The organism is Acinetobacter sp. NyZ410 (assembly GCF_022828975.1).
Classification (GTDB): Bacteria; Pseudomonadota; Gammaproteobacteria; order Pseudomonadales; family Moraxellaceae; genus Acinetobacter; species Acinetobacter guillouiae.
The window spans coordinates 3,745,375-3,860,717 of record NZ_CP094620.1 but is presented as its reverse complement, the minus strand read 5'-3'; the positions used below and the strand labels follow the sequence as shown (position 1 = coordinate 3,860,717).

Here is a 115,343-nt window from a genome sequence, read left to right as displayed (position 1 = left end):
AAGCGCTGGTCAATGATCCTGTGATACAGGAGGCTCAGGCAAATGTGTCTTTTGCACATAGTACGATGCAGACGACTAAGGCTGAACATTATCCGATTGTCAGTGCTATAGGGACTCAAGTGCTCGGTCAACAACATAAATATGAAAGTAATGCGCGAGAAACGCATTTTGCTCCAGGTCTACGCGCGACAGTCAATGTTTATGCTTGGGGTGGGATCGAAGCAGCCGTTGATCGAGATAAGAAAAAGGAAGCTTATTATCAATATACTGCTGAACAAACCAGAGAAGACCTTGGTTATAAAATCAGTACATTGTATTTAACCGCATTAAGGACCAAAGAGTCTTTGGTTGTTGCAGAACGAAATTTAAAACGCCACGATAAAATGCTGCATGATTTAAATATTATTGTGCAACATGATTCAGGTCGGCTCAGTGAGTTGGCCCAAGCTCAGGCACGTCGACTAAAAGTAGAAACAGGTATTGCTGAATTACGACGTACTTTAGGTTTAACTGTGAGTCGATTAGAAGTCTACACGCAAGATTTTTTAGCACCAGATACGATTGTTGATCCTTTTTATGGAATGGCATCTCAAGATTTTATTACCCAATACCATCGTGCTGAGGTTGATCAAATACCCAGTTATTTAGCACAAAAAGCAGAACATGAAAGTGCACTTGAAGATATTAAAGTGTCTAAAGCGGCTCAAATGCCAAGTATTAATTTAGAAGGGACGGCAAGTCCAGATAATAAAGAAATCTATTTAAGAATGTCATGGGACATCTTTAACCAAGGTTCAAAGCATAAGATCTCACAAAAAAATCAAACCAAAATCGCTGTAGCATCGCGTATGCAACAAAGCTTACGCGATACCATTGAACGTAGTCGAACAGCCATGTTCGATATGTCTCAAAATGAACAACGCGTTAAATTAGTGAATCAATATATTGATGTTCAACAAAAAGTCGTTTGGGCTTATGAACAACAATTCAAAATCTCTCGCCGGACATTAATTGATGTACTCGATGCTTATAACGAGCTTGCAAATATTGAAGCAACAGAAGTGGAAGCTCGTAATGATTTTAGAGCTGCGACTTTAGAGTATTTATTGGCTCAAGCCAAAATCAGTCAGTGGGCTGGTGTCACAAACTAACTTGGTTTCCCGATTATTTTCAAAGTATTTATTTAAGTAGAACAACATGAAATCTATTATTTCACATATCGCATTAACGACTAAATTATTAGGTAGTCCGATTAGTGAAGCTGCTTTATTGGCGCGGGTTGGGCGTGATCAAGATTTAAAGATTGATTATGGCACGCTCACAGAGGTTTTACGGAGTTATGGTTTTGATAACCAATTGTCGAAGCGATCTTTACAAGATATTCCAGCACTTGCTTTACCTGTCACGATCTTATTAAAAAATGAAGAAGCTGCGGTGATTACCGAAGTTACATATCATGCTGACGAACGGACTTATCATTTATTGCAAACAGATGGGATGACCAAAGTCATCACTGCAATGCAGTTGGAACAATTGTACTTAGGATTTTGTTGGTTTATTAAGCCAAAAGTTCAATCAGACTTACGTTCTGATTTACCTGAATATCATTTGCCTAAAGCTTGGTTTTGGAAGGTGATTTGGCGATTTAGAAAATATTATTATCAAGTTGTATTGGCAACACTGATGATTAATTTTTTAGCTTTATTAAGTTCACTATACGTTATGAATGTATATGACCGTGTTATCCCAAACCAAGCTTTTGAAACATTATGGGTGTTAAGTATTGGTGTGATCATCGCGATTAGTTTTGAGTTTATTTCTAAATTAATTCGTTCTTATTTAACTGATATTGCAGGTAAAAAAGCAGATTTAATTATTAGCTCGGCACTCTTTAGACGCGTTATGCAGTTACGTTTGGTCGATCGTCCAAGTTCGGCTGGGGCCTATGCCAATAATCTACGTGAGTTTGAAGCAGTTCGCGAGTTTATGACCAGTGCGAGTTTACTGACCATTGTTGATTTGCCTTTTCTATTTTTATTTATCAGTGTGATTGGATTAGTCGGTGGCAAGCTGGCCTTTGTGCCCTTGGCCTTAATCCCAATTATGATTGCAGTGGGCTTTTTTGTGCAAAGACCATTGGCTCGCTATATCAATGAGTCTATGAAGGAGTCATCTCAAAGACAAGGCTTGGCAGTTGAAGCAATTGATGGAATCGAGACGTTAAAAACCAATAATGCCACAAATTGGGCGCAGCAACGTTGGGATAATTTCACTGCAAAAACTTCTGTATCTTCGATTAAAGTTCGAAATTTAAGTAATTTGGTGGTGAATTTTGCCGCAAGTATGCAGCAGTTAAATACTGTCTTCTTGGTGGTATTCGGAACTTATTTAATTCACAGCAGTAATCCCGATTATAAAATTACCATGGGGGCATTGATTGCCTCGGTGATTTTATCTGGTCGAGCACTTGCGCCATTATCCCAAATAGCCAGTTTGGCGATTAAATTTCAGTCAGCCAAATTGGCCTTGCAGGGGATTAATAATATTGTTGCAAGACCTATTGAGCGCGATCCTAGCCGTCAATATATCAGTTTAGCATCGGTCGAAGGTCAGATCGCTTTTGAGCATATCCAATTTCAATATCAACGAGATGCATCACCAGCAGTCAAAGACATAACCCTAAATATTAACTCAGGTGAAAAAGTTGCCATTTTGGGACATATTGGGAGTGGAAAAAGTACTTTATTAAAACTCGCAAGTGGTCTTTATGAGGCCAATGCAGGTCATGTTACTTTAGACAATATTGATATACGTCAAATCGACCCAAGTGATTTACGAAGCAAAGTCAGTTTACTTAGCCAAAGTCCTCGTTTATTTTTGGGTACGCTTAGGGACAATCTCGAATTGGCCAGAACTGATCATTTTTCAACTGATCAACAGTTAATGCATGTCTTACATCAGTTTGGCCTCGATAAGGTGATCAATCAGCATCCGCAAGGCTTAGACATGCAACTCGGTGAAAACGGCTTAGGGTTATCTGGCGGGCAAAAGCAACTCATTGCTTTAGCAAGATTAACCTTACGTGACCCACAAGTTGTACTGCTTGATGAACCCACCACTGGACTAGATCAAGAAACAGAATTATCTGCCTTAGATGCGCTTCAAAACTGGGCAAAGCAAAGAACATTATTGGTGGTTACCCATCGTCCCCAAGTCCTTGCATTGGTTGACCGTATTATTGTGATGGAAAATGGTGCCATTACGATGGACGGTCCTAAAGCAGAGATTCTTGCCAAATTAGTTCAACAACAACCCCCAAATATTCCTTCTGTAAAACCCAAAGTTCATCGGGTGAGTGTAAGTGCTCGGATCCGTAAATAACCTGATGCTTTAAACGTCAAGATTTGGTCGGATGAGAAACGATGTTGTTATGATTATGCAGATTAAGTAAGTGAAAGAAATGAAAAAACAAACTAAACAGCCTCCAATCAGCCAATCTGATTTGAAGCTGTTAAACGATTTGAATGGCGCCTTACAGCAAGAAAAACATTATGGCTATTTCGCGGTAATTGCCTTGCTATTCGTGTTAATCGTCGTATTTTTAATTTGGGCGTATAACAGTACCTTAGAAGAGGTGACGCGAGGCCAAGGAAGTATTATCTCTAGTAGTCGTGAGCAAATTATTCAAAGCTTAGACCCTGGGATTATCATGGAAATGAGAGTGAAAGAAGGGGATGTTGTTGAAAAAAATCAAATTCTACTCAAACTGGATGATACTCGCAGTTCTGCTATTTTAAGAGAGAGCGAGGCTAAGGTTGAAAATTTAACCGCAATTGCAGCACGACTGAAAGCGGAAACTACAGAGACGAAGCCGATATTTCCTCAAGAGATTTCAAGCGAATTAAAGCAAAGAGAATATCAGGCTTATACGGTAAGACGACAGTCGATGGTCGATGCGATCGAAGCATTAAAAGCCAGTAAAAGTTTCTTGGATCATGAGATTTCGATTACCCAACCGCTGGCACAGCAGGGATTGGTTTCAAATGTGGAAGTATTGCGTATGCAACGACAATCGGCAGATCTAGGTGCGCAAATTTTAGATCGGAAAAATCTCTATTTAACCGATGCGAATAATGAGTTGGTAAAAACAGAAGCTGAGTTGGCACAGGCGCGAGAAAATATGGCGATGCGTGCGGATCCTGTTGATCGTTCATTTATTCAAGCACCGCTTCGCGGTATTGTGAAAAATATTAAAATTAATACAGTGGGCGGTGTGGTCAATGCAGGACAAGATATTTTAGAAATTGTTCCTTTAGATGACAAACTTTTGGTTGAAGCTTATATACGCCCACAGGATGTGGCTTTTCTTCGTCCCGGATTGCCTGCTGTTGTTAAAATAAGTGCCTATGATTATTCGATTTATGGTGGCTTAGAGGGGGTGGTGACACTGATTAGTCCCGATACTCTGAGTAATGACAAACGTAATAGTGAATTGAAATTAAACCAAAATGAAGTCTACTATCGTATCTTGGTCAAAACCGATGCAAATAGTTTAGTGGATAAACAAGGGAAAAAGCTTCCGATTATTCCCGGCATGGTGACCACTGTTGATGTAAAGACCGGTGAAAAGACCGTATTTCAATACTTGATTAAACCGATTACGCGGATGAAACAAGCTTTACAAGAGAGATAAAAACCACGGGCCTAAACAATTAAGTTAGAACCATTTCATGTTTTTGATCTATCCCCCAAATATGACCTTGTCGTTGATAGGTCAAGATTGGGGGAGGTGATTTTTGCTAAAGTGAAAACTTCTTTAAACAATAGAATAGATCATTGTTTAATGCTGAGTTATCGCGTTCAAATAGCCTCAATCTTGTATAAGTTTATTCAATAACATTATTTTGAGCTAAACCAATAGCGGTTAATTCAGCTAACTCGATGAGGCTAAATTGACCAATGTTTCATGTAGATAAACCCAATAACATTGACCTGATTCAACTTTGATACAAGCCGTCGATATGCGTAATGTATCAAGTTCATGGCTTTGTTGATGTTCTTGATATTGAATCCAGCAGTGGTTGTCTGCTTCAAATAAAGCACGCGTATTTAAGATTTTAATTTTTAACGCGGGTTTGTTACCTACATTTTGACTAAACAAGGTATTTATTTCGGGTAAACCAATGACATTGCCTTGCGTCGTAATCATTTTAAAATTTGGGTCAAAACTGGCTAAGAGTTGATTTAGGCTTTCTTTTGCATTTTGACCTGTAAATACATTTTCAATCAAAATATGTAAATCGATGACATGTTGTAATGCATTGTCCATAGGATTAGACATGGGTTTTCTCCTTAAAAATGGAAATTAATGATAAGAGGCAGAGCAGTGCTGCAAGCAAAAAAGTATGCTGATAACGTATTAAGTCATTTGCAGCAGGTAACAGATTAAAGATTGAAATAAGGACAACTGTACCTAAACTAAAAGCGACTTGTCGATTAATGTTCCACAGCACACTGCCTTGTAATAAGTCTTGGCCGTTAAAATCGATGAGGGCACTGATTTGGGCAGTATTGGCACTTAGACCACCACCCATTCCCATCAGTAGATAAGCAACAATTAAGGTACTTAAATCATTGGCATTTGAAACCCAGAACAACAGTGAAATTCCTAAACTATGTAGCGTAATACCGATTATAAAAAGTTGCTTTTTACCGAGATGGCGATAGAGAAGTCCACCGCTGGTCATCGATACTAATGCGCCTACAGCATAGAGCAGCATAAATAAGCCAGTCTGTTTTGCATTAAACTCAAGGTTACGTTGTAAATTAAAGATATTCAGTAAATTCACACCAGTAAAAATACCGGGTACTGCGTAATAAACGATAAATGCATTGCGTAAATTATAATTTTTTAACAATTGTAAATTAAGAATCGGATGAGCAGATCCTTTTGCGTATTTGAGATAAATCAGAAGCATTGTGACGGAAAGTAGAAAGCTACTGATCGCGAGTATAACACTATGGTAATCGTTAAATAATGAGAAAGAGAGTAACAAACACAACAGGCTGACATTGACCATAAACAGTCCTAAAAAGTCAGGTTTTCCAGACGTTTTAGCTTGAGTTTCTTTGATCCATCGCCACGCTAAAAAAGCAGTGATCATGGTAAAGGGGATATTGGCAAAAAACACCCAACGCCAAGACAAAGCATCAATAATTATGCCGCCAATCGTTGGTGAAAAGGCGGGTGCAATTAATGCAATTGCCATGATCATTGTGGAGATACGTTGCCGTTCATGATTTGGAAACAGTGCAAATACCAATGCTTGACCGACAGGGATTAATAATCCGCCAGCCACACCCTGAACAAATCTCCAAAAAATTAAACTATGGATTGATTCACTCATGCCAATCAACCAAACGCTGACGGAAAAGAGCAGCATTGAATAACATAGCAATTTCCGATCACCCAATACGCTTGCTAACCATAAGCTCATGGGCATGATTAAAACCAAACCTAAAATATAAGCATTGCTTACCCATGCAACCATCGATGGGCTGACTGAGAAAGCTGTTGCTATATCGGGTAAGGCAATTGCAGACATGAAAATATTGATGCAATCAATAAAGAACCCAAGTAAAAACACTGTTGCTATTTTATAGCGATATGACATAGCGACCTCCAAGATGCAGGAGGGTACGATTCAGGCCTTTTATTGTCGATGCATGCGAAGTAAAATCATTGTTTAATAATTTCAAACAATCAGTGTAATTATGCAAAAAAACCTAAAACAGATTATAAGTTTTCTGCAAGTGGTTGATTCAGGATCATTTACCAAGGCAGCAGAGATTTTGGGTTTAAGTCGATCGATGGTGAGTATTGATATCAAGCATTTAGAACAGCATTTAAATGTGAGTTTGCTGATTCGTAATACACGCAATATCGCACTGACTGAAATAGGCAAAAGCTTTTATGAGGATTTCAAACACATTCAATTGCAAATCGAAGAAGCTTTTGAGCGCAGTCAAAATTTAGCCACAAGTGTCACTGGGATATTACGTTTTTCATCGACCAATGAATTTGGACGAAAATTCATCTTACCTTTGCTGGGTGAGTTTTGCCGCCAATATCCTCAATTACAACTACAATATTCATTTAATTCTTCCTTAGATGATTTAGTCACTGAAAAATTAGATTTGGTCATTCGGTTGGGAAACTTAAAAGACTCATCAATGCGGACACGAAAAATTGCTGAATATCCGATTTATTTGGTTGCCAGCCCTGAATTTTTACAACGTTATCCAATCAATAGCATTGCTGATTTAGCACATGTTCCTTGGATTGGTCATCGCTTATTGAATTGGCAGGATGCGCAATATGTTTTACAAAATGATCAAGGTGAAAAACATACATTGCCTTTTGTTAGAAGTCAGTATGAATCTAATTCGGCAGAAGCGATACATCAGATGACACTTGCTTCATTGGGCGTTGCGATATCGCCAGCTTGGTTGGTCGATGAAGATATTCAGCAAAATCGTTTAACTCGGGTGTTAGCTGATTTTGATTTACCTGTACAAAATGTCCAATTGCTCTATCCGAATACGGGAACCTTGCCAGCAAAAACCCGTGTCTTTATCGATTTTTTGGTGCAACGACTGTGTTTTTAATCATGTCAAAATAGGCGTTTGCTATTGCAAATAGATAAAATGCGTGGTCAATTGTTAGACTAGATTTCGCCAGATCAATTGTTTATATAAAACCAACAGGATATCATCAAAAAATATCACAACTCATCTGTATACAGCTCAGTAAAATATAGCAAGATGAGCTTCGGTCTAAAAAAAATTTATAAAATGGTGTTGATGTTCTATGCGTGAACCGTCCTCCTGTCCGCCAGTTTCTACTCCTATGAATCAGCAAGCATTGATTCAAAATGGTGATATTGCACCGCAAAGGCTGGTTGCCTGTGAGGAATGTGACACGCTCTATCATCGAATTCAGCTGACCCAAGGTGAGCGTGCTTATTGTCTCTGTTGTGGTGCTGAGCTTTATCGGCAAAGCAAGCCGTTTAGTGTCTTACTGGCAATGGTAACAACAGCGCTAATCGTATTTGTGATTGCCAATAGTTTTCCGATTGTTAAGGTGGAATTGCAGGGGAATGATTCCCAGACAACATTACTGGGTGCAGCATGGGCAATGTTTCATGCCGGGCAAGGGCCAGTAGGTGTGTTGATTCTTATCACGACTTTCGTGGTGCCTCTATTGGATTTATTGCTGCTGTTCTATGTACTTTCATCCGTTCATTTTTTTAAAGTTCGGCCTCGTTATTTAGTTGCAGCATTTCGTACTCTGTTTTTATTTAGAACATGGGGAATGGTTGAAGTATTTTTGATTGGGGTATTGGTCACTTTGGTTAAACTGGTCGGGATGGTTGTGGTGATTCCGGGCGTTGCATTATGGGGATTCTCCATACTGAGTGTGTTGCTGGTTTATATTGCCTCAGTAAAAGTCAAAGATCTTTGGGATGAGATTGACAGGAGACTCTCATGAAAACTGAACAGTCTCAGGCTAATTTTTCAAAATACTCAGCGAATACAGACAATAAAAATTCGTTGCAATACCCAAGAGCCAAAGATTTGTCTTTGGTGCTTTGTCATTGCTGTGGAACACTCAATAAACAGGTTCCAGAGATTGAAGAAAAACATGCTTCACATTGCTTGAAATGTCATAGTGTGCTGCATCAACGTAAACCAAAGAGCTTAGACAGAACCCTTGCTTTGGTGATTGCGGCGAGTATTTTATATATTCCAGCCAATGTACTTCCGATGACCGTCACAGATTCTTTGTTAGGCAGTCAGCAAGATACGATCATGAGTGGTGTGATCTATTTTTGGCAGAATGGGGATTATTTGGTTTCTGTTGTTATTTTTATGGCCAGTATCTTTATTCCCATGTTAAAACTTTTAATTCTGTGTTTTCTGTTGATTGCAGTAAAAATGCAGTCTTCTAAACGTTTGCATTTTTCTCCTGAGCATTGCTCAATGCTTTATCGGATTGTCGAGTTTATCGGTCGATGGTCGATGATTGATGTTTTTGTGGTGGCTTTATTGACCGCCCTGATTCAGATTCAATCACTGGCAACTATTCTCGCTGGGCCGGGCGCGGTTGCTTTTGGTGCAGTGGTGGTTTTAACCATGTTTGCTTCACTGAGTTTTGACCCGCGTATTATTTGGGATAATTATTCTGCTGCCCAGAATACGCGCAACAAGAACGGGCTTTCCCTGCAAGGCTCAGATGTGATTCACGTGGATCATGCTCCCTTGAATCATGATTTATCCAATTCCAGTCAATCAAACAATGATGGGTGTGTATGTCTGAAAATAAAACCAATAACGAAAGCTCAGATCATCAGGATCCTCATGCTGTAGATGAAACGCAGCAGATTTTGCCTGAACCTGAGAAAAATAAAGGACGCTGGCGACCATCGTTGATCTGGCTGATTCCGTTTATTGCCTTGCTGATAGGTCTGTCGTTGGCAGTCAAAGCGGTATTAGATACTGGCCCGACCATTAATGTTGCTTTTAGAACGGCTGAAGGGCTGGTTGCAGGTAAGACGACTGTTCGTTTTAAACAAGTGGATATCGGTCTTGTTCGCCAAATTGATCTTGCTGATGATCATTCACATGTCATTGCCAAAATTGAACTGCGTAAGGATGCCAGTAATTTTGCTGCAAAAGACTCACGCTTCTGGGTGGTTCGCCCACGCATTGGTGCCAGTGGCGTCTCCGGAATTGATACCTTATTGTCGGGTGCATATATTGAAGTTGATGGTGGTAAGGCAGAACAAAAACAGGATGAGTTCACTGGCTTAGAAGTTCCTCCAGTCATCTCATCAGATGTACCAGGTAAAATCTTTTTCCTCAAAGCCAATAACTTAGGCTCACTGGATATCGGTTCTCCTATTTATTATCGTCAGATCAATGTGGGTCAAATCACGGCTTATCAGTTGGCCAAAGATGGTAAGAGTGTTGAGTTACAGACCTTTATTCAAGCACCTTATGATAAGTTTGTGACCACAGATGCGCGTTTTTGGCAGGCCAGTGGTGTCGATGTCAGCTTAAGTGCATCAGGATTTAAACTAGATACCCAGTCTCTGGTGAGTATTATCGCTGGCGGGATTGCTTTCGGTTATCCTGAGAATTCACATGCTGCTGTTGCTTCGGATCAAAGTCGTTTTAATTTATGGGATTCTCGTACTGAAGCTTTGAAAGAGCCAGATGGAAATCCACATCGTATCATTATGTATTTTGATCAGTCTTTACGTGGCTTGTCGGCAGGTGCACCGATTGACTTTATGGGGATTGAAATTGGTAATATTCAGTCGATTAATGCGGAGTTTGATGCAAATTATACTCAGATTCGGATGCGGGCTGAGGGGGTCATTTATCCATCTCGTTTAGCCAATGGCAAAGAACTTGATCCTGATGGTGTGATTTTTAAACGCTTTATCGAAAGAGGCTGGCGTGCTCAGATGCGTACTGGAAATCTACTGACAGGGCAGAACTATATCGCTTTTGATCTATTCCCTAAAGCAAAACCAGCAAACTTAATCATCAGATCAAATGGTGTGATTGAGGTTCCAACCACACCAACCGAGTTGAAGGGATTACAAGCACAAGTATCGCAAATTGCGGATAAACTGAATAAATTCCCATTGGTGGAAATTGGGCAGGATGTACGTAAAACCCTCAATAATATGAATTCAGCGATTAGCTCTACAGATAAATTGGTGAAACAGTTGGATGGGAAAGTTGCGCCAGGACTACAGGCGACTTTGGATGATGTACGTAAAACCATGCGCTCTACTGAAACCATTCTATCCAGTGATGCGCCAATGCAACAGGATGTACGCCGTGCTTTACAGCAAATGACACGTGCTGCCGCATCTTTACAGCTAATGGCTGACTATATTGAACAACACCCTGAATCACTCATTCGTGGGAAAACGCCTGAGGTTAAGAATGCTAAATAAAAAAAATAGCTCACATTTTCTGTCCTATTTGCCGCAGTCTAGTCGAGCAGGTTGTGGTCTGTTACTGGCCATTGTGGGTTTAGCTGGCTGTTCCAGTTCGCCTACACCAAACTACTATAGTTTGACGCCAACGGTTAAACCGTTGGTGAGTTCAAATGTACGGGTGATTGAAGTCCTGCCAGTGGGATTACCCGACCGTTTAAACAGGGCGCCTTTGGTCTTACAGGACAGCAGTGGTAAATCTAATGTATTGGATAACGAACGCTGGACGTCCACGTTGGGGGCAGAGTTACGTGATGGATTGTCTGCGGGTTTGCAACAGAAATTAGGTGCTGTCGATCGTTACAGCAGTGGTATGACAGGTGGTAAAGTCTCTTACCGTATTGCAACCGACTTTTCTCGGTTTGATATTATTGAACACTCCGACACACGTTCGTTAATGGGTGCGATGAACCGGGATATTGAGGTGGCAGTTGCTTGGATTATTAAACGTGATGATCCAGCCAGACCCTTAAATCAGCCAACAGGGGTACAAAATGCAGTTTTGCCGAACCGACAACTCAGTTGTCGAATGGCATTTACCGATGCAGTTGGTGCAGATGGCAATAAAATTGTCGATATAGTCAGTGTTTCACGGCAGTCATTGAGTAAGGTGGTTGAAGCAATTGCTGCTTCTGTTGTTGCGACTGAAGCCAATAAAGCTGTGGTGATGGAAGGGGTGACTTGTTCCTAAGCAAGCACTATAAAACAGCACCCCAGTTTTAAATAAAGCTGGGGTGCTGTTAAATTTGATTCAGTGTTAATAATCTAAAAAACTGAATATTTAAAATTCTTTAAATATTAAACCATCGCTGGATCACTGACAGAATCTGCACCTGTTTCAACGCGTCCTGCAAAGCGTCGATAAAACTTAGTGTCCTGAGTACAAGTTACGGCAAAATCATACCATTGCCATGTATCTTTCAGTTCCCAATGTCGTGTTGATGTTTGACCTGCTTTTACACTGATTTTTAACGCTGCGTCACTACGATAGACGACTGGGCTAATGACCAATTCAACATCTTTCGTGCCTGTATTGGTCAGGTCTAAATAAACATTACCATTGGCAATATCATAACACACTCGAATTTCAGGATTGATTTGCAGGGTTTGATTACGATTTAAATCACCTTTGAAATGGCGATGAAAACCATTTGGTCCCATCACCCAAAGATCGTATAAGCCTTGATTATCCTTTTTCACATTCCAAACATCATCCAGTGTTTTACCCGCTTCTACTATGTAACGACGTGGGACACGGCTGAGATTTAATTTATCATAGACATGAAAAACTGCACCTTGAGTCCCTGTATTCGAGAACAAGAGTTTAACTGTTCCATCATTTTGACAACGTGCACTGGTATGTAATTCATAAGGCAATGCTTTAGATGGGCGAATACCACTGGCTTGAATTGGAAGTTGTAAATTGGTTGGAATCGGAACATTGGGCAACTTTTGCTGAGCTGAACGAAGTTGATCTGCTTGCTCACGGGTTTGTTTACCATTTAATTCTGGCAGTACATCTTCATTTGGGGTCTTAAAATTAAATGCTGAGGTTAAATCACCACAAATCGCACGACGATAAGGACTGATATTCGTTTCTTTTACCCCAAAGCGTTGTTCTAAAAACATTAATACTGACGTATGATCAAACACTTGAGAGTTAACCACACCACCACGACTCCATGGTGAAATTACAAAGAGTGGTACCCGTGGGCCCGGTCCATAAACACCATTGTCTTTTTTAGGCTGGCTGCTGCTGCCTAGTGGCGCGTCATGTAGATAATATTCATGCTGCATATCAGCTTGGCTGAGTGTGGATTTACCCGCATAAGTATTGTCTGCTTGTAAGGTCGGTGCTGATGGAGACGGAACATGGTCAAAATAACCATCATTTTCATCAAAATTGATCAAGAAAACGGTTTTACTCCAAACCTCTGGCACTGCTGTTAAAGCATCTAAGATTTCTTGAATAAACCAAGAACCTTGTACTGGGCTTGATGGACCTGGATGTTCACAATAGATAGAAGGTGCATTGATCCAAGACACTTGGGGAAGTTTGCCTGTTTTGATATCATTTTTAAAAGCATCTAAAAACTCTTCGGGTTTATTGCCGGGCAGGGTGTTTGCGATACCTTTATATAGTGGATTTTTAGCATTATCGGTTGTGGCATCATAAGCTTTATAAGGTAACGGTTGCGCTGCTTTATTGTATGGACTATTTGGCGCACCACCACTTGAAACTGGGTAACCTGAAGCAATATTGGCTTTTTTAAAGGTACGGAATGCACCGAGCATGTTATCGCCCCATTCGTCTGGCATATTTTGATAGCAAATCCAGTTAACACCTGCTTCTTCTAAACGTTCAGCATAGGTTTTCCATGTGTAGCCGACATCAACGTTTTGGGGATCACCATCAATCCAGTCCCATTCATTATTCACAAACGCGGTACTGGTCGGTACTGCGCCATTGGTACCTGTTAAATGAAATGAACGATTGGCATCTGTACCTGTGTGCATTGAACAGTGATATGCATCGCAAATGGTAAAAGCATTGGCTAAAGCAAACTGATAAGGGATTTCCTGCTCTTTAAAATAACCCATTGCATAATCAGTTTTATGGGTTGGCCAATTTGACATACGGCCGTTGTCCCAAGCTTTTTGGCTATCCACCCAAGTATGATTTGTACCGGGTGCACGTTGTGCATTATTACTCGATCCATCTAAATGAAAAGGGGTTAATAAGGCACCGTTACTTCGTTGTTGTTGCCATACAGTACGATCATTTTGCAAAGGAATGGTTAAGCGGTCGGCAAAACCACGAACGCCTTTTAATGTACCAAAATAATGGTCAAATGAACGGTTTTCCTGCATCAGGATCACCACATGTTCGACATCCTGAATGGTACCTGTTTTATTATTTGCAGGAATAGCCAATGCTTTTTGAATGCTGGCTGGAAATGTAGATAAGGCAGCAGCACCAAAACTTGTTTTAAGTGTATTTGCTAAAAATTGACGACGATTAATCACAATATTTCCCTTTGGTATTTTTATGTTTATGGTGCGCAACGCATTAATGGTTTTTTAGATCCATCAGGCTGTGTGCTGGTCTTATCATCATTTGAATCATTACAAGCTGTGAGTGCCAGTAAAATGGGGAAAATATAAATGTAGGATAGCCATTGTTTCGATTTTCTTAACATGTGTTTCGTCCATTATAAAGATGCCCACACATTAGACAGCGCTTGTGACAGCAAGGTGTCACCTTTATGACAAATCATTGACATGGCAATAGCGCTAGAAATTGAGATAGAAATCCAGATAGAAATAGAAAATAAAACTGGAAAAGCTTAATCAGTTTTGATGGAGAGATTAGAGGGAGATGTTTAATTTTAATTTGAACTGTTGTTGAACTCTAAGATATCTATTCAGCATTTTTTTTTAAATGATTAATTTTATTAGTCATATTTTTATAGGATGAATAATCATGCATCAGGTGAAAATGCGATGGATAAAAACAGCTTTTAAGTTTTTGGCTTAGATCGATTGTCTTTATAGGAATGATACTGTCATTTAAGGACAACCTGAAGCTTTAACGTATTCACATCATTGACAAGATCAACGTGGACCATTATTTTAATTTTACAAGTTCTTTTTTAGAACTTGTTATTTTAAGATAAATTCTTGAGGTGAACCATGTCTATATCAGCGGTGAAAGAAAAATCAAAGCAAAAAACACCTGCATCATTTCCAGTACGTCGTATGGATTATGAATTTCAGGATATGCCCAAGTATTGGTGTAATGACGAACCAACCTTTACCCATTACTTCACAGGTCTATCGACGCTTTTTCCTGAAGGTGAATCGTACTTTGTCCGTTCAGTGCGCGCCTTACGTGGAAAAATTAAAAACAATCCACAATTAGATCGTGATATTGGTGCCTTTATTGGGCAAGAAGCCATGCACTCTAAAGAACACCATGCTTTTCATGTCAGTGCACAACAATATGGTTTAGATCCTGAATCCTTAGAAAAAGCCACGGGGATTATATTAAAAGCGGTAGAACGTGCCTTTCCTAAAAAATGGAATCTCTTGGTCACAGTGGGTCTGGAACATTACACCGCAGTGTTGGTGGTAGAGATGATGAAAAATGTCAATGAGTTAATGACCGATACCACTATTCGCAATTTATGGTTATGGCACAGTGTTGAAGAAACCGAACACAAGGCTGTGGCTTATGACATGTATGAATATTTATATGGTAAGGGCTTAGATGCCTACATTCCTCGCGTGGCGATTTTTACATTTAGTCTTGTGCTGATCACACTATTTTCTAATGTATATCAAGTAGTGTTAATGTCGAGAGATAAACAATTATTAAACCTTAAGTCTTGGACTAAGTTTGCTGGGTTTACAGTGCAAGCCTATCGTAAGCTGGTACCGCAATTTTTCTCTTATTATCAGTTTGATTTTCATCCGAATGATACCGATGAATCCGAAATTGTCGCACAAACTAAAGTAAAAATTGGCTTATCCCCTGAACAATCAACCCTTCTCCAATAAGTATTTTATTTATCAAAATAGGAAATAATGATGAATCCACTCAATATGACTGGTCTGGAAATTATGCAAGCATTCCAAAAAGGACTGGTGCCAGCGCCTGGTATTGCAAAAACCATGGGGATGGAGGAAGTCGGAGACGTTGAATATGGTCGCATTGTATTTATGGCCGTTGCGGATGAACGTCATAGCAACCCATTGGGTGGAGTACATGGTGGTTTTGCCGCAACGATATTGGATTCAGTGACAGGGTGTGCCACACATACCGTCTTGGCTGCGGGTGAGGGCTATGGAACCACTGATCTTGCGATAAAAATGTGCCGCCCAATGCCATTTAATAAAAAGTTAATGGCTGAAGGTAAAGTCATCAACGTAGGGAAAAACTTAGTCATTTCAGAAGGCTATCTTCGAGATGAAGAAGGAAAATTGTATGCGCATGCAACAGCAACCAATATGATCATCCGTCGTTGAAAGATTCTATTTCTGCATCATGGCTTTAAACCATAATTTTTTGGATCATGGCTTTTAATTCAGATTTTTTGATTTATCGCCTTTGAATCAGGCCGTTGATGTATTAAGCGCTGATCCTGTGATGTAGTTCATCGAATATCAATCGACCCAAAGTTAAGCTGAGAATATAAAATGAATTCAGTTGTATTACATCAATGGGAAATCTCACCTTTTTGCCAAAAAGTTGCCAGAATGTTGCAATTTAAAGGGATTGCTTATCAGACTGTGGATTATAACGGTGTACTGGGTGCAAAAGTGCCAATGCTCAGTAAAGCAGGCAAGGTTCCTGTTCTGGATATTGATGGTCAACGTATTCAGGACAGTACCCGTATTGCACGTTATCTTGATGATGCTTACCCAGACTTACCACGTTTATATCCTGCTGATCCTTTGCAAAAGGCCTATGTTGAGCTTTGGGAAGATTGGTCAGACGAGTTGTTATATTTCTATGAGGTGCACTTTCGTGTCAGTGATGCTGATGCCTTAGATCATGCGGTTGAAATGAGTGCAAAAGGTCGCCCCAAACATGAAATATATCTGTTAAAACCCTTGCTCAAAGCAACATTAAACCTGCAACTTAAAATGCAGGGGACAGGTCGCATGGCCAAGCAGGATATTGAGGCGGAATTTATTCGTCATTTAGAGCGTATCGAATTGGTGTTGGCGCAAACAGGGTGGTTGGTTGGCGAAGGTAAAACACTGGCTGATATTGCGGTTGGTTCGCAGCTTTTAGAGATTGTCCGCACCAGTAAAATTTGGGGCGCTAAAATTAAAGCTTATCCTTCTATTGCTCAATGGATCGACTTGCTATGAATACGCAGAATGCAACATCTCAAAATATAGCAACACTTCCATGTGTGGTTGTTATGGGCGTAGGTGCTGAACAAGGAATTGGAGCAGCAGTTTGTCGTCGTTTTGCTCAAGAAAAATTAAAAGTACATGTTGTGGGGCGTACTTTAGCGAAAGTGCAAGCCGTGGCTGATTCAATCAATGCGCAAGGTGGACACGCCGTAGCACATGCTTTGGATGCTGAAAATGAACAACAAGTGCAGACTTTTTTTGCGGAGAGGAATGCACAAAAGGAGCATCTCGTCGCTGTTATTCATAATGTGGGCGGCAATATTCCCTCAATTTTTTTAAAGACCTCTCTTCAGTTTTTTACTCAAATGTGGCGTTCTACTTTTTTATCGGCTTTTTTAGTGTCACAACATGCCTTAAAAATATTTGAACAACAGCAATATGGCACACTGATTTTTACCGGGGCAAGTGCATCTCTTCGTGGTAAACCTTTTTTTGCGGCATTTACCATGGGCAAATCCGCATTACGTAATTACGTACTGCATCTCGCCCAGATATATAAGCCTCAAAACATCCATGTTGCACATATTATTGTTGATGGCATGGTCGATGGTGATCGTGTCAATAAGGCTGTATTTGGTTTAGGACGCTTACTGAGACTTACACGAGGCACAGGTGGATTAAATATCGAAGCGATTGCTGAGAATTATTGGATGCTTTATCAACAAAAACGTGATTTATGGACCCATGAGCTGGATTTACGTCCTTATCAGGAGAAATTCTAATATGTACAATTTAATTCCTCCATTGCTGAGAAAAAAATCCAAACTACAGGGCTGTATTGTTGTTATTGGCAATGAAACCCACTCGCTCAGCCAGCTTTTTGTGGATCAAGCACACAATAGTACAATGCCTGTATATCAAGTTCAGCATGATTCTACCCAAACCAATCTAAAGATTGAGCAACAAGATTCAGGTCTAAAGCGGGTTCGTTTGAATCTGATCAATCCGACTGCTTTAAAAAATTTAGTTGGCTATATTCAACGAACAGGGCATTCAATTGAACTGTGTATTTTCCAAGCTGATTTTTCAAAATCATTGTCGAATTCCGATGCTTCAGCCCAACAGGTCGAACAGCTTTGGCAAAATACTGGTTTGGCTGCGGTAAATATTGCCCAAGCGATTATTCGACAGATGTTGATAAAGTCACAAGGAACTTTGATCTTTCTAGGAACACAGCCCAACTTGATCGCTGAAAATAATGGCTTAACTCAGAGTATGTTTGCCAGTATTCGGGCATTGGCACAATCTTTGGCAAGAGAGTTTCATCCTAAAGGTATCCATATCACTTATTGTATGTTGGAAAGTTGGCATAGTCAGAATGTTGTCTTGATGGATTCGGTTAAAAATATGTGTTGGCATCTTTATCAACAACCTGATTCAACTTGGAGTCAGGAATTGAGTGTTGGCGTATAAATACTATGGGGATCAATGCGAGAGAGCGCTAGTTAATCATATCCATCAAGCAGCGTGATTCAAACTTCAAAGCAATGGATTATCCTGAAACAATCGTACAATCCATTCGATAAAAACTTTTTGTCGTGGTGAAACCAGTGTTTTTGATGGATAAAGTAAAGAAATAGGCAGGGATGGAACAGGATAGTCAGTTAAAATTTGACAAAGTGTGCCTTGCTCTAGCTCAGATAAATAACCATAACGCGGTGCTTGGATAATCCCAAAATGCTGTTTGGCTGCTGCTGCATAGGTATTTGCACCATTGACTTGAATCTTTAACGGCAACTCAAAAAACTGTGTTTTCTTGCCTGTCAGAAACTCAAGCGGCAGTGGCTTTTGTCGAGCAGAAGAATAAAATCCGACCATAAAATGTGATTGCAGATCGTCTAAGCGTTGTGGTGTGCCATATTTTTCTAAGTATTTTGGACTGGCTAAAGTCACTTGTTGAATATCGCCCAGATGCCTAACAATTAATTCACTATTATTGAGCTGACCTATACGAATGACACAATCAATGCCTTCTTTTATCAGATCTACATAACGGTCACTTTCGGTGAGTTGCAACTGTATCTGTGGAAACTCAGTTAAAAAATCATTTAATTTTGGCAGAATAAAATGCGCAGCAAAAATACCATGAACTGCGATTTTTAAAGGCCCTTGAGGTTTTGCATCAAGAAAATCATGATCAGACTCATTGATATAAGCCAAGATATATTTGCAGCGTTCATAATAAATATGGCCTTCATCGGTTGCTTTTACCTGACGAGTGGTACGCAACAATAAGCGCGTATTGAGTTGGAATTCTAATTGTTTAATTGCATCGGTCAGGGTTGAGCGTGGCAGATTTAAGATCTGCGCAGCTTTGGTAAAACTTTGTTGTTCAACCACATTGACGAAAGCAGACATTGCATTGAGTTTATCCATACGCCATTCCAATTGTTCGATTTATTCGGATAAAGATGTCAGGTTTAACTAGATTATCTGGTTTTATCTGAACAGTATCATAGACACGATTAGAGGTATATTTTATTCCATGAGGTTATCACGATGCATACAACAGATCATACACAGCAAGAAAAAGTGATTTTAATTACAGGCGCTTCTCGCGGGATTGGTGCATTTACTGCCAGCTTATTGGCACAGCAAGGCCATAAGATCATTATCAATTATGCCAGTAACGATAAAGAGGCGGAGCATGTCTTGAGCAGTATTCAAGCGTTAGGTGGAACAGCGAGTCTCTTTAAAGCCAACATCAGCCATTCCAATGAAGTGACTGCATTATTTGATTATGCAATTCAAACCTATGGTCGATTGGACGTGCTGATCAATAATGCAGGGATTTTGAAATTAAGTAAGATTGAACAATTAGACGATGAAAGTATTGATCAAGTTTTAGCAATTAATATTAAAGGCCCCTTATATACCATGCGTGAAGCTGCTAAGCGACTGCAAAAGGGCGGTAAAATTATTAATTTATCCAGCAGTGTGGTGGGGATGAAACTCGGAACCTATGGTGTTTATACTGCATCAAAAGCTGCTATTGAATCTTTAACGGCTATTTTAGCCAAAGAGTTAAGAGGAAAAAATATTACGGTAAATGCAATTGCACCTGGGCCTACGGCAACAGAGCTTTTTCTTGAAGGCAAAAGTGATGAATTGATTGCTCAGTTGAGCAAAGCTGCACCTTTAGAGCGTTTAGGCACTGTAGAAGATATTGCCGCAGTGTTGGATTTCGCCGTAAATGAGGCGAGTAATTGGGTCAATGCCCAAGTCCTTCGGGTCAATGGTGGGATCGTTTAATTGCATAGGGAAAATCCTGACCCAAGTCTTTAATTGGGGCGATAGAGGATAATCACTTTATTTATCTGCTACCGCCCCAGATTCTGATGAGATCAAGACCTGTGCGAATCAAGGCTATACAAATTATTTTTTATAGGCTTTCGCTTGGGTTATGTATTTTTTCATTTCTTCATCTGGAACCATTCCTCCTCCAGTCCCCCAGACAATATGATTGGCATTTTCCAGTTGCTGTTGGCTAAAGTGATGTAGTGCGGCATAGTTTTGATGTTGATTGGTCAAAATTGGCCCAAGCATACCCGCCAGCGCAGAAGGTTCTAATTTAAGCTGTTCTGCATCATTGAGCATGCCCAAGAGTACATACATGGTTTCATCCGTTAATGTATAAAAACCGTCTAATAATCTTTGCATTGCTCGACCCACAAAGCCAGATGCTCGCCCAACAGCGAGGCCATCAGCAGCGGTGATATTGTCTATACCCAGATCTTGAACTGAAATTTCATCATGTAAACCTGTTGCAACACCGAGTAACATACAAGGTGAATGGGTTGGCTCGGCAAAAATACAATGTACATGATCACCAAAGGCCATTTTTAAGCCAAATGCAACGCCACCGGGGCCTCCCCCAACACCACAAGGTAAATAAACAAATAAAGGATGTTGTTGATCAACCAAAATATTTTTTTGTTCTAATTGTTGTTTTAAACGTTGCCCAGCAACTGCATAACCTAAGAATAAGGTTTGTGAGTTTTCATCATCGATAAAAAAACAGTTTGGATTTTCTAATGCTGCCTTTCTGCCTTGTTCTACGGCAACACCATAATCTTCAGCATATTCAACTACTGTGACATTGTGCGCACGTAACTTATCTTTCTTCCATTGACGTGCATCTGCTGACATATGCACAGTCACATCAAAGCCTAATTTTGCACTCATAATGCCAATAGAAAGGCCTAAATTTCCGGTAGAACCGACCGCAATACTGTATTGACTAAAAAACTGTTTAAACTCTGGACTATCCAGTTTTGCATAATCATCTTCAATGTTTAGGCGTTGTGCTTGAATCGCAAGTTTTTCAGCATGACAAAGTACTTCATAGATGCCACCACGCGCTTTAATTGATCCCGATATAGGAAGATGGCTGTCTTTTTTAAGCCATAACTGACCATGGATCGATTGTCCAAAATACTGTTCCAACTGTTGCTGCATTTGAGGAATCGCTGCCAGTTCGGATTCTATAATACCTTGAGATGCCGCTGTTTCTGGAAAGGCTTTCATCAAATAAGGTGCAAAGCGTGTCAAACGTGCACTAGCATCATCAATATCTTTTTGGTCCAACCCGACATAGGGCAGCCCTTCTACCAGTGAGGTAAAATTGGGATTAAACCACGCCACTTCTTTGAGTGCGATAAGGTCTTTAACAATCGGATATTGGGCAATCAGCTGATTAATCTGTTGAGCGTTCATAAAATACTCCTAAAGGCTTAAATAAAATGAGAAAGCAGGAAGGTGCAGCCCAATGCGGTGAGCGAGGCAAGAAAAGTTGCAGAGGTATAGTATTTAAAGGTTTAGTTTAATGTAGCACCACAGTATTGTTTGACTAACCAAAATAGAGAGTCGGTCACAATGGTAAAACCGATGGCACCTGAACCAATCGCAATCGCCATGATTTCAGGACTAATATCCGGATAGAGCGGTAACATTGGCGCTACGATTGCAGTTGCGCCCATCATTGCAACAGTGGCAGAGCCTACAGCTGCATGTAAAATCAGCGCAACCAACCAAGCGAGTAAAATTGGATGCATATGCAAGTGGGAAAGCGTGACAGCCATTGAGTCAGCTAAACCACTGGCTTTTAAAATACTGTTAAATGCACCGCCAGCCCCAATGATGAATAAGATGTTGGCAATTGCAGAAAATGAGTCTTCTGTGGCTTTTAATAAGCTTCCCATCTGCATATTACGGCGTAGACCAAGGGTGTAGTAAGCAACAAATACCGCAATAAACATGGCGGTGATCGGATTGCCGATAAAGCCTAAAATATGTGAAAGCTGAGTGGATGTATGGGGATTTAATTCAGCCACAGTTTTGATTAACATTAATCCGATTGGAAGAAATACCGTAAATAAGGTGATTTTTAAAGAGGGTAAGCTATGTTCTTCTTTCAGGGCGAGCTTTGAAAACTCGACAGGTACTGCTTTAAACGGTAAACGTTGACCAACTAATTTTAAAAACAGTGGGCCACCAACCAGTGCGGCTGCTAAACCCACCATTAAGCCAAAAATAATCACGGTACCGACATCAGCCCCTAGTTTATTGGTGACATAAAGTGCGGCAGGGTGTGGCGGTACCACACAATGTACAGCCATTAATGCTGTGCATAATGGAATCGCCAATTTAAACAAAGAGGTTTTGGTATGCTGCGCTATAGAAAAAGCCAAGGGAATTAATAACACCACACCAACTTCTACAAATAAAGTGATGCCACAAAATAGCCCAATCAGCACCATGACCACATCACTGGATATCCAGTGACACCGTTGCAAAGACAGGGCGATACGTTCAGCAGCGCCAGAGATTTCCATCATTTTGCCGAGAATGGTACCCAGTGCAATGACTGTGGCAAGGAAACCCAAGGTGCTTCCAATCCCATTTTCAATTGCATTGACCATATCCAGTAATGGCATTTTCATTGCTACACCGACAAAGAAGCTTGCCAGAAGCAAAGCTAAAAAGGGATGCAGTTTAAATTTTAAAATAGTGAAAATTATTAACCCGATACTGGTTAATAATATACCGACATCCACGAAATTGGTTTCCATACCATATATCTCTGTGACAAAAGTTGTTCTTTGTCTATTGAAGTTAAACCAGAGAAATCCGTCAAACGATCATATTTGATCTACGGGTTAAAATAATTCACTTGAAAAATAAATCCTAAATAAATTTTGATTTTTAAATGATTTATACGTTATTTATATGGGCATAGGACAGCAAGAAGCATGTGATCAATCATTTTGTTTCAGCAAAAAGGAAAAAGGCATGACCAACGCACATAAAAATCTAACCGGTTTTCAGCTCTCAAAACTGTATACATTTGAAGTTGCGGCTAGACATGAGTCTTTTGCACTTGCTGCTGAAGAATTGTCTTTAACCCCAAGTGCGGTAAGTCACCAAATTAATTTGTTAGAAAAAGAACTTAATATCAAACTGTTTTTACGTTTGCATCGTAAAGTAAAGTTAACCACTGAGGGACAGCGGATTTTAGCTGCTTTACAATTTTCATTAGACTCGTTAAACGTTGAAATTAAGGCACTGCAAAATCAGCAACTTGTTGGCTCACTCACGATTTATGCAAGACCATCGATTGCTCAGTGTTGGTTAGTGCCTCAATTGCCTGATTTCATCCAACGCTATCCATTGATCCAACTCTCAGTTTTAACGGGTAATGAGGATGTAAATTTTCAACGTAGCGGAATTGATATTGCGCTTTATTTTGACAATCAACCGTCTTTTCAGTTGAATTATCAGTATTTAATGGACGAATATATTATCCCGGTATGTAGTCCTGCATATGCGGAAAAATTTAACCTCTACGATCATCTAGACAACTTAAAAAACTGCACATTGCTCCATGACTGCCAAGCATGGAGTAACGGCACAGGCGCAGATGAATGGAACAGTTGGACGCAGCATTTTAATGTAAATATGGATCATTCTTCAGAGATGAGTTTTGACCGATCTGATCTGGCTTTGATTGCTGCTAAAAATCACTTGGGTATTACCATGGGACGTAAAAAACTAGTAGAAAAAGACTTAGAAAGTGGTGAGCTAGTAATGCCATTTAAAAACATGTATTTAAAATGTGATCAGCACTACTATATTACATCATTGAAAAATAATGAATTACCTAAAGTTAAAGCATTTAGTGACTGGATAAAAGCACGAGCAAACTCAGAAATAGGGCATCAATGAAAAACTCTAAACCCTAGAAAAAGCCGAGCAAGCCTTAAATAAAAAATCACGAAATCAATTTTATGCTAAAACCTAAAAATTAATATTTTTTGCTGTTAGAGTTTTTATAATACTTGATTATTATGATTAATAGACTTCTTTCATAAGTCCTTTTTAAAACCATAAATAAACATAAAAGCGCCCTCATCCTAGCCTTCTCCCAAAGGGAGAATGAATTTTCAATACCAATATGCTTTACTTCACATGATCATTTTTTGATGCATGAAAGATCTTTAATATTTGAGTGTTTATATTTTAATAACGCCAATCAGAATAAAAAATAAACAAACCTAAATATAACGAGAAATTAAAGAGAAATAAAAAGGAAAGATGTAATAAGTTTTTATATTAACAATAGAATGATTGAGGTGGAAAAGCTAAATTGAAAATGACATTTTAAAATATAAACAACAACAAAATATACGAATTTTAAGACAGTAAGATCATCGAAAAATACAGATTCTCCCTCTAAAGTCATGTTCAAATATTTATAAAAAAGTGAAGTTTAATTATAAATATTTATTATTTTTCAATATTTTGATGGATTTTATTGAATGATGAAAAGCAGATCTAGCAACATTGTTATTGTAAATAAAATTGTAATTGATTATTATTCTCATTTGTTGATTGTGTGTGTATATTTGTAATCCATATTTTTACTTCTGATTTGAAGATATTGGATGACCTGAAATATACACATTTAATGATGATTAATATCATTGAATAAGGTTTCTCCCTCATCAATCTAAACCCTGTTGAGCTATATGAATAGGGGCATGATGAGGGTAATCGATATAACAAGTATCGCATTTAAATATTGATTTTTTAAACAGCAAAATGGAAAGAATTTTTTAATTCAACAAATATTCACCTCCAAGGAAACGAACATGAAAAAATTGGCGCTATGGATGACCAGTTTAACTGCAATGGCAACTGCTGGATCAGCGGTTGCTGCTACAGTCGATCAATCCAATGCTTATCAACAGGCATATGCATTATATGTGCTTTATCATCCTAATAATAAAGAGCAGAACAGTAGCACTTTAATTAAGCAATATACTCAGGACTATGCCGAATTGTTTAAGGCGAATAAAAAAGTCAATCAAGTGCAGTTTGTTCAATATGAGCAAGCCCGTTTAGAGCCATTACTTAAACAGCGCCGCGAAATGTCAGAAAAACAGGCGCATGTACGTTATGGCATTCTCGATAATAATAAAGACCAGAAACTGACCCTAAAGGAATTTCAGGAGACGGGTTTAAAAACCTTTAATGAGTTTGATAAAAACTTGGATGGTTTAGTAAATGCAGAAGATGCCAAATTAGCGGGCAATAGTAATGCAACGCATGATGGATTCCGCGTGAAACTACCAATTTCAATGCCCATGCCGAGTAACATCAACGAATTTATTAGCCAATATGGTCAAGGGAAAAACTATGTAACGCTTGGAGATTACCTCACAGCGCGTGACAAACAATATTTTGCAACCGATGCGAATGGTGATCATATTGTCACTGAGAAGGAATATGTGGATGAGTTTATGCAACGTTTTGATGCCAATATCGCAACAGGTAAAGTCAAAATGCAGGAAACGGCAGCACAACAATTTCAAGTGATTGGCAAAGGTAAAACAACAATTCAAGCCAGTGATATTCAACAATTTGCTAAAAATATGGATCAAGCGATCAGTCAATAAATTATCGCCAATAAGTGATAAACAGTTTCTCGGTCATCTTGAGGATGATCGAGAAATTTTTTTATTTAAAAGCGATAAGCTTTTGATAAGATTATAATAATTTTGAATTAAATTTTGTTTAAGATTTACCATATGTCCCATTTGACTATGTTGTGTAGTCTTATAAATGAGTTGGATAAATTAAAAAATTCAATTAAAAGGGCAAACTGAGCTCTCATTTTCTTTATTTTTTTGCTAAGATATTGTTAATAATTCTCATTCTCTTTAAGTATGTCTGATCCTATTAGCACACTATACCGTCATCACCATTCTTGGTTATATCAATGGTTAAAACGTCGCCTCAACCATAGTGAAGATGCCGCTGATTTAGCCCATGATACTTTTCTGCGTATCTTAAAGCGTAAAGATGAATTGTATTTTGATCAGCCGCGTGCAATTTTAACCACTGTTGCCAAGGGAATCTTGATTAATTGGTATCAACGTAAAGCGATTGAAAAATCCTATTTAGAGGCGCTTTCAAGCAGACCTGAATATGATGAAATTACACCTGAGCAAAAAATATCGGCAATTGAATCTTTATGTTTGATTAATCAATTACTCAATCAATTGCCTGAGCGCCAGCAACAGGTCTTTATTTGGTCACAATTAGAAGGGTTGACTCAACAGGAAATTGCAACACGCTTAAATATTTCTACCCGAACCGTGATGCGTGATCTGGTTTCAGTACTGAGTCAATGTTTAGCTGTTATGGATTAATGTCTGCATGTTGCATGATCAAATTTATCAAGAAACAGCGCAATGGATCATTAAAATCCAACACGCACCATTGAATGAAACTGAACAGCTTGAATTTGAACAATGGAAACAGCAAAGTTCCCAACACCAAGCTGCATGGTCTAAAGCCGAACGCTTATTGTATAGCCTTGAGGAATTTCCCGAAGATGGGCAGCAGCTGATTCAGCAAGGCAAGAAAAATGCCCAATTTAATTTAAACAAACAACTGGTGCTTGCCTGTTTTCTGTGTTTTGGCAGTGTCATGCTATGGAACTCGGATTATCGCTATATATGGTTATCGGATTATCGTACTGCGGTGGGTCAGCAGAAACAGCTTGAGCTGGAAGATGGGACACAACTTCAATTAAATACCCATACGGCTTTGGACGTGCGTTATACAGCACAACAACGTATTGTAAAATTACATTATGGTGAAATACAAATACGTACGGCCAAAGAAAAAAATCATGCTTATCGCCCATTCTTGGTCGAAACTGAATCGGCAAATCTGCAAGCACTTGGCACTGTATTTAATGTTCAGTATTTAAATAACAGTGAAAAGCAAACCTGTCTAGGCGTCATAGAAAGCGCAGTGAAAGTCAGCTTGAACCAGTCCAAACACACTAAAATTGTCCATGCTGGTGAGCAGCTCTGCTTTGATGATCGCAATTTTAAAGCATTACAAAGTTTAGATCCGAATATATTGGCATGGAAAAACCACATGGTCATGGCTTTTGAAATGCCGTTGGAAAAATTGCTTCAAGAAATTGGGCGCTATCAACACCAATATATAGATATTGCCCCTCAATTGAAGTCGTTAAAAGTTTCAGGTTCATATCCAGTCAATGACTTTGGCACCTTACAAACAGCATTGCAATTCAGCTATCCAATCAAAGTAGAACGTTATTTCGGGGATCGTGTGTTGAGCATTCAGCCTAAAGCTGAAAATCAGAAAAGTAAAAATAATTAAGAAATGATGTCAGTTTTTACAGACAAGGCGGGTAATACAGTTAAACCAAACAAACTGGAGAAAATTGATGAGCACGTCATTCACACTCAACCGCCTTGCATCTCGTTTAAAAACAGAGACAGCCAGTCAACATGAATATATGCATCAATTAATGGAAAAAGCCCAAGTATTTAAAGATGTCGCACATTATGCAAAATTTACTTTGTCACAGTATTATTTTCAAAAAAATGTCGAATATTTATTTCAACATCCCAAGGTTGCAGCCTTGATTTCTGATTTAGATATTCGTGGACGTTCGCAAGCAGCTTACTTAGACCTAGAAGACCTTCAGATCGAACCAGAATCGTTGGCCTTGGTTACTGAAACGATCGGCTTTCCTGAAGCGCTGGGTTGGATCTATGTATCAGAAGGTTCTACGCTGGGTGCAGCATTCTTATTTAAACAAGCCCAGCAAAATTTGGGGTTTTCTGCTGATTTTGCTGCAAGAAATTTAGCTGCTTATCCAGAAGGGCGGGCCAAAGTCTGGAAACACTTTATTGAGGAACTTGATCAGGCTGACTTTACTCAAGATGAGCAAGATCGCATCATTTACGCTGCTCAACAAGCCTTTGATTATTTTGGCGCATTATTAAAAGACATTCATTCAACATGAAGAAAGTGTCTTCTGTTAGCAATCACACACAAGGCAAAGACTTAACGCTGTTAGCGTCTTTGCCAGTAACGCCATCCGCAAATTTACATTCATCCTCAGTGGTGCGTGTGATCTGCATCATCTTGGCAATTTTGTGTCTTGTTCTCGCGGTGGTGGGCATTGTATTGCCAGGGATCCCAACTTTTGATTTCCTCTTTTTAGCAACGATTTTTGCCTCAAAAGGTTCAGCACGCTTGCATCGTTGGTTACATCAAAATCGTTATATTGCAATGTTGCTCTCACAGTATCGTGGCGGTTTTAAACAGATTTTGCGTTCACGTAAATGGATGATGACATTGAGTATTTTATTCGGTACGACAATGTTAATGGTGTCTTCACTGCATCTGCACTTAAAACTTAGCCTGTTGGTCATTTTGCTGATTGGGTTGATCTGGATTTGGACCAGACCAGAAAAAATATAAATTTTCATGTCATGTTTTAACAATTCACTGGGTAATGATTATTGAAAATGAAAATCATTCACAAGTGTGGGCGTTCCTATGAAGTTTAAAAAACAAACTCTGGCCATGTTAATACAGTGCTTTTGTATCAGTGGTGTTTATGCACAAATTACTCCCAATGTTTCAATGGCAGCGAAAAAAACGCCGGAAAAATATTATCAAATTTCAGAGAACCAATTGGGCTATGTGTTATCAAGTTTTGCAGCACAGTCGGGTATTGCCTTAAGTTATGATGCAAATATTTTAAAAGGGTTAAAAAGTAAAGGAATTACCGGGCATTATAGTGTAAAGCAAGGCTTCGATTATTTACTTACAGATCATCCTTTTCGGGTAGAGCAGCAAGGTGCGACTTATGTCTTAATTGCTGAATCTGGCTCAGCTAAACCGAATACAGAGAAAAACACTGCGATTGCAAATACAAGCACTCCGTTAAATAACACTTCGCTTTTCAATAATACGGACAGTGATGTTGTTACGCTTCCTCAGATTAAAGTCAATGCTGTACAACAAAAACAAAAAGTCAATACAACACAGCTGAATCGTGAACACATTAGCCGATTTAGAGGCACGGGGAATGGCGATGTGTTTTCTGATATCGCTGGTGTACAAGTCAATAGCCTACGTAACGAAGCGGGTGCAATTGATATTGGTATCCGTGGAGTACAAGGTGAGGGGCGTGTCCCTGTAATTATTGATGGTAGCCTACAATCCAGTCATACCTTTCGAGGCTATCAAGGAGAGAGTGACCGAACTTATATCGATATGGATTTGATTAGTCAGATTGAAGTCGAAAAAGGCGCATCGCGAGCGAAATTTAGTGTGGGCGGTATTGGCGGAATCGTTAAAATGCGTACCCTCAGTGCAAACGATATTTTGCTGCCTAATCGTCAATCAGGTGTCATGCTAAAAGGCAGTTTTTATAACAATAACAAAGCACCACAGACCTCAGATAATGAGCGTGAGCAGATGTCTTATCTGCTTCGTAATAAACTGTCCTCGAATAATTTTCAAAATGGCGCTGGCACAATCGCTGCTGCTTACCGGAATGATGTATTCGATCTGGTCGCTGCTTATAGTAAACGCGAAGTCGGTAATTACTATGCTGGAAAACATGGCATTGATTATTATGAAGCGCGCGATATTGTTGATGTTGGACCCGGTCAAGAGGTGGTAAATACCAGTTATAAAAGTGATTCAGGCATCATCAAAGCGGGTATGAATATTACAGACGAACATCGTGTTGAAGTGAATATGCGCCGCCATATGCAAAAAGCGGGTGAGGTCATGGCTTTTTATTGGAATAGATCGCAAGTGATTGATCCCAACTCTCCACCTTGGGGATACATCGATGGTGATTATGTTCTACCCAAATATATAGAGGGCGCATATACCATGCCACAATGGTCCCTTGGAACCGCAGCGATTAATGCATTCAGTGCCAACTATACCTATAAGCCCAAGAATAATCAGTGGTTTGATTTAGAGTTAGGGGTTTGGCATACCAATGCCAAATATCGCCAGCACAATGGCATGCTTGGCATCGCCAATTCACATTATGGCGATCAATATTGGGGAAGTTTTCAGGACTATCGTAGTGGGATTAATTTAGAAAACACCAGTAAAATTGATGCTTTAACCTTGAATTATGGTCTGACATATGACGAGCAACGGATGAAGCCACAAAATCTTATTGATACTGAAATCGCACGTGATGGATTACGTCAAGAGTCCTCTCTATTTCTCAATGGCGATTATATCTTTAAAGATTTTACCCTGAGTTTAGGCAGTAAATGGCATAAGGCAAAAGTTAAGGATTATGGAGACCAGTATGTCGCAATGAGACCGGTCGCCAATTCCGATTTAAATGACAAAGGCTATGCGCTTCGAGATTATGACGGAAAGATCGACTGGATGGCACAGCTGAATTATCAGTTGCTGAATGGTATTGATGTCTATGCAAAACTCTCCAATATGTACCGCAGTCCAAGTTTGTTTGAATCGACAGTTTCCAAACAAACCTTTAGTTATGATCCAGATTTGCCGATTAAATCAGAAAATTCTCGTCTTGTTGAGTTTGGTTTCATTGGGCACAACGATAACGTTTTCACTGAAGCAGATCAGTTAAAATTCAATATCAATTATTTCCGTAATCAAACCCAAAATTTCCTTACCCAAGGGGTCCAACGTAAAGATATTGTTAATGAGATTACGCCTGATTTTATTTTGCCTTATACCACCTCATATACTTTCCTAAATTATGAGCAAGTTGTATTGAAAGGTTTAGAGTTTAATCTTGCTTATCAGCATCCGAGTTTCTTTGTAAACATGAACGGAACTTTATATCAAGCACCGAAAGTATGCCCAGCAACGAAAGATGATTGTAATGAGGTCGGAGATTCTTGGAGTCTGATTTCAACACGCTTGCCACCACGTAAACTTTTTAATATTAGCTTAGGCAAGAGTTTGTTTGAAAATAAACTGAATGTGGGGGTACGTGCCAGATATCATTCTGAAAAGAAAAATCCTAAAGGTTGGTTACAGGGTACAGGGGTGAGTGGGCGTGCGGTGACCGAAATTTCTTCGGAAACCTTAGTTGATATTTTTGCGAGCTATAAACTGAATCCAAATCTAAATCTCTCGTTTAATGTTGATAACTTAACCAATCGTTATAACTTTGATCCTGGTACAGTGATCGGTATGCCGATTCCTGGCCGTACCATCAAAGCAGGGTTCGAAATGAGATTCTAGAATCATAAAACAATCAAATCGGCAAAACCCAACTGTAAAATATGAGTGAACAAAGTAGTGAAAAATCAGTAGCTCTAAATCAGTGGTTAGAATCACGCATTAAAAAATTGATAAAGTTCTATAGATATAGAACTTTATCAATAAAAAATTATATTCAAGCGATCTGATCATACATATAAGCTTAGACAGCAGCATGCTGGTTGTTCAGCCCACTCAACGTCATGATTTTTGCTCATGTTGGTCAATCTGTTGTAGCTCGTGTAAACGGCTAGAGTGAAGGTCTTGATTGTGTTGACGAGCCAACAGACTGTAAATAGTAGGTAAGACAAAAAGCGTAAAGAAGGTCCCGATCAACATACCGCAGACAATCACAAGCCCTAGACCAAAACGACTATGTGCACCAGCGCCTGTGGCAAAAAGAAGAGGAATTAGCCCAAACACCATTGCCGCCGTGGTCATCAGAATTGGACGTAAACGAATTTGAGCAGCTTTTAAAATGGCCGCTCGCCGATCTAAACCTTCATGAACTTGCAATTCATTGGCAAACTCAACCATTAAAATACCATGCTTACTGATCAGTCCAATCAGTGTGACTAAACCAATCTGAGTGTAGATATTGACTGTGGCAAGTCCAAAAGCCAAGGGGATTAATGCGCCACAGATCGACAGCGGAACCGTAATTAAAATAATAAATGGATCCATTAGGCTTTCATATTGAGCGGCTAAAACCAGATAAATCACAATCAGCGCGGCTAAAAATGCAAACATCAAAGCGTTACCTTCCTGTACATACTGACGTGCATCGGCTTGCCAGTCGTAACTAAATCCAGTCGGTAATTCAGATGCAGCCTGTTTCAGAAAACTTAAAGCTTGACCTAAAGAAACCCCAGCGGCAGGGATTGCTTGAAAAGTTGCAGCGTTTTGTTGATTAAATTGAGTGAGTTTATTGGGTTCTACCTGTTCACTTAGACTGACCACAGTCGATAAAGGAATCAGTGTGCCTTGGTCGGTACGAATAAACTGTCGCGTCAGTGCTTGAGCTGTCAAACGTTGTGTATTGATGCTTTGTGGAATCACATCATAGGCACGACCTTGCATACTAAAACGATTGATATAATTCTCACCAACCAATGTCGCCAAGGCTTCACCGATATCCTGCATACGAATACCCAGACTATTGGCTTTGGCCCGATCAACCTCGATTCGAATCACGGGGTTATTAAAGTCGAGATCACTGTCGACCACCACAAAAAGGCCACTTTCACGGGCTTTTTGCTTGATGTTCTGCATCGCCTGATAAATGGTTGAATAGTCTTGTGCACTACGCAACACCATTTGTACGGGTAATCCACCTGTTGAACCGGGAAGCGCAGGATTTTGGAATACAAAAATACTGCTGCCTTCTACATCACCAACTTTGGCTTGAAGTTGCTGTTGAATTTCATCCGCAGAATGCACTCGCTCAGACCATGTGGAAAGGGTTGTTCCACCAAAACTTGATGCAGGCCCATCTGTACCATTAATAATCCACGTGGTACTGGTTTCGGGGAAAGTCCAGAAGATTTCATCGAGTTTTTGATTAAAGTGCTCAGCATAGTTGAGATTGGCATGTTGTGGTGCTTTGATGGCTGCCAATACACTGGCTTGATCTTCATTGGGCGCCAATTCTTTTTGAGGGAGTTGGTAAAGCAATGGAAGGCTAATAAAAATAGCGATCGCAAAAACCACTGTGATCCAACGATGATGCAGGGAAAAATTGAGCAATTTACTGTAAAGCTGGGTCAAATGTTCAAAGAACCATTCGGCTGCTTTTGCCATTTTACCTTCTTGCTGTTTGGATTGAAGTAGAAATGAACTCATAACAGGAGATAGGGTTAAGGCAATAATCCCTGAAACCAAAACTGCGCCCGCTAAAGTAAAAGCAAATTCTTTAAATAAGGAACCAGTTAATCCACCCATTAAACCAATCGGAGCATACACTGCGGCCAGTGTAATGGTCATTGCAATTACAGGGCCTGCGACTTCTCGTGCCCCGATCAGAGCTGCTGCAACAGGGGATGCACCTTCTTCAATATGTCGATGGACATTTTCAACCACCACGATTGCATCATCTACAACCAAGCCGATGGCGAGTACCATGGCTAAAAGTGTGAGTAAATTGATGCTAAAGCCACATAACAGCATTAAACCCAAGGCACCTAACATTGACAGTGGAATTGTCACTACAGGGATCAAGACACTACGTAAAGAACCTAAACACAGATAGATCACAGCAATAACAATAATCAGCGCTTCGATAAAAGTATGTAAAACTTCATCAATAGAGGCATCAATAAAACGGGCTGTTTCATAGGCAAGATTGACGGTAACCCCTGGCGGTAAGGTTTTTTGGATCTCAGGCAATTTATCTTTAATTCCCTGTACGATCACCAAGGGGTTGCCTGTAGGCGTCGCTTGTAGACCGACAAAAATTGCAGGTTTACCATCCATAGAGGCACTTGTTTCTGTCGAAGCAGCGCCAAGTTCAACTGTTGCCACATCTTGTAGACGAATTAGATTTTGAGCATCATTGCGTATCACCAGATTTTTAAAGTCCTGAATACTGGTGAGATCTGTGGAAACATTGACATTTGAAACCACCAATTCGCCTTTGACCTGACCCGGTGCGGCTTGATAGTTATTTTGACGGATCGCATTGGCGACATCGGCGGCAGTTACCCCACGACTGGCCAAACGATCTGCATCCAACCAAATCCGCATAGCCAAACGCTGACTACCATAGGTCTGTACCTTGGCAACGCCATCAATTGTAGACAGCATGGGCTCTACCACCCTAGACAAATAATCGGTTAATTCAGCCAAGGACAGTTGTTCGCTGGAAAATCCAATATAGGCAACATCAGTAGATTCACCTGAAGAACGTTCAATGACTGGATCAAATGCCTGTTCTGGTAGTTTGTAACGGACTTGATTAACCTTTGCCATCACCTCTGTTAACGCTTGGGTTGAGTCACGATTTAATTGCATACGTAACGTTACAGCACTGCGACCTTGTACAGTAGAAGAACTGAGATAGTCGATGCCTTCTACCGAAGACACTGCTTGAGCAATGGGTTGGGTGACAAAACCTTGCATAAGTTCAGCAGATGCACCGGGATATTCTGTATTGATACTTATGGTTGAGGTTTCAAGTAAAGGATACTGTCGAATAGGCAGTTTATTCAGGGAAAACAAGCCTGCCAGCAAGATTAAGGTGCTGACGACCAAGGCCAATACAGGGCGTTTTACAAAAAGGTCAGTAAATTTCATTCGCTTATCTCCCTAGACTTTGGGCTTGATCGAGGAAGATTGGGGATGCTCAAGTGTATTTAAGGTCGGCTCAACTTGCATACCATCACTTAATTTAAGTTGTCCTGATACAACAACTTGATCACCTGCTTTGAGCCCAGATTTGACCACAACTTTGGCTTGATGGCGCTCACCGAGCACTACCGCCACACGTTGCACAATCAGCTTGTTATGGTCTTGTTTTGCAAGGAAGACGGTATTGCCATAAGCTGTATAGGTAATTGCAGTTTCAGGAACGACCAAGCTTGGAAGTTCAGATTCTTGGATGTCTAATTTGGCATACATGCCCGGTTTTAACTGTTGATCATGGTTATTTAAAATTGCTTGCCCCTGCACAGTTCGCGATGTTGTGATCATCGGTTCGATTGCACTTACCACAGCTGTAAAGGACTTTTCAGGAAATGCATCAATTTTGAGTTGTACAGATTGTCCGATTTTTAACCTCGATGCCAATTGTTCATCCAATGTGAAATTGGCAAGAATTTGTCGAAAGTCGACCAGATTAGCAATACCAGTGCCTGCCTCTAAATATTGCCCTTGATGCACTTGGCGTATTCCCATGACACCAGAAAAGGGTGCACGAATTGCTTTCTGTTTTATGCTGGCTTGTAGCTGTTGGATTTCTGCACGCGTCATATCTCGATCAGCCAATGCTGTATCCATTTCTGCCTTTGAAATCGCATGACTATCAATCAGAAGTTTGCTGCGGTGATAGGCCATTTCGGCTTGTTTCAGTTTGGCCTGCAAGCGACCTAATTGAGCTTGTTCAACATTGGTATTGAGTTGAACCAGTATTTGACCTTGTTGAACAGCTTGTCCAGATTGGAAATAAATCTGTTTGATCATGCCTGTTGTTTCTGTTGACACTTTGACTTGTCGGATTGCTTCCAACTCACCAATACTGGAAAGCACTTGTGGAATATTTTGTTCGACCACTGTACTCAAGGCCACTTTGACTGGAGGGTAAGCGTCAGATTGATGCGTTTCACTTGAACGAGAATTTAAATAAAAATAGATTGCGACACCCACGAGAATTAAAGTGATCGCGATTAGAAAAAGCCATTTGTTGTTTTTCATGCGACGACTCCAAGGTTGCGGAGTTGTTGTCGAAAATGACTGGCAATGGTCAGCGCTAAAAGACCGCCAATCACTGAAATATGTTCAAGTGCAAAGTAAAAGGCGATATTGGCTTGAATACCAGTCATGTTCCAAAAGTGATGCACAATCACAATTGTCAGTGCTAAAAATACGGAAAGAATCAGTGTGCCAAACCACATATGCCGCTCAAATAAAATACAATAGGCGCCCACAAGTAGAATCAACGCAGAAGCATAATTAAATAACCACGCAGGCTCTAGACCAGCCGCCTGCATTTCCAAAAATCCTGTTTCTACAGCAAGAATTTTACTAAGTCCTGAACTTAGAAACAGAAGCGCAAGACAACATCTGCTGATGGCCCACAGCCATTGGCTTTCTAAACTTAATTTAATGAAATATGGCATGAGAATATTTCCTGAAGAAATAAGACTGGATGATTAAAACCTTTAAAATGAATAGCTTGTTGTTATTCGTAACAGCTGTGGCAAGCAGTCTAAAACCTCAAGTTATATTTAGGTCAATGGGCTTTGATCAGAAAATTTGTGGAGAGATAAGATTTTTACAATGGCTTAAATTGGCGATAGCATTTTTTGTATTTTGAGTTGTAATGATGAAAAGCCATGGCAGCTAAGATCAATTGACAAATGTACTTTGCTGAATTATAAAACCTCAAGTAATGTTGAGAAATATCAAAATGCAGGCAGAAGAAAAAATTGATTTTAATCGAATGATGACGGTAGGAGAGGTGGCTAAACGGAGTGGTGTAGCCGTTTCAACCTTGCATTTTTATGAGTCAAAAGGGCTAATTAAAAGTATCAGAACAAATGGAAATCAGCGTCGTTTTCCATCAATTGTCTTACGTTATATTGGAATTATTAAGGTTGCACAAAAAGTAGGAATTTCTCTGGAAGAAATTAAAAATGCATTAAGTGTTTATCCTATGGGAAGCAAATTAACCGCAGAACAATGGTCAGTGTTATCATCGCATTGGCGTAAGGATTTAGATGAGCGTATTCAAAAACTAACACGTTTAAGAGATGAAATGGATTGGTGTATCGGTTGTGGTTGTTTATCTCTAAAACAATGTCCTTTACGTAATCCAGAAGATGTATTGAGACACGAAGGATCTGGTCCCCGTATTTTAGAGCGTGAATAAGAATCCAATATTAATATTATATATGTTTGATATTTTAGCTTTTTATCTTGGGCTGTTGATCACTTATGTTTGGTGAAAAAACTCTAAGCGCGCTTTCAAGTTTTTAATCAGCGCAAATGATCATTATCAATAATGATATTGAGCTAAAACGGGCATATTTAAAACCTAGTCAGTGTTGTGTAAATAACCAGTAATAAATAGACAGGTCTGTATAGACAGTCCGCCTAACTTTTTAGTAGAATACATCACAATTTAAAATTAAATAATAATGCATGTCTAACAATATTTACGCTGCTTTGGAGCAGCTTGGCTTATCAGCACAAAAACGTGCGATTCACGTACAATTTTCTAATTCGGCGTTAAGCCAACAAGTGTTCTTACAACGTATCGATGGAACACATCAAATCAATGAGGGTGTTCGGCTCCAACTCATTTGTCTTGCAACGTCAGCAAGCATCCCTTTAAAAAGCTTTATTGGAACGCAAGCTGCGATTGATATCGTCACAGATAAATCTGAGTTAACCCGTATTTCAGGGATTGTGACCCAAGCCGATATTGGCGCATCTGATGGTTCTCTTACCATCTATCGTTTGACTGTAGAAGACCCAACAGCACTTTGGAAACACCGTAGAAACTCTCGAGTATTTATGAATAAGTCGGTTGTGGACGTGATCCAGACCGTGTTCCAAGAATGGGTACAACGCAGCCCACTATTTGCCTCAAGTCTGAGTTTAGATAAGAGTGGACTGAGCAAAGACTATGATGTACGCCCATTCATTATGCAGGCATCTGAAAGTGATTTTGACTTCCTGACCCGTTTGATGAGAAGTGAAGGCATTAACTGGCTGATCGATGAAGCCCAGCTTAAAGTATCGAGTTCAACAGAACAAATCCAAGCACAAAAGCTTCGTTTAATCGATGATAATTCGCAATTTAGTGCCTTAGAACGCCGCAATATTCGCTTCCATAGAAGCAGCGCCGTAGAAAAAACTGATTCAATCACCAATTTTATTGGTCAGCGTTCCATTCAACCGACTTCAGTGTATATCCAACGTTGGCAAGCTGATGTATTGGATATTGATGAAGGCGCTGGCAGTGTCCAAAGTAAACACAGCCATAGTGAAAATTATGACAATGCCAGTCTAGCTTTAGAACAAGCATGGCACTTTAGCCCTGCATGGATTCAAGACCTTAATGGCGAAGATGGTGCAACGCCATCGGGCAACAGTCAGATTGAAAAATTTAACCAAAACCTCAGTAACTATTATGATTCACAAGCCAAACAATTTACAGCAACGTCAACTGTGCGCGATGCACATGTTGGTTATTGGTTTGAACTGAATGAACATCCAGAGATTGACCAACACTCAGGTGCAGACAAAGAGTTTTTAATCACGGCTAAAAGCTTTTATAACCAAAATAACTTACCCAAAGATCTCACTGACCAAGTCACCGCTTTAGTCCAACAAAGCAATTGGCAAGCCACCCAAATCACCAGCAACACGAGTGATGAACGTCAAGCCAGTAATTTAACCATTCAACGTCGTAATATCAGCACGGTTCCAGCCTATAACCCATTACAACACCGACCGATTGCATCACCACAACGGGCCAAAGTAGTGGGGCCAAGTGGAGAAGAAATCCATGTTGATGAATGGGGGCGTATCAAAGTTCGCTTCCTGTTTAGCCGTAATGAAGACAATACCCATGATGGCGGTGCGGGTTCTAATGACAATGACACAGATTCAGCTTGGGTCGATGTCCTGACCCCATGGGCAGGTGAAGGCTATGGGGCGCGATTCTTACCGAGAATAGGAGAGATTGTTGTTATTGATTTCTTTGATGGCAACATTGACCGTCCATTTGTGGTTGGGCGTATCCATGAAGCACAACGTCATCCAAGTAAGTTTGATGACAAAGGCAAACTGCCTGACACCAAGAAACTGGCAGGAATCAAAAGTCGAGAGTATCAAGGCAGTGGTTACAATCAGCTAAGGTTTGACGATACTACTGGCCAAATCAGCAGCCAGTTACAGAGTAGTCATGGGGCCAGCCAACTTAACTTGGGCAAATTGAGTCACCCTAAAGACAAAGCAGAAAGTGAAGATCGTGGTGAAGGCTTTGAACTTCGTACAGACCAATGGGGAGCCGTTCGCGCAGGGCAAGGTTTACTGCTTTCAACCTATAAACAAGACCAAGCCAAAGGTGATCACCTTGATTCAGAGCTTGCCAAAAAGCAACTTGAGGGTAGTCAGACCAACAGTAAAGCCTTAAGCGATATTGCCAAAAACCAAAAGACTGATGAAATTGAATCAATTGAACAACTCAAAGAATTTACAGAGCAGCTTGAGCAAAAAATTGCTAAATTCAATAAAGCCTTGCTTTTATTAAGCTCACAAGATGGGATTGCTTTAAGTACCCCTGAAGATATTCATATCTCCGCAGATTCGCAGATCAATCAAATTGCAGGCGATAGCATCAACTTGAGTACGCAAAAGAATTTGATTGCACACGCGCAAAACAAACTCAGTTTATTTGCTGCTCAAGGTGGGATTAAAGCTATTGCAGCGCAAAGTAAAGTCGAGATTCAGGCACAGTCAGATGCTTTAGATGTATTTGCTAAGCTGGGTATTAACATTTCATCTACTGATGACAAAGTTGTGATTAGTAGTCCTAAAGAGGTTGTGATTACAGGTGGTTCATCGCAAATTGCACTGAATAATTCAGGAATTTTCCCAAAAACAGGTGGGAAGTTTGAAGTGAATGCTGGGCAGCATGTGTTTCAGGGTGGGGCAAGTGTTAGTGCTAAGTCTAGCCTACCACCACCACCGAAACGTGCTTCAGGCGTTTTAGAGTTGTTGCATGATTATGCGCATGGAAATTTTGTAAAAGGTGGTGAATATAGTGTCACCGATGTATTAGGCAAAGTAGTAACAGGTAAATTAGATGATAAAGGTTTTGCTAGAGTTTCAGGATTAGCAGCAGGTGCAGTCAAAATTAATTTTGAAGATGATCAACGTGATCCTTGGGATGAGTCTAGTGACTTCAAGCGTGAAGTTGAGTGGCCTAATAAAAATGATGAGGATTTAGAACAACCTGAATCACTTCTGGCAAATGTGAGTAAAAATGCACAAACAGCATTAGGCGATTTTACCAAACAACTTACAGACCCTAAAACCTTAATGAAGAATATTCAATTAGCACAAAAAATTAAATCTGATGGTGCTAAAACTTTGCTACCAATGCTCAATGATCAAGTACAGGGTGTGGTATCAGATAAAATTTCAAGTTTATTACCGAATACAAAATCAAGTGGTAGTCTGGCTAATTTAAGCGGGGGATTTGTTGCTTCGCAAAAAGGTGAAGTTAATCTTTCAAATATCAGTGGTATAACAACAAATGTTTTACCGCAATATTTAAAAAGCCCATTTGATAAGAACTAATAGAGAAGAAATACAATGGCTCAACCAAAAACAGAAGTTGTAAAACCACTCAATGAAGTGTCTATTAAAGACATCAATAATTCAAAGCAAAAAATTGATAAGTGGTTACTAGACCATACTCACCAACTCGTTGGTTTGAACTTAGTTAGCAGTGTATTAGGAACTGTACCGATTATTGGGAATGTTATGGCTGCAATTGATGTAGTTACAGACATTTTCCAAATTTATGAAAAAGGTTATCAGAATGCTGATGTCTTTGATTGGACAACTGTAGGTATTGATTTAATAGGTGTTGCTCCTGTACCAGGTACAACAGCTATTCGTACCTCAGCTCGACCTGCATTATTTCTAGTACGTCAGGAAGTAAAGAGGGTTGGAAAAGCTGCGTTAGCTGAAGCGGTAATTACTGTTATTGGTAAACATCTAAATGATCAAGTTGCAGGTAATATTGAAAAATTTTGTGCATCGGGCTTGACGCAACTCAACTCTATTTTAGGATCATGCGGAAATACCATTCAAGGTGCAACTACTGAAATCAATGGAGGAATTGTTCGTGTGGTGACACAGGGTAAAGTGTTTACCAATGCAGGTGCAAATGCAACACGGGCACAACAACAAGCAGCAGGAATTGCTAAGGGATTAAAAAGTGGAGATCTTGTACGTGCTGGTAAAAATATAGTTTATATGACTGAAAACTGGGGTAAAGCCCTGTTTAAAACTAATGTAAATAACAATGCTAAAGTCGTTTCAATGCTTGTTCCACAACATTTAAAACAACCCGTTTTAAATGTGGGTGCAACAATCAGTAAAGTAGGTGTGACAGCAAATGCCAAAATCAGAAAACTAGGAAATAAAGCTGAACCACAAACAATAGGATGGTTATTTGAGATCTTGAGATTAGGCGCTTCTCGATTCAGAAAGACCAAGTCAGCTCAAGTGAAAGCCACACAGACAACGCAGGCAAAAAATGCAAAGAACAATAATAAATTAGAAAAATCTAGGGATGAACATCCTGCGACTAACAATGCCAATCAATGTAAGAACTGTAAAGGTGGAACAAGCGGTTCTATCTCATTTGCAATGGGGACCGAGTTTTTAACGCATGATGATGCACTGATTCATCCATTAATGGTTGAGCCCTTGGCTCGTTCTTATATTTCGAATCTATATCAGTATGACCAATCCATATTTGGCGCACGTTGGACAACGCCATTTAGCAGTAGAATTGTACAACGTAGTCAATATAATGAAAAAAATCCAAAAGAAAATATTGAACTGAAAGGTTGGGAATATATTGGTATAGATGGTCGTCCTATCAAGCTACGTGAATTAAAGGCTGGGCAAAGCTTTTACGATGAAATTGAAACTTTTACCTACACTGTAGTTTCTGATGATATTCGTGCAATTACATTTGGTTCAAATGAATCTCGTTATTACCAAAAATATAAAAATGAATTTAGACTAGTTTCTATAGAGCGCCAAAATGGGTTTAGTGTAGGTTTACGTTATGATCACCGCATTGATGATGAAAGCTATTTATCCGATATTATATTTAAACAAGACCAAAATATCTTAGCGCACCTTGCTTTAAAGCTGAATCAAAACAAATTGGTTGATGAAATATGGTTGGTGAAGGATGGGCAATTAAAACGTCAGTTATCTGCATATGTATACAATGATCAAGCTGATCTGATCCAAGCAACCAACGAATTTGGTGCTTCTTACCAATATACCTACCAGCATCATCTTCTTACACGTTATACAGACTTGACAAAACGTGGTATGAATTTGAAATGGAATGGAAAATTACCAAGCTCAAAGGCGATTGAAGAGTGGGCTGATGATTATAGTTCGGCAAGAAAACTTGAGTGGGATGAGAATGTACGTGTTACTACCGTAACTGATATAGATGGTAATGTGACGGAACATTACTACGGCATTACAGGCTATACCTATCGTATTATTTATCCTGATAATTTACAGGAATGGTTTTTTAGGGATGATGCAAAAAATATTACTTCACATGTGGCTACAGATGGCACAGAAACAGTTTATAGCTATGATGAACGAGGCAATGTTCTCACGACAACGCAAGCAGATGGTGCTACAACTTACTTTGAATATGATGAACAAGACCAATTGATTGGTATGGTGGATGCAGAGCAAGGTCGCTGGTTTAAACAATACGACGGTTCAGGCAACCTGATTAAAGAAATTGATCCGCTGAAACATGAAACTGGTTATGCCTACAATAGCATGGGCTTGGTGACTTCAATCACCGATGCCAAAGGGGGTAATAAAGCCCTTAAATACGATGATCAGGGAAATTTACTTAGTTATACCGACTGCTCTGGTAAAGAAACTAAATGGCAGTATGATGAGCGAGGACGAGTTAAGTCTGTTGAAAATGCCTTAAAACAAAAAAATGAATATTTTTATACAGAAATTACTACAGGGCAGGGTGAGCCGATAATCAAAGGTTTGCCATTGAACGCCTTTGGTCAGTTGGAAAAGATCAAGCATCCTGATGGTTCTATAGAACATTTTGTGCATGATGCTGAAGGACGATTGCTTGCTCATGTAGATCCGAAGCAACACATCACCAAATATGAATATGATGCAGCTGGATTAATTAGCAAACGCACGGATGCTTTAAATCATACTTTAAAATATCAATGGGATCGTTTAAGCCGTTTAAAACGATTAACCAATGAAAATGGTGCAAACTACGAATTCATTTATGATGCAGGCGGGCGCTTAGTTAAAGAAATTGATTTTGATGCTAAAGAAACTCTTTATCAATACGATGAATTGAATGGTCGTTTGACTACAAGTATTGAAGTTGCATCTGCCTATGGGCAAGATCTGAAAGATCGTGCAGCACCGAAAGATCGAATTCAACAATTTATTTTTGACAGTATGGGGCGTTTAGAACAACGTACAGCTGGTTACGGTCATTACGATTTATTAGAACTTGAAGCAAAACAAACCGAAGAATTTGCCTACGACTATATGGGAAGAATCTTGAATGCCAGAAATCAGGAGAGCAATCTACAATGGTTCTATGATGCCGCTGGCAATGTAATCAAAGAACATCAACAGGATTATAAGACGCATAAGACAGCGGTATGGAAGCATAGTTATGATGAAATCAATGATCGAATCAAAACCATACGCCCTGATGGACAAAATATAGATTGGCTTACCTATGGTACAGGTCATGTACAAAGCCTGATTGTCAATGGACAGGATTTGGTGAGTTTTGAGCGAGATGACCTACATCGTGAAGTTGTTCGCCACTATGCTAATGGGGTTAGCCAAGAGCAACAGTTTGACTTAGCAGGGCGATTACACAGCCAAGTCATGCTCAATGAGCATGACAATGGTTACCAAAACCAATACAAAGTCCCAAACCAAGAAAAGAACAATGCACTACAACAAACTAGCCAATTGGTACAACGACTATATCAATATGATAAAACAGGTGAGCTGACAGCGATCAAAGATACACGTCGTGGCAACATTGCATATAAATATGACCCTGTTGGACGCTTACTTGAAGCCAGTAGTAAACTCGGTAAAGAAACCTTTAGTTTTGACCCTGCCAGCAATATTGTTGATCGTTACAACGATGGTAAAGCCAAAAGCCATAAACAAACAACAGAAGAAAAAGGCTATGGCTACAATCGTCTAGTCAATAACGTGGTCAAAGAATACCTAGACCAACAATACCAATATGATGCATACGGACAATTGGTTCGACAAAAATCAACGCAAGGCGATTTAAATCTTGAGTGGGATGTTTACGGACGAATGATCAAGAGTCGAAATAGCCAATTTACTGCAGAGTATCGCTATGATGCGTTAGGTCGCCGTATCCAAAAACGTAGTAAGCAGCATCATACAGGGGATGAACATAACATCATCTATGGATGGGATGGCGACACACTTGCCTATGAATCAACAGAGCAAGCAACTAAACACTATATTTACGAAAAAGACAGCTTTGTGCCGATGCTGCAAGCCGTCTATCAAAGCCCTATAGAACTACATCAAACACCTGATTGGTCAGACAAGCCGTATAGTGTACATCGTGACCCACTATGGAAAACTACCAAGCAAAGCAAAGGCTTTGATGATGTATGGTTCTATCACTGTGACCATTTGGGTACACCGCAGGAAATGACAGACCATACAGGTTCGATCATTTGGAAAGCTGAATATAAAGCTTGGGGTGAGTGTAAGACTGAGAAGGCTAAATCAAATTTCTTTGAAAATTCAGAAATCATCAGTAATAACATACGCTTTCAGGGGCAGTATTTTGATCAAGAAACAGGGCTGCATTACAATAGGCATCGTTATTACTCGCCTTATGTTGGAAGATTTGTAAGTAAAGATCCTATAAGCCTAGACGGAGGCTATAATTTATACGTATATGCGCCTAATACCATAGAATGGATAGATCCTTTAGGCTTAAGGAGTAGAACTAAGACTTTACCTGTTAATGCAAAAAGTAAAAATACAAAAAAATTAATAAATTGTATTGGGGCATCTGGTAAAAAAGTTAGTGCAGATGATGCTAGAAAAGATGACTATTTGTATAATAATAAAAATGATGCGATGAATGCTGGAGCCAAAATGTTAGGACCTGGGGCTGTTAAAACTTATAATGAAAAAGGTCAGTGGAATGGTTGGAAGAATTCTAAAGGAGAGTCAGTATATTGGAATCATGGTGATTGGGGGAAAGGTGTAGGTACTTCTACTTTCCCACATTTGAACTATGATGTAGGAGGAAAGAAAGGTCACTTATTTATGAAAGATAAAATAGAGAATGCAGGTATGGTTGATGATTTTTATGGTAAATATAAAAAGGCTCAAGGTTGCCCATGAATGTATTAGAAATTATTGAAAATAGCGATGATTCAAAATTATTGAGTTTGAGCTGTGATGAAAACGAAGTAAGTTTAATCATAGCTCATGAATATCTTGGGAAGACTATTCGATTAACTTTTCCTTTTGAAAATTTTTTTAATAGTTTTTCAAGTAAAAGTGATGGTATATGTTTTTTATCAATTGAAGATATAGAGAGTCAGTTAGGTATAAAAAATGGAGTCTATATTCCAGCCACAGATTTTGGTGATTTTATGTATGAAATGAGAGAAGGAAATTGCTGTGCTTACGGTTTAAGAGAAAGTAAATTTAAAAAAATTTTCAAAGTTGTAGGTAGTTTTAAAGTAGTAATTCCATGCGAAAACTTAGATAAGATAAAAGTAGAGTTACTTCATAGTTAATCTTCTATTTATGACTTAAGAGTATTATTAGAAAATAATGTTTTTCGGCTAAGTGTTTTTAATTTTATCTTTTTTAAAGTGATAATGGGCTGTAATGAAAATTACTTAAGATCGGTAAAAAAAGTTAAGTGTAATTCTAAAGGTAATACCCCCATTTTTAATTGATTTAATGAGTAGAAAACCAAAGTCCTTATAGTTGTTTAAATTTAGGTGGTTTACCATCAACTGACATATGTGGTCGTTCATGATTATAAAAGTGTTGCCATGCAGTTGTATAGTCTTGGACATCTTCAAGTTCTCGAAATAAATATTGATTCAAACATTCATATCGAACTGTCCGATTGAAGCGTTCTACATAAGCATTCTGCTGTGGATTACCAGGTTGGGTAAATACATGTTCAATTTCATGTTGAGTACACCAGGCCTGCATTAAATCACTAATGTACTCTGGCCCATTATCACTACGTATACGCTTTGGCTTACCTCGCCATGCGCTAGTCCCCTGAGTACTCTTTGAGCTGGCAAAGAAAAATCAACCAATATATCTAGTGACTCACGGTTATAGTCATCAATAACATTGTGAATTCGGTAACTGCGACCATCACTGAATTGGTCATGCATAAAGTCCATTGACCACGATTCATTCGGTATTGAAGGCACTGCGAGTGATTCAGGCTTGATTCGCTTAATGCGTTTGTTTGGTTTAATTCGTAGGTTAAGCTCAAGCTCCTTATAAATTCGATAAACACGTTTGTGGTTCCATAGATAGCCTTTGACATTACGTAGGTACAAAAAGCAAAGCTGGAAGCCCCAAGTCTTATTCTCATTGGTGAGCTTAAGCAGCCATTCTGCGATGATCTTATTTTGCTCGTCTAATTGAGCTGTATATCGATAGCAGGTTTGACTAACTTGGAATATGAGACAGGCCTTACTTACTGAGATTTTAAATTGCTCAACGGCTCGCTGAGCAAGAGCTTTACGTTGTGTTGACCTTATAACTTTTTTGACAGTGCATCCTGAAGAATATCTGCTTTAAGGCGTTCGTCAGCATACATACGCTTCAGACGAGCATTTTCAGCTTCTAATTCTTTAAGTCGCGTCATCATGGAAATATCCATACCGCCATATTTCGCTTTCCATTTATAAAATGTAGCGGAACTCATGCCATGTTCACGACACAGATTAGGAACAGGGGTTCCTGATTCGGCTTGCTTCAAAATACTCATGATTAGGCTGTCTGAATATTTAGATGTTTTCATAGAAAATCTCCTTCAACAAGATTATTCGATTTTCTACTTTTAACTTCAATTATTTTTAGGGGGGATTACCTAAATAAGTAAGAAATTAGAAGAAAATGTTAATTCATTAATTCTAAATTTTTTAGGAAATGGTGGTTTTTTGAAAAATCCATTAAATGAATAAAAATTAAACTTCGGATATCTCAAGATTAATGATCCGATATTAACGGATAATATTTTTAATTTTCGAATAGAAAGCTATGGGCAAGTAGAGCTTCAAGAGTGGAATATGGTTAGATCAGATGAAATTGTAAATATGGATGAGTTGTATATGGAGAAACATAATGATATTGATGGTTTAACAACTAAAATTTTTAACTTTGTTAGAAAAAAATTAATGAAAGAGTTATTCATGATCCGAAGTTAAATGAAGCTATCCCCTACTTAATTGGTAGCATTTATGATGATTTTACAAAAATTATTTTTAATGATTATACAAAACTAGATAATAATTCTTTTAATGAAGTACTTGCAGTGTACTTAGCAGGAGGTTGGCCATGTGGATGGGAGGGGAAATATCCCGAAGGCCGTTTAATAGTATTTTCAAATGAATAAATTGTAAGACCGAACCAATATGTTTTAAATTATACAAAGTTCAGTGATAAGTTATTGAGCTTTTTTTTATATTGGGGTGATTTATTATGGAAAACCATGAGAGAGGAAAATAAATGAAGATTTGGGATCAAGTGTTAGAAAGTGCTATAGAGTTTATAGTTTTTTGGAAAAGGTAATTTTTATAGCAGTAAATTCAATACTGAAAATGATTATAAGATTATTCATGATTCTAATTTAGGTATTGATTATGCGAATAATGATAGTTTTGATTATTTTGACGAGTGGGAAACAATAACTGATTCAATGAATGCTTTTCCTGAGCGTTTTGAATGGAGTGATAGGATTAAATATAAAATAAAGAAAAATAATTTTTTTGGCTTAGAAGGTCAGCAATTTAATGGAGCTAAAGAAAAATGGATGTGTGGAAGACTAATTGATCGCGAAACGATGATTAAGCAGTTTAACAAAGGCTGTAAAATTTAATTTTTAGGAATAGATATGAATCTTATCAACTTATTGGAAAAAATTAGTATAAATAATCAAAAGATATACGGTGAATCATCATTTTTGATTAAGAAAAGTGAGCTAGATAATGATCAATTTTTAATTTATAAAAATTCTATTCCCGAATGTGATTTCAATATTGATATTGGAGGAAATATTAATGATTTTCTAGGAAGTGATTCTATTCAAGAAATTCAGTATATGTTTAGTGATATATTTGATAGAGATAGTACAGTGTTTTTAACACAGCATGATACTAATATTGTTTATATTGAGAATGATTCTGGAAAAGTTGGAGCATGCATTTCAGGTGACACACTTCATATTATTTCAAAAGATATATATAGTTTCTTGAAGGCAATTAATTTAATTCAAGAGCTAATTATTAACAAATATAATTTAAATCCTAGAAAAGAGAATGGTGGGTATGTTGAAGGATTTATTAAAGAAGTTAGGGCGAATTTAGAAATACAAGCGGCTGTTGAAGATATAGAATATTTTATAGAGTTTTTTTATGAATAAGATTATCACAGGTGTAAGTCTATTTGCTTTAGTTTAGCTATTTATAAATGCAATAAACTCAACAATGCTTTTATCTAAAAGGGTAGAAGCATAAATTTTATGCCATATATATTTTACAAAACTCAGCCCAATTCGCCATTAATGCTTTACGTTATCTCAAGATAAGCTCCACGTAGGTAAGCAGCCTCTACCACATCTGGTAGTTTATGAGCTAATACATGCTCACAGACCTCACATGGGTAATCGGTTTTATCAGCAGCAAAATTACTTGGAACAGGTCCCTTTTCTGTATGGTTGCGTGTTAGTGGAGCCATTACAATGCGATTGTTAAGTTCAATGTTGACCAATTGATAATAACTAAAAAGAGTTTTATCGGTCATGCTGCACCTCTAATTTAATATCATGATCCTTTATGGAAAACTACGAAACAAAGCAAAGGCTTTGATGAAGTATGGTTCTACCATTGTGACCACCTTGGTACACCACAGGAAATGAGTGATCATACAGGTGCAATCATTTGGAAAGCGCAATATAAGGCTTGGGGCGAATGTAAAGTAGAGAAAGTTAAATCTAATTTCTTCGAAAATTCTGAAATTATTAGCAACAACATCCGTTTCCAAGGACAGTATTTCGACCAAGAAACAGGTCTTCATTACAACCGATATCGCTACTATTCGTATAATGTTGGACGATATATAAGTAAAGATCCAGTTGGATTGTTTGGTGGATTGAACACATATCAATACGCACCAAATAGTAATTTCTGGGTTGATCCATTAGGTTTGAAAGGAGTAAGTGTAAAGCCTGCACCCGTAAATTCACCATTTGATTATTATTTAACACTAGATAGTAAAGTTTATCCTGAAACTGCTGGTCATATTAAATCAGCTATTGCTAGAGGGCATGCATCCATAGTAACTGTGGATCCAATTAATGCTCCAGCAAGACGAAGATTAGCTATGAAAGGCCATCCTTGTAAAACTGGATATGATCGAGATGAATGGCCAATGGCTATGTTTAAAGAAGGTGGATTAGGTGCAAGTGTAAAATATATTAAGCCATCTGATAATAAAGGTGCTGGTAAATCAATTCAATTAGGTCTCGCCGGTGCGGGAGTTTTACCCGGCGATAAAGTTAAAATCTTTGTAAAATAGAGGTGTAATATGACTATAAAGTTAGAAATTTTAAATGAGTTGTTAAAGTATGATTATCAAAAGGAATATTTTAAATCATTGGAAAATAATTTTGATATAAGAGAAAGTGATAAAACTTTAGAACTCGTTAGATTGGTTTATAACTTATTTGTTCAAGAGTTTGATAATTATTCTGTGATCAGAGAATTTTTAGATAGTATAGAGTTTTGCGATTTTAATCGTAAAAACTCAATCCAATGGGCAAGTCTTTGTTATTTATATCAAATTAAATATATTGTAAATGAAGATGTTAACTTAAGAAAAGAAATTCTTTCTATTTTAATGAAAGATCTTAATGATAATAAAGTAATGGAAGAAAAGCGTTTTAATCGGGTAATCAATGGAAGTGAAATAGCTTCTAGAATCGAGACTAGGAACAAGGAAAAAAAATTGGGACGAGAATTTTATTATACTAACTCTATAGCATTAATAATTGATATGTTGAAAAAAAATATATATGAGTTCAAAGATAAAGAAGACTCTTTTTTATTACAGGATAATATTATTTGTGAAATTAATGAGTTAAAAAATATTTTGCCTACTTTAGAGGAAATTTTTTAAATTTTGAATATTAATCAATCTGAGGTCTTTTTTATAAATCAAAATTGTTTGAGTATTGATGCATAATTTAAAAATGAAATATATTTATATTCAAAAGCTTATAGATATTCAGTTTAAGCGATTAGCGGGCATTTGACGTATACTTGAAGCCACCAGTAAACTCGGTAAAGAAACCTTTAACTTTGACCCAGCCAGTAACATCATAGATCGCTACAATGATGACAAAGCCCAACATCAAGATCAAAACCATGTACAACGAGCAGAAGAAAAAGGTTATGGTTATCATCGTTTAGTTAATAATGTGGTCAAAGAATACCTTGATCAACAATACCAATATGATGCATACGGACAATTGGTCCGACAAAAATCAACGCAAGGTGATTTAAATCTTGAGTGGGATGTTTATGGTCGAATGATCAAAAGCCGCAACAGCCAATACACAGCAGAATATCGCTATGACGCTTTAGGACGAAGAATACAAAAACGTAGTAAGCACCACCATACAGGTGATGAGCGCAACATCATCTATGGCTGGGATGGTGACACATTGGCTTATGAGTCAACAGAACAAGCCACTAAGCACTATATCTACGAAAAAGACAGTTTTGTACCGATGCTTCAGGCAGTTTATCAAAGTCCGATAGAGCTGCATCAAACACCTGATTGGTCAGACAAACCGTATAGCGTGCATCGTGACCCACTATGGAAAGCTACCAAGCAAAGCAAAGGCTTTGATGATGTATGGTTCTATCATTGTGATCATCTTGGTACACCACAAGAAATGAGTGACCATACAGGTGCTATTATTTGGAAAGCAGAATATAAGGCATGGGGTGAGCTCGTGTCAGCAAAGCAACGCTTTGCACGAGCGCAAGACGAGAGCTATGCTCGAAGTGGTAAGTCTGAAAAAGCTAAATCCAGTTTCTTTGAAAACTCTGAAATCATCAGCAACAACATTCGTTTTCAAGGGCAGTATTTCGATTTAGAGACGGGGTTGCATTATAATCGTCATAGGTATTATTCACCTTATGTAGGGAGATTTGTAAGTAAGGATCCTATAAAACACAATGGTGGGTTTAATCTTTATCAATATGCTGCGAATAGTATAGGCTGGACAGATCCGTATGGTTTAAGTCCTGTAAATACGCTTAAGAAAATTGCTGAAGTACGCGCTGGTCGTAGTGTAACAGCCTGTTCATATAAAGAAGCTGGTGCAATTTTATTTGGAGCTTTCCCTGATGCACAAAAATCGGCTGGGGCTAGCGACAAATCATCTGAAAAAACAGCAAAAGATAAAAAAGCTTTTAAACAAAATAGACAAAACTCAACAAACAGGGCTTCATATCATATGGATTATAAAATTAATCCATTGACAGGTGTCTTATTTGGACATGAGTCTTTACCAGATGGCCATCCTCACAAAACTATTCCACATATCAATATATTTACACCTGAAGGTAAAAAAGTTGATATTTTTGTAGAACCACCTAAAAATTGTCCTGTTAGAAAATAAAGAGGTAACTTTAATGAGTGAATTTTATGATAGCATTGAAAAATTGTTTTTGAAAAAAAACCCTATATTGATTTCAAATGTAGATAACACCAATAATAATGAATATGTATTAGATTTATTTTTAAAGAAAAATAATAATAATATTAATTTTGCATTCTCTAAGTATTTGGGTAAGTATGGTGATGCTTTAGATTTATACGACATATATGATTATAGAGAATTTAAAAATTTGGATGATTTCTTTTTTTATTTTAATGAGAGGTATAATGAGTATGAAGATGTGTTAAATGAAATTTTAAAATCAGATTATGTTAGATATCTTAAATAGCAATTGATTTAATATTAATAATTTTATTTGATTGAAAATATTTTATTAATCAGTATGAAAATAGATCGAGATCATTAATTGATATTGAATTAAATTTAAAAAATTTTGATAGTTTTAGTAGTGAGAAATCAAAGCAATTGAATAAGGGTTTAAAAAACAGAAAGGAAGGTATAAGGTGAAAAAAAGCTTTTTTTTAATATATACTTCAAAACTTAAAATATTTGATTTGGCTGAAATTTTTCAAAATAAATTTGATATTTCTTTTATTAAACATAGTAGTGATTACTTAGGTGAATACTACTCATATGAGGGATTGTTTTGTGATCATTTTAAATTATTAAATAATAAGTTGACTGATGATAATTATCAAATAATTGATAGTGAAATTTTAACTATTTTAAAGTTAAGTTTTTTCAATGGGAAAAATAAAGAAAAGCAAAGTAAATACGAATTTATGAAAAAACAATTGGAGGAAATTAATAATTTGAATTTATATTTATTTGAAGTTTTTGAAGAATAGTAGTGATTTTTTAGAGATTTTAGTTTTTTTATTTTTCAAGATTTAAATAATTATGAAAGCCTTTTATTAAATCAAATGTTGTAAGTTTATTTAGCAGGTGGTTGGGAGGTTTCATATCCTGAAGGTCATTTATAGTAGTTTTATATAATGAGTAATTTCATGATTTTATAAAAAATAATTTAAAGCTCAGTGTGATGTCGCTGAGCTTTTCTTATTCTAATAGTCTTCAAAGTATAAATATTCATCCATCGTAATCCAACTGAGTACATTGATGCCTAAACTTGGAGCTACTACTGACCAATGGAAAGAAATTTTAACTAAGTTTAAATAAAAGGAGCTAGAAGATGAGTGAACTTGAAATATTCACCAAGATGGACAATGTAGTTTCTGATTTAATTAATCTAATTCAATCAGAAAATTTTCTTGATGGTATGTATATTGATTCAAAAAGTATTATTATTAACGATACTGAGGATGCTATTACTTTTGCTACAGATCAGGATGTAGACTATGTTAAAGGAAAAGAGTATCAATATTGGACTCATATTATTGAAATTCAAGGAGATGGTGCTTATTTACATGATTTTGAATTAGAGTTACCACAGGATGTTTATGAAAAATATCAAGATAAGCGTTCACAATCATATGAAAGAATAAACAAAGTATTATTTGAAATAGCTGATAATAAAAAAATTGATGAAGATCTCCAAAATTGTTTAAGCGGAGAATTTTTCTATTTATTCAAATATCTTGTTTTTGTAGATGCTTTACCAGAATTTTGGGAAAATATACTCAATATATTGAAGAAAGGGGGGATGCCATGTGGATGGAAAGGCGAGTTTCCAAAAGGTCAAATGATTGTTTATAACCATAAAGATTAAGCTTTATACATATAATTAAACCCAGTCAAAAACTGGGTTTTTATATTTTATTATTGTAAAAACACAGTATATTTCTACATCTAGAACATATGCGCAAGCAGTAGCAAATTCAGCTAAATATGGTACTGCTAAAGAACGGATTATAAGTACTGATTTAAGTCAAGTTAAAGATTCAACGGAATTAAATGGTCCATGTAGTCCATTGAAAGGAAATACTGCAATTAATAGAGCAAAAGCTTCTGGTGAAATATTAATTATTGGACATATCCCTGCATCGGCTATTAAAATTGTCAGACCATAAAGGAGTCAATATGAACACAAACGGTGCAATTAAACTATTTATACAAAAATATTTAGATTTTGATTTACTGATAAGGGAAAAAAAAGGGTTTGATGATGCTTCATTAAACGAGTTAATTACTTTATTAATTAAAATAAAAGAAAACTTAATTCACAGTGATAGCATTCCAAAAGAATTAGCAGAAATTTTTTTGGATATGTGGGGAGCTTTGACGAGTAGTGCGGATTTGTATGAAGAATCTAAAAAGAATCAAATCTATGAAGCTGCGGATTTGCTTTGTTATCAAGCTAGAAATATATGTACAAGTTAAATTTGATGAGCACAAGTTAAGTTTGATGAGCACAAGTTAAGTTTTATATGGCTAATAGACCAGTATTTATACCGAAGCAAGATGGTAAACAGTTAGTTGAGGTTAAATATATAGATTTTGAATGGTTTGCTGGATTGCACTATTCCCAGAAACAAAAATCTATTCGTTCCTTACATGATGCTTTTTTAAAAGAAAGTCCTTGCGCTCAAATTTTAGAGGTTTCAAGTAAGTCAGAAAACACACTAGGCATTGATCTCAGTGCTTTCAATTTAATTTACAATTCTCAAAATAATAAAGATATAAGTGTTGAAGCCATTTTCCAATCTTCTAAAGTCTTTTCAAAAGGAGGTCCATATAAGGACATATTAGAAAAAAACTCTAAAGATGCTAAAAGGGACGAAAGGCTTAGAACTTCAGGAGCATTAATTTCATTCGAATGTGATAGTGTAAATTGGGAACTGGAACCTAAAACTGCATTTTATGATTGGATTTATCTGAATGCTTTAGATAAAAATAGCCACCTTAAAAAACAAGTTTTAGTATACGATGCTTTTACTGATATTGAATTTAATCCTAAAAAATCCATAAATTGCCAAGCTTATTCATTAGCATTATATGTCTCTTTAGTAAAAAGGAATTTGGATGTAACAAAAATTATTTCTGAAAAGAAAAGTTATTTATCTTTAATAGAAAGCTTTTTGGGTTATGGGGTGGATTGAACAAATATCAATATGCTCCAAGCTCTACACAATGGGTTGATGTCCTTGGTTTAAATAAGTATTTCATTGGCAGTATGGACCAAAAGCCTTTTAAAGCTTCTGCGTTAAAATCATTAGTGCCACACTCTAAAGAATGGATGGAAACTTATAACAATTCTAAGTTAATTTTCATTCTGTTCAATCCATTGAACCAAGTCATAAATTTTTTCAGCGACTTCAACTCCTTTATTTTCAGATAAAGAATATTCTACATGTGGCGGAATAATTGGATATTCCTTACGAATCACAAAACCATCATTTTCCAAATCACGTAAAGTTTGAGTCAACATTTTTTCACTGATGCCATCAATTCTACGTCTTAACTCACTAAAACGATGTGTTCCTCGTCTTAAACAGAACATGACCAAAACGCCCCAACGATTGGTTAAATGCATAAGCTTAACCCGAGAGGGGCAATTCTTTGACAACACATTTGCGGCTAAACAAGATTCATCAGTATTCATAAACTTTCCACGACTAAAAAACACTTACTTTTTAGTAAGTACTTACAAAAAGTAAGTTTATTATTTACTATAACAAATATCAGCAAAACTGTGTGGCTTTTCACATATTTTGAATCATATATTTATAGATGAGAGTTAATTTATGGCTTCTCCAATTCTACACTGGATTATCGACCCGATCTGCGGCTGGAGTTATGGTGCGCTGCCTTTAATTAATGCAGTCGAAGAAAAATTTCCAAATCTACAACGTCTACATTTTGGTGGACTTTATAGTGAAGATCATCAACCACAAATGACAGCAGCAATGCGAACCCAGATCATTCACTATGATGAACAAATCCATCAACTCACAGGTGTTGATTTTGGTGATGAATATAAAAATGGTTTGCTTAAAGACAGCACACTGATCATGAACTCTATCCCTGCAACTCACGCTTTACTGAGTATTCAGCAGGAGGTAGGGCATAGCGCGATGATATCGTTATTAAATTTAATACAACAGGGCTACTATCAAAAAGGTCTAGATGTCACACAATATAGTGTACTGGCGCAACTTGCTGTCGAGTTAGGGCTGAATAATGACCAATGGTCAAAATATTTAGATGCGATCGATCAAGATCAACAAGATGAATATATTCAGTATGCACGCCAATTATTATCCCATGTTCGAGGACAAGGTTTTCCAACATTGGTGTATGAAAATCAACATGGTGAAATGGGCAAAATACCGCTTCATGGTTTTTATAATAAATCAGAGGATTTTGTACGTTTTCTAGAGCAACAACTACTTAAATCTTAATTTAATTCCAAAGAGAGCCAACAATATGAAATTATTTTTAAAAACACTTCTTGCAAGTTCAGTGATGTTGAGTGCTTCTGCATTTGCAGCAGAGTTAAGCTATAAAGTTTATAACCCACAAGCACAAGGCATTTTTCCAGTTACATCTACACTTATTTCGGGTGAAAAAGATGCAGTGCTGGTCGATGCGCAATTCAGTGTTAACGATGCAAAGAACTTGGTTAAAATCATTCAAGACAGCGGTAAAAACCTTAAATATATTGTGATTACAGCGGGTGATCCAGATTTTTATTTTGGTTTAGAGCCACTGGTTCAAGCATTTCCAGATGCAAAAGTGATTGCAACCCCAGAAGTTGTTAAACATATTGAAGCAACCAAAGAAGGCAAGTTTGCTTATTGGGGACCTATCTTAAAAAATGGTGCGCCATCTCAAGTGATTGTACCGAGTGCTAGTGAAGATAAAACAATTGTGCTAGAAGGTGAAAAAATTGAGATCAAATCACCGGGTAAATATGCATCTTATCTATGGGTTCCAAGCAATCGTACAATTCTAGGTGGTGTAGGTTTATCTTCAGGAATTCATGTGTGGACAGCAGATGCACAAACTGAAAAAGAACGTAACGAATGGCGAAAAACGCTAAAACAAATGAATCGTTTAAACCCGCGTGCAGTGATTCCTGGACATTATATTGGTGATATTCCAACAGGAACTCAAGCAATCGACTTTACTTATCAATATCTTGTGGATGTTGATCAAGTTTTAAAAGATCATAAAGATTCAGCATCAGTGATTGCTGCTTTAAAAGAAAAATACCCGAACTTGGCTGAAGAAAGTTCTTTGGAGTTAAGCTCTAAAGTGTTGACGGGTGAGATGGAATGGAAATAATTTAACAATGACCTATTGTTTTAAATTCATGAACTTCGTCATTGTTTGTGAACGAGGATAATCGGTTAATCTAATCAGGTGAAACTTAATCTAAGATCACGGTTAAGTTTCATCATTGAAGCCATTGATTTTTTCTAAGCGGAATTTTGAGTTTCAAAGTCTAATACACAATCAACATTTAAAAAATCTCTCACAGTATTTCATTTCATCTCTACGTTGTATTTCTGTATCGAGCGTGAGTATGGATCGTAGAAAATATAAAACTTTCTTAAAATTTAATTAAATAAAAATCAGATACTTAATTTTAATAAAACAGGGTTTATTGGCAGCGATAGCGTGATTAAAATTGAATTCAGCATATGTTTTAAAAATGTAGGAATAGGGGTTTTCCCTCATTCAAAAATCTTTTTAGGGCAGAATATACTGTGCATGTTGAATATATCCTCTATAAGAACGCTTGGAGTAAAAAATGACTGAATTAAGTAAAATACCTACACCAGATACTGCTGAAGATAATGCATTTTTTCCATCCCCTTATTCTTTAAGCCAGTACACCGCATCGAAAACAGATTATGACGGTACGACTTATCCCAAGCCATATCGTGGCGACAAAAAAATTCTGATGATTGCAACGGATGAGCGCTATATCCTGATGCAGAACGGTAAATTCTTTTCTACAGGAAATCATCCAGTTGAAATGTTACTTCCGGTATTTCATTTAGACAATGCAGGCTTTGAGTTTGATATTGCAACGCTCTCAGGCAATCCTGCCAAGTTGGAAATGTGGGCGATGCCGAATGAAGATAAAGTGGTTTTAGATACTTATGCAAAGTATGCTGAAAAACTTAAAAACCCGTTAAAGCTTGATGATATTTTGGACGAGATCATTGCTGGAAACTCGCCATATGCAGGGGTTTTCATTCCCGGTGGTCATGGTGTACTCGCGAAAATTCCTGAAAGTAAAAGTGTAAAAAAAGTTTTAGAATGGGCGATAAACAATGATAAATATGTGATTACACTGTGTCATGGACCCGCAGCTTTACTTGCCGCAGCCGTCGATGAAAAACCAGAAAACTATATATTTAAAGATTATGAAATTTGTGTATTTCCTGACTTTTTAGATAAAGGCGCAAATATTGAAATTGGTTATATGCCAGGACCATTACAATGGTTGGTGGGTGAAAACCTCGATAAATTAGGCGTTAAAATCCTAAATAAAGGTATCACAGGGCAGGTCCATAAAGACCGAAAACTTCTGACTGGAGACAGTCCTTTGGCATCGCATAATTTAGGTAAGTTAGCCGCTGAAACCTTATTGGCTGATCCTGAATTGGTATAAGCATCAATCAAGAGGTTGTTTCTATTTAGACGCAATTTTTTATCTCAATATTGGAGATCTAGAGGCGATCTGCTGCTGATCTCCAATATTTTAGTTTTAAGTGTTCAGTTTAGTGAGAAGACGGCTTTATGAGACTTGCAAGCAATCAATTGGCCGATTTATTGTTTCAGACCGTTCACCAATTGAGACAAGCACGGGACCTCGAAAGTCTATTTAAAATTCTGGTGGGATTTGCTGCTCAGCTAAATTTTGATCGGATTATTGTATGTAGTGTTTCACCTCAAAACCAACATGAATGGATTGATGAAGTTTTCTTTGTCCATGGCAATTGGGTCGATCGAAGCAATATCGAAGAGCGTGAAGTTTATTTACGCCGCTGCCCAATCACCAAGCATATTTTTGAATACGATGAAGCCTTTTTTTGGGCAAAGAGCTCGCATAAAAAAACTGCAAAAGAAACCTATCGGATTATCAAAAGCCCTCTGCATCTTGGTGAGGTCAATGGAATACAAGTGCCCGTATTTGGTCGAACAGGTTTAGAGGGTGCAATTTCATTTGCGGGTGAGATTTCGGATATGGGTGCTGATTTTAAACTCACAGTACAGATGGTTTGTAATATTGCCTTTGGTGAAATTTTACATAAACAAAAGCATAGAATTGCGCATAAAAAAATACTGACCAAACGTGAAAAAGAGGTTTTAAAATGGGCAGCAGTGGGTCAAAAGCATTTTGAGATTGCCGACATTTTAAAAATTTCAGAGAGAACTGTTGAAAATCATTTACGCAGTATAAGAAAGCGCTTAGGAGTAAAATCTACTGCTCAAGCAATTGCTTCTGCCATCATCAGTAGAGAAATTGAATTATAAAGCAGCCCAATGTTTACGACTTTTAAACATTCAGGTTTAGCCAAAAGCGCAGCGATTCTTTTACGAAGCATAGCGTGAGCATTGAGATTTTAAGCCCCCCCTCAAAAAAAGAAGAAAAGAAATAAAATAATAATGATCGCCAAATAAAAACCAGAAGGACTTCTTATTTGGCGTGTATGTGTAGAAAATTTGGTTAGTCTTCACTATACCCAAATTGAAGTAATTAGATTTATCAATGCTTAAAAATAAATAAATTTTGAAATTTTATCAGCATACTCAACCACATTTTGAGAAATTTCACCTCTAAATAAATCTTCTGTATAGGTGCTCAATGGGCAGCTTACAGATAATATGGCAGCAATTTCTTGAGTTGCCTGACTATAAATCGGTGCAGCACTGGCAGCCATATCAGTATTAAAATGCCCCCAACTGATCATAAAATCCTGACTGCGGACATAGTTTAAACGTTCTAATAAACTCGCCAAATCACGTGGTGTACGATCAGAATAGACTTTCCAATCGGTAAAATGTTCATAGCGTTTAATCACTTCAGCCTCAGAAAGGCGAGATAAAATTAATTGTCCAATTACGGTGGCATGGGCATGCCAACGTGTACCAATATGCACATTACTGGTAAATGAACCAATAGATTGGGCATTGCTGATAAAGACAATATCGGTGCCTTCTAAAATCGAAAGATGCACAGCGATTTTAATTTTATCGCGTAATTCACGCATGATGGGGCTAGCCAGATCAGTCAGCGATGATTTGGATAAGCTGTTAAAACCAAGTTCCATCACGTTGCTGTTCAGTGCATAAGTCTTTTGCGACATTTTTCTTAAATAACCACAAAACTCTAAAGTGTGGATTAAACGAAAAGCACTCGAACGGTTTACATCTAATTTTTCTGCGATTTCAGAAATGGTCATTTCCTGATGCTGTTGATCAAATAATTTTAAAATGGCTAAGCCACGCACCAAACCCGGTACTAAATAACGCTCATCATTATTGGGTTCAGCATTTTGCTCCAAGAGAGCATCATTTATTAAGTTCATTGCCAAGTTGCCCTATGTTTATTTTGCAATTCCTGCACATGGAATACCACTATAGTAATCATCAATTTTTCTAATCTCAATGTTTATATATAAAACATTTTTTTGATTAAGAAACATCTAAAATTATAACTTTTTATTAATTCATTGAAAAACATAAAAATATAGTATTTGACAAGCAAAATGATCAAAGCTTATTCTATTCATTGTGTTTTAAATGCTAAATTAAGTTTTATATATAAAACAAATAAGGATGCAAAAATGAGTTGGATCTCAGTTTGTCAGCAAGATGACATTACCGAAGACGAGCCGAAAGCCATAGAAGTCGAGGGTAAGAAAATTGGTGTTTTTTTTATCGATGACAATTATTTTGCGATCGAGAATGTTTGCCCACATGCCTTTGCGTTGCTAACAGAAGGCTTTATTGAAGATCAAACCGTGGAATGCCCATTACATGAGGCAATTTTTGATATTCAAACAGGTGAGCTAAAGAGTGGACCGGGATGTCGTGATTTGTGTACTTATCCCGTACGTGTTGAAGGGCAGGACGTTCAAATTCAACTATAAGTCTTATTTATAAGGATGGAATCTCATGAAAACATTTAATGAGAAGCTAGCGAACTGGATTCATGCCACGCCAGCGACCGAAGCAGGGATCAACAATATTCAAATACCTGGACAGCCAGAACTTCTGGTTTGGCAAACACGCTATAAAGTGCCAACAGTCTATGAGCAGGATTTTGTTCAACATTTAATTCAAGCCTTTTCTTCAGGCGTAACAGAACTTACTGATTTGGTTCAATCTTTAAATCAACAAGGTTTTCGTTGCGAGTCTGGTGAACTTTGGACTTCTGAAACATTTTCTGAAGAAATGCAACGTTTAGGTTATTGATTCAAGGAAGAACAGTGATGAATGCAGCAGTAACAGTGACTCCGAGTGTTGAGGAGTATTTAGATTTAGGTTTACGTGATCAATGGCATCCGGTACTGGCAAGTTGGGAAGTCGCAGCCAATCCTGTGGGTATTACCCGTTTAGGTGAAAATATCGTGGTTTGGCGTGATGACCAAGGTCAGGTGCATGCTTTAGAAGATCGTTGTCCGCACCGTGGTGCGCGTCTTTCTTTAGGTTGGAACTTAGGTAATCGCGTGGCATGTTGGTATCACGGCGTTGAAGTTCGCCATGATGGCAAGGTTGAAGATGTACCCGCAGTACATGAATGCCCAATGAAAGGCACAACCTGTGTGAAAAGCTACCCAGTGATTGAGCAACATGGTGCAATTTTCCTGTGGTTTGGCATTGATCCAAATGAAGTCGCTAAACCACTTGATTTTCCTGAACAATTGGCGAGTGAGGAATGGAGTTCATTCCTATGCCAAGCGGATTGGAAGGTCAATCATCAATATGCGATTGATAATGTAATGGATCCAATGCATGGCACCTATTTGCATTGTACCTCGCACTCAATGGCGGATGGTGAGCGTACTGCAGAAATGAAACACCGCTCAACTGAAAATGGTTTTGTCTTCGAAAAAGAAGGGCAAACAGGGGTCAATTTTGACTGGGTTGAATATGCCAATACTGGTGCAAGTTGGTTGCGTCTTTCGATTCCTTATCGTAAAGATTTTGGTCCAGGCGGTGAGTTTTGGATTGTGGGTTATGCCACACCGATTGATGCTCAAAATACCCGTGTTTTCTTCTGGCGTTGTCGTAAAGTCAGTGGTTGGCAACGTAATGTTTGGCGTTTTCTTTATCGCAATCATTTAGAAAAACTGCATTGGGATGTCTTGGAACAAGATCGAATTATTTTAGAAAATCTTGCGCCAAACGCACGTCAACATGAATTCCTCTATCAACATGATGTCGGTTTATCGCGCTTACGCCGTTTAATGAAAAAAGAAGCGGAAAAGCAGTTAAAGAAAATTGCGAGCTTGAATAGCTCAAACCGTATTGAAATGCAGGAACAAGTTCATGGTTAATGTCGCATTGTTGCAGGGCAAGAAAGTCTTTGTTACAGGCGCAGCAAGAGGCTTGGGACGAGACTTTGCACAGGCCATTGCCGAAGCAGGTGCTCAAGTGGTCATGGCGGATATCTTGACAGATCTTGTGCAACAAGAAGCAGCAGTATTGCAGGCACAGGGTCTACAGGTGACTGCGGTCACGATTGACTTGGCTGATGCTGATTCGATTCAACAGGCTGTTCAGCAAGCAGCTGAACATTTAGCTGGAATAGATGGTTTGGTGAATTGCGCTGCACTTGCGACCAATGTGGGTGGTAAAAGCTTGATGGATTATGACGCCGATCTATGGGACCGGGTCATGAACATCAATGTCAAAGGGACGTGGTTGGTCACCAAAGCATGTGTGCCATATCTCAAGCAGTCTGATGCAGGCAAGGTAATTAATGTGGCATCGGATACGGCTTTATGGGGCGCACCTAACTTGATGGCTTATGTTGCAAGTAAAGGTGCTTTGCTGGCAATGACCCGTTCGATGGCAAGAGAGTTAGGGCCATTTAATATTTGTATCAATACGCTTTCTCCAGGATTGACGCTGGTTGAAGCAACAGAATATGTACCGCAAGATCGTCATGATTTATATGTAAATGGTCGTGCGATTCAACGTCAGCAGTTACCACAGGATCTGAACGGAACAGCACTTTATTTACTTTCGGATTTGTCCTCATTTGTGACTGGACAGAATATTCCCGTAAATGGTGGTTTTGTCTTTAATTAAGGAATTGTTTCATGATTACAGGGATTGAGATTTTAAAGTTTGGCGTTGAGGATCGGGCTGCTTCAAATAAATTTTTGGCAGATTTTGGTTTAAAGCTAAGCCAATCAGATATTGAGGGTACGGATCTTTATCAAACCCAGAACGGCAGTAAAATTTATTTATTTGATTGTGATGATCCGCGTCTACCACAGGCCATCGAGTCAGGCTCAACTTTACGTGAAGTGACTTGGGGCTTGGATGATGCAGCACAGGATTTGGCTGATTTAGCGACTCGCCTGAAAGATGTAGATGGTTATCAAGCCACGGCTGACATGCTGCAATGCTTAGACCCAAATGGGATGACCATTCGCTTTCAAGCCAGCTTTACCCAAGAGCTACCTGCGTTAAAAACAGAAGGGATTAATCAATACGGCAGTATCACTCGTGTCAATGCAGCCAGTCCAGTGTATGAAAAAGGGCAACCTGTTGCGATTGGACATGTCGTGTTCTTTACCCCAGATTTAGAAAAAACAGAATCGTTCTATATCGAAAAGCTCGGTTTCTTCTTATCGGATGCTTATCGTAATCGTGGTGCTTTTTTACGTTGTCGTGGCAAAGGCTATCACCATGATTTGTTTTTGCTTTCGGTACCCAATAAACCTGCTGGACTCAATCATGTCGCCTTTGTGGTGCGTGATATTCATGAAGTGATTGGCGGTGGCTTAAACATGAACCGTTCTGAATGGTCTACTTTTATTGGTCCAGGTCGTCATCCAATTTCTTCGGCTTACTTCTGGTATGTCAACTCACCTTTGGGTGGTGCATTTGAATACTACACCAATGATGATTATTTGACGGAAGAATGGCAACCACGTGTTGAAGAACATTGTTTAGAACTCTTTACTGAGTGGGCGGTTGAAGGTGGTTTAGATGACCATACTCGTCGCCAAGTCAAACCTGTATAAGCAGTTGGAACAGGGAGATTAAGCTATGCAAAGAATAGTCATCGTTGGCGCAGGACAAGCTGCGGGTTGGGCAGTAAGCACACTCCGTCAACATGGATTTCTAGGTGAAATTCATGTGGTATCCAATGAGGAACGGGTATTTTACGAACGCCCACCCCTGTCAAAACAAGTCCTCTCCAAAGAAGCCAGTTATGACAGTTTGCATCTGTTCTCTGCTGAACAGATGCAAGATTTTAACATTGAGTGGCACAAACCCGCTGTGGCAACACAAGTGGATCGCCAACAAAAACATGTGGTTTTAGAAAGCGGTCAAGTTTTGCCTTATGACAAATTATTGATTGCAACAGGAAGCCGAGCACGTGTACCAGTCAATACATGGCAATTTATTCCCAATGTGGTGACTTTACGTAATGTACAAGACTGCGAACGTTTAGCCGAAATCTTACAACATACGCAAAAGTTAGCAGTAATTGGTGGTGGTTGGATCGGCTTAGAAATTGCAGCAACGGCACGGAAACAAGGCAAACAAGTGCATGTTTTTGAATACGGTGATCGACTTTGTGCACGTAGCGTTAGCCCTGATGTATCTGAATTTTTGCAAAATATGCATCAACAACAAGGTACTCAGATCCATTTGAATAGTAAAAATGTGCATTTGATTGAAGCAGGTCAACAACAAGTTGAAGTGGTGAATCATCCAAATGCCAGTGAACTGTTTGATTGTGTGGTGGTGGGTGCAGGTGCAGATATTGCCAAAGAGCTGGGTGTGAGTGCGGGTTTAGACGTTAAGGATGGCATTGTTGTCAATGGTTTTGGACAAACTTCAGACCAAGACATTTATGCCGCAGGTGATGTGGCGATACATCCAAGTTTGGGCTATTGCATTCAGTCTTGGGCCAATGCGCAAAATCAAGCCATTGCCACGGCAAAGTCAATGTTAGGTATGGATACGGAATATCTGGATATTCCTTGGTTATGGTCAGACCAGTATCACTACAATATTCAGATTTTAGGGACTTACCAACCTGAAAAAACCAAGCAGATTGTGCTACGTCAAAACGCAGCAGATCAGTGCAGTTATCTTTATCTGGATGAGCAAAACTGTTTGATCAATATGATTGCGATCAATGACTCAAAACTGGTCAAACTGGCAAAGCGCTGGATGCAATCCAATACCGTGTTAGACCCCCAATTATTAGCAGACCCTGAATTTAATGTCATGAAATTAAAACCATAAACATTAAATCCGGTTCATGACTCAATCGAAGGAATGAAATATGAGTAATGAAGAAAAAAGTGGATTGAAGCATTGGGTTCCTGCTTTTGTCCTGATGATCTGTGTCGTTCTGGCATTTTTCGACAAAATTAGTATCGCAGTCTTATTTGCGGACCCGCACTTTCAGGGGGCGATGGGGATTGCCCAAGACAAAGCAAAACTTGGATGGTTAATGACCAGCTTTTTATTGGCTTATGGTTTTTCCTCAGTGTTTTTAAGCTTCTTAGGCGATATTTTTAGTCCTAAAAAAATGCTGTTTTGGAGCGTCTTATCTTGGGGAATACTCATGTTCTGTATGGGTTTTACCACCAACTATACAGGGATGTTAATTCTCCGCGTTCTGCTTGGATTAGCTGAAGGCCCATTATTTGCCTTGGCTTATACCATCGTGAAACAAACTTATACAGATCGTCAGCAAGCACGTGCTTCCACCATGTTTTTGTTGGGTACACCGATCGGTGCTTTCTTGGGTTTTCCAATTACCGCGGCTGTTCTCGCAAAGCATGATTGGCATACCACCTTCTTTGTGATGGCTGGTTTAACTGTGATTGCACTGATTGCGATTGTGTTTGGCTTACGTAATTTACAACTCAAGAAAACCATTGAGCTGGAATCGACCAGTAAACGTGTCAATTTTAAAGGGCATATCCACAACACCAAAGTGTTATTACAGAACGGTTCTTTTTGGTTGGTGTGTATTTTCAATATTGCACTGATGACTTATCTGTGGGGATTAAACAGTTGGGTTCCATCCTACCTGATTCAAGACAAGGGCTTTAACCTTAAAGAGTTTGGTATTTATTCAAGCTTCCCATTTATCGCCATGTTGATTGGTGAAGTGATTGGTGCATTTCTTTCTGACAAGTTAGGTCGTCGTGCCATTCAGGTATTCAGTGGCTTACTGGTGGCCGGCATCTTTATGTATGTCATGGTCATTATGACAGATCCAATTTTAGTGATTGTAGCAATGTCTCTCAGCGCAATGGCTTGGGGCTTTGGTGTCGCAGCAATATTTGCACTACTTGCTCGTGTGACCACCGCTGATGTGGGCGCGACTGCGGGTGGGATTTTTAATGGACTGGGTAATTTTGCCAGTGCAATTGCACCCGTTCTGATCGGTTACATCGTGATGCAAACCCACAGTTTTAATTTAGGAATTACCTTCTTAGCAGCAGTTGCTGTGATTGGATCGTTCTTCTTGGTTCCTTTACTAAAACGTTATTAATTCAAGATATCTAGGAGTTAAACATGACTACTCAACAATTCGAATCATGGTCACAGCCTGAAGGTACAAGCTTACAAGATTGGTTAAATACCCGTATCGCACGTTTTGAAACACGTAAATATGATTTTGATGCCTTGAAGTTCCAAGCGGACTATGACCCCAAATATCGCCGTGCCCAAATGCGTTATATGGGCACGGGTGCAACAGGTGTAGTCAATGATGGCAACACTGTTCCAGCAGAAAACTTCACTTTTTCAACCATGGTTTTACCTCCGCAGTGCGAAGGGCCTTTGCATATTCATCATGATGTTGAGGAAGTGTTTTTTATGTTGCGTGGTGAGATTGACCTGTTTATCGAACATAACGGTGAGAAATTTCAAACCAAACTTAAAGAGCGAGACCTGATTTCAATTCCACCTGGAATTTACCGTGGCTTGTTTAATCCGGGTCAGGAAGATGCCTTGATGTGTGTGATGTTAGGTGCGGGTAAACCGACCATTCCGAACTATCCACCAGAACATCCATTGTCGCAAATCAAACGTTGATTGAATCGACAAAGCCCAGCCCTACAGCAAAGGAATCCAGCCATGACATTGCTTGATCGATTAGCCAAATATCCAGTCAAAACCATTGTAGTGGATGGTCAAGTACACGCCTATCGTGAGGCAGGTCAAGGCCAGCCGTTGATTTTGCTACATGGGATTAGTTCGGGTTCTGCTTCATGGATCAACCAGCTCGATGTACTGCGTCAGTCTTTTCGTGTGATTGCTTGGGATGCACCGGGTTATGGCTTATCAGAAGGTTTAAATACAGCGCAACCGAATGCAGAAGATTATGCACAACGTTTGTTGGGTTTAATCGATGCTTTGGCAATTTCGCAAGCCATTCTGGTTGGTCATTCCCTTGGGGCTTTACAGGCCAGTGCTTTTGCTCATCTTTATCCTGAACGTGTACAGACTTTGCTGATTGCCAATGTGGCACAAGGTTATCAACGTTCAGATGAGGAAAGCAAATCACAAGTCTATCAAAAAAGACCGATGTTGTTGAAAAGCTTAGGTCATGCGGGCATGGCGGCAAGTCGTGGACCGCATTTAATTTATAAACAAGATGCTCAAGCTTTGGCTTTGGTCACAGCGGTGATGCAGGATTTGACCTTAGACGGTTTTACCCATGCATCGTATTTGCTGGCCTATGACGAAATTAGAAATTATTTAACAGATATTCGTGTTCCTTGCGTCGTGATTGCAGGCGATCAGGACCAAATTACATCTGCACAAGGTATTCAAGACCTTGCCGCAGAAATGCAATTGAGCCGATGTCATCTGATTACAGATGCAGGTCATCTGAGTTATGTCGATCAACCACAACAGTTTAACGACATTATTTTATCGGCACGTTAAGACTCAAACGAGAGAAAAATATGAGCTTCCAAGTTGAAGGAAAAGTAGCAGTAGTAACAGGTGGCTCGTCAGGCATTGGTTTGGCTGCTGTCGAAATTTTAGTTGCAGAAGGTGCCAAAGTGGCATGGTGTGGTCGGGATGAACAGCGTCTAGCAGAATCAAAAAATTATATTTTGGAAAAGTATCCGCAAGCCCATATTTTTACTCAAGCCTGCAATGTTTTAGACAAACAAGATGTAAAACGCTTTGCACAACAGGTCAATCAAAATTTAGGCAATGTCGACATGTTGATCAATAACGCAGGTCAAGGGCGTGTATCCAATTTTGAAGACACCCAAGATGAAGATTGGATGAAAGAAATTGAATTGAAGTATTTCAGTGTCTTGCATCCTGTTCGTGCATTTTTAGATGATTTAAAAAAGTCGGCGTGTGGATCAATCACCAATGTCAATTCCTTACTGGCCTTGCAACCTGAACCACACATGATCGCGACGTCATCGGCACGCGCCGCTTTGCTGAATTTAACTCATTCCTTAGCGCATGAATTTAGCCAATATGGGATTCGGGTGAATTCAATTTTATTGGGCATGGTGGAGTCAGCACAGTGGAAACGCCGTTTTGAAACACGTTCAGATAGCCAAGCGTCATGGGAACAGTGGACAGGCAATATTGCAAAAAACCGTGGTATTCCAATGCAACGTCTAGGTAAACCTGAAGAACCAGCACACGCTTTGGTGTTCTTGGCTTCACCATTGGCATCCTATACCACGGGTGCAGCCTTGGATGTCTCTGGTGGATTTAACAAACATTTATAAGGTGTGCCCATGAAACAGTTGATGATGATTGGTTTCGGTGCAATGGCAGCAGAAGTGTACGCACATATGCCACAAGATTTACAGCTTAAATGGATTGTGGTGCCTGCACGCAGTGTTGAAAAAGTACAGGCACAAGTATCCGCTCAGGTACAGGTAATTAGTTCGATTGATCAATGCCTTGGCACGCCTGATTATGTAATCGAAGTTGCAGGCCAAGCGGCGGTAAAAGAACATGCCCAAAAGGTGTTAGAGAAAGGTTGGACCATTGGTCTGATTTCAGTGGGAACCTTAGCCGATAGCGAATTTTTCTCTCAACTGAAACAGACTGCGGAACAATACGATGCCCATCTACATCTTTTAGCGGGTGCGATTGCGGGGATCGATGGTATCTCTGCGGCAAAAGAAGGTGGTTTGGAAAAGGTCACCTATAAAGGCTGTAAAAGTCCGAAGAGTTGGCGTGGCAGTTATGCTGAACAATTGGTTGATCTCGATCAGGTCAGTGAAGCTATGGTTTTTTTTCGTGGTACAGCCAGAGAAGCAGCACTGAAGTTTCCAGCCAATGCCAATGTTGCAGCAACCATAGCACTCGCAGGTTTAGGCATGGATGAAACCATGGTTGAGCTTACGGTTGATCCAAAAACCAATAAAAACAAGCACACCATTGTGGCAGAAGGCGTGTTTGGTGGAATGACCATTGAATTGGTAGGTGTGCCTTTGGCAAGCAATCCTAAAACCTCAACTTTGGCTGCGCTTAGCGTGATTCGTGCATGTCGCAATAGCGTTGAAGCAATTCAGATTTAAAAGGATTTGATCATGGTAAAGTAAATTTATATCGCAGGTGAATGGCGATTAGGTAAAGGCAATACGATTCAAAGTCTGTTTCCAGCAGATCAATCTGTAAATGCTGAAATTTCTACAGCGAGTTTAGATGATGTCAATGAAGCAATTGAAAAAGCAGATTTGGCATGGCGACAAGCAGGCTGGCGCAATAGCATGCCACATGAACGTGCGCGTATTTTGTATAAAGTGGCAGAGATTATTGAAGCGCGTGTAGATGAGCTTGCAAAATTACAAACCCGTGATAATGGTAAGCCACTGGCTGAAACACGTGGTTTAGTGATGAGTGCTGCCGCTACAGCACGCTATGTTGCCGCAGCATGTGAAACGCTGAATGATGAACTCACCACACAACGTGCGGCTGACTTTATGACCATGAGTGTGCATGAACCTGTCGGTGTGGTGGCCGCGATTACACCGTGGAATTCACCGATTGCCAGTGAAGTTCAAAAACTAGCCCCTGCGATTGCTGCTGGAAATGCGGTGATCCTTAAACCGGCAGAGGCAACGTCTTTAATTGCCTTGGAACTCGCCAAAATCTTTGAACAAGCAGGACTGCCAAAAGGCTTACTCAGTGTTTTAGTGGGGCGTGGTTCTGTAATTGGTGATGCCATCGTAAAGCATCCTTTGGTCCGCAAAATTTCATTTACTGGCGGAACCACTACAGGGCGTCATTTGGCTCATCTTGCCGCAGATAAATTGATTACCACCTCATTAGAGCTTGGTGGAAAATCCCCTACGATTGTTATGCCTGATGCAGATATTGAATTGGCTGCTAAAGGTGTGGCTTATGGGATCTTTAGCTCCGCAGGACAAGCCTGTATTGCAGGTTCACGACTCTTCGTGCATCACAGTATTTACGATCAGTTCCTTAAGCGTTTGGTTGAAATTACCAAAGCTTTACGAGTGGGACATCCAGAAACAGCGGGTGTACATTTGGGCTCTTTAATTAATCCAAAGCATTTGGCTTCTGTCGATGCCTATGTGCAATTGGCCAAACAAGAAGGTGGTCAAGTTGTAGTGGGTGGTCAAGCGCTGACGGATGGTGATTTGGCGAAAGGAAGTTATTACTTACCGACCATCATCACGGGCTTAAATAATACTGCACAAACCTGTCAAGAAGAGATTTTTGGTCCGGTCTTGGTGGTGATGAAGTATCACGATGAAGCTGATTTAATCACCCAAGCCAACGACAGTTGTTTTGGGCTTGCAGCAGGAATCTGGACTGAAAATTACCGTAAAGCTTGGCAAATTGCGCGTGCTTTGGAAGTCGGTACAGTCTGGATTAATACCTATAAAAAATTCTCTATTTCGGCACCGTTTGGTGGCTTTAAAGAAAGTGGTATCGGGCGTGAAAAAGGGCGTTTAGGTATTTTGTCTTATATGCAGCAAAAAAGTATTTATATGGGATTAAGCGAACAGCCAAATCCTTGGTGTGAATAATAAATTCATGGAATGAAAAAGTTTTTGAGGAATAAACAATGACAGAACGTGTAAATGTAGGCGAAGCAATCGCGCGTGTTTTAGAAGCACACCAAGTGGAAAGTATCTATGGGGTGATTTCGATTCATAACCTACCAATTGCAGATGCCGTAGGGCGTCGTGAAAAGATTCGTTTTGTGGCAGCGCGTGGCGAAGCAGGTGCAGTCACCATGGCAGATGGTCACTCACGCTTTAAAGGTTTAGGGGTTGCTTTGACCAGTACCGGTGCAGGGGCAGGCAATGCAGTAGGTTCATTGATTGAAGCGATGAATGCTGGGAGCCCTGTGTTGCATTTAACTGGGCAAGTTGAACGTGAATATCTTGATCGTGATGCTAGCTTTATCCATGAAACCAAAGATCAACTGACCTTCTTACGTGCGTCAAGCAAAGCTGCATTTCGTATTACCAGCCCAGACAATGCAGTGGGTGTAATTCGTGAAGCAATTCGTGTTGCAACCACAGTACCGATGGGGCCTGTAAGCGTTGAGCTCCCGATTGATGTGCAAGCTGCAGAAATTGACTTGCCATTGAATTTAGGTCCTGTCAAAGCGCTTGAATTACCGCAGGCTGAGCAAGTTGAAATTGATTTAATTGTTGAAGAAGTTAAAAAAGCCAAACGCCCCATCTTCTGGATTGGTGGTGGCACGTTAAATAGTGTTGATGAAGTGAAAGCTATTGCAGATCTTGGGATTCCTGTGGTTTCTTCGACCCATGCCCGTGGTGTGTTAGCGGATGAGCATCCACGCAGTTTAGGTGCATTCCATAACTCAGCAGGGGTTGAGCAACTGTTAAAACAGGCTGACTTATTGGTGGTAGTGGGCTCGCGTTTACGCAGCAATGAAACCAAAACCTATTCGGTGCAGTTCCCTGATAATCTGATTCAGATTGATGCCAATCCAGTGGCGCAGCAACGTAATTATAAAGTTCGTAACTTCATTTGTGCTGATGCCAAAGCTGTATTACAACGTGTGCTCACAGGGCTAAGCGGTATCTCAAAAGTTGATACAGATTATGATGCAGCGGTTGTTGCAGCAAAACAGTCCGCTATTGAGGCACTGCGTACTCAGCTGGATCAATATGCACTGATCTGTGATCACTTACGTGCGGCACTGCCACAAGACGGCATCTTTGTTCGTGACATTACCATGTCAGGCAGTACTTGGGGCAGCCGACTATTTCCAGTACAAGCACCGAATCTAAATATTCACTCACTTGCAGGGGCAATTGGTCTTGGTTTAGCCACGGCAATTGGCGCTTCTATTGCCAATCCAGATAAAAAAGTGATTGGTCTCGTGGGCGATGGTGGTTTGATGCTCGGTATCGGTGAGATTGCCACCATGGCGCAAGAAAATACCAACATGGTGCTAATGATCATGAACGATGGTGGTTATGGCGTAATGCGTGGTATCCAAAAGAATTACTTTGGTGGGCGTCAATATTTCAACGAATTGCATACCCCAGATTATAAAGTCTTAGGGGAAGCAATGGGAGTGAAAAGCTGGAAAGTGGGCAGTGCAGATGAGTTTAAAAGCGTGATTCAACAAGCGGTCGACTTTCAAGGGCCAAGTGTGATCGAATTGGATATGAATTCGATTGGACCACTGAACTTTGCAGGACCGCCGCAGAAAAAACTCTATTAAAACCAGTTGAACATTCGATGCTGGCATCGGATGTTCAGCAAAAGCTCCGGCAAATTTTTTTTGCTCAAAATACAATAAAAACTATGTTTTATAGGTAAAACAAAAGTCCAACAGGATCGTTGGACCACAAGGGAAGGACGCAATTATGAAAAAGACAGCTATCGCGATGCTACTTGCAGCATTGTATTTGGGTACCTCATCCAATGTTTTGGCGCAAAGCTCAGCATTAGAATGGAAAAGTGAAGATGAGACGGACTCTATAAAATTGGGTGGCGTGGTGCGATTAAACCAACGCTATGAAAATTGGGAAGGACCGAATGATGGCTTTGGCAAACTCTATTTTGATATTTTTAGAGTCGATGTCAAAGGTAAATTTGACGATGCCTATTTTAATGCAAGCTACTTGTTTCAAGACCAAGAGAAACGCTCGATCGAAAAAGCCTACGTGGGCTACAATTTAGATCAACAGAATAGTCTAGAAGCCGGCTTTGTATATAAACCTTTTGCGATTTATCCTTATCCGCAAAATGGTTGGACTTACCATATTCCATTCTTTTTGGGCTATGGCAATAACATTGCCCCAGGTTTGAACTGGAATTTTCATAATCAGGACTGGGATGTAAAACTGGGCTATTACCCTGAAATGCTGGCAACCAATCTGCGCTATTCGCCGGAAAGTGCCACTTATGATGATCTTGCCGACAATGCATTTCCAAGTCAAAAAGCCTATCAAAATGAAAAGCGCCATCAATTCAATACGCGGATTGTGCGCAAGTTAGACACCAAGGTGGGTAAGCAGGAAGTCGGGGTATCGGGGGCAATTGCGCAATTGCATAATAAAACCACCGATAAAAATGGCCAATATTATGCAGTAGGGGTGCATAGCGATAACAATTACAAACGCTTTAATTTACAAAGCTCTGTGATTCATTATCAATATGATGCAAAGAACCCTGACGGGGTCAATAATGATATGACTTTAATGGGGAATAACGGATTTACCCCTGCTTATTTTATTGCCTCTGAAGCGACAGTTGCCAGTTTAAATCTTGCCTATACCTTACCTATGCAAAATATGGGCAAACTCAAAGCGATCCGTTTCTACAATGATTATAGTTATATGGATAAGAAACGTGATGATTGGTCAGATTCTCAAATGAATACCACCGGGATGATGTTTATTGCGTCACCCTTTATGGTGTGGGCTGATTATACTTGGGGGAAAAATGCCAATATTATTGGCGGTGCAATGAATTCAACCGGTTTTAGCTCGACCGTTTCACCCTATAGTGACCAATGGTTGTATCGGATCAATTTAAACCTTGGATTTAGTTTTTAAAAAGTTAATTTGGGAATTGATCTGTTTGTTATGGCGATATTTGCTATGGCAATAACTGCTTTGTTGCATTTAGATTTAAACACCGATGGATGACATTTACTCATCATTTGAGTATTTGTCAAATGAGTATCTGTCAAAGCAGCAGATCGGCTGTGTATGCAACAAAGCATGTTTATCGGATCAATTTTATAACTTCACAAGCGTATACTAGGATCGTTACGCTTGTTTTGCTAAGGCCATCAACGACTTTAATTGCTGAACTTCTAGTGGAGTGGCATGTTGTAACGGTTTTCTTGGTTCACCTACAGAAAAACCTAATTCATTTAAACCTGCTTTGACTGTTTTCGGTAGGCCGCCTTGTACAATAAAGCGCAACAAAGGCAATTGACGATAAAACAAGGCTTTGGCGTGGTCTAAATCACCATCTTTGACTGCCTGATATAATTGACTTGGTAGCTGACCGAGTAGATTTGGCGCCACAGTACACCAACCACTTGCACCTGCACAAAATGCTTCAAGCGCCAAAGGATTACAGCCATTATAAAAGGGCAACTGTCCTTGAGATAATTCATGAAATTTATGCATGCGCTGAATATCACCTGTACTGTCTTTAACCATGCAAATATTCTCAATTTCTTGAAACATTTTCACGATCAATTCTGGTGACATATCTACGCCACTGGTTGCAGGGTTGTTATAGACCATGATCGGCAGTTTGGTGGAGGCAGCAATTTGCTGATAATAATCATAGATTTCTTGATCATTGAGTTTCCAGTAAGACACTGGAATCACCATAATTAGATCAGCGCCAAGCTCCTCGGCTTTTTGGGCTTTTTGAATCGCCATCGCCGTTGTGAGTTCAGAAATTCCCAACATGACCGGGACACGTTGATTAACGACTTCGATACTTTTTTGTGCGACTTGTTGCCATTCTTGCCAAGATAAATAAGCACTTTCACCAGCACTGCCCAATGGCACAATCGCATTACATTGTTGTTCTAGCAGAGCATTTAATGTGATGGTCAGCGCATCAACATCGACAGCTTGTGTGTCTGGGTGAAATGGTGTGATTGGGTATGCAATAATGCCTTCTAATTTCATTTTCATTACTCCTCGATACAGTCCGCATGATTTTTTAAAGCTTTACGCGCATAGTAGGCAAAATTGACATTATTACGCTTGTTGGTAGAGACCCAGTCATGAGCTTCTTTTGCCAGTTCATGTGGGATCGGTTGAATTTGTCCAGCAGCCATTGCCAAAAGCTGAAGGCGGGCAGCGCGTTCAATTAAAATGGCTAAGTTGCAAGCCTCTTCAATGGTTTTACCTGCCACCAACTGACCATGATGTGACAGCAGTACAGCGCGGTTTTTACCTAAGGCTTCTGAAATAAAAATACCTTCTTCATTGCCGACGGGGACTCCCGGCCATTCTTCCACAAAAGAACAGTCTTCATATAAAGCGCAGGTATCCATTTGTGCGATCGCTAAGGGCACACGGAGCATCGACAACGCTGCAATATGTGTTGGATGGGTATGGATAATGCAATTCACTTCAGGATGTTGTTTATAAATCCATGTATGAAAGCGATTTGCAGGATTTGCCATGCCTTGTTGATCAAGTGGCTTTAGATCTTCATCAACTTCCAATAAGTTTTGCGCGGTAATTTCATCAAAGCCGAGACCAAAACGCTGGGTGATAAAGCTATTGCCTTGCGTGGTACGACAAGTGATTTGTCCAGCTAAGCCAGCATCATGGCCGTGGTCAAATAAAATACGGCAGGTTAATGCCAACTTTTGTCGATCTGTGTAGTTTGAATCTTGAATAAATTGCTGCATATTTTGCTGCGCATTTTGCATCAATTGTTGTTTATCGAGTTGTGCCGTTTGCATAAATAAAACCTCTCGCTGAGTTGATTTTCACATCGCCTAAGTACAGAATAAAAATTCTGTGGATGGATTAAAATATCCAGTTTCTAAAACTTATATGGGCCAGAGAGTTATGCGTCAGCCTTGGAAAATTCGGCTACATTTAGAAGATCGTGAAGAAAAGACCCTTTTTTTAAAGTTGGCAAATCAGATTATTCAAGAGATTTTATCTGGCAGAATTACTCAGGCAACACGCTTGCCAGGTTCACGTACACTGTCGGATGAACTCGGGATTAACCGAAAAACTGTACAATCGGTATATGAAGATTTGGAGGCACAGGGTTGGCTGGTTTCAAAAGCCCGGCAAGGCACCTTTGTCTCTGAGAATTTACCTGACTTAAAAGCGCAGTCATCGCCTACACCCGAACAGGTGGATATCACAGCAGTTTTGCCAACTCAGATGCTGATCAAAAATGATGGTGTGCCTGACAATCGGCTGATCCCGTATGAATTGTTTTCACGGGCTTATCGGCATGCATTGATTCAAGTAACACGTCATCAAACCATGGGATATGGAGATCCGCAGGGAAGTTTAGAACTTCGTCAAGCCTTATTAAAGATGTTGTCTATGGAGCGTTTTATACAGACCTCTATGGAAAATATTTGTGTGGTTCGTGGCAGTCAAATGGGGATTTTTCTAGCTGCGCGGGTTCTGGCTCAACATCAGTCTCAGCGTCATATTATTGTGGTAGAGCAATGGGCTTATCCACCTGCAGTGGAAACATTCCTGTCTAATCATTATCAAATTATTCGCGTGCGTTTGGATAAGCATGGTCTAGATACCGATCATTTAACTGAAATTTTGTCCAGCCATGCAGTTGCTGCGGTATACACCACACCTCATCATCAATATCCAACGACAGTGACGATGTCTATGGATCGAAGATTAAAGCTGTTAGAGCTGTCTAAAGCCTTTGATTTTTATATTATTGAAGATGATTATGACCATGAATTTCATTATGACAGTCGACCTATTCCGCCGTTAATCAGCTTACCGGCAGCAGACAAAGTGATTCATATCGGCTCTTTGTCTAAAGTGTTTGCGCCCAGTTTAAGAATTGGTTATGTGGTGACCAATGTGCAAATTATTCAGGCGATGAAACAAGACATTTTGCTGATCGATAAACAGGGCAATGCGATTACTGAATTGGCAATGGCTGAACTGATGCAGCAGGGTGAAATTAAGCGGCATATCCGTAAAATGCGTAAGATTTATCAGCAACGTAGAGATTTTGCTGTGAGGGCTTTTCAGCAAACTTTTGAGAACTGGGTTGAAATAGCCCCACCTGCAGGCGGCATGGCGTTGTGGGTAAAGTTTAAATTGCCTTTTCAACAGCAGTTTTTAACGGTTTTAAAGCAATTACATATTGATTCTGAATATGATTTTGGTTCGGAATGGCATCATTCTGATCACAGTTTCTATATTCGTTTTGGTTTTGCAGCCCTGACCGAATTGGAAATCCGTCAAACTGTTGAAAAGTTGTATCAGGTTTTTGTGAGCTGATGATGCTCAATATACTTAGAAAGTATTTTGAATCTTGTTGAACTGACTTTAGAAGGGTTTAAGCAAAAACCAGAAGCATTGTGTTTCTGGTTTTTTATGGATTAATTTAACGCCATACGATATTCAATGACCCCTGGTTTTTCAGCAATCCAGTCATAGAGTTTTTGTGCAGTTTGATTGCTTTGTTGCGTGTGCCAATACAAGCGCGCGCAGGGTTGAACAATCGCTTGCTGTTGTACATATTCAATCAGGCGCTTGCCTACATGTTGACCTCTTGCCTGTGGAGAAACATATAAGTCTTCAAGATAGCAAAAGTTGGCCTCGGCCCATGTCGAGCGATGGATAACATAATGTACAAAGCCCAGAACATGCTCAGCTTGTTTAGCAACAGCACAATATATCGGTTCTTGATCATCAAAAAAACGTTGCCAAGTGGTTTGTGTAACAGTATTGGATAAAGCCACTTGGTAAAAGTCTTGATAAGCCAGCCAATACTCCACCCATTGTTTATAGTCTTGTTGTGCAACAGGCACAATTTGAACCACTAAATTTTCCACAGATATTCTCCAGTCATCGGGAAAGAAAGAGGAGAAATGAGTTTAAGTGTGATTGTGGTATTGAAATAAGATACACTTTGAGTATTTTTAACAGTACCAGTTTTACTTATGGCGACAGCAGCATCGGCTTATTTCCCTCATTTGATCTTGCCTAAAGGGGTGATTAAAGAGGGTTTATATAGTGTTTTACGTGATGCAATTTTAGATGGCCGACTGGCTTCTGGAACCAAACTGCCCTCTAGTCGTGTCTTGGCGGAAATGATGTCGATTTCTAGAAATTCAGTCTTGGCTGCAATGGATCGTTTACTGGATGAAGGCTATGTTGTGACCAAGCCAAGCTCTGGTACATATGTCGCTGAGCTGATTCCTGACCAATTAATTTCTATACCAGAGATAGCGACAAAATCTGCATCTGACATCTGTCACAAGCTAAATATTAATCCGCATATCGCAAATTTATTACCTGCTTGGCAGAAACAAAATGTATCTGGGCAGGGTGAAAAAATATTTCATGTCGGCGTTGGCTGTACCGATTTATTTCCCCATTCGCTTTGGGGGAAATTATTGGGGCGTGCTTGGCGGCAGTCTCATCAGCAATTGGGTCAGTTTCATGATTGTCGTGGCTATTTGCCTTTACGTCAGGCTATTTGTGATTATGTTCGTTCTACGCGGGGGCTAAAATGCGATGTACAACAAATTTTGATTGTAAATGGTACCCAACAAGCGATTCACCTTGCAGCTTATGCATTATTACAACCTTTGGATCAGATCTGTTTAGATGAGCCTGGCTATGATGCCGCTTTAAATATTTTTCGGAGTTTTGGCATTCAAGTTCATCCTGTATCAAGTGATCACGAAGGGATGAAAATTGCTGAGATTATTCAGCATTATTCCGAAAGTAAATTCATCTATACCGCACCCTCTCATCAGTTCCCTTTAGGTGGAACACTCAGTTTAAGTCGACGATTGGCCCTATTGGAATGGGCAGCCAGTCAGCAAAAATGGATTTTTGAAGATGATTATAACAGTGAGTTTAGATATGGAACGCACCCAATTCAAGCCTTACAGGGCTTAGACCAACAGCAAAGAGTGATGTATTCGGGTACTTTTTCTAAAATGATGTTCCCTGAGTTTCGGCTTGGATTTATGGTGGTTCCAGAATCGCTGATAGAAACATTGAGTCTGGCAAAATATTATACCGATACGCGGAGTGCTTATTTAGAACAAGCGGCTTTGGCTTTGTTTATCAAAGAGGGGCATTATGCACGCCATGTCCGTAAAGTGCGTAAAGCTTGCCAAGAACGTCAACAGGCATTAATTGCTGCGATTCAACAGTTTCTTGCAGATGTATTGACTGTTCAGCCAACCGACTCAGGGATTCATGTGATTTGTTGGCTAAAAGCTCCATGGACTGAGCAAAGCTTTATTGATCAGTGTCTTGCTATTAATCTGGCTGTTCAGCCTTTATCTCGCTACTGTCAACAGCCTTATGAAAAAGCAGCAGTATTGTTTGGCTATGCAGCGCATACTCCAGATGAGATTAGCATGAATATTCAGAAGCTGGCGCAACAGATCAAGCACACCTAATACGGCTTCCTTTTTCATCTTCTATATTTCTTTATTTCCTATATAAATCGCTAGCTGGTCTAGCTGTATAAGCACTGATGATAATTGTTGTACATCTGTTTATGTAATGTTATAACATAACAATAAATTACAATCCGGAATTCATGATGCGTCACCATACTTTAGCAATCGCTATTTCTTTACCGGTCTTTCCTGCATATGCGATTGAAAATAAACAGCTGACTGTACTTCCTGTGATTCGAGTCAATGCTGAAAATGATCCATTTATCAGTCAAAGTATCGTTGTAGAAAATAGAAATGCAGACAATAAAACTTTAGGTGATGCTTTAAAGCATCTTTCTGGAGTACAAAGTAGTGCTTTTGGTCCCAACTCAGGTGCGCCTGTAATTCGCAGTTTGAGTGGAAATCGGGTGCAGATTTTGGAAAATGGTCAGTCTATTTACGGGATGAATAGTATCAGTGGCAATATTAATATCCCTTTTGATCCTTTATTCACTCAATCTGTTACTGTCAATAAATCTTCAGACAGTGTGCGTTATGGTGGTAATGCCATTGGCGGAAGTGTGAATATTGATTCTGGTCTAATCGATACAGCGATGCCGAATAAAAGTTCTCAATTAGAGCTTGTAGCGAAAAAGGGCTGGAATGATTTTGATGCCAAAGGTTTTAAACTCAATCTCAATAACCAAAGCAACTTTTCTACCAATGTATTGTTTTCTAGCCAAGATATGTCAGCTTATAAAATTCCGGGAGAGGGTAAAGCGAGTGTATGTAATAGTGGCGTATTTCCAGCGACGGGTGGGGTAAATACAGCATTGGCAGATGCTTGCCAAAAAGAAGCACGCATTCAAAAAAATTATAATACGGCATCACAGCCTTATATTGACCAATTTATGACGGAAAATCCCGATTGGGCAGATGGTTCATTTTCCTTCTATACAGATAAACCTACCTCAGTTTGGAGTGGAAAAACCTATACCAATCCAGTAAACCCTAAATATGTGCCCAATACCCAGCAATATACTGAAAACAAAATTAATAAAGATGTCACACCCAACTATAAAAATAAGCTGGGCAATAGCTATTTAGACAATCAACACTTTGCGATTGGAAGCACTTATTTTCTCAACAATGGACGTATTGGGCTCAGTGCTGATTCAAAAAAAAGTGAATATGGGGTACCCGGATTTTCTCTTGAAAATAAATCTTTTCAATCTACTAGTGACAGCATACCAGTCGGGGTGAAAACAGATCAGCGAAGATATGCCTTAGACAGCGAGTTTAATTTTAGTCCGTTGTTATTGAAACAAATACAATTTGATGTGAGTAAGAGCGTTAATACATCAGGAGAATATTTAGGATCAAAAATGGCCAATAACTATAAATTTGATACCCAACAGGCTGAATTATTACTGAAGCATAGACCTGTTGAATTTTGGAATGGTTTTATTGGCTTTAATCAGATTGATCGTAAAGTGGAAGGGCATGGAAATTTACGTTATTTACCGAATATCAATACGCAAACACAAGCCGTGTTTATCAAGGAAAAATTAGACTTTGATTGGCTAGAACTCGATGCTGGTTATCGTAACGAAAAGGTTGAACATAAAATTCAAAAAAGTGATTTTGTGCCATCCAGAAACTCACCGAATACAAAACTCACCGATACGAAATTTAATCTTGAAAGCTATAGTTTCGGTTCATACCTAAAATATAATGATCTATTGGGTTTAAAGCTGCGATATTCAGTGTCAGATAGAGCGCCTGAAATTAATGAACTTTATGCCAGTCATCCACATTATTCAATTATGTTACAAGAAGAAGGCAACCAAAAACTCAAAGAAGAAAGGTCCAAAAATCTTGAGTTAACAGGTCTGTTCAATTATAAAAATTTTAATTTTGAAGCGACTGTATATAAGATGAAATATGACAAGTATTTGTATTTGACCCATTCAGCGGCACAAATGCGTAATCGCTTGCCGCTTAAATATTGGACCCAGACAGATGCTGAAATTACTGGATTTGAAATTGATTTAAAACAAAAGTTTAAACTCAATCAGTATGGCAATCTTTTGATCTCTGCTTTTGCTGACTTGGTGAAAAATAAAAACCTTAATCCAAACAAAACCAGTTTGGCAAATGATGGAAATTACTTACCCAATATGCCAACGAACCGTTATGGGCTAAATCTTGAATGGAATAAGAATGATTGGTCAGCACGCTTATCCAATATTTACTATGATCAAGCTCAGTATTTAGGCAAAAATGTGTCTAAAGAAATTCCATTGCCGTCTTATAACTTGTTGGATCTACAAATTCAGAAACACTTCAAATTACAAAATGCCAATTTTGATGTTTTTCTCAATGGGTCTAATTTGTTAAATGAAGATGCACGACCACAGAACTCGCCATTAAAATACATTGCACCACTTCCTGGGCGTGGGGTACAGCTGGGTATAAGTATGAAAATTTAATCGCTTAACTTTTGTTGACTAAGTCTTATATGCTGGATCTTAACTTAAGATTTATTATCGGGGTCAATAAGTTGCTGTTGTCGAGAAGACTTCAAGCAACTTGTTGGCCCCTTTTATTTTGATACATTGAGAATGAAAAATTGATGTCAACAGACCCTAAAATTAATTTAAAAAATAGCTGTTAAAAATAGTCTATTCGATTTAATCATTACAGTTTGATTTATTGCAGCATCAATTTTTTAACATGCAATGGCTGCTTCACGTTCAAAAATAGATTCAACACTTTCAAATGCCAAATGACAAGCATGGTTTTGATATTGTCGAGCATAACTGTTTACTGCACTTTCAAGCACTTGTAAAAAATCATTATAATTCTGTTCAAAGTCTAATAAGTCGAGTAAGTCTGATTTTTTGCTGTTATGGCAGTTATATTTTTGAATAAAATCAAGCATTAATTTTTGAATAGGGGCATGGGTAAAATAAATTAAATAAGTTGCTGCCGAACCACAATGCAAACAACCTTGTTTTAGATAAATTTCTTCACTGTTTAACCAGCAGCATTGTAAGGTAAAAAATGCTCGAATCGCTTCAGTCGCTAAAGTAGGCTGTTCCAAAGTGTTCACCAATTTTTCAGATAATGAAATTGATAATCATTATCAATTAAATTTTGCAAAAAGTCTATGTGATAATCGGTAAATTTTTTAAGTGTTGCTGTGAAATAACGGTACAAATTGATGTTTTGTATATTGTTCGCTTCTATATTTTAAAGGTTTTATATTTGCGTGTATTTGCCTTGTTTGGAAAAAATCATGGAGGTTATTTTGGTGCCGATTCAGTGTCTACATTGTGGTGGATTGCGCTTATTATGAGCATGCTTCAGCTATCGTTTAAGAGACGGATCAAACAGCCCAGTCAACGATGATGGTGCTGTTTGATCCAATAGATGTTGTCATCGAAGCGTGGTGTTAAATGACAGCTTTAAATTTATTGGCTGCCCAAACGATGTCCTGATTTAAAACCATTTTTATGCGCAAAAAATACAATAGATAACCCCAATAATGATAATGCGATGATACAAACAAAAAATGAGTCTATGCCTACATTTTGTAGCAGGATGCCACCTAAAATACCGCCCCCTGCAACCGCAAGATTAAACACCGTCACCAGCATGGATTGGGCAATATCTACATTTTCACTTGCGATATCTGCCAACGCAGTTTGTAGTAGGGTTGGTGCACCACCAAAAGTCATTCCCCAAAGTACGATACCTAGCATCACAAGCCAGATGTGATGACTGCTCAAGCCCATGAAAAGAGCAGCGATGGCAAAGCCTGTTAAACTGATCAGGGTTAATTTGCGTAATGATCTATCGATCCAAATCCCTGTAATCCAAATGCCGAGTATTGAAGAAAGACCAAAAATAAGAAGAATAAGATCAATATGCTCACCCAGCTGTACAGCAGACAAATAAGGTGAAATAAAGGTATAAAGTATGTTATGTGCCAAAATCCAAACAAAAATAACCGCCAAAATTGCGCCTATACCAGGGTGTACCAAGACGTTGAGAATGGATTGTTGTTTGCTTGCTGGTTGTCCTGCCAAATGAGGAAGGCTTATTTTTATCCAGATGATCAGGATTAAAGCAAGTCCTGAAATCATCCAGAAAACCCCACGCCAGCCAAACAGATTGCCCAACCCAATAGCTAAAGGCACACCCAGACATAATGCGATGGGTTGACCCACTCCAACGATTGCCATCGCTCTGCCTTGTAGATGGGCAGGAACCAGACTTCGAGCATAACCTGCTAAGATACCCCAGATAATTCCAGCAGACATTCCTGCAATAAATCGTGATATCAGGATGATGATATAGCTGGAAGATAGTGCTGTTAGACTATTGAAGACAAACAAGCCTGTGATTGCCAATAACAATAAAGGTTTTCTTGACCAACTCCGTGTTGCAGCAACCACAGGGATCGCTGCAATGACCGATCCTAGGGCATAAACTGAAATCATTTGTCCTGCTAAAGCTTCAGACACCTCTAAGTCATGACTGATCAATGCCAATAAGCCCGCTGGTATGATTTCCGTCATAATGGTAATAAAACCTGCAACCGTAAATGCCAATAATTTCCAAATTGGTAAGCTGGGTGTAGATCGGTTCTGCTCTGATCTGCTGTTGAACTGATTCATGCGCTAAACCTCTGTGTATGATTGACAGAAAGGTCATCTCGTTTAAGGAATATAGGCATCCCAAAATTTTCAAGATTAATATTCATTGTTTACTCCATGTTGTATTTATATTGGAATGATCGTTCCATTTTAAGGTAAATAAAACCCTCAGCATTGCAAACTACCCAGTCGGCTAAGGGGGAGAAACTAAAAATTAATACAAGGTATTTAGTGCGACTTCAGCAACATTCTCTAGATATTGCTGACGATTTTCTGCGCTACAGCCTTTGCTCAAAACGCGAATGCCTTGAATGGTATTCACGAAAAAAAGTGCTAAGGCTTGTGGAGAACTGTGTAGGGTGATTTCACCAGATTGCTTTCCTCTGATCATGAGCTGTTCCAGTGCGAGCTGTAATCGTTCAAAGTTGTACGTGACAGATTCTGCAGTCTTTTGATCGTGTCCTGCTAACTCCAAACAGGCATTGGCCATTAGGCAACCGCGATGTTGCGGATCATTTAATTCATCTTCAATGATACGAGATAGTAATTGTTGGATGATACTTTTGACTGATCCATCACTGGATAATAAATCAATATTTGATTTACTGATCAGGCGTTGATAGCGAGATAAGGCCTGTTGGTAGAGTTGCTCTTTATTTTTAAAGGAACTATATAAACTGCTGCGTGAGAGTCCAGTTTCTTCAACCAAATCTTGAATGGATGTCGCTGCAAATCCTTTACGCCAGAAAACTTGCATAACCGCATTTTCAACTTCTTCAGGATCAAACTCTTTCGTACGCATAATGTTAATTTATACTGGAACAATCGTTCCTAATACTTTATACAAACAATCAATGGCTGTCTAATGAAAATTCAACAGTATAGGGAGATTTGAGTTTGCTTTATTGAATCGGTCCAAAATAAAAGTAAAAAACCACGCTCATGGAGGGCATGGTTTTTGGTTGATCTATAACAGGTTACTGAATATCTAAACTTTAGCTTAAAAATTTTTAGTGAGTGAAAAAGTGAGGGTGGAATCAATTGGATTTGAAACTTTGGCATTAGGATTGCCATTGCTGTATTTTTGATAATATCCGTCTTTGTCCCATGCTTTGCTATAACTTAAACTGGAAGAAAAGCCATAAGGCAGCGCTTTGTTAATGGCAACACTGGCATCTTGAAAGCTTGCGGCAGAAAAGTTTTTTATACGTTGATTGCCATAATGCATATTCACCGACCAGCCTTGAGCGATGGGTTGTAACCAATTCACATCTAAATAGCCTGAACCACGAGAGTGCTTATTGGAACCGATTGCTAAAGTGTCAGAATTATTGCCAAAATAATCTTGAGTATAGGTAATTGCATATTTAACACTCAGCGGACCATAGCTGATTTCTGGAATAATTTCACCATAATCAAAACGGGTATGACCTGTTTCAGCAGTGGTTTTTGCCCCAGGATAGTAGTAATAAGCGACTTTAGTACCCAGATTTAACTGACCGAAACTACGGCTATAACCAGTATAGACATCCCATTCAACATTGGCATCACGGATGAAGTCATCACTCACAGTAGAAGCCCAAGTTCCTACATAAAAACCATTTGGGTGAGCATAATCAAATCCGCCTTGTACAGCAGGGTTGCCCCAGGTCTGTTGAAAACCACGTGAGATATATTGGCTGGCCACTGTCAAATTTGCACTATATGGAGACGGCGTTTCTACACCAGATTCATTGGCATGTAGGGTTTGAAAAAATAAACTCAAAGGGATGGTCAATAATAATTTTTTTCTCATTTTATTCGTCCTTGAAAGATGCGACACACTCAGTCAAAACTGAGGTGTCGCTAAAATACGAATACTTTTACACGATCGGACGTAAAGGCGCTTTGCGCACAGGTGCTGTGCCAGCTTTGTAATAACCCGCTTCAGAACGTGGCAATTTTTTGCCACGAATTTGATCTGCGATTTTTTCAGCGATCATAATCGTTGTGGCATTTAAATTTCCAGTAATGATCAGCGGCATAATCGAAGCATCAACAACGCGCAAGCCTTGTAGACCATGTACACGACCTTGACCGTCAACCACTGCCATTTCGTCTTCACCCATCTTGCAACTACATGAAGGATGGTAAGCAGTTTCAGCATGGTTGCGCACGAAATCATCCAGTTCAGCATCAGTTTGCACCTGTTTTCCAGGACTGATTTCATCGCCACGATATGCATCTAATGCAGGCTGTTGCATGATTTCACGGGTGATACGAATGGCATCACGGAATTCACGCCAGTCTTGCTCAGTCGACATATAGTTGAACAGAATACTTGGATGCTCAAAAGGATCTTTAGATTTCAGCTTAATTCGACCACGAGCTGGTGAGCGCATAGAACCAACATGCGCTTGGAAGCCATGTTCTTTCACGGCATTACTGCCGTTATAGTTAATCGCAACGGGTAAGAAGTGATATTGAATATTCGGCCAGTCAAATTCATCTGAGCTGCGGATAAATCCGCCTGCTTCAAACTGGTTGCTTGCGCCAATACCAGTCCCATTAAATAACCATTCAGCACCAATTGCAGGCTGGTTAAACCATTTTAAAGCGGGGTAGAGTGAAACAGGTTGCTTACATTTGTATTGTAAGTACATTTCCAAATGGTCTTGTAAGTTTTCACCGACACCTGGTAAATCATGTACAACATCGATGTCCATTGATTTAAGGAAGCTACTTTCACCAACACCCGAACGTTGTAAAATTTGTGGTGATGCGATAGCACCCGCACAAAGCAAGACCTCACGGTTTGCACGTGCTTGGGTGAGATTGCTTTTATCCGCACCGATGATATATTCCACACCAATCGCTTGTTTTTGATTAAATAAAATTTTATTGGTGGTGGCATGGGTCACGATCGTTAAATTAGGACGACCTTTTGCCATGTCTAAATAACCACGCGCAGTACTAGAGCGACGGCCTTTTGGTGTCACGGTACGATCCATTGGACCGAAACCTTCTTGTTGATAACCATTTAAGTCATCTGTGCGTGGATAGCCTGCTTGTACGCCTGCTTCAACCATGGCATGGAACAAAACATTGTTGCCATTTTTAGGGGTTGCCACAGATACAGGGCCATTGGCGCCGTGGTAGTCATTGCCACCAATATCACGGGTTTCAGCTTTTTTATAATATGGTAAGCAGTCTGCATAGCTCCAGTCTTCTAGCCCTTTCAGCGTCGACCAGTTATCTAAGTCCATTGCATTACCACGGATATAACACATCCCGTTAATCAATGATGAACCACCTAAACCTTTACCGCGGCCGCATTCCATACGGCGATTATTCATATGTGGTTCAGGGTCTGTGAGATATGCCCAGTTGTAACGGCGCCCTTGTAGTGGGTAAGCCAATGCTGCTGGCATTTGAGTACGGAAATCTAAACGGTAGTCTGGGCCACCTGCTTCCAAGAGTAAAACAGTAACGTCTTTGTCTTCAGTTAAACGTGTTGCGAGCACATTTCCGGCAGATCCTGCGCCGATGATAATGTAGTCATATGCTTGAGTAGTCATAATTATCCTTTTTGTATTTTTTAAAAGTGCCAATGCAATCAGGTGATGACATGGCACATAGGATTGATATACGAAGAAAGTGTGAGTGCATTAAAAAATGCTTTGATACTCACCTAACTCAACTTGAACTGATTTGATACGGGTGTAATGCCCAAGTGTGGTTAAACCATTTTCACGGCCGACACCTGATTGCTTATAGCCACCCACTGGCATTTCAGCAGGGGATTCGCCCCATGTGTTGATCCAGCAAATACCTGCTTCGATTTGATGAATAATGCGATGTGCTTTGGTGATGTCTTGAGTCACAACACCTGCTGCTAAACCAAAAGTGGTGTCATTGGCACGACGAATGACTTCTTCTTCAGTTTCATAACTGAGAATGCTCATGACAGGACCAAAGATTTCTTCTTCAACAATGCGCATATCATCTTGGCAGTCACTGAAAACTGTCGGTAACACATAAGCACCTTGCGCCAATTCAGCTTCTGTCGCACGGCCACCGCCAATCAGCAGTTTGGCACCTTGTTGTTTGCCTGACTCAATGAAAGACAAGACTTTTTCCATATGCGGGAAGCTGGTGAGTGGACCAAAGTTGGTTTGCTCCGCCATTGGATCGCCGATACGGATTCGTTTTACCCGTTCTACAATAGCGGCTTCAAAATCTGCCAACAGGGCTTTTGGAACAAAGACACGTGTACCATTGGTACAGACTTGACCTGAACTAAAGAAGTTTGCCATCACCGCAATGTCTGCTGCACGATTGAGGTCAGCATCATCACAAATAATTAAAGGGGATTTACCGCCGAGTTCCATGGTCACTTCTTTGAGTGTAGAACCTGCGGCACTTGCCATAACTTTCTTGCCTGTTTCAACACCACCAGTGAAAGAAATTTTTTCAATGACTGGATGTTCAGTTAACCATTGTCCAATCTCACGGCCTGCACCTTGTACCACGTTAAATACGCCATCTGGTAGTCCAGCTTCAGTATAGATTTCAGCAAGTTTGAATACGCTCAGCGGTGTGGTTTCACTTGGTTTAAAGATCATGGCATTCCCAGCAGCTAGCGCAGGGGCAGATTTCCATAATGCGATTTGAATTGGATAGTTCCAAGCACCGATTCCCGCGACAACACCAAGCGGTTCACGACGGGTATAGAAAAAGCTTGATTCACGAAGCGGAACTTGCTCTCCCTGAATTGCAGTCGCGAGACCTGCATAATATTCGAGTACATCAGCACCGGTGACAATATCAACGGTCGATGTTTCGCTATAGGCTTTACCTGTATCTAGGGTTTCTAAGCGAGCGAGTTCATCATTACGCTCACGTAAGATGTCGACAGCGCGACGTAAAATACGAGAACGCTCCATCGCTGTCATTGCGGCCCAAATTTTTTGACCTTGTTGTGCGCTTTGAACAGCCGCTTCTATGTCTTGTTGTGATGCTTGTTGAAGGGTTGCGATCACTTCACCGTTGGCAGGGTTAATACTGGTAAAGGTCTTACCACTGGTCGCTGCTACATAGCGACCATGGATGTACAATTGATGAACTTGTGAGTCACTCATTCTGTCTCTCCTGCAAAGGTTTTTTCGCAAATTGCAATTGCGTTTTTACATAATCGTAAGCAATGGAACGCGCCAGCTGGCTGTCAAATTCATCATGACTGCTTAAACTGCCACGTAACCATAATCCGTCAATCAATGCCGCTAAACCACGAGCGGCAATGCTTGCCTGTTCTTTGTCCAATAACTTGAGAAAGTGAAACTTCAAGTTTGAATACAGGCGTTGATCATTAATTTGTTGCAAGCGCCCAAGTTCGGGTAGGTGCATGCTTGCAGACCAAAAGTCTAACCAGATGCGCATGGCTTGTTTATTGACCTGACTAATATCAAAGTTAGAATCAATAATTGCTTTAAGTTGGCTTTCTGGATGCTCGTCTGCTTCAGTTTTATTTTGGTCGGTTTTGCGACGTAAAACATTCAGCATTTCTTGCATGCAGGTATTTATTAATCCCTGTTTATCACCAAAATAGTGACTCACAATACCTGTGGATAGCTCGGCTTTCTTTGCGATTTGTGCAATGGTCATATTGGATAAGCCCACTTCATAAATCACATCAAATGCGGCGTTAATAATTTCTTCACGTCGCACATGCTCTGGTTTGACTCTACGTTTTGTCATGTATATCCACTTAAAGTGCTGAAAAGGCACTTTTTATTTAACATTACTCAATGTAGAACATCTTAGCATTTTTTTATAATACTTTTTATTGATTGAACGTTCAATCAATAAAAAGTATAATCTGCAAAAATCAATAATTTTTTGATGAGTAATAAGAAGTGTAAGTGTATACATCAACATTCTGATCCATCAGGATGTTCAGTAAAAATAGTACATATCCTATTATTTTTTAAGAAAATACACCGATTGCAAGGAGCAATAGCATGGTGTCAAATAGCCATAAAGGATATTCATCCGAACGGATTCGATTAAATTTATTTGTGTTTGGAAGTTCTGCAATCAGTATCGGTATTTTTGGCCTATTGTTTGTTTTATTTCCAGAAAGAAGTCAGTTTTGGCTGACCTATGTGCAAGAGCAGGCCAATCAACTCTTTGGTTGGTATTACATGCTGGTGATTGTGGCATGTCTGGGTTTTGTCGGATGGTTGGCTTTTTCACGTGCTGGACAACTTCCACTTGGAAAAGATGGCGATAAACCTGAGTTTGGTTACTTGGCTTGGGTGTCTATGCTGTTTTCAGCAGGTATCGGTATTGCCTTACTGTATTATGGTGTTGCTGAACCTGTCGATCATTTCTTAAGACCACCTGAAGGCGAGGGCGGCACAATCCAAGCTGCCAGAGATGCCATGATGTATAGCTTTTTACATTGGGGTATACATGGCTGGGTGCTCTATGCCTTATTGGGTGTGACCTTGGGCTATTTTGCCTTTCGCTTAGATTTACCTCTGGCTTTACGTTCTGCACTTTATCCAATTTTTGGCGATCGGATCTATGGTTTGATCGGAGACTTTGTGGATGGCTTTGGGATTTTAGCCACGGTGATTTCTTTAGTCACCAACCTAGGTATTGGTGCACTGGTGTTGGTTTCGGGCATCAGCTATTTAGTCCCAGCCATTCCAGACAACAATGTAACTCTGATCGCAGTGGTATTGGTGATGATGTCTGTTGCGACCATCACCACAGTGGTGGGGATTGAAAAAGGACTGGCTTGGCTTTCACGGATTAACTTACGTTTACTCTATGCGTTATTGTTATTTGTGTTCTTAACAGGACCCACCAATCATTTACTCAATGGTTTGGTACAGAACGTGGGTGACTATCTCAACCATTTTGTCGCGAAAAGTTTTGATGTGTATTTATACAATCCACAAGCGAAAGGCTGGCTCGGTTCTTGGACGGTGTTTTATTGGGCTTGGTGGATTGCTTGGGCACCTTTCGTTGGGATGTTTATTGCGCGTATTTCAAAAGGGCGTACCATTCGTGAAGTGGTCTTGGGTGTGTGCCTGATCCCTTTAGGCTTTACTTTGGCTTGGATTTCCATTTTCGGAAATACTGCAATTGATTTAATTTTGAATCAAAAACAAAAAGTTTTGGGCGATATGGTTCTTACCGATCCAGCTTTGTCTTTGTTTAAATTGCTCGAATATTTACCTTTTAATCCTTATGTGGCTGGGATTGTTGTGGTGATTTGTTTTGTACTGTTCTTGACCCCAGTGGGTTCGGGTACGCTGATGATTGCAAATCTATCTACAAAAGGTGGAAGCAATGAAAGTGATTCACCGATTTGGTTGCGAATTTTCTGGTCTGTGGTGATTACGATTGTCAGTATTGGTTTACTGTTAGCAGGTAGTTTCCATTCGATGCAAAGTGCCGTGGTGCTATGTGGTTTACCATTCTCGGTGATTATTTTGCTGTATATGTTTGGTTTAACCAAAGCAATTAATCAGGACTTAGCCAGCCCGCAACCGCCACAAGCTGTCAATAAAACGACTGATTCTTCTGAACCCGTCTAATAAAAGTCAGAAATTAAGGTCTGTTGACAACTCGTCTACACAAGCTGAGCAATGAATAATAAAAAAGACTCGGATCGTGAGATCCGAGTCGGCTGCTGTTAATTGTGTCCAATCATTATTGAGTTAGGCCATAATAAAGCCAGAACATCGATCTCAAGAATTGATTTTCATTTCAAATACTCCCTCTAAATAACCATCTTAAGAAAAGTGTGATGGATCTATTTAAGTGGGGCAATGGCTTGATTTAAACAGGCATATCTAGATCATCAAATGTTTCTAACGTTTTACCTTGTTCTAGATGTTTTTGATAATATGCGACTCGGCTCAGATCTAATGTTGAGCTGGACATGCCGACATTCCAATAGCCCGCCACACGAATATCATCTTTACTCAAATGACTGTGTTGGGTAAACAGCTTACGTATCGCTCTTGCTTCATTACGTTCACAGGCTGCCCAAATGCTTATATCTTCACGATCTTTAAACTGCTCGGCAACTTTAAGTAGCATGCCCAATTTACCCGCTTGCTGTGGTTTTTCCTGATGGAGTAAATGCATATTTACTCCATGATGTTTTGGCAAATCATCAATAATATTGGCTTCACAACTTTCAATATAAATCTCTCCCTGAATCCCCGTTTGCCAATGCTGTAAAATTGAATAGACGGCAGGAATGGCGGTTTCGTCAGCAAACATCACAACACATTTGCCTGGGGTAAAATTGGGGATGAAGTGCGGTCTTGGGCCCGTAAGTTGAATTTTAGTGCCAATTTTTGCTGAATCTAGCCAAAGCATTGCTGGACTTGGGTCAGCATGTAGAACAAAGTCAATTTCAATTTGACGGGTACTTGGATCAAAGCAACGCACGGTATATACACGTGATATAGGTAAGCTGTCTGCTTGTTGATGCACTTCTAAACGAATGGCAAGGTTGGGTGTTGTCCATAAGTCTGGCTGTGTTGTATTGATTTCCCCCCGAATACGTACAATTGAAGGAAAAGGATGAGAAATCGCCGTTATCGTCATCTCAATGACTTCCAGATTCCGCATATGATCATCTTGTTTCAGTATCGTTTTTTGGTCTGATACTGTTTTTTTGTCTGAAACCGTTTTTGGGTCTTGTACTATTTTTTGATCTGATGTCGTTTGTTGTTGGCTATTCATTATTAAGTCTACCTATATTTATTGAGCAATAAACCACAATTGCCTTTCTTTCAGTGCTGAGCGGATCGAGAAGATCAGCATGGTGTTAAATGTAAAATATAATCATTATCATTTAAAGGGCATTTATGTTTAAATTACTTGTATTTTAATTTTAGTAATTGATTTTTTGCGGAGAGAGGTACGATTGTGAGGCGTTGTAGTATTGAGCAGGCTCATAGTTTATTTTAATTACGTGAAAAATATATTAATTTTAATCTTATAATTTTCTATATAGTCAAATCACCTAATTATTTCATACAAGTGATTTGCATCAAGTCATTGAGCATAAATGAAGCTTATGTTTTTGTATTAACTTTTAAAAATTGTTGGTTATCAATTCATTTTTATACTTTTGAATCATAGCTGGTGATCCTACCGTGAGGCGACATGGATGTCGCCGTTGGGCGGGGGTACAGGACGTACCCCTCGCCCAATAGAAGATTTTTGTCACTTTTCATCTCTGAAAAGTGAGGCATCGCCTACGCAAAGGGATTTAAACTTTGAATGTAAGATGTGGCAGTGTAAGCTTTTATATAATTAAACAATATTATTTCATCATATGTTTGATTTAATTAAAAATATTAATTAAGAGAAATTATATTATTGTGTCTGATTTTTTTTGACAGGTTGACTATATTTGCCGTGCATTTTCTGTCATTGGCCTTAAAAATTAATCTTAGATCGATGCATTTATCATTTTTTATACAAAGCAACTTCAAGCAAAACGACTTCAAGCAAAAACATAGCTCGCTTGAGGAGATGTATTCTACTTTACTCAACTTTATAGCCTTAAACATCAGGGCGAAACAGTGCTGTGCTATCAGTTGTGCAATAAAATCTTTAATCTCATTGAGCCTAAAGTAATTTTAAAAAATATGCGCGATGCTGACTTTGTTCAGGCAATAATTCCAGTACCCGTTGTATTGCATCATTACGTTCAGGAAGACGACTAATAATTTTTAAAAGCGGGTCAATATCCTGAATTTGATAAATCAGATGACTTAAACGCGCATCGAAACAATCACGCCATGTGGTCAAGAAAGGGCTTTCTGATTTGGCCAAAAAACTACCTTTGTAAAGTGAAAATGTACTGGCGAGAAAACCTGCATTGAGGGACTGTTCAGCTCTGGTAAAGTCGGTTTGAATCTCACAAACTAACTTATAAGGGCGCGATAAAATACAGTTGGGGAGCAAAGTGCGTAATTGTGACATTTCTGCTTTTAAAGTTTTTTCACTAATGTCCCGATCACCGTATAAGGCATAGTGCAGTTCATCTAGGTTAATACCTTCTGGGTGTAACACAAGAATGCATAGAATTTCAATTTGTCGATGGGTCAAAGTTAAAAGCTGTTGGTTAAATTGAACTTTAGGTGTACCAAAAACTTTGAGATAAAGCATGTTTTTTTGTTCAAATTGAATCGCACGTTGAACCAATTCTGCGCAGCGCTCTACAGCCAATACACCCAGTGAAGTATGCTTCTTGTACTTGGTCGATAAATTAATCACACCATGAAATTGTCCAGATACAGGGTCAACAATCGGCGCGGCATAACAAACCCAATCCTGTACACTATTCATCTGATTTTCATGTGAATAAACACAGCTAGAGAGATGATTATTTAAGGCCAAACCAATCGCATTTGTACCGACAGCCTGTGTTGACCAATGTCCACCTTCGACAAAATGCACTTGTTCCGCCGAGGAGAGCATAGCACGGCTGCTCCATGTCCAAAGTAATGTCCCATGATGATCTGTGATTCCAATTGCCATTTCAGAATCATCTGCAATTTTTAGTAAATCCGCATAATTATGTTGAAGAGAACGACGAAACAGTGATGGTTCTGGTTCGGGAGGTAAAGCGAGAAGTGGCGCAGCAGTGACGGATTCGATATTGACAAAATGTGTGGTCTGTAAACGAAGCGCTTGTGGCTGTAATTGATTCAATAGCTTCATATCATATTCCTTTATGATGAATGGTTATGCCATTAATACCTTGTATTCTTTTTTATTAATTCATTTGTCTCACTTTAGAAGCTAATGTTTCACTTTGAAATGAGTTTTCTGCTCACAAATGTTAAATAAAGTTACCAATAAAAAGACAGCGTATTCTTTTTAGTACTCATTGTTTAATGTTTAGGCGTCCATATTCACTTTAACACTGAATCATCCTAAATTTCTGTGGCAATGTTTTCCCGTGTAAACGGCTTGGGTACAGGTTCGCCCTTGTATTGACGATCAGCAAAATAGCTGGAACGAACCATTGGCGCACTCCATATATTTTTAAACCCTAATAACTCACCATGTGCTTGATAATGTTCAAACTCTTTCAATGAAACAAAACGATGTATTGGGGCATGAGATTTAGACGGCTGTAAGTATTGACCAATGGTGACATAGTCCACCTGATAGTCACTGAGATCATTCAGCAACACAATAACTTCTGCTTCGACTTCACCCAATCCCACCATCAAGCCGCATTTCGTTGCGATGTCTGGACGTAGATGCTTAAACCGTTTTAACAGTTCCAAGGAATGTTGATAATCTGAACCTGGACGCATTGCACGGTACAAACGAGGGACCGTTTCAATATTATGATTAAAAACATCTGGCGGGGTTTCACTCAGAATGTTGAGGGCAACTTCTAATCTGCCTCGAAAATCAGGGACTAAAATCTCAATCAGCGTATCTGGACTACTTTTACGGATTTCTCGAATACATGCAGCAAAGTGTTGTGCTCCACCGTCAATAAGATCATCACGGTCTACTGAGGTAATCACCACATAGTTTAAATTTAGATTTTTAACGGTTTCTGCTAAATATTTCGGTTCATCAGCATCTAAAATATTGGGACGCCCATGAGCCACATCACAAAATGGGCATCGACGGGTACAAATATCTCCCATAATCATAAAGGTCGCTGTTCCACCACCAAAGCATTGTGGCAAATTGGGGCACGCGGCTTCTTCACATACGGTATGTAGTTTTTGTTGACGTAATAAATTTTTAATACGTTGCACTTCTTCAGGCTGGCTGATCTTGGCGCGAATCCATTCAGGCTTTTGTGGGATCTGTTCAGTACTGATAATTTTTACTGGAATACGTGCCAATTTATCTGCACCACGTAGTTTTTGTCCCGTGGTAACTGAAACTTTTAAATCCATTTTAAATAGTCCATTAAATAAAATAATTTAATATAAAATGACATTTTTATCTATGTTGTCAAATATATTTAAAATATTTATCAATATAATAAAAGAGTGCAAAATATTAATATTATAAAATAAAGGTTGGTTAAAGGTTTGATTTTTTAAGTTTTTGAAAATTATAAAAATTTACAAATATTTTTCGCTTTATAACGTACTGTTTTTAATATTTTTATTGTGTTTTATAAAGAAATATTTTTTTAGTCTAATATTAATTTTGAATGAAATAATTTTATATAAATATACGGATTTTAAACACCAGTGTTTATTTTTAAATATATGGTTTTTACTTTTAACTGTGAGCATGAAGGAATAAGTATATGCAATTAACGGAAGAGCAATTGCTAGCAGCATACAGACGGATGCGAGATATTCGTGAGTTTGAGGATCGACTTCACGATGAAAATAATACAGGTGATATTCCCGGATTTATCCATCTTTACAGTGGTGAAGAAGCGGTAGCCGTTGGGATTTGTGAAAATTTGACCGACAAGGATTTTATTACCTCAACCCATCGTGGTCACGGCCACTGCATTGCCAAAGGATGTGATATTCACGGCATGATGCTGGAAATTTTTGGTAAAGACGATGGTTTGTGCCGCGGCAAAGGCGGTTCAATGCATATTGCTGATTTAGACAAAGGTATGTTGGGAGCCAACGGTATTGTCGGTGGCGGGCCGCCTTTGGCAATTGGAGCTGCGTTAACCGCAAAAACCTTAAAGACGGGTGGAATTGGTCTGTCATTTACTGGGGATGGTGGTTCTAACCAAGGTTTGACCTTTGAAGCTATGAATATGGCTGTGGTTTTAAAACTCCCAGTGATTTTTGTTTTTGAAAATAATGGTTTTGGTGAAGGTACTGCGCATGATTATGCAGTCGGAAGCAAAGACATTGCAGGTCGTGCTGCGGCTTTTGGTATGCCTGCTGAAAAAGTAGATGGGACAGATTTCTTTGCTGTGTATGAGGTCGCCCAAAAAGCTATTGAACGTGCACGTCGTGGCGAAGGCCCAAGTGTGATTGAAACCATTACCAATCGTTTTTATGGACACTTTGAAGGTGACCCAGGACTGATTCGTTCAAAAGAAGAGCTCGATTATGTCAAAGAGCATAAAGATCCGTTGAAAATTTTCCGTGAAAAAGTCAAAGGCAAGATTGCTGAATCCACACTGGATGCAATTGATGTTGAATCAAAAGCCAATGTCGATGCTGCTGTCGCAAAAGCACGTGCTGCCAATTATCCAGAACTTTCTCAACTTCTTACCGACGTTTATGTCTCTTACTAAAGGAATAGTAAAGCAATGCCAAATAAAAGTTATCGAAACGCGATTAAAGAAGCGATTGAATCAGAAATGCGCCGTGACCCAAGCGTGATTGTTGTCGGTGAAGATGTCCGTGGCGGGCATGGCGGTAAAAATACGGATGACAATAAACTCGAAGGCTTTGGGGGCGTACTTGGTGTCACCAAAGGGCTATGGACAGAGTTTGGCTCTGAGCGTGTGATCGATACCCCGATTACTGAATCTGCAATTATTGGAATGGCAGCAGGGGCTGCTGCAACAGGTTTACGACCTGTGGCTGACCTGATGTTTATGGACTTCTATGGCGTATGTCATGACATGTTGTATAACCAAGCGGCCAAATTTCGTTATATGTTTGGTGGAAAAGCCAAAGCGCCTTTGGTGGTTCGAGGCATGATCGGCGCAGGCTTTTCTGCTGCCGCACAACATTCACAATCCCCGTATAACGTGTTTGCTGCTGTACCCGGTTTAAAAGTCGTGGTGCCATCTAGTGCGTATGATGTAAAAGGCTTATTGATCCAAGCCATCCGTGATGATGATCCCGTGGTTTTTTGTGAACATAAATTGCTTTATGACATCAAAGGTGAAGTTCCAGATGAACCATATACCATCCCTTTTGGTGTAGCAAATTACACCCGTGAAGGAACTGATGTCACGATTATTGCGCTAAGTTTAATGGTGCATCGTGCCAATGAAGTTGCGGATAAGCTTGCCAAGGAGGGAATTTCTGTCGAAGTTGTCGATCCACGAACGATTTCTCCACTGGATGAAGAAGGCATTTTAGAGTCTGTTGCGTCAACAGGGCGTGTGGTGATTGTTGATGAGTCTGCTGCCCGTTGTGGTTTTGGGCATGATGTGGCTGCATTGATTGCACAAAAAGGCTTTCATTATCTCAAAGCACCCATTGAACTGGTGACACCACCGCATTCACCTGTGCCATTTTCACCCGTATTAGAAAAACAATGGCTACCAAGTGTAGAACGTATCGAACAGGCTGTACGTAAAACGTTGGAGGCTTAGGATGAGCGAAATTAAAACTTTAGAAATCCCAAAATGGGGTTTGTCGATGGAAGAGGGCACCATTGCCCAATGGTTGATTCAAGCAGGCGAGCAGTTTAGTAAAGGACAAGAAATTTGTGAAATTGAAACCACAAAAATCGTCAATGTCCTTGAAGCACCGTTTGATAGTACCTTGCGTAAAATCACTGCCAATAATGGCGATACTTTAGTGGTTGGCGGGATCATTGCAATTTGTGCAGATGCGCAAGTTTCTGATGCTGAAATTGATGCCTTTGCTCAATCTTTGGCTGGTGCACCTATTGTCAATGAAAGCAAAACTGTTGAAGTGGTTACTGAAAAGCAGACGGCAACTCAGCCTGAAACCAAGACACAAGCTGTGCCTAAACAGAATCGTACTGAGCAGGTATCAAAAGCTGTTGCCCAAAATGGCTATGTAATTCCTGCGGCATTACAAGGTTACCAACATGTTGAGGATGTTTTTGCAACACCGCATGCCTTGAAATTGGCTGAAAAGCATCAAGTGAATTTGGCGCTGGTTTCAGGCTCAGGGCGTGAAGGTCGTATCAGTGTGCAAGACATTCAAACCGCAGTTCAAGCTGCGGGTGGATCATGGCCCGATATTCGACAGCAACCGAGTGGTAAAGTGGCGAAATCTAAAGCAGATGATAGCCAAGTGTTGGCAACACCAGTTGCACGTCGTTTAGCCAAACAATGGGGCATTAATTTACATGACTGCCGTGCCTCAGGCTCCAGAGGGCGTATTTGTAAGGAAGATGTTGAAGCAGTTTATCAGCGTGAAAACCCTGCACCTGCCCAAAACAGCGCTGATGTAACACTGACAGAAACTGCCAAGGTAACCACCATTGCGATGAATGGTATGCGTAAAGCCATTGCTTCACGCTTACAGGCAGCAAAACGCAATGCACCACACTTCCGTTTAACAGTAAATTTAAATGTAGATGCCATTCAGGGATTACGTCAGCAAATTAATGCCACTGTGCCGCAAGTGAAATTGTCAATCAATGACATGCTGATTAAAGCGGCAGCAGCTGCATTGATCAAAGTGCCGCAGGTCAATGTTCAGTTTGATGAAGAGAATCAGCAGATTTTGCAGTTTGATCAGGCGGATATCTCTGTTGCCGTAGCGATTGAGAATGGCCTTATCACTCCAATCATTAAAGCTGCCAATACCAAGTCTTTGGCACAAATTTCCAATGATATGCGTGATCTTGCAACACGTGCCAAAACCGGAAAATTGGCGCCTGATGAATTTCAGGGCGGCAGTTTCAGTATTTCGAATTTAGGTATGCTCGGCGTTCAACAGTTTGACGCGATTATTAACCCACCCCAAGGTGCGATTTTAGCTTTAGGTGCAGCAGAAAAACGGGCAATTGTTGAAAATGAGAACATCGTGATTCGACAGATGGTTACCGCGACCTTGTCTTGTGATCATCGGGTGATTGATGGTGCGTTAGGCGCACAGTTCTTGGCAGCATTTAAGCAGTTTGTTGAAAATCCTGCATTGATTTTGGTGTAGGAGCATGAGCATGTCAGACACACAATTTGATCTTATTGTGATAGGCGCTGGTCCAGGTGGCTATGTGGCTGCGATTCGTGCAGCCCAACTGGGCTTAAAAACAGCGATTGTTGAAGAACAGCATTTGGGTGGCATTTGCCTGAATTGGGGCTGTATTCCAACCAAAGCTTTATTGAGTGGCGCGGCGCTTGCACAGCAATTTAAACATTCACAACAGTTTGGTTTTTCTTTGGGTGCGATTGATTTTGATATCCAACAACTGGTACGTCATAGCCGTCAGGTGTCTGAACAGTTGGTACAAGGGATTGGGCAATTACTGAAAAAGAATCAAGTTACTGTTTTTAATGCAAGCGCTCAATTTATCGCGAAAGAATGCTTAGAGTTGACTGATACAAAGGGTCAAAAACAACAGATTTCTGCACCGCATATTATTGTGGCAACGGGTGCTAGAGCCGCCAATTTAGCGCATGTTCCTGTCGATGGACAGCATGTCTGGAGTTATAAAGAGGCCTTAATCCCAGAACAATTGCCGAAATCACTTCTGGTGATTGGTTCAGGGGCCATTGGCAGTGAGTTTGCCAGTTTGTATCAGGACTTAGGTTGCCAAGTCACCTTGGTTGATATTGCCAAACAGATCCTACCCAGTGAAGACCTTGAAGTTGCCAAATATGTGCAAAAGCAATTTGAACAGCATGGCATGACGGTTTTGACTGAAGCGGCTGTACAAAACATCGAAATCGACAAGGGCCAAGTACATTGTCATGTTGAAACTGCAACAGGTGTACAAACCATCACTGTTGAAAAAGTCCTTTCCGCAATCGGTGTGCAACCCAATACTCAAAATCTGGGTTTAGAAACATTGGGTATTGAGTTTGAGCATGGTTTTATCAAAGTTGATCCGTGGTGTAAGACCAATGTGGTTGGAGTTTATGCCATTGGTGATGTCGCAGGTGCGCCATGCTTGGCACATAAAGCCAGTCATGAAGCAATTATATGTGTGGAGAAAATTGCTGGACTGACGCATGTACATGCTTTAGATCGTAGCCAAATTCCAGGGTGTATTTTTACCCATCCGCAGGTTGCAAGTATTGGGCTAAGCGAGCAAAAAGCCAAAGCAGCAGGTTTTACAATCAATGTAGGTAAATTCCCTTTACAAGCCAATGGTAAAGCTTTGGCTTTAGGCGAGACCACAGGATTTGTAAAAACTATTTTTAATCAAGAAACAGGGGAATTGTTGGGGGCACACATGGTGGGTCATGAGGTCACTGAACATATTCAGGGCTTTGCCATCGCTAAATATTTAGAAGCCACTGATGAAAGCCTAGCACAGGTGATTTTCCCACATCCTACGTTATCTGAGGCGATGCATGAGTCGGTTTTATCGGCAATGCAACGTGCAATCCATATTTAAGGAGTCGCAACATGCCTAGAGGTCTAAACAATAAAGTCGCATTAATTACAGGTGCCGCACAGGGCATAGGACGCGGTATTGCTTTACGCTTGGCACAAGAGGGCGTACATATTGCCTTGGTTGATCTTCACCAAGAAAAGTTAACTGCTGTTCAGCAAGAGATTCAAGCATTTGGGGTAAAAGCCACCACATTTATTGCAGATGTTGCTGATCCTGTACAAATCAGCAGTGCGATTGATCATGCAGAATCGACATTAAATGGCTTTGATATCATTATTAATAATGCAGGGATTGCCCAAGTCCAAGCCTTGGCGGAGGTGAGTCCAGATGAATTTAATCGGATTATGAATATCAATGTAGGTGGTGTGCTGTGGGGAATTCAGGCCGCTGCCGATAAATTTAAACAGCGCCATCATTCTGGCAAAATCATCAATGCATGTTCGATTGCTGGGCATGAAGGTTTTGCCTTGCTTGGTGTCTATTCAGCCACTAAATTTGCCGTTCGTGCCTTAACTCAAACTGCAGCAAAAGAATATGCCAGTGCTGGTATCACGGTAAATAGTTACTGTCCCGGTGTAGTCGGTACAGATATGTGGGTGGAGATAGATCAACGTTTTGCTGATATCACTGGTACACCCGTTGGTGAAACTTATCAGAAATATGTGGATGGAATTGCTTTAGGACGTGCCGAAACCCCAAATGATGTTGCCGCATTGGTTGCTTTTCTAGCCAGTGAGGATGCTGATTATATTACTGGACAGTCAATTTTGACCGATGGCGGAATGGTTTATCGTTAATACTGGAATGAGGAATGCATCAATGAAAGCAGCTCGTTTTTATGATAAAGGGGATATCCGTATTGAGGATATTCCAGAACCACAGGTACAACCAGGAACTGTTGGAATCCAAGTCGCATGGTGTGGTATTTGTGGCACAGATTTACATGAATTTATCGATGGTCCAATTTTTATTCCTCCGTGTGGTCATCCGCACCCGATTTCGGGTGAAGCTGCACCCGTGACTATGGGGCATGAGTTTTCAGGCGTGGTGTACGCTGTAGGGGATGGCGTTAATGATATTCAGGTGGGGCAACATGTTGTGGTTGAGCCTTATATCATTGCAGATGATGTTCCGACTGGACCACATGACAATTATCACTTGTCAAAAAATATGAATTTTATTGGTCTAGGTGGTCGCGGTGGTGGGCTATCTGAAAAAATTGCGGTACAACGCCGTTGGGTACATCCCATTTCTGACCAAATTCCCTTGGATCAAGCCGCATTGATTGAACCTTTATCTGTCGGACATCATGCTTTTGTAAGAAGTGGAGCACAGTCAGGTGATATTGCCTTGGTTGGTGGGGCGGGCCCGATTGGATTGTTATTGTCTGCAATTTTAAAGGCCAAAGGCTTAACTGTCATCATTACCGAGCTCAGTGCAAAACGTAAAGAAAAAGCCTTAGAAGCAGGTGTTGCCGACTATGTGCTAGATCCGTCTCAAGTGGATGTTGTGGCTGAAGTAATGAAAATTACCCAAGACCGTGGAGTGGATGTGGCTTTTGAATGCAGTAGTGTCAATAAGGTCATGGATACACTGGTGGCAGCCATGAAACCGACCGGTGTGGTGGTGATAGTTTCAATCTGGAGTCATCCTGCAACGATTAATGTGCATAGTGTGGTGATGAAAGAGCTGGATATTCGCGGCACGATTGCCTATGTCAATGATCATCAAGAAACCATTCGCTTGGTTGAGCAAGGTAAAATTAATTTAGAACCTTTTATTACCCAAAGAATTGCTTTAGATGATTTGGTTTCGCAAGGCTTTGAAACCTTGATTCATAACAACGAATCTGCGGTTAAAATTATTGTGCATCCCTAGTAAATTGAGTGTGTCTTTATTCAATGCCAATATTGAGTCAGCAAGCAAACAATGAAAATGATCTGTGAACAAATATAAATGTTGTTCACAGATCGATATAAGCTGATTTCTGCTGTTGTATTAAGAGTTATTATCACTGAGCTTAACGTTGCTTTGTGAAGCCTTATTCTCTGATGCTTGATGAGCGCCCCAATTAAACTTTTGGGCACAAATCCCAAGACCTACGATAAGTAAGGCCAGTACACTGGTATATGCAACTTCTTTAAAATAAGTTCCTTCAATAACCATTGTAATTAATGCACCAATAATAAAGACAATCACCAGATAGGTCAGCCAAGGAAATAACCACATTTTAAATGGAATATGTTCACCTTCGGCTTCGAGTTTTTTACGTAACTTTAATTGTGAAAACGCAATTGCGAGATATACATAGAGGGATACTGTACCTGTTGTCAGCATGAGTACATCATAAATATTCATACTTTCAGTCGCGGTAAAATAAACGGCAACGAATGAAAACAGACTCGAAAAAATGACGCCAATCCATGGGCTGTTATTACGATTGGTCAATGCAAAGCTCTTCGGTGCATCTCCTCGTTTAGAAAGCGAATATACCATGCGAGAACAGGTGTAAAGCGCCGAGTTAAAGCAACTACATACTGAGGTTAACACCACAAAATTGACAATATGACGTGCTTCAGGAATACCCAGTGCTGTTAGGGTTACACTGTATGTCCCCCAAGTTGGATCTTTTAATAAAGGGTTGTTATGTGGAATTAAGCAAACAGTAATCAACATTGAGCCGACATAAAATAGAATGATCCGCCATACGATTGAGTTGGATGCTTTACGGATTTCTTTGGCTGGATTTTTGGTTTCAGCGGCTGCAACAGTCACAATTTCTGCGCCCATATAGGCAAACATTACACCGAGCAAGGCCGTAATGACTGAAGAAAAGCCATTTGGCATAAACCCTTCAGCTGTTAAATACGTAACACCACCGACCATTGCGGCATCGCCCCAAGGCCATATATGTAAGATGGCTAAACTTCCGATCACCAAGAATAGAATAATGGCAATGACTTTGATTAAGGCAAACCAAAACTCAAATTCGCCATAGTTTTTAACATCGCGTAAATTAATCCAAACTAAACTTACAATAACAAGGAGCATATAGCCCCAAATGGGAATAAATGGAAACCAGTTATTGAGAATTTTGCCTGCAACAAAGGCTTCCCATCCCATCAGTAAAGTCCAAAAGGACCAATACAGCCAGCCAATTGAAAATCCAGCCCAACGACCAATGGCACGGTCTGCATAAGTTGAAAATGAGCCACTGTCAGGATTCAGTACTGCCATTTCACCCAGCATACGCATGATCAGTAGAACCAATAATCCGCCGAAAGTGTAGGCAAGGATTGCAGCTGGTCCTGCATCGTAGATCACATTTCCAGAGCCAACAAATAATGCACCGCCAATAACACCGGCAATCGAAATCATAGTGAGGTGGCGGGATTTAAGTCCATTTTTTAAGCCTTGTGGCGAATCTAGCTTGGAAGCAGATTGATTTCCAGTCATATTATTTCCCTTAATATCAAGCATATAATTGCAGTTGAGCGCTATGCTATTTTTTAATGATCTATCCTTTGAAATGCAGCTAAATGATTAAGCACTGAATGAAGATGAGGTTAACTTTGCTCAATCGCATATTTTGTAAACAGGGGAAGGATTACCCTTTGGCGACTAAACTGTTTACATACTTTTTATGTATTCGATTAATTTGGCTTTTTTGTTATCAGGTGACGAGAGCCACTTTTTATCTATTCAAAGGAGCCAATTATTTTAAAAATGTGAAAAGGGCGAGGAAAAAAAATGTACAGAAAAATCAAGTTGCTCAATAAAATGAACAATATTCTATGGTTGTGTTGAGGTTTTAAAGCGGGTAAAAATGAAGTTAAACTTTAAAATGAAATTTTAATGGATCTCTGATTTTTTAATGATTGAGCGTCGGAATACCAACATCACGTAAGCATTTCAGTAAAATACCGAAAGCGACAAAAATGGCTTGTTCATTAACACAGGCGAAACCGAGCAATAGACCTTTCTGTTGAGTAGAGTATTGTTTTGTATAGTATTGTGACAGTGCTCTGACTTTTACCCCTTGATCAAGCGCGTTCGATGCAATCAAAACATCATCACTATGACTCGGTAATTTCAAAATAAGGTGTAAACCTGCTGCTGTATTGTATTCATGTAGGAAATCTTGTCCTAAATGGCGGTAAATTAAATCAATTAAAAATGCATGGCGTTTGCTATAAAGTAAACGCATACGTCGAATATGTGCGCCATAATGCCCCTCACGAATAAACTCAGCCAATACTTTTTGATCGATTAAATGTCCTCCTCGATAGAGTTCTGCTGAGACAATGCGTAATGGTGAAAACAGTTTTTTGGGTACGACCAAATAACCAATACGTAGCGCTGGATAAATGGTTTTACTGAATGTTCCCATGTAAATGACGGGTGAATCTGGTTCTAAACCTTGTAAAGAGGGATAGGGTTGTCCTGAAAATCTGAACTCACTGTCATAATCATCTTCGACAATCCAGCTTTGGTGTTGACGTGCAAACGCGATCAGCTGTTTTCTACGTTCAAGACTTAGATGTGAACCCAATGGATACTGGTGAGAAGGCGTAACGAAGATCAGCTTAGGTGGGCATTGAGGATTAAGGTCTGGAATAATCCCATCTTGGTCGACAGGCAGCGAACGTAAATTAACCCCATTAATGCGTAGAATATTGCGGGCTCCCCAATAAGCAGGGTCTTCGATCCAAACTTCATCACCGATATCAGTCAAGGTCCGAGAAACTAAATCAATAGCTTGGTGTGTACCTTCGGTAATGATGATTTGGTCTGCATCACATTGAACTGAACGCGCAATTTTGAGGTATTCCGCAAGTTCCTGACGTAGCTCCAAACTGCCACCAGCATTGCTATAAATTAATTGATTAATTTCTGGTTCACGGCTTAAACGGGTCTGAATTCGGCTAAAAATATGATGCGGAAATTCCGTTACATCAGGTTCGCCTGGTACAAATGCCCCCCATTGATAGGGTGATGCAGCGGAATAGCCGATTAAGTAAGAACCACGTTGAGATAAGCTGTAACTTTGCTGAGATTTTTTTTCTTGAATGGGCTGATGGGGATTTTCTGCTTTGACTAAAAATGATTCAGGTAATTCATCTGCGACCCAAGTCCCTTGCCCAGTACGAGCATTTACATAACCTTGTGCTTGTAATTGTTCATAAGCGCTTAACACGGTATTGCGAGAAACTTTAATTTCTTTTGCCAAGTCACGCGATGCAGGTAAACGGGTTTTAGGTGCCAATACACCATCAATTATGGCATTGCGTAAGCAGCGAAATAGCCGTAACTGCAAGGTTCCATCGATATCTTGCTGCAATCGTTGTAGTAAATAATCTCCAAGCAAGCTACGCAATTGGCTCTCTCCTACAAATTGAAAATGGCTCTCGTGGGCACAATGTCAACACGTGCAAAATGATCTAGTCAGACCATGATTGTTAAAAAAATTGCTTCATCTCTGGCTGAAAAATACCAACCCGTAAATGGCAGAAAAAAATATACACAGATCTGACTAAAAGCCCAAGCAAAAAAATCAAGCTTATTTTTTAGATCAGATCGTGCTGCTAAAACTTAGGGAATCGTAAATATCAACAAGGCTACATCATTTTTAGTTTTTTGCAGTCGCGAGGAAATGCGTCTACATACAAAAATAGGATTATATAATGAACAGGATAGTGAACGAGCTTACACATAAGCAACAAGGGGCAATTGCTTGGAATAATGATCTTCAGCCATCTGCATATTTTGAGGCATCCAGTGAAGATCAATTTAGCGAAAAGGGGGGGATGCTGAACTGCCTGAAGAGGAATTTAAGGCCTGATATTCCAGTAAAATTGATTTTGTTGGTTACGCTGCTCAGCGTAATGACAGTATCTACGGCTATTTATGCTGAGGATCTTTCTTGGGGAAATGCTGATACGGCATTGGGGAAACTGACGGTGTCAGGGTGGGTACGTGCGAATTACCAAGATAAAGATTATTCGGACAGTGACCATAAATTAAAGTTTAATGCTGCGAAACTCGACTTAAAATATGATGCCAAGACCTTGTTTGCTGGCGTGGAATATCGTTGCTATCAAAATGATACCTTGTGTGATTTTTCAACTTTGGTCAATGCCAATCTTGGTTATAAGTTAAGTGATACGAGCAGGATTAGGCTTGGATTGCAGGATATGCCCTTTGGTATAGGTCGTTTCTGGACCAGTAGTTGGTATGGGAGTTTAATGGACAATGCCGGTTTAGAAGATGTGCATAATTTAGGAGTCAATTGGCAGCAGCAACTCAGCACCAATACTGTTTTGGACTTGGCTTATTTTGCTCGTGATGGTGGAAGTTTTGCAGGGGGTGGTGGAGATTCAGCGCGTTATGCAGCCAATTATGTTGAGCCTGAAGATACAACGACAGAGAATATCGAAGAAAAAAATATGTGGGTTGCACGGATTAATCAGAAAATTCACTTCGATGATTATCCTGTTCAATTGAATGTAGGGGGATCGTATTGGTATTCGGATTTGGAAAATAATAGCAATGGGCAAACTGGTCATCGTCATGCATGGAATGTTTTTGGTCGCTTAAATTACCAAAAGGCGAATTTAACCTTGACCGCTGGGCAGAATCGTAGTGATACCAAGTCATTAAACCCTACAGACTATACAACGGTTGGTTCATTTGAATCTAAATATTTTGTTGCCAACAAAAGCAATTACTATGTAGCGAATATTGATTATCATATCAATGATTTTTATAGAGATTATGATATTACCCCTTATTATAGCTATACCGTGTTTGATAAAAATAAGTCAGGTTTTGCCACATCAACCCGACAAATCCTTGGTGCACATATGGACATAAAGCAATTTTCGTTAGCAGCAGAATATATCGTGGGGAAAAATGATGTATTTATTGGTGGTGATGCCAATTCTCTAGCAAAAGGCGATGCATCAGGGCAGAGTAAACTCCTTAATTTACTGTTTATTTATAATTTTTAGTTTTTTCGCATAACTTAAACAATGGCACCCTTTTAAAAGGTGCCATTTTTTTATCAGCTAATTTTAAAACTAAGATTTATCCGTATTTATTGAATTTTAATTTTTTTAAAAATAGAGCAAGTGTATACATTGGCTCTCTCGCACTTAATTAAAGTGGCTCTCGTTTCATACCCATAAAAGCGCACAATAAGACAAATCAATATGTCATTTGCATATCATCAATTGGGTGATATGGATGCTGAAATTTTATCATTTATGAATCAAGATTGAGGATATAAAATGGACAGTAAACACTCTGCTTTGAATACGCGTAAACAGCAGGCAACACCTCGAGGAGTTGGTGTTATGTGTCAATGGTATGCGGAGAAAGCAGAAAATGCGACAATTTGGGATCTTGAAGGCAATCAATTTATCGATTTTGCTGGTGGAATTGCGGTACTCAACACAGGTCATCGTCATCCTAAAATTATTGCTGCTGTTACTGAACAATTAACAAAATTTACCCATACAGCATATCAAGTTGTACCTTACGAAAGTTATGTATCGCTTGCCGAGCGTATTAATCAACGCGCCCCGATAGATGGTCCTGCAAAAACTTCATTCTTTTCTACGGGCGCAGAAGCTGTAGAAAATGCAGTAAAAATTGCCCGTTCATATACACGTCGCCACGGTATTGTAACTTTTGGAAATGGATTCCATGGTCGCTCATTTATGACCATGGCAATGACAGGTAAAACAGCACCTTATAAACGTGATTTCGGTGTGATGCCTGGAGGCGTTTTTCATGCGCGTTATCCAGTGGCGTCGAAAGGCATTACGATAGATGACGCAATTCAAAGCATCGAAGATATTTTTGCTGAAGATATTGCTGCGCATGATGTGGCTGCAATTGTACTTGAACCTGTGCAAGGAGAAGGTGGCTTCAATGTAGCCCCAGCGGAATTCTTAATGCGTTTACGTGCACTATGTGACTTGCATGGTATTTTGCTGATCGCAGATGAGGTTCAGTCTGGCTTTGCGCGGACAGGCAAATTATTTGCTATGAATCACTATGAAACTAAAGCTGACCTCATCACTATGGCAAAAAGCTTAGGTGGTGGTTTCCCTATCTCAGGTGTAGTTGGCCGTGCTGATGTGATGGATGCACCGAATCCTGGCGGGTTAGGTGGCACTTATGCGGGCAGTCCAATCGCGGTTGCTGCAGCACATGCAGTTATTGATGTTATTGAAAGTGAAGGTCTATGTGATCGCGCCAATGTATTGGGTGCTGAGTTGGTTTCAGTATTAAATACAATTAAGTCCACCACCAGCATTGTTACCGATATTCGCGCTTTGGGTTCAATGGTTGCAATTGAACTAGAAACAGCTGAACAAGCAAAAGCAATACAGACGCATGCAATGGAAAATGGCTTACTGATTTTAACCTGTGGCCGCAATGGTAATGTCATTCGTTTCTTATACCCATTAACAATTCCAACAGCGCAATTTAAAGATGGTCTCGCTATTTTAAAACAAGGGTTTGCAACGCTGGTTGCAGCATAAGAAATGGGGGATTGAAATGCTTCAAGATCATTTGAAATATTTATTACAGCATGCAGATATTCACTTTGAACAACCGTTAAATGGTGGCTACATCGAAGTGAGTGATGCTGCAACTCATGCGCCATTAGCATGGGTGAAAGCATCTGATCATCAGGCGGTCGAACAAGCAATTATCCGTTCACAAGCTGCACAAAGAATGTGGAAAGCAAAAACAGCCTTGCAGCGTGCGGATGTGTTGTGGGCATGGTACAACTTGATTTTGCAAAATCAGGAGCAACTCGCACAAATTTTGACCGCAGAGCAAGGTAAGCCTTTGTTGGAAGCACGTGGTGAAATTACTTATGCGGCATCATTTATTCGCTGGTTTGCCGAACAGGCGCGTCGTATTGATGGTGAGGTACTGACCCCAACACAGCCAAATCAGCGTTTGCTGGTTATTAAGCAAGCGATTGGGGTAACAGCTGCGATTACGCCATGGAATTTCCCTGCGGCGATGACTACCCGTAAAGCTGCGCCTGCCATTGCTGCGGGTTGTTCGATGCTGGTTAAGCCTGCGGAGCAAACGCCATTAACGGCGTATGCTTTAGAAGTCTTGGCAGTGCAAGCGGGTTTGCCACAAGATGTATTGCTTCATATCAGTGGTGATGCAATTGAAGTCGGTAAAACACTGTGTGAAAGTGATACTGTTAAAAAGCTGAGTTTTACTGGTTCAACTCAAGTGGGCCGTATTTTAATGCAACAGTGTGCGCCAACAATCAAAAAATTATCACTGGAGCTTGGTGGCAACGCACCAGTATTGGTTTTTGATGATGCCAATCTGGAACAAGCCGTACAAGGCATTATGCTGAGCAAATTCCGTAATAGTGGTCAGACCTGTGTTTGCGCGAATCGTATTTATGTACAAGATGGTATTTACGATGCATTGGCTGAAAAATTGACGGCTGCTGTGGCGAACTTAAAAGTTGGTGATGGTCGTCAAGAAGGCTCAACTCAAGGCCCTTTAATTGATGAAGATGCTGTTGCTAAAGTGCAATCACATATTGCAGATGCAATCAGCAAAGGGGCACAGATTAAAATTGGTGGAAAACGTTCAAGTTTAGGGGGAACTTTCTTTGAGCCGACGGTGTTAACTGAGGTGACTCAAGACATGCACGTTGCAAAACAAGAAACCTTCGGTCCTTTGGCTGCATTATTCCGTTTCAGCAATGAAGAACAAGCCGTAGCAATGGCAAATGATACTGAGTTTGGACTGGCGACTTATGTGTTTACACAGAGTTCAGCACGTCAATGGCGTGTAGGTGAAGCCTTAGAATATGGCATGGTTGGTATTAATACTGGTGCTATTTCAAATGAAGTTGCGCCATTTGGTGGAATTAAACAATCAGGTCTAGGACGTGAAGGTTCTAAATTTGGTATTGATGAATATCTCGAAATGAAATATCTATGTGTGGATTTATCTGCATAAATACGTTCTTTTCATCATGCTTTTTAATAGGGTCTGTAGGCATTTCATAAATGGCTTGCGTTGTAGGTTAAAATTGAGCAGGCAAGGCATGAAACGAAGAGAATAGCGAGACTATTTTCGAGTTTCATAACGAAGACTGAGATAATTTTAGCCACAACCCTTCGGGACTAGCGTGTTTTTTGCCGCTACGTCGTTACGAACTACTCATTTAGAATGACTAAATTTCGTATTTCGCGCCTAGTATCGCCTAAAAAACACACGTAGTCGCAAACGTAGACGAATTGTCTACAGACCCTAATCAGTCTTGCCCATTCAAGACTGATTTTTTTAATTTAGGGAAAATTTAATTTGTAGCTTAGCCATTGCACAATGATCTTAGCGAATCAGCTGTTAAAGACAGCCTGAATCTATAAAGTCTTATATCTGGTTATTTTAAATCATCTCTTTCATTGATCATGGTTAATGCCCCAATGATTAATGCCTCCATACTCTGGATAAATTCCGCCTCCATTTCTGCTTCTTCAGCGGCACGTTGGGTGTCTTTAATCGGTTCTTTACCCGCCACAGAATAAATCGTATCTGCAACCGCGATACAGTGAAATGCAATGGTTGCATTTAACCAACCCGCCTGCTTTTCAGAAAGAGAATAAGCCGCCGCAACTTGATGATGATGTTTTTCAATTTTGGTAATCATCGAAGGTGTTGATGCCATGCGACGAATTAAATAGGGGGTAAAGCCGGGGTTGGACTTCACCAGTTCTCGAATTGAATGCATAAATTCAAACAGATATTGTTTTAATGGAATCGGATTTTTTTCTAAAGGCTGTGGTATTTCCCAACGAATAAAAATTTCTTCTGCAATCAAGTGTTTGAGGTCTTCTAAACTGGCAATATGTTTGTATAACGCCATATGACTGACCCCAAGTGCAGCCGCAACACCAACAAATGTAAGGTTCAATAAACCGATCTCAATCCCAGCATTCATGATGCGTTCATGGGTGATGGTACGTGGGCGACCGCGAGAAGACGGTTTGCTCAGAGAAGACATATTTATTCCGTAAAAATTAATTTTTTAATGTTGCCATGTGAATGGATGAGGGTCAAATCGTTTACTTTGCTTAATTAGTTTACTACAATGCAACTAAATATATTGATATTAATTCTCATTATTGTTTGATGGCATGTCTAGCGGAGTTTTAGTCAGAATCAACTGACCAAAAGCGGATGGATGTGAACGATCAGACACAGGATTTTTACTGTTATGTGTGCAAGTCATGTAAAAGAAGTTCAGGCTCAGTATTCAAATCCATTGAATTTTATATTGCATCCAATTCGGCTCAAGTTAATTTTGGCTTCGGTCACGGCAGCGGTTGGTTCAATGCTCACCTTGGTGCCTTTGATCGCGATTACATGGGTGATCAGTACTATATTTACCGAAGTAACTACACTCGGTGGATCACAACAGGGTGACGATAAAATCCTATGGATGATGTTACTCAGTATTGGGTGTTTGTTGCTCGGCATGCTTTTGTTGACCGTCAGTGAGTTAATCGCGCATTTGGCGGATCATGAAATTACTGGGCAATTGCAAAGCAATATAACCCAGCATCTGACCCAAGTTCCTCTGGGATGGTTTACAGGCAGAAGTTCGGGAGAAGTTAAACAAATCATGCAGGATGACATTGGTCTACTGCATAGTTTAACTGCACATTTTTATCCCGCTGTTGGACGTGCATTCGGCACAATTAGTGTTGCTGTAATTTTTCTATTGATGATGGACTGGCGCATGGCAATTTTAGCTTTATTGCCATTTTTAGGCTTTGTCATATTTTTACGCAAAGCCATGCTTGCCAGTGGAAATAATATTCAGCAATTTGCCACTCAGCTGGGTCAGATCAATAGTGCCGCTGTTGAATTTATCCATGCAATACCCGTCGTCAAAACCTTTGGCAAAAGTGGTCAGGCTTCACAGGGCTATCAGCAGGCCGTTCATTCATTTGCAGATGCTTTTCGAATATTTACTCGTCCCTTAGTCAAATCTATGGCACATGCCCATGCGCTGATTTCACCGATCACCATATTAGGTGTTGTACTGCTGAGTGGAACACTATTGATTTCTTTGGGTTGGCTTAAACCCATAAATTTACTGCCTTTTATGTTGATTACACCAACCATCTGTGCCCCCGTTTTATTGTTGCATACCTTATTACATGATCTACAGGCCAGTCAGGCTGCCGCACAGCGAATTTTGGCATTATTGGATACACCAGTATTGCCAATGGCTAAAGGGAATCCACAATTACAGATTAAAGACAGCAGTATTGATTTTCATCAAGTCAGTTATGGCTATACAGCGCAGCATCAAGTGCTATCTGATCTTAATTTTTCACTTAAGTCTGGAACCATCACTGCAATTGTCGGTCCATCGGGTGCAGGGAAGTCAACCATTGCTCAGCTGTTGCTACGCTTTTTTGATCCTGTTGCAGGAACGATCATGCTTGGTGGCATAGATCTACGCGATATTCAAACCACCACACTTTATCAACAGATCGGATTTGTTTTGCAGGATACCCGTCTCATTCATGCCAGTGTACGTGACAATATTGCTCTCGGACGTCCAAACGCCAACCAACAAGAAATAGAACACGCAGCAAAGGCTGCAAATATTCATGATCGAATTATGGCGTTGCCACAAGGCTATCAATCTATTGTGGGGAAAGATGCCCAGTTGTCAGGGGGTGAACGTCAAAGGATTAGTATTGCCAGAGCAATTTTACTGGACCCACCGATATTGGTGCTGGATGAGGCCACAGCTGCCGCTGATATTGAAAATGAAATTGCAATTCAGGATGCTCTTTCAAAATTTGCCCAAGGTCGAACCCTTTTAGTTATTGCACATCGTTTAGATACCATTATGAATGCTGACCAAATTCTTGTCCTTGATCAAGGAAAAATTGTTGAACAGGGTACCCATGAGGCGTTGTTCGCTCAGCAAGGTTTTTATCATCAATTATGGACCTATACCGAAAAGCATATTCACACGCAAATGGGAGAAGCATCATGCTAAAAACCTTTTCTCAATTGCTGGGTGATGATGTCACTATTCTTCACCGTTATCTGGCGATGGCAGTTGTATATGCTGTGTTTTGTGGTCTGAGCCTGATCATGTTGGCGTTGATTTTGTCTCAATTGATGCTTGCTAATCTTGATCAAATGGCGCTTTGGCTGATCTTATTATTTTTTGCAATCATCCTGTGTTGGTGTCTTCGCCGTGTAGTGGAGCAAATGGGAATTGCTGTTGGTATAGCTGTTTTAGAAAATGCCCGTCTGCGTTTGGGGCATCATGCCGCAAGTCTACCTGTCGGTTGGTTTACCCAACAAAATACTACTCAATTCAATCATCTTGTCACTCAAGGCATGATGTCGGTTGCGCAATTACCAGCGCACGTTTTTACCCCTGTGATTAGCAGTGTGATCACGCCTTTGGTCATTGTCATCGCATTGTTATGTATACATGGTGTGTTCGGCTTGATTGCATTGGTTGCGCTTCCGCTGATTGTGCTGAT

Annotated in this window: 93 protein-coding genes and 5 pseudogenes (2 of these 98 only partly in view); 69 read left to right on the top strand and 29 right to left on the bottom strand. The window is 39.6% G+C overall.

The genetic code is table 11. The features are described from left to right. From MTO68_RS18280 to MTO68_RS18270, 3 genes are all read left to right on the top strand, one after another. Nucleotides 1-1,151: the 3' portion of a TolC family protein gene (locus MTO68_RS18280; protein WP_244013809.1), read on the top strand. The gene continues 58 nt to the left of window position 1, outside the view; 1,151 of the gene's 1,209 nt are visible here — the last part of the coding sequence; the start codon falls outside the window, past its left edge; the stop codon is at nt 1,149-1,151. A gap of 46 nt (nt 1,152-1,197) precedes the next feature. Beyond that, complete coding sequence (locus MTO68_RS18275; protein ID WP_244013807.1) at nt 1,198-3,381, top strand: type I secretion system permease/ATPase; 2,184 nt, start codon at nt 1,198-1,200, stop codon at nt 3,379-3,381. A 79-nt stretch (nt 3,382-3,460) separates the two neighbouring features. Further along, complete coding sequence (locus MTO68_RS18270) at nt 3,461-4,693, top strand: HlyD family efflux transporter periplasmic adaptor subunit (RefSeq protein WP_244013805.1); 1,233 nt, start codon at nt 3,461-3,463, stop codon at nt 4,691-4,693. Nucleotides 4,694-4,933: 240 nt separating this feature from the next. On the opposite strand, the gene MTO68_RS18265 is transcribed toward MTO68_RS18270, so the two are convergent. Together MTO68_RS18265 and MTO68_RS18260 are read right to left on the bottom strand one after the other, a co-directional pair. Then, complete coding sequence (locus MTO68_RS18265; RefSeq protein WP_244013803.1) at nt 4,934-5,341, bottom strand: hypothetical protein; 408 nt, start codon at nt 5,339-5,341, stop codon at nt 4,934-4,936. Then, nucleotides 5,334-6,674, bottom strand: coding sequence for an MFS transporter (locus MTO68_RS18260; protein ID WP_244013801.1), 1,341 nt, complete (start codon nt 6,672-6,674; stop codon nt 5,334-5,336). The genes MTO68_RS18265 and MTO68_RS18260 overlap by 8 nt, the downstream gene beginning before the upstream one ends. Nucleotides 6,675-6,774: 100 nt before the next feature. On the opposite strand from MTO68_RS18260, the gene MTO68_RS18255 reads away from it, so the two are divergent. The 5 genes and pseudogenes from MTO68_RS18255 (at nt 6,775) to MTO68_RS18235 (ending at nt 11,766) form a co-directional block, all read left to right on the top strand. Continuing rightward, on the top strand, nt 6,775-7,668 hold the full coding sequence (locus MTO68_RS18255) for a LysR family transcriptional regulator (RefSeq protein WP_244013799.1): 894 nt from the start codon (nt 6,775-6,777) through the stop codon (nt 7,666-7,668). A gap of 241 nt (nt 7,669-7,909) precedes the next feature. Beyond that, the gene (locus MTO68_RS18250; RefSeq protein WP_244016000.1) at nt 7,910-8,551 is read left to right on the top strand and encodes a paraquat-inducible protein A; all 642 of its coding nucleotides are present in this window, start codon (nt 7,910-7,912) and stop codon (nt 8,549-8,551) included. Continuing rightward, a pseudogene (locus MTO68_RS18245) lies at nt 8,548-9,351 on the top strand (paraquat-inducible protein A); the annotation flags it as partial. The gene MTO68_RS18250 and the pseudogene MTO68_RS18245, both read left to right, overlap by 4 nt. Nucleotides 9,352-9,365: 14 nt before the next feature. Next, entirely contained in the window at nt 9,366-11,033 is a 1,668-nt protein-coding gene (locus MTO68_RS18240; RefSeq protein ID WP_167468956.1) for an MlaD family protein, read from the top strand. Continuing rightward, on the top strand, nt 11,023-11,766 hold the full coding sequence (locus tag MTO68_RS18235; protein WP_244013797.1) for an ABC-type transport auxiliary lipoprotein family protein: 744 nt from the start codon (nt 11,023-11,025) through the stop codon (nt 11,764-11,766). The genes MTO68_RS18240 and MTO68_RS18235 overlap by 11 nt, the downstream gene beginning before the upstream one ends. A 107-nt stretch (nt 11,767-11,873) precedes the next feature. On the opposite strand, the gene MTO68_RS18230 is transcribed toward MTO68_RS18235, so the two are convergent. Further along, nucleotides 11,874-14,102 carry a phospholipase C, phosphocholine-specific gene (locus MTO68_RS18230; RefSeq protein ID WP_244013795.1) on the bottom strand — a complete coding sequence of 743 codons (2,229 nt, stop codon included), beginning with the start codon at nt 14,100-14,102 and terminating at the stop codon, nt 11,874-11,876. A gap of 666 nt (nt 14,103-14,768) precedes the next feature. Between MTO68_RS18230 and MTO68_RS18225 the strand changes: the two genes are divergently transcribed. The 5 genes from MTO68_RS18225 (at nt 14,769) to MTO68_RS18205 (ending at nt 18,416) form a co-directional block, all read left to right on the top strand. Further along, nucleotides 14,769-15,635 (top strand): metal-dependent hydrolase, encoded by an 867-nt coding sequence (locus tag MTO68_RS18225; RefSeq protein WP_004823502.1) that lies wholly within the window; start codon nt 14,769-14,771, stop codon nt 15,633-15,635. Between the two features lie 30 nt (nt 15,636-15,665). Next, nucleotides 15,666-16,103: a PaaI family thioesterase gene (locus MTO68_RS18220; RefSeq protein WP_244013794.1), complete on the top strand. Its 438-nt coding sequence runs from the start codon at nt 15,666-15,668 to the stop codon at nt 16,101-16,103. Between the two features lie 171 nt (nt 16,104-16,274). Then, nucleotides 16,275-16,955, top strand: coding sequence for a glutathione S-transferase family protein (locus MTO68_RS18215; RefSeq protein ID WP_004823501.1), 681 nt, complete (start codon nt 16,275-16,277; stop codon nt 16,953-16,955). After that, the gene (locus MTO68_RS18210; protein ID WP_244013792.1) at nt 16,952-17,725 is read left to right on the top strand and encodes an SDR family NAD(P)-dependent oxidoreductase; all 774 of its coding nucleotides are present in this window, start codon (nt 16,952-16,954) and stop codon (nt 17,723-17,725) included. The genes MTO68_RS18215 and MTO68_RS18210 overlap by 4 nt, the downstream gene beginning before the upstream one ends. Nucleotide 17,726: 1 nt before the next feature. Next, nucleotides 17,727-18,416 (top strand): oxidoreductase, encoded by a 690-nt coding sequence (locus MTO68_RS18205; protein WP_244013790.1) that lies wholly within the window; start codon nt 17,727-17,729, stop codon nt 18,414-18,416. Between the two features lie 66 nt (nt 18,417-18,482). Here MTO68_RS18205 and MTO68_RS18200 read toward each other — a convergent pair whose 3' ends face one another. Then, on the bottom strand, nt 18,483-19,379 hold the full coding sequence (locus tag MTO68_RS18200) for a LysR family transcriptional regulator (protein WP_244013788.1): 897 nt from the start codon (nt 19,377-19,379) through the stop codon (nt 18,483-18,485). Nucleotides 19,380-19,502: 123 nt separating this feature from the next. On the opposite strand from MTO68_RS18200, the gene MTO68_RS18195 reads away from it, so the two are divergent. After that, nucleotides 19,503-20,255: an SDR family oxidoreductase gene (locus MTO68_RS18195; RefSeq protein WP_244013786.1), complete on the top strand. Its 753-nt coding sequence runs from the start codon at nt 19,503-19,505 to the stop codon at nt 20,253-20,255. 123 nt (nt 20,256-20,378) lie between these two features. On the opposite strand, the gene MTO68_RS18190 is transcribed toward MTO68_RS18195, so the two are convergent. Both MTO68_RS18190 and dsdX read right to left on the bottom strand, forming a co-directional pair. Next, nucleotides 20,379-21,719, bottom strand: coding sequence for a D-serine ammonia-lyase (locus MTO68_RS18190; RefSeq protein WP_244013784.1), 1,341 nt, complete (start codon nt 21,717-21,719; stop codon nt 20,379-20,381). 101 nt (nt 21,720-21,820) lie between these two features. After that, nucleotides 21,821-23,074, bottom strand: coding sequence for a D-serine transporter DsdX (gene dsdX / locus MTO68_RS18185; protein WP_244013782.1), 1,254 nt, complete (start codon nt 23,072-23,074; stop codon nt 21,821-21,823). Nucleotides 23,075-23,294: 220 nt separating this feature from the next. Here dsdX and dsdC point away from each other — a divergent pair, with 220 nt between their 5' ends. The 7 genes from dsdC (at nt 23,295) to MTO68_RS18150 (ending at nt 31,604) form a co-directional block, all read left to right on the top strand. Beyond that, on the top strand, nt 23,295-24,227 hold the full coding sequence (gene dsdC, locus MTO68_RS18180) for a DNA-binding transcriptional regulator DsdC (protein ID WP_004717679.1): 933 nt from the start codon (nt 23,295-23,297) through the stop codon (nt 24,225-24,227). Nucleotides 24,228-25,153: 926 nt separating this feature from the next. Then, nucleotides 25,154-25,960: a hypothetical protein gene (locus MTO68_RS18175; protein ID WP_004823491.1), complete on the top strand. Its 807-nt coding sequence runs from the start codon at nt 25,154-25,156 to the stop codon at nt 25,958-25,960. Nucleotides 25,961-26,230: 270 nt separating this feature from the next. After that, complete coding sequence (locus MTO68_RS18170; RefSeq protein WP_239045089.1) at nt 26,231-26,716, top strand: sigma-70 family RNA polymerase sigma factor; 486 nt, start codon at nt 26,231-26,233, stop codon at nt 26,714-26,716. Nucleotides 26,717-26,723: 7 nt separating this feature from the next. Further along, complete coding sequence (locus MTO68_RS18165) at nt 26,724-27,704, top strand: FecR family protein (protein WP_244013780.1); 981 nt, start codon at nt 26,724-26,726, stop codon at nt 27,702-27,704. A 67-nt stretch (nt 27,705-27,771) separates the two neighbouring features. After that, nucleotides 27,772-28,356 (top strand): biliverdin-producing heme oxygenase, encoded by a 585-nt coding sequence (locus tag MTO68_RS18160; protein ID WP_244013779.1) that lies wholly within the window; start codon nt 27,772-27,774, stop codon nt 28,354-28,356. Continuing rightward, nucleotides 28,353-28,817, top strand: coding sequence for a YbaN family protein (locus tag MTO68_RS18155; protein WP_244013777.1), 465 nt, complete (start codon nt 28,353-28,355; stop codon nt 28,815-28,817). The genes MTO68_RS18160 and MTO68_RS18155 overlap by 4 nt, the downstream gene beginning before the upstream one ends. Nucleotides 28,818-28,895: 78 nt before the next feature. Beyond that, entirely contained in the window at nt 28,896-31,604 is a 2,709-nt protein-coding gene (locus tag MTO68_RS18150) for a TonB-dependent receptor (protein WP_244013775.1), read from the top strand. Nucleotides 31,605-31,823: 219 nt separating this feature from the next. On the opposite strand, the gene MTO68_RS18145 is transcribed toward MTO68_RS18150, so the two are convergent. Genes MTO68_RS18145 through MTO68_RS18135 form a run of 3 tightly spaced genes read right to left on the bottom strand, consistent with a single transcriptional unit; the run spans nt 31,824 to nt 36,454 of the window. Further along, complete coding sequence (locus MTO68_RS18145; RefSeq protein ID WP_244013774.1) at nt 31,824-34,913, bottom strand: MexW/MexI family multidrug efflux RND transporter permease subunit; 3,090 nt, start codon at nt 34,911-34,913, stop codon at nt 31,824-31,826. A gap of 12 nt (nt 34,914-34,925) precedes the next feature. Beyond that, entirely contained in the window at nt 34,926-36,029 is a 1,104-nt protein-coding gene (locus tag MTO68_RS18140) for an efflux RND transporter periplasmic adaptor subunit (RefSeq protein WP_244013772.1), read from the bottom strand. Then, nucleotides 36,026-36,454: a DoxX family protein gene (locus MTO68_RS18135; RefSeq protein ID WP_034615519.1), complete on the bottom strand. Its 429-nt coding sequence runs from the start codon at nt 36,452-36,454 to the stop codon at nt 36,026-36,028. The genes MTO68_RS18140 and MTO68_RS18135 overlap by 4 nt, the downstream gene beginning before the upstream one ends. A gap of 290 nt (nt 36,455-36,744) precedes the next feature. Here MTO68_RS18135 and soxR point away from each other — a divergent pair, with 290 nt between their 5' ends. The 4 genes from soxR (at nt 36,745) to MTO68_RS18115 (ending at nt 45,940) form a co-directional block, all read left to right on the top strand. Then, nucleotides 36,745-37,206, top strand: coding sequence for a redox-sensitive transcriptional activator SoxR (soxR, locus tag MTO68_RS18130; RefSeq protein ID WP_004823478.1), 462 nt, complete (start codon nt 36,745-36,747; stop codon nt 37,204-37,206). Nucleotides 37,207-37,478: 272 nt separating this feature from the next. Next, nucleotides 37,479-40,649 (top strand): type VI secretion system Vgr family protein, encoded by a 3,171-nt coding sequence (locus MTO68_RS18125; protein WP_244013770.1) that lies wholly within the window; start codon nt 37,479-37,481, stop codon nt 40,647-40,649. A gap of 15 nt (nt 40,650-40,664) precedes the next feature. Then, nucleotides 40,665-45,539: an RHS repeat-associated core domain-containing protein gene (locus MTO68_RS18120; RefSeq protein WP_244013756.1), complete on the top strand. Its 4,875-nt coding sequence runs from the start codon at nt 40,665-40,667 to the stop codon at nt 45,537-45,539. Beyond that, complete coding sequence (locus MTO68_RS18115) at nt 45,536-45,940, top strand: hypothetical protein (RefSeq protein ID WP_151803476.1); 405 nt, start codon at nt 45,536-45,538, stop codon at nt 45,938-45,940. The genes MTO68_RS18120 and MTO68_RS18115 overlap by 4 nt, the downstream gene beginning before the upstream one ends. 190 nt (nt 45,941-46,130) lie before the next feature. On the opposite strand, the pseudogene MTO68_RS18110 reads toward MTO68_RS18115, so the two are convergent. Next, nucleotides 46,131-47,199, bottom strand: a pseudogene (locus tag MTO68_RS18110) (IS3 family transposase). 897 nt (nt 47,200-48,096) lie between these two features. Here MTO68_RS18110 and MTO68_RS18105 point away from each other — a divergent pair. Both MTO68_RS18105 and MTO68_RS18100 read left to right on the top strand, forming a co-directional pair. Further along, on the top strand, nt 48,097-48,276 hold the full coding sequence (locus MTO68_RS18105; protein ID WP_244013754.1) for a hypothetical protein: 180 nt from the start codon (nt 48,097-48,099) through the stop codon (nt 48,274-48,276). A 15-nt stretch (nt 48,277-48,291) separates the two neighbouring features. Continuing rightward, the gene (locus tag MTO68_RS18100; RefSeq protein ID WP_244013752.1) at nt 48,292-48,819 is read left to right on the top strand and encodes a hypothetical protein; all 528 of its coding nucleotides are present in this window, start codon (nt 48,292-48,294) and stop codon (nt 48,817-48,819) included. A gap of 97 nt (nt 48,820-48,916) precedes the next feature. Here the strand turns inward: MTO68_RS18100 and MTO68_RS18095 are convergent. Then, nucleotides 48,917-49,079, bottom strand: a pseudogene (locus MTO68_RS18095) (integrase); the annotation flags it as partial. Between the two features lie 144 nt (nt 49,080-49,223). Here MTO68_RS18095 and MTO68_RS18090 point away from each other — a divergent pair. The 9 genes and pseudogenes from MTO68_RS18090 to MTO68_RS18050 form a co-directional block, all read left to right on the top strand. After that, nucleotides 49,224-49,607, top strand: a pseudogene (locus tag MTO68_RS18090) (RHS repeat-associated core domain-containing protein); the annotation flags it as partial. Then, the gene (locus MTO68_RS18085; protein WP_279578611.1) at nt 49,602-49,973 is read left to right on the top strand and encodes a NucA/NucB deoxyribonuclease domain-containing protein; all 372 of its coding nucleotides are present in this window, start codon (nt 49,602-49,604) and stop codon (nt 49,971-49,973) included. The pseudogene MTO68_RS18090 and the gene MTO68_RS18085, both read left to right, overlap by 6 nt. Before the next feature lie 9 nt (nt 49,974-49,982). Then, nucleotides 49,983-50,573, top strand: coding sequence for a hypothetical protein (locus MTO68_RS18080; RefSeq protein WP_244013750.1), 591 nt, complete (start codon nt 49,983-49,985; stop codon nt 50,571-50,573). 136 nt (nt 50,574-50,709) lie between these two features. Further along, nucleotides 50,710-51,708 (top strand): annotated as a pseudogene (locus MTO68_RS18075) (RHS repeat-associated core domain-containing protein); the annotation flags it as partial. Between the two features lie 391 nt (nt 51,709-52,099). Next, a complete protein-coding gene (locus MTO68_RS18070) occupies nt 52,100-52,414 on the top strand; it encodes a hypothetical protein (RefSeq protein ID WP_244013748.1) in 315 nt (104 codons plus the stop codon). A gap of 175 nt (nt 52,415-52,589) precedes the next feature. Further along, entirely contained in the window at nt 52,590-52,934 is a 345-nt protein-coding gene (locus tag MTO68_RS18065) for a hypothetical protein (RefSeq protein WP_244013746.1), read from the top strand. 344 nt (nt 52,935-53,278) lie between these two features. Then, nucleotides 53,279-53,815 (top strand): hypothetical protein, encoded by a 537-nt coding sequence (locus MTO68_RS18060; protein WP_244013744.1) that lies wholly within the window; start codon nt 53,279-53,281, stop codon nt 53,813-53,815. A 311-nt stretch (nt 53,816-54,126) separates the two neighbouring features. Further along, on the top strand, nt 54,127-54,426 hold the full coding sequence (locus MTO68_RS18055) for a hypothetical protein (protein WP_244013742.1): 300 nt from the start codon (nt 54,127-54,129) through the stop codon (nt 54,424-54,426). Nucleotides 54,427-54,473: 47 nt separating this feature from the next. Next, nucleotides 54,474-55,145: a hypothetical protein gene (locus MTO68_RS18050; RefSeq protein WP_244013740.1), complete on the top strand. Its 672-nt coding sequence runs from the start codon at nt 54,474-54,476 to the stop codon at nt 55,143-55,145. Between the two features lie 161 nt (nt 55,146-55,306). Here MTO68_RS18050 and MTO68_RS18045 read toward each other — a convergent pair whose 3' ends face one another. Further along, nucleotides 55,307-55,648: a helix-turn-helix domain-containing protein gene (locus MTO68_RS18045; protein WP_004717650.1), complete on the bottom strand. Its 342-nt coding sequence runs from the start codon at nt 55,646-55,648 to the stop codon at nt 55,307-55,309. Nucleotides 55,649-55,790: 142 nt separating this feature from the next. Between MTO68_RS18045 and MTO68_RS18040 the strand changes: the two genes are divergently transcribed. The 4 genes from MTO68_RS18040 (at nt 55,791) to MTO68_RS18025 (ending at nt 59,538) form a co-directional block, all read left to right on the top strand. Further along, nucleotides 55,791-56,447 (top strand): DsbA family protein, encoded by a 657-nt coding sequence (locus MTO68_RS18040; protein ID WP_244013738.1) that lies wholly within the window; start codon nt 55,791-55,793, stop codon nt 56,445-56,447. 25 nt (nt 56,448-56,472) lie between these two features. Continuing rightward, a complete protein-coding gene (locus MTO68_RS18035) occupies nt 56,473-57,333 on the top strand; it encodes a Vmh family MBL fold metallo-hydrolase (protein WP_244013736.1) in 861 nt (286 codons plus the stop codon). Nucleotides 57,334-57,802: 469 nt separating this feature from the next. Continuing rightward, nucleotides 57,803-58,672 carry a glyoxalase III HchA gene (gene hchA, locus MTO68_RS18030; RefSeq protein ID WP_004823466.1) on the top strand — a complete coding sequence of 290 codons (870 nt, stop codon included), beginning with the start codon at nt 57,803-57,805 and terminating at the stop codon, nt 58,670-58,672. Nucleotides 58,673-58,800: 128 nt separating this feature from the next. Continuing rightward, nucleotides 58,801-59,538: a PA1136 family autoinducer-binding transcriptional regulator gene (locus tag MTO68_RS18025; RefSeq protein ID WP_004823465.1), complete on the top strand. Its 738-nt coding sequence runs from the start codon at nt 58,801-58,803 to the stop codon at nt 59,536-59,538. A 239-nt stretch (nt 59,539-59,777) separates the two neighbouring features. On the opposite strand, the gene MTO68_RS18020 is transcribed toward MTO68_RS18025, so the two are convergent. Then, nucleotides 59,778-60,593, bottom strand: coding sequence for an IclR family transcriptional regulator (locus tag MTO68_RS18020; RefSeq protein WP_239045099.1), 816 nt, complete (start codon nt 60,591-60,593; stop codon nt 59,778-59,780). A gap of 258 nt (nt 60,594-60,851) precedes the next feature. Here MTO68_RS18020 and MTO68_RS18015 point away from each other — a divergent pair, with 258 nt between their 5' ends. The 14 genes from MTO68_RS18015 (at nt 60,852) to MTO68_RS17950 (ending at nt 74,282) form a co-directional block, all read left to right on the top strand. Continuing rightward, nucleotides 60,852-61,157 (top strand): non-heme iron oxygenase ferredoxin subunit, encoded by a 306-nt coding sequence (locus MTO68_RS18015; protein ID WP_034615827.1) that lies wholly within the window; start codon nt 60,852-60,854, stop codon nt 61,155-61,157. Between the two features lie 25 nt (nt 61,158-61,182). Beyond that, nucleotides 61,183-61,482 carry a recombinase-like helix-turn-helix domain-containing protein gene (locus MTO68_RS18010; protein WP_004823462.1) on the top strand — a complete coding sequence of 100 codons (300 nt, stop codon included), beginning with the start codon at nt 61,183-61,185 and terminating at the stop codon, nt 61,480-61,482. A 17-nt stretch (nt 61,483-61,499) separates the two neighbouring features. Beyond that, on the top strand, nt 61,500-62,567 hold the full coding sequence (locus MTO68_RS18005; RefSeq protein WP_239045100.1) for an aromatic ring-hydroxylating dioxygenase subunit alpha: 1,068 nt from the start codon (nt 61,500-61,502) through the stop codon (nt 62,565-62,567). Then, entirely contained in the window at nt 62,560-63,324 is a 765-nt protein-coding gene (locus MTO68_RS18000) for an SDR family oxidoreductase (RefSeq protein WP_239045101.1), read from the top strand. Before MTO68_RS18005 ends, MTO68_RS18000 begins: the two co-directional genes overlap by 8 nt. 11 nt (nt 63,325-63,335) lie before the next feature. Further along, the gene (locus tag MTO68_RS17995) at nt 63,336-64,268 is read left to right on the top strand and encodes a VOC family protein (RefSeq protein ID WP_239045102.1); all 933 of its coding nucleotides are present in this window, start codon (nt 63,336-63,338) and stop codon (nt 64,266-64,268) included. Between the two features lie 25 nt (nt 64,269-64,293). Beyond that, complete coding sequence (locus tag MTO68_RS17990; RefSeq protein ID WP_239045103.1) at nt 64,294-65,505, top strand: FAD-dependent oxidoreductase; 1,212 nt, start codon at nt 64,294-64,296, stop codon at nt 65,503-65,505. A gap of 40 nt (nt 65,506-65,545) precedes the next feature. After that, the gene (locus tag MTO68_RS17985; RefSeq protein ID WP_004823455.1) at nt 65,546-66,769 is read left to right on the top strand and encodes an MFS transporter; all 1,224 of its coding nucleotides are present in this window, start codon (nt 65,546-65,548) and stop codon (nt 66,767-66,769) included. Between the two features lie 23 nt (nt 66,770-66,792). Beyond that, the gene (locus MTO68_RS17980) at nt 66,793-67,314 is read left to right on the top strand and encodes a cupin domain-containing protein (RefSeq protein WP_004717620.1); all 522 of its coding nucleotides are present in this window, start codon (nt 66,793-66,795) and stop codon (nt 67,312-67,314) included. 42 nt (nt 67,315-67,356) lie between these two features. Then, the gene (locus MTO68_RS17975; protein WP_239045104.1) at nt 67,357-68,169 is read left to right on the top strand and encodes an alpha/beta hydrolase; all 813 of its coding nucleotides are present in this window, start codon (nt 67,357-67,359) and stop codon (nt 68,167-68,169) included. A 20-nt stretch (nt 68,170-68,189) separates the two neighbouring features. Next, nucleotides 68,190-68,984: an SDR family oxidoreductase gene (locus MTO68_RS17970; protein ID WP_239045105.1), complete on the top strand. Its 795-nt coding sequence runs from the start codon at nt 68,190-68,192 to the stop codon at nt 68,982-68,984. Between the two features lie 9 nt (nt 68,985-68,993). Then, on the top strand, nt 68,994-69,785 hold the full coding sequence (locus MTO68_RS17965; protein ID WP_244013734.1) for an aspartate dehydrogenase: 792 nt from the start codon (nt 68,994-68,996) through the stop codon (nt 69,783-69,785). A 24-nt stretch (nt 69,786-69,809) separates the two neighbouring features. Further along, nucleotides 69,810-71,264, top strand: a complete 1,455-nt coding sequence (locus MTO68_RS17960; RefSeq protein ID WP_244015999.1) for an aldehyde dehydrogenase — start codon at nt 69,810-69,812, stop codon at nt 71,262-71,264. A 38-nt stretch (nt 71,265-71,302) separates the two neighbouring features. Further along, nucleotides 71,303-72,943, top strand: coding sequence for a thiamine pyrophosphate-binding protein (locus MTO68_RS17955; protein ID WP_239045107.1), 1,641 nt, complete (start codon nt 71,303-71,305; stop codon nt 72,941-72,943). Between the two features lie 145 nt (nt 72,944-73,088). Beyond that, nucleotides 73,089-74,282: a hypothetical protein gene (locus MTO68_RS17950; protein ID WP_239045108.1), complete on the top strand. Its 1,194-nt coding sequence runs from the start codon at nt 73,089-73,091 to the stop codon at nt 74,280-74,282. A gap of 216 nt (nt 74,283-74,498) precedes the next feature. Here the strand turns inward: MTO68_RS17950 and MTO68_RS17945 are convergent, their stop codons facing one another. Together MTO68_RS17945 and MTO68_RS17940 are read right to left on the bottom strand one after the other, a co-directional pair. Continuing rightward, nucleotides 74,499-75,383 carry a dihydrodipicolinate synthase family protein gene (locus MTO68_RS17945; RefSeq protein ID WP_034615826.1) on the bottom strand — a complete coding sequence of 295 codons (885 nt, stop codon included), beginning with the start codon at nt 75,381-75,383 and terminating at the stop codon, nt 74,499-74,501. Nucleotides 75,384-75,388: 5 nt separating this feature from the next. After that, nucleotides 75,389-76,171 carry an aldolase gene (locus MTO68_RS17940; protein ID WP_004717605.1) on the bottom strand — a complete coding sequence of 261 codons (783 nt, stop codon included), beginning with the start codon at nt 76,169-76,171 and terminating at the stop codon, nt 75,389-75,391. Nucleotides 76,172-76,280: 109 nt separating this feature from the next. Here MTO68_RS17940 and MTO68_RS17935 point away from each other — a divergent pair, with 109 nt between their 5' ends. Then, complete coding sequence (locus tag MTO68_RS17935) at nt 76,281-77,711, top strand: PLP-dependent aminotransferase family protein (RefSeq protein WP_244013732.1); 1,431 nt, start codon at nt 76,281-76,283, stop codon at nt 77,709-77,711. Between the two features lie 101 nt (nt 77,712-77,812). Here the strand turns inward: MTO68_RS17935 and MTO68_RS17930 are convergent, their stop codons facing one another. Further along, nucleotides 77,813-78,268, bottom strand: a complete 456-nt coding sequence (locus MTO68_RS17930) for a GNAT family N-acetyltransferase (protein WP_004823442.1) — start codon at nt 78,266-78,268, stop codon at nt 77,813-77,815. Between the two features lie 108 nt (nt 78,269-78,376). Here MTO68_RS17930 and MTO68_RS17925 point away from each other — a divergent pair, with 108 nt between their 5' ends. Both MTO68_RS17925 and MTO68_RS17920 read left to right on the top strand, forming a co-directional pair. Next, nucleotides 78,377-79,855 (top strand): PLP-dependent aminotransferase family protein, encoded by a 1,479-nt coding sequence (locus MTO68_RS17925; protein ID WP_244013730.1) that lies wholly within the window; start codon nt 78,377-78,379, stop codon nt 79,853-79,855. Nucleotides 79,856-80,001: 146 nt separating this feature from the next. Next, nucleotides 80,002-82,329, top strand: coding sequence for a TonB-dependent receptor (locus tag MTO68_RS17920; protein ID WP_244013728.1), 2,328 nt, complete (start codon nt 80,002-80,004; stop codon nt 82,327-82,329). Nucleotides 82,330-82,568: 239 nt separating this feature from the next. On the opposite strand, the gene MTO68_RS17915 is transcribed toward MTO68_RS17920, so the two are convergent. The 7 genes from MTO68_RS17915 to betI form a co-directional block, all read right to left on the bottom strand. After that, a complete protein-coding gene (locus tag MTO68_RS17915; protein WP_244013726.1) occupies nt 82,569-82,952 on the bottom strand; it encodes a hypothetical protein in 384 nt (127 codons plus the stop codon). A gap of 361 nt (nt 82,953-83,313) precedes the next feature. Further along, nucleotides 83,314-84,522: an MFS transporter gene (locus MTO68_RS17910; RefSeq protein ID WP_244013724.1), complete on the bottom strand. Its 1,209-nt coding sequence runs from the start codon at nt 84,520-84,522 to the stop codon at nt 83,314-83,316. Nucleotides 84,523-84,715: 193 nt separating this feature from the next. Then, a complete protein-coding gene (locus tag MTO68_RS17905; protein WP_004823436.1) occupies nt 84,716-85,303 on the bottom strand; it encodes a TetR/AcrR family transcriptional regulator in 588 nt (195 codons plus the stop codon). Between the two features lie 198 nt (nt 85,304-85,501). Continuing rightward, complete coding sequence (locus tag MTO68_RS17900) at nt 85,502-86,296, bottom strand: TorF family putative porin (RefSeq protein ID WP_244013722.1); 795 nt, start codon at nt 86,294-86,296, stop codon at nt 85,502-85,504. A 67-nt stretch (nt 86,297-86,363) separates the two neighbouring features. After that, complete coding sequence (gene betA / locus MTO68_RS17895) at nt 86,364-88,058, bottom strand: choline dehydrogenase (protein ID WP_244013720.1); 1,695 nt, start codon at nt 88,056-88,058, stop codon at nt 86,364-86,366. A gap of 90 nt (nt 88,059-88,148) precedes the next feature. Continuing rightward, nucleotides 88,149-89,621, bottom strand: a complete 1,473-nt coding sequence (betB, locus tag MTO68_RS17890) for a betaine-aldehyde dehydrogenase (RefSeq protein ID WP_004823433.1) — start codon at nt 89,619-89,621, stop codon at nt 88,149-88,151. Continuing rightward, on the bottom strand, nt 89,614-90,237 hold the full coding sequence (gene betI / locus MTO68_RS17885) for a transcriptional regulator BetI (RefSeq protein WP_004717575.1): 624 nt from the start codon (nt 90,235-90,237) through the stop codon (nt 89,614-89,616). Before betI ends, betB begins: the two co-directional genes overlap by 8 nt. Nucleotides 90,238-90,500: 263 nt before the next feature. On the opposite strand from betI, the gene MTO68_RS17880 reads away from it, so the two are divergent. Then, nucleotides 90,501-92,090, top strand: coding sequence for a BCCT family transporter (locus MTO68_RS17880; protein ID WP_244013718.1), 1,590 nt, complete (start codon nt 90,501-90,503; stop codon nt 92,088-92,090). 244 nt (nt 92,091-92,334) lie between these two features. Here MTO68_RS17880 and MTO68_RS17875 read toward each other — a convergent pair whose 3' ends face one another. The 3 genes from MTO68_RS17875 to lipA form a co-directional block, all read right to left on the bottom strand. Then, the gene (locus MTO68_RS17875; RefSeq protein WP_279578598.1) at nt 92,335-93,252 is read right to left on the bottom strand and encodes a siderophore-interacting protein; all 918 of its coding nucleotides are present in this window, start codon (nt 93,250-93,252) and stop codon (nt 92,335-92,337) included. An 894-nt stretch (nt 93,253-94,146) separates the two neighbouring features. Beyond that, nucleotides 94,147-95,244: a helix-turn-helix domain-containing protein gene (locus tag MTO68_RS17870; RefSeq protein ID WP_004823428.1), complete on the bottom strand. Its 1,098-nt coding sequence runs from the start codon at nt 95,242-95,244 to the stop codon at nt 94,147-94,149. A 215-nt stretch (nt 95,245-95,459) separates the two neighbouring features. After that, entirely contained in the window at nt 95,460-96,452 is a 993-nt protein-coding gene (gene lipA, locus MTO68_RS17865; RefSeq protein WP_244013716.1) for a lipoyl synthase, read from the bottom strand. 362 nt (nt 96,453-96,814) lie between these two features. Here lipA and MTO68_RS17860 point away from each other — a divergent pair, with 362 nt between their 5' ends. The 6 genes from MTO68_RS17860 to MTO68_RS17835 are packed head-to-tail and all read left to right on the top strand — an operon-like array spanning nt 96,815 to nt 103,638. Beyond that, nucleotides 96,815-97,777, top strand: coding sequence for a thiamine pyrophosphate-dependent dehydrogenase E1 component subunit alpha (locus tag MTO68_RS17860; RefSeq protein ID WP_244013714.1), 963 nt, complete (start codon nt 96,815-96,817; stop codon nt 97,775-97,777). Nucleotides 97,778-97,792: 15 nt separating this feature from the next. After that, nucleotides 97,793-98,812: an alpha-ketoacid dehydrogenase subunit beta gene (locus MTO68_RS17855; protein ID WP_004717558.1), complete on the top strand. Its 1,020-nt coding sequence runs from the start codon at nt 97,793-97,795 to the stop codon at nt 98,810-98,812. A 1-nt stretch (nt 98,813) separates the two neighbouring features. Then, complete coding sequence (locus MTO68_RS17850) at nt 98,814-100,349, top strand: 2-oxo acid dehydrogenase subunit E2 (protein WP_244013712.1); 1,536 nt, start codon at nt 98,814-98,816, stop codon at nt 100,347-100,349. A 10-nt stretch (nt 100,350-100,359) separates the two neighbouring features. Then, nucleotides 100,360-101,760 (top strand): dihydrolipoyl dehydrogenase, encoded by a 1,401-nt coding sequence (gene lpdA / locus MTO68_RS17845; RefSeq protein ID WP_244013710.1) that lies wholly within the window; start codon nt 100,360-100,362, stop codon nt 101,758-101,760. Between the two features lie 11 nt (nt 101,761-101,771). After that, entirely contained in the window at nt 101,772-102,557 is a 786-nt protein-coding gene (locus MTO68_RS17840; RefSeq protein ID WP_244013708.1) for an acetoin reductase, read from the top strand. 22 nt (nt 102,558-102,579) lie between these two features. Next, nucleotides 102,580-103,638, top strand: coding sequence for a 2,3-butanediol dehydrogenase (locus MTO68_RS17835; protein WP_244013707.1), 1,059 nt, complete (start codon nt 102,580-102,582; stop codon nt 103,636-103,638). 120 nt (nt 103,639-103,758) lie between these two features. On the opposite strand, the gene MTO68_RS17830 is transcribed toward MTO68_RS17835, so the two are convergent. Together MTO68_RS17830 and MTO68_RS17825 are read right to left on the bottom strand one after the other, a co-directional pair. After that, nucleotides 103,759-105,216 (bottom strand): amino acid permease, encoded by a 1,458-nt coding sequence (locus MTO68_RS17830; RefSeq protein WP_244013705.1) that lies wholly within the window; start codon nt 105,214-105,216, stop codon nt 103,759-103,761. A 415-nt stretch (nt 105,217-105,631) separates the two neighbouring features. Next, nucleotides 105,632-107,137 carry a PLP-dependent aminotransferase family protein gene (locus MTO68_RS17825; protein WP_244013703.1) on the bottom strand — a complete coding sequence of 502 codons (1,506 nt, stop codon included), beginning with the start codon at nt 107,135-107,137 and terminating at the stop codon, nt 105,632-105,634. Between the two features lie 307 nt (nt 107,138-107,444). On the opposite strand from MTO68_RS17825, the gene MTO68_RS17820 reads away from it, so the two are divergent. The 3 genes from MTO68_RS17820 to MTO68_RS17810 all read left to right on the top strand — a co-directional run bounded on the left by MTO68_RS17820 (nt 107,445) and on the right by MTO68_RS17810 (nt 111,777). Beyond that, complete coding sequence (locus MTO68_RS17820; RefSeq protein ID WP_244013701.1) at nt 107,445-108,770, top strand: hypothetical protein; 1,326 nt, start codon at nt 107,445-107,447, stop codon at nt 108,768-108,770. Between the two features lie 279 nt (nt 108,771-109,049). Next, a complete protein-coding gene (gene gabT / locus MTO68_RS17815) occupies nt 109,050-110,312 on the top strand; it encodes a 4-aminobutyrate--2-oxoglutarate transaminase (RefSeq protein ID WP_224964065.1) in 1,263 nt (420 codons plus the stop codon). A 16-nt stretch (nt 110,313-110,328) separates the two neighbouring features. Continuing rightward, nucleotides 110,329-111,777, top strand: a complete 1,449-nt coding sequence (locus MTO68_RS17810; RefSeq protein ID WP_244013699.1) for an NAD-dependent succinate-semialdehyde dehydrogenase — start codon at nt 110,329-110,331, stop codon at nt 111,775-111,777. A 427-nt stretch (nt 111,778-112,204) separates the two neighbouring features. On the opposite strand, the gene MTO68_RS17805 is transcribed toward MTO68_RS17810, so the two are convergent. Beyond that, nucleotides 112,205-112,825 (bottom strand): TetR/AcrR family transcriptional regulator, encoded by a 621-nt coding sequence (locus tag MTO68_RS17805; protein WP_244013698.1) that lies wholly within the window; start codon nt 112,823-112,825, stop codon nt 112,205-112,207. 213 nt (nt 112,826-113,038) lie between these two features. Here MTO68_RS17805 and MTO68_RS17800 point away from each other — a divergent pair, with 213 nt between their 5' ends. Both MTO68_RS17800 and MTO68_RS17795 read left to right on the top strand, forming a co-directional pair. Continuing rightward, nucleotides 113,039-114,844 (top strand): ABC transporter ATP-binding protein, encoded by a 1,806-nt coding sequence (locus tag MTO68_RS17800; RefSeq protein ID WP_244013696.1) that lies wholly within the window; start codon nt 113,039-113,041, stop codon nt 114,842-114,844. Next, nucleotides 114,838-115,343: the 5' portion of an ABC transporter ATP-binding protein gene (locus tag MTO68_RS17795; protein WP_244013694.1), read on the top strand. Its footprint extends 1,264 nt past the window's final position; 506 of the gene's 1,770 nt are visible here — the first part of the coding sequence; it begins with the start codon at nt 114,838-114,840; its stop codon lies beyond the right edge, outside the window. Before MTO68_RS17800 ends, MTO68_RS17795 begins: the two co-directional genes overlap by 7 nt.

Coding starts and splice junctions, on each gene's coding strand:
- MTO68_RS17925 (WP_244013730.1), top strand. CDS start 78,377: ATGGCGACAGCAGCATCGGCTTATTTCCCTCATTTGATCTTGCCTAAA.
- MTO68_RS18120 (WP_244013756.1), top strand. CDS start 40,665: ATGGCTCAACCAAAAACAGAAGTTGTAAAACCACTCAATGAAGTGTCT.
- MTO68_RS17800 (WP_244013696.1), top strand. CDS start 113,039: ATGTGTGCAAGTCATGTAAAAGAAGTTCAGGCTCAGTATTCAAATCCA.
- MTO68_RS18165 (WP_244013780.1), top strand. CDS start 26,724: ATGTTGCATGATCAAATTTATCAAGAAACAGCGCAATGGATCATTAAA.
- MTO68_RS18125 (WP_244013770.1), top strand. CDS start 37,479: ATGTCTAACAATATTTACGCTGCTTTGGAGCAGCTTGGCTTATCAGCA.
- MTO68_RS18020 (WP_239045099.1), bottom strand. CDS start 60,593: ATGAACTTAATAAATGATGCTCTCTTGGAGCAAAATGCTGAACCCAAT.
- MTO68_RS18265 (WP_244013803.1), bottom strand. CDS start 5,341: ATGTCTAATCCTATGGACAATGCATTACAACATGTCATCGATTTACAT.
- betI (WP_004717575.1), bottom strand. CDS start 90,237: ATGACAAAACGTAGAGTCAAACCAGAGCATGTGCGACGTGAAGAAATT.
- lpdA (WP_244013710.1), top strand. CDS start 100,360: ATGTCAGACACACAATTTGATCTTATTGTGATAGGCGCTGGTCCAGGT.
- betA (WP_244013720.1), bottom strand. CDS start 88,058: ATGACTACTCAAGCATATGACTACATTATCATCGGCGCAGGATCTGCC.
- MTO68_RS18170 (WP_239045089.1), top strand. CDS start 26,231: ATGTCTGATCCTATTAGCACACTATACCGTCATCACCATTCTTGGTTA.
- MTO68_RS18080 (WP_244013750.1), top strand. CDS start 49,983: ATGACTATAAAGTTAGAAATTTTAAATGAGTTGTTAAAGTATGATTAT.
- MTO68_RS18260 (WP_244013801.1), bottom strand. CDS start 6,674: ATGTCATATCGCTATAAAATAGCAACAGTGTTTTTACTTGGGTTCTTT.
- MTO68_RS18250 (WP_244016000.1), top strand. CDS start 7,910: ATGAATCAGCAAGCATTGATTCAAAATGGTGATATTGCACCGCAAAGG.
- MTO68_RS17990 (WP_239045103.1), top strand. CDS start 64,294: ATGCAAAGAATAGTCATCGTTGGCGCAGGACAAGCTGCGGGTTGGGCA.
- MTO68_RS17910 (WP_244013724.1), bottom strand. CDS start 84,522: ATGAATCAGTTCAACAGCAGATCAGAGCAGAACCGATCTACACCCAGC.
- MTO68_RS18275 (WP_244013807.1), top strand. CDS start 1,198: ATGAAATCTATTATTTCACATATCGCATTAACGACTAAATTATTAGGT.
- MTO68_RS18035 (WP_244013736.1), top strand. CDS start 56,473: ATGAAATTATTTTTAAAAACACTTCTTGCAAGTTCAGTGATGTTGAGT.
- MTO68_RS17905 (WP_004823436.1), bottom strand. CDS start 85,303: ATGCGTACGAAAGAGTTTGATCCTGAAGAAGTTGAAAATGCGGTTATG.
- MTO68_RS17945 (WP_034615826.1), bottom strand. CDS start 75,383: ATGAAATTAGAAGGCATTATTGCATACCCAATCACACCATTTCACCCA.
- MTO68_RS17805 (WP_244013698.1), bottom strand. CDS start 112,825: ATGTCTTCTCTGAGCAAACCGTCTTCTCGCGGTCGCCCACGTACCATC.
- MTO68_RS18025 (WP_004823465.1), top strand. CDS start 58,801: ATGAGACTTGCAAGCAATCAATTGGCCGATTTATTGTTTCAGACCGTT.
- MTO68_RS17975 (WP_239045104.1), top strand. CDS start 67,357: ATGACATTGCTTGATCGATTAGCCAAATATCCAGTCAAAACCATTGTA.
- MTO68_RS18100 (WP_244013752.1), top strand. CDS start 48,292: ATGAATCTTATCAACTTATTGGAAAAAATTAGTATAAATAATCAAAAG.
- MTO68_RS18055 (WP_244013742.1), top strand. CDS start 54,127: ATGAACACAAACGGTGCAATTAAACTATTTATACAAAAATATTTAGAT.
- MTO68_RS18140 (WP_244013772.1), bottom strand. CDS start 36,029: ATGAAAAACAACAAATGGCTTTTTCTAATCGCGATCACTTTAATTCTC.
- MTO68_RS17935 (WP_244013732.1), top strand. CDS start 76,281: ATGCGTCAGCCTTGGAAAATTCGGCTACATTTAGAAGATCGTGAAGAA.
- MTO68_RS18060 (WP_244013744.1), top strand. CDS start 53,279: ATGAGTGAACTTGAAATATTCACCAAGATGGACAATGTAGTTTCTGAT.
- MTO68_RS18000 (WP_239045101.1), top strand. CDS start 62,560: ATGGTTAATGTCGCATTGTTGCAGGGCAAGAAAGTCTTTGTTACAGGC.
- MTO68_RS17970 (WP_239045105.1), top strand. CDS start 68,190: ATGAGCTTCCAAGTTGAAGGAAAAGTAGCAGTAGTAACAGGTGGCTCG.
- MTO68_RS17850 (WP_244013712.1), top strand. CDS start 98,814: ATGAGCGAAATTAAAACTTTAGAAATCCCAAAATGGGGTTTGTCGATG.
- dsdC (WP_004717679.1), top strand. CDS start 23,295: ATGACCAACGCACATAAAAATCTAACCGGTTTTCAGCTCTCAAAACTG.
- dsdX (WP_244013782.1), bottom strand. CDS start 23,074: ATGGAAACCAATTTCGTGGATGTCGGTATATTATTAACCAGTATCGGG.
- MTO68_RS17830 (WP_244013705.1), bottom strand. CDS start 105,216: ATGACTGGAAATCAATCTGCTTCCAAGCTAGATTCGCCACAAGGCTTA.
- MTO68_RS18070 (WP_244013748.1), top strand. CDS start 52,100: ATGAGTGAATTTTATGATAGCATTGAAAAATTGTTTTTGAAAAAAAAC.
- MTO68_RS18040 (WP_244013738.1), top strand. CDS start 55,791: ATGGCTTCTCCAATTCTACACTGGATTATCGACCCGATCTGCGGCTGG.
- MTO68_RS17920 (WP_244013728.1), top strand. CDS start 80,002: ATGCGTCACCATACTTTAGCAATCGCTATTTCTTTACCGGTCTTTCCT.
- MTO68_RS18160 (WP_244013779.1), top strand. CDS start 27,772: ATGAGCACGTCATTCACACTCAACCGCCTTGCATCTCGTTTAAAAACA.
- MTO68_RS18015 (WP_034615827.1), top strand. CDS start 60,852: ATGAGTTGGATCTCAGTTTGTCAGCAAGATGACATTACCGAAGACGAG.
- MTO68_RS18190 (WP_244013784.1), bottom strand. CDS start 21,719: ATGAACGCTCAACAGATTAATCAGCTGATTGCCCAATATCCGATTGTT.
- MTO68_RS18205 (WP_244013790.1), top strand. CDS start 17,727: ATGTACAATTTAATTCCTCCATTGCTGAGAAAAAAATCCAAACTACAG.
- MTO68_RS18220 (WP_244013794.1), top strand. CDS start 15,666: ATGAATCCACTCAATATGACTGGTCTGGAAATTATGCAAGCATTCCAA.
- MTO68_RS18105 (WP_244013754.1), top strand. CDS start 48,097: ATGAATGCTTTTCCTGAGCGTTTTGAATGGAGTGATAGGATTAAATAT.
- MTO68_RS17940 (WP_004717605.1), bottom strand. CDS start 76,171: ATGCAAACGGCACAACTCGATAAACAACAATTGATGCAAAATGCGCAG.
- MTO68_RS18115 (WP_151803476.1), top strand. CDS start 45,536: ATGAATGTATTAGAAATTATTGAAAATAGCGATGATTCAAAATTATTG.
- MTO68_RS17950 (WP_239045108.1), top strand. CDS start 73,089: ATGAAAAAGACAGCTATCGCGATGCTACTTGCAGCATTGTATTTGGGT.
- betB (WP_004823433.1), bottom strand. CDS start 89,621: ATGAGTGACTCACAAGTTCATCAATTGTACATCCATGGTCGCTATGTA.
- MTO68_RS18010 (WP_004823462.1), top strand. CDS start 61,183: ATGAAAACATTTAATGAGAAGCTAGCGAACTGGATTCATGCCACGCCA.
- MTO68_RS18200 (WP_244013788.1), bottom strand. CDS start 19,379: ATGGATAAACTCAATGCAATGTCTGCTTTCGTCAATGTGGTTGAACAA.
- lipA (WP_244013716.1), bottom strand. CDS start 96,452: ATGGATTTAAAAGTTTCAGTTACCACGGGACAAAAACTACGTGGTGCA.
- MTO68_RS18210 (WP_244013792.1), top strand. CDS start 16,952: ATGAATACGCAGAATGCAACATCTCAAAATATAGCAACACTTCCATGT.
- MTO68_RS18135 (WP_034615519.1), bottom strand. CDS start 36,454: ATGCCATATTTCATTAAATTAAGTTTAGAAAGCCAATGGCTGTGGGCC.
- MTO68_RS18255 (WP_244013799.1), top strand. CDS start 6,775: ATGCAAAAAAACCTAAAACAGATTATAAGTTTTCTGCAAGTGGTTGAT.
- MTO68_RS17810 (WP_244013699.1), top strand. CDS start 110,329: ATGCTTCAAGATCATTTGAAATATTTATTACAGCATGCAGATATTCAC.
- gabT (WP_224964065.1), top strand. CDS start 109,050: ATGGACAGTAAACACTCTGCTTTGAATACGCGTAAACAGCAGGCAACA.
- MTO68_RS17860 (WP_244013714.1), top strand. CDS start 96,815: ATGCAATTAACGGAAGAGCAATTGCTAGCAGCATACAGACGGATGCGA.
- MTO68_RS18150 (WP_244013775.1), top strand. CDS start 28,896: ATGAAGTTTAAAAAACAAACTCTGGCCATGTTAATACAGTGCTTTTGT.
- MTO68_RS17880 (WP_244013718.1), top strand. CDS start 90,501: ATGGTGTCAAATAGCCATAAAGGATATTCATCCGAACGGATTCGATTA.
- MTO68_RS17900 (WP_244013722.1), bottom strand. CDS start 86,296: ATGAGAAAAAAATTATTATTGACCATCCCTTTGAGTTTATTTTTTCAA.
- soxR (WP_004823478.1), top strand. CDS start 36,745: ATGCAGGCAGAAGAAAAAATTGATTTTAATCGAATGATGACGGTAGGA.
- MTO68_RS18175 (WP_004823491.1), top strand. CDS start 25,154: ATGAAAAAATTGGCGCTATGGATGACCAGTTTAACTGCAATGGCAACT.
- MTO68_RS18270 (WP_244013805.1), top strand. CDS start 3,461: ATGAAAAAACAAACTAAACAGCCTCCAATCAGCCAATCTGATTTGAAG.
- MTO68_RS18050 (WP_244013740.1), top strand. CDS start 54,474: ATGGCTAATAGACCAGTATTTATACCGAAGCAAGATGGTAAACAGTTA.
- MTO68_RS18155 (WP_244013777.1), top strand. CDS start 28,353: ATGAAGAAAGTGTCTTCTGTTAGCAATCACACACAAGGCAAAGACTTA.
- MTO68_RS17955 (WP_239045107.1), top strand. CDS start 71,303: ATGACAGAACGTGTAAATGTAGGCGAAGCAATCGCGCGTGTTTTAGAA.
- MTO68_RS17840 (WP_244013708.1), top strand. CDS start 101,772: ATGCCTAGAGGTCTAAACAATAAAGTCGCATTAATTACAGGTGCCGCA.
- MTO68_RS17870 (WP_004823428.1), bottom strand. CDS start 95,244: ATGAAGCTATTGAATCAATTACAGCCACAAGCGCTTCGTTTACAGACC.
- MTO68_RS18235 (WP_244013797.1), top strand. CDS start 11,023: ATGCTAAATAAAAAAAATAGCTCACATTTTCTGTCCTATTTGCCGCAG.
- MTO68_RS17820 (WP_244013701.1), top strand. CDS start 107,445: ATGAACAGGATAGTGAACGAGCTTACACATAAGCAACAAGGGGCAATT.
- MTO68_RS17965 (WP_244013734.1), top strand. CDS start 68,994: ATGAAACAGTTGATGATGATTGGTTTCGGTGCAATGGCAGCAGAAGTG.
- MTO68_RS18045 (WP_004717650.1), bottom strand. CDS start 55,648: ATGAATACTGATGAATCTTGTTTAGCCGCAAATGTGTTGTCAAAGAAT.
- MTO68_RS17835 (WP_244013707.1), top strand. CDS start 102,580: ATGAAAGCAGCTCGTTTTTATGATAAAGGGGATATCCGTATTGAGGAT.
- MTO68_RS17995 (WP_239045102.1), top strand. CDS start 63,336: ATGATTACAGGGATTGAGATTTTAAAGTTTGGCGTTGAGGATCGGGCT.
- MTO68_RS18225 (WP_004823502.1), top strand. CDS start 14,769: ATGTCTATATCAGCGGTGAAAGAAAAATCAAAGCAAAAAACACCTGCA.
- MTO68_RS18005 (WP_239045100.1), top strand. CDS start 61,500: ATGAATGCAGCAGTAACAGTGACTCCGAGTGTTGAGGAGTATTTAGAT.
- MTO68_RS17875 (WP_279578598.1), bottom strand. CDS start 93,252: ATGAATAGCCAACAACAAACGACATCAGATCAAAAAATAGTACAAGAC.
- MTO68_RS17980 (WP_004717620.1), top strand. CDS start 66,793: ATGACTACTCAACAATTCGAATCATGGTCACAGCCTGAAGGTACAAGC.
- MTO68_RS18145 (WP_244013774.1), bottom strand. CDS start 34,913: ATGAAATTTACTGACCTTTTTGTAAAACGCCCTGTATTGGCCTTGGTC.
- MTO68_RS18215 (WP_004823501.1), top strand. CDS start 16,275: ATGAATTCAGTTGTATTACATCAATGGGAAATCTCACCTTTTTGCCAA.
- MTO68_RS17855 (WP_004717558.1), top strand. CDS start 97,793: ATGCCAAATAAAAGTTATCGAAACGCGATTAAAGAAGCGATTGAATCA.
- MTO68_RS18195 (WP_244013786.1), top strand. CDS start 19,503: ATGCATACAACAGATCATACACAGCAAGAAAAAGTGATTTTAATTACA.
- MTO68_RS17985 (WP_004823455.1), top strand. CDS start 65,546: ATGAGTAATGAAGAAAAAAGTGGATTGAAGCATTGGGTTCCTGCTTTT.
- hchA (WP_004823466.1), top strand. CDS start 57,803: ATGACTGAATTAAGTAAAATACCTACACCAGATACTGCTGAAGATAAT.